General features: G+C 61.4%; 96 protein-coding genes (2 of these 96 cut by a window edge). 42 read left to right on the top strand and 54 right to left on the bottom strand.

Annotation, left to right across the window (positions count from 1 at the left end):
- Positions 1 to 712, top strand: the 3' portion of a protein-coding gene (locus VH564_RS22035; protein ID WP_423341989.1) for a hypothetical protein. The gene continues 332 nt to the left of window position 1, outside the view; only the last 712 of its 1,044 coding nucleotides appear in the window; the start codon falls outside the window, past its left edge; it ends in the stop codon at positions 710 to 712.
- 139 nt (positions 713 to 851) lie between these two features.
- Here the strand turns inward: VH564_RS22035 and VH564_RS22030 are convergent, their stop codons facing one another.
- Together VH564_RS22030 and VH564_RS22025 are read right to left on the bottom strand one after the other, a co-directional pair.
- Entirely contained in the window at positions 852 to 1,577 is a 726-nt protein-coding gene (locus tag VH564_RS22030) for a response regulator (protein ID WP_423341988.1), read from the bottom strand.
- Entirely contained in the window at positions 1,574 to 2,824 is a 1,251-nt protein-coding gene (locus VH564_RS22025) for a GAF domain-containing sensor histidine kinase (RefSeq protein WP_423341987.1), read from the bottom strand. The genes VH564_RS22030 and VH564_RS22025 overlap by 4 nt, the downstream gene beginning before the upstream one ends.
- A gap of 244 nt (positions 2,825 to 3,068) precedes the next feature.
- Here VH564_RS22025 and VH564_RS22020 point away from each other — a divergent pair, with 244 nt between their 5' ends.
- From VH564_RS22020 to VH564_RS21995, 6 genes are all read left to right on the top strand, one after another.
- Positions 3,069 to 4,085: an ABC transporter substrate-binding protein gene (locus tag VH564_RS22020; RefSeq protein WP_423341986.1), complete on the top strand. Its 1,017-nt coding sequence runs from the start codon at positions 3,069 to 3,071 to the stop codon at positions 4,083 to 4,085.
- Positions 4,086 to 4,155: 70 nt separating this feature from the next.
- Complete coding sequence (locus VH564_RS22015) at positions 4,156 to 5,622, top strand: sugar ABC transporter ATP-binding protein (RefSeq protein ID WP_423341985.1); 1,467 nt, start codon at positions 4,156 to 4,158, stop codon at positions 5,620 to 5,622.
- Positions 5,619 to 6,566, top strand: coding sequence for an ABC transporter permease (locus tag VH564_RS22010; RefSeq protein WP_423341984.1), 948 nt, complete (start codon positions 5,619 to 5,621; stop codon positions 6,564 to 6,566). Before VH564_RS22015 ends, VH564_RS22010 begins: the two co-directional genes overlap by 4 nt.
- Positions 6,563 to 7,513, top strand: a complete 951-nt coding sequence (locus VH564_RS22005) for an ABC transporter permease (RefSeq protein ID WP_423341983.1) — start codon at positions 6,563 to 6,565, stop codon at positions 7,511 to 7,513. Before VH564_RS22010 ends, VH564_RS22005 begins: the two co-directional genes overlap by 4 nt.
- A gap of 14 nt (positions 7,514 to 7,527) precedes the next feature.
- Positions 7,528 to 8,442 (top strand): SMP-30/gluconolactonase/LRE family protein, encoded by a 915-nt coding sequence (locus VH564_RS22000; RefSeq protein WP_423341982.1) that lies wholly within the window; start codon positions 7,528 to 7,530, stop codon positions 8,440 to 8,442.
- 95 nt (positions 8,443 to 8,537) lie between these two features.
- On the top strand, positions 8,538 to 10,070 hold the full coding sequence (locus VH564_RS21995; protein ID WP_423341981.1) for a UxaA family hydrolase: 1,533 nt from the start codon (positions 8,538 to 8,540) through the stop codon (positions 10,068 to 10,070).
- A gap of 121 nt (positions 10,071 to 10,191) precedes the next feature.
- On the opposite strand, the gene VH564_RS21990 is transcribed toward VH564_RS21995, so the two are convergent.
- The 3 genes from VH564_RS21990 to VH564_RS21980 form a co-directional block, all read right to left on the bottom strand.
- Positions 10,192 to 11,025: a universal stress protein gene (locus VH564_RS21990; RefSeq protein ID WP_423341980.1), complete on the bottom strand. Its 834-nt coding sequence runs from the start codon at positions 11,023 to 11,025 to the stop codon at positions 10,192 to 10,194.
- A gap of 165 nt (positions 11,026 to 11,190) precedes the next feature.
- Positions 11,191 to 11,829: a response regulator transcription factor gene (locus VH564_RS21985; protein ID WP_423341979.1), complete on the bottom strand. Its 639-nt coding sequence runs from the start codon at positions 11,827 to 11,829 to the stop codon at positions 11,191 to 11,193.
- Positions 11,826 to 12,854, bottom strand: coding sequence for a sensor histidine kinase (locus tag VH564_RS21980; RefSeq protein WP_423341978.1), 1,029 nt, complete (start codon positions 12,852 to 12,854; stop codon positions 11,826 to 11,828). Before VH564_RS21980 ends, VH564_RS21985 begins: the two co-directional genes overlap by 4 nt.
- A 437-nt stretch (positions 12,855 to 13,291) precedes the next feature.
- Between VH564_RS21980 and VH564_RS21975 the strand changes: the two genes are divergently transcribed.
- Together VH564_RS21975 and VH564_RS21970 are read left to right on the top strand one after the other, a co-directional pair.
- Positions 13,292 to 15,025 (top strand): ABC transporter permease, encoded by a 1,734-nt coding sequence (locus VH564_RS21975; RefSeq protein ID WP_423341977.1) that lies wholly within the window; start codon positions 13,292 to 13,294, stop codon positions 15,023 to 15,025.
- A 30-nt stretch (positions 15,026 to 15,055) separates the two neighbouring features.
- Positions 15,056 to 16,366 (top strand): AAA-associated domain-containing protein, encoded by a 1,311-nt coding sequence (locus tag VH564_RS21970; RefSeq protein WP_423341976.1) that lies wholly within the window; start codon positions 15,056 to 15,058, stop codon positions 16,364 to 16,366.
- A gap of 16 nt (positions 16,367 to 16,382) precedes the next feature.
- Here the strand turns inward: VH564_RS21970 and VH564_RS21965 are convergent, their stop codons facing one another.
- From VH564_RS21965 to VH564_RS21865, 21 genes are all read right to left on the bottom strand, one after another.
- On the bottom strand, positions 16,383 to 17,108 hold the full coding sequence (locus VH564_RS21965; RefSeq protein ID WP_423342004.1) for an SDR family oxidoreductase: 726 nt from the start codon (positions 17,106 to 17,108) through the stop codon (positions 16,383 to 16,385).
- A 26-nt stretch (positions 17,109 to 17,134) separates the two neighbouring features.
- Positions 17,135 to 18,757: an FGGY-family carbohydrate kinase gene (locus VH564_RS21960; protein WP_423341975.1), complete on the bottom strand. Its 1,623-nt coding sequence runs from the start codon at positions 18,755 to 18,757 to the stop codon at positions 17,135 to 17,137.
- Positions 18,758 to 18,791: 34 nt separating this feature from the next.
- Positions 18,792 to 19,523: an SDR family oxidoreductase gene (locus tag VH564_RS21955; RefSeq protein ID WP_423341974.1), complete on the bottom strand. Its 732-nt coding sequence runs from the start codon at positions 19,521 to 19,523 to the stop codon at positions 18,792 to 18,794.
- Positions 19,524 to 19,563: 40 nt separating this feature from the next.
- Positions 19,564 to 20,550 carry an ABC transporter permease gene (locus VH564_RS21950; protein ID WP_423341973.1) on the bottom strand — a complete coding sequence of 329 codons (987 nt, stop codon included), beginning with the start codon at positions 20,548 to 20,550 and terminating at the stop codon, positions 19,564 to 19,566.
- Positions 20,540 to 22,042 carry a sugar ABC transporter ATP-binding protein gene (locus tag VH564_RS21945; RefSeq protein ID WP_423341972.1) on the bottom strand — a complete coding sequence of 501 codons (1,503 nt, stop codon included), beginning with the start codon at positions 22,040 to 22,042 and terminating at the stop codon, positions 20,540 to 20,542. The genes VH564_RS21950 and VH564_RS21945 overlap by 11 nt, the downstream gene beginning before the upstream one ends.
- Positions 22,043 to 22,107: 65 nt before the next feature.
- Complete coding sequence (locus VH564_RS21940) at positions 22,108 to 23,019, bottom strand: ABC transporter substrate-binding protein (RefSeq protein WP_423341971.1); 912 nt, start codon at positions 23,017 to 23,019, stop codon at positions 22,108 to 22,110.
- A 105-nt stretch (positions 23,020 to 23,124) separates the two neighbouring features.
- Entirely contained in the window at positions 23,125 to 24,009 is an 885-nt protein-coding gene (locus tag VH564_RS21935) for an AraC family transcriptional regulator (protein ID WP_423341970.1), read from the bottom strand.
- Positions 24,010 to 24,533: 524 nt separating this feature from the next.
- Positions 24,534 to 25,226 (bottom strand): Crp/Fnr family transcriptional regulator, encoded by a 693-nt coding sequence (locus tag VH564_RS21930; protein ID WP_423341969.1) that lies wholly within the window; start codon positions 25,224 to 25,226, stop codon positions 24,534 to 24,536.
- Between the two features lie 94 nt (positions 25,227 to 25,320).
- Positions 25,321 to 25,767 carry a response regulator gene (locus VH564_RS21925; protein ID WP_423341968.1) on the bottom strand — a complete coding sequence of 149 codons (447 nt, stop codon included), beginning with the start codon at positions 25,765 to 25,767 and terminating at the stop codon, positions 25,321 to 25,323.
- A 2-nt stretch (positions 25,768 to 25,769) separates the two neighbouring features.
- Positions 25,770 to 26,915, bottom strand: a complete 1,146-nt coding sequence (locus VH564_RS21920) for a PAS domain-containing protein (RefSeq protein WP_423341967.1) — start codon at positions 26,913 to 26,915, stop codon at positions 25,770 to 25,772.
- An 811-nt stretch (positions 26,916 to 27,726) separates the two neighbouring features.
- Positions 27,727 to 29,127: an ArnT family glycosyltransferase gene (locus VH564_RS21915; protein ID WP_423341966.1), complete on the bottom strand. Its 1,401-nt coding sequence runs from the start codon at positions 29,125 to 29,127 to the stop codon at positions 27,727 to 27,729.
- 78 nt (positions 29,128 to 29,205) lie between these two features.
- A complete protein-coding gene (locus VH564_RS21910) occupies positions 29,206 to 30,039 on the bottom strand; it encodes a ChbG/HpnK family deacetylase (protein ID WP_423341965.1) in 834 nt (277 codons plus the stop codon).
- Positions 30,036 to 30,989: a glycosyltransferase family 2 protein gene (locus VH564_RS21905; protein WP_423341964.1), complete on the bottom strand. Its 954-nt coding sequence runs from the start codon at positions 30,987 to 30,989 to the stop codon at positions 30,036 to 30,038. Before VH564_RS21905 ends, VH564_RS21910 begins: the two co-directional genes overlap by 4 nt.
- A gap of 189 nt (positions 30,990 to 31,178) precedes the next feature.
- On the bottom strand, positions 31,179 to 32,906 hold the full coding sequence (locus VH564_RS21900; protein ID WP_423341963.1) for a M14 family metallopeptidase: 1,728 nt from the start codon (positions 32,904 to 32,906) through the stop codon (positions 31,179 to 31,181).
- Between the two features lie 4 nt (positions 32,907 to 32,910).
- Positions 32,911 to 33,759, bottom strand: coding sequence for an ABC transporter permease (locus VH564_RS21895; protein ID WP_423341962.1), 849 nt, complete (start codon positions 33,757 to 33,759; stop codon positions 32,911 to 32,913).
- 5 nt (positions 33,760 to 33,764) lie between these two features.
- Positions 33,765 to 34,688 (bottom strand): ABC transporter permease, encoded by a 924-nt coding sequence (locus VH564_RS21890; RefSeq protein ID WP_423341961.1) that lies wholly within the window; start codon positions 34,686 to 34,688, stop codon positions 33,765 to 33,767.
- 118 nt (positions 34,689 to 34,806) lie between these two features.
- The gene (locus VH564_RS21885) at positions 34,807 to 36,342 is read right to left on the bottom strand and encodes an ABC transporter substrate-binding protein (RefSeq protein WP_423341960.1); all 1,536 of its coding nucleotides are present in this window, start codon (positions 36,340 to 36,342) and stop codon (positions 34,807 to 34,809) included.
- A 38-nt stretch (positions 36,343 to 36,380) separates the two neighbouring features.
- Positions 36,381 to 38,201, bottom strand: a complete 1,821-nt coding sequence (locus VH564_RS21880) for an ABC transporter ATP-binding protein (RefSeq protein ID WP_423341959.1) — start codon at positions 38,199 to 38,201, stop codon at positions 36,381 to 36,383.
- Positions 38,198 to 39,976 carry an acetyl/propionyl/methylcrotonyl-CoA carboxylase subunit alpha gene (locus VH564_RS21875; protein WP_423341958.1) on the bottom strand — a complete coding sequence of 593 codons (1,779 nt, stop codon included), beginning with the start codon at positions 39,974 to 39,976 and terminating at the stop codon, positions 38,198 to 38,200. Before VH564_RS21875 ends, VH564_RS21880 begins: the two co-directional genes overlap by 4 nt.
- Positions 39,973 to 41,622: a 5-oxoprolinase subunit PxpB gene (gene pxpB, locus VH564_RS21870; protein ID WP_423341957.1), complete on the bottom strand. Its 1,650-nt coding sequence runs from the start codon at positions 41,620 to 41,622 to the stop codon at positions 39,973 to 39,975. Before pxpB ends, VH564_RS21875 begins: the two co-directional genes overlap by 4 nt.
- The gene (locus VH564_RS21865) at positions 41,619 to 42,386 is read right to left on the bottom strand and encodes a LamB/YcsF family protein (protein WP_423341956.1); all 768 of its coding nucleotides are present in this window, start codon (positions 42,384 to 42,386) and stop codon (positions 41,619 to 41,621) included. Before VH564_RS21865 ends, pxpB begins: the two co-directional genes overlap by 4 nt.
- 339 nt (positions 42,387 to 42,725) lie before the next feature.
- On the opposite strand from VH564_RS21865, the gene VH564_RS21860 reads away from it, so the two are divergent.
- Positions 42,726 to 43,388, top strand: a complete 663-nt coding sequence (locus VH564_RS21860; RefSeq protein ID WP_423342003.1) for a GntR family transcriptional regulator — start codon at positions 42,726 to 42,728, stop codon at positions 43,386 to 43,388.
- A gap of 128 nt (positions 43,389 to 43,516) precedes the next feature.
- On the opposite strand, the gene VH564_RS21855 is transcribed toward VH564_RS21860, so the two are convergent.
- From VH564_RS21855 to VH564_RS21835, 5 genes are all read right to left on the bottom strand, one after another.
- Positions 43,517 to 44,107 (bottom strand): NADPH-dependent FMN reductase, encoded by a 591-nt coding sequence (locus VH564_RS21855; RefSeq protein WP_423342002.1) that lies wholly within the window; start codon positions 44,105 to 44,107, stop codon positions 43,517 to 43,519.
- Positions 44,108 to 44,192: 85 nt separating this feature from the next.
- The gene (locus VH564_RS21850) at positions 44,193 to 45,044 is read right to left on the bottom strand and encodes a formate/nitrite transporter family protein (protein WP_423341955.1); all 852 of its coding nucleotides are present in this window, start codon (positions 45,042 to 45,044) and stop codon (positions 44,193 to 44,195) included.
- Between the two features lie 170 nt (positions 45,045 to 45,214).
- The gene (locus VH564_RS21845; RefSeq protein WP_423341954.1) at positions 45,215 to 45,856 is read right to left on the bottom strand and encodes a ThuA domain-containing protein; all 642 of its coding nucleotides are present in this window, start codon (positions 45,854 to 45,856) and stop codon (positions 45,215 to 45,217) included.
- A gap of 17 nt (positions 45,857 to 45,873) precedes the next feature.
- Positions 45,874 to 46,974 carry a Gfo/Idh/MocA family protein gene (locus VH564_RS21840; protein WP_423341953.1) on the bottom strand — a complete coding sequence of 367 codons (1,101 nt, stop codon included), beginning with the start codon at positions 46,972 to 46,974 and terminating at the stop codon, positions 45,874 to 45,876.
- A gap of 36 nt (positions 46,975 to 47,010) precedes the next feature.
- The gene (locus VH564_RS21835; RefSeq protein WP_423341952.1) at positions 47,011 to 48,216 is read right to left on the bottom strand and encodes an ROK family protein; all 1,206 of its coding nucleotides are present in this window, start codon (positions 48,214 to 48,216) and stop codon (positions 47,011 to 47,013) included.
- 250 nt (positions 48,217 to 48,466) lie between these two features.
- Between VH564_RS21835 and VH564_RS21830 the strand changes: the two genes are divergently transcribed.
- From VH564_RS21830 to VH564_RS21805, 6 genes are all read left to right on the top strand, one after another.
- Positions 48,467 to 49,729 carry an ABC transporter substrate-binding protein gene (locus tag VH564_RS21830; protein ID WP_423342001.1) on the top strand — a complete coding sequence of 421 codons (1,263 nt, stop codon included), beginning with the start codon at positions 48,467 to 48,469 and terminating at the stop codon, positions 49,727 to 49,729.
- A gap of 66 nt (positions 49,730 to 49,795) precedes the next feature.
- Positions 49,796 to 50,734, top strand: coding sequence for a carbohydrate ABC transporter permease (locus VH564_RS21825; protein ID WP_423341951.1), 939 nt, complete (start codon positions 49,796 to 49,798; stop codon positions 50,732 to 50,734).
- A complete protein-coding gene (locus tag VH564_RS21820; RefSeq protein ID WP_423341950.1) occupies positions 50,727 to 51,575 on the top strand; it encodes a carbohydrate ABC transporter permease in 849 nt (282 codons plus the stop codon). Before VH564_RS21825 ends, VH564_RS21820 begins: the two co-directional genes overlap by 8 nt.
- Before the next feature lie 24 nt (positions 51,576 to 51,599).
- Positions 51,600 to 52,670: an ABC transporter ATP-binding protein gene (locus VH564_RS21815; RefSeq protein WP_423341949.1), complete on the top strand. Its 1,071-nt coding sequence runs from the start codon at positions 51,600 to 51,602 to the stop codon at positions 52,668 to 52,670.
- Between the two features lie 294 nt (positions 52,671 to 52,964).
- Positions 52,965 to 54,143: an efflux RND transporter periplasmic adaptor subunit gene (locus tag VH564_RS21810; protein WP_423341948.1), complete on the top strand. Its 1,179-nt coding sequence runs from the start codon at positions 52,965 to 52,967 to the stop codon at positions 54,141 to 54,143.
- A complete protein-coding gene (locus VH564_RS21805; protein WP_423341947.1) occupies positions 54,140 to 57,286 on the top strand; it encodes an efflux RND transporter permease subunit in 3,147 nt (1,048 codons plus the stop codon). The genes VH564_RS21810 and VH564_RS21805 overlap by 4 nt, the downstream gene beginning before the upstream one ends.
- A 68-nt stretch (positions 57,287 to 57,354) precedes the next feature.
- On the opposite strand, the gene VH564_RS21800 is transcribed toward VH564_RS21805, so the two are convergent.
- The 7 genes from VH564_RS21800 to VH564_RS21770 form a co-directional block, all read right to left on the bottom strand.
- Positions 57,355 to 58,131: an SDR family oxidoreductase gene (locus tag VH564_RS21800; RefSeq protein ID WP_423341946.1), complete on the bottom strand. Its 777-nt coding sequence runs from the start codon at positions 58,129 to 58,131 to the stop codon at positions 57,355 to 57,357.
- A 34-nt stretch (positions 58,132 to 58,165) separates the two neighbouring features.
- On the bottom strand, positions 58,166 to 59,314 hold the full coding sequence (dgoD, locus tag VH564_RS21795; RefSeq protein ID WP_423341945.1) for a galactonate dehydratase: 1,149 nt from the start codon (positions 59,312 to 59,314) through the stop codon (positions 58,166 to 58,168).
- Between the two features lie 24 nt (positions 59,315 to 59,338).
- Positions 59,339 to 60,970, bottom strand: coding sequence for a GMC family oxidoreductase (locus VH564_RS21790; RefSeq protein WP_423341944.1), 1,632 nt, complete (start codon positions 60,968 to 60,970; stop codon positions 59,339 to 59,341).
- Between the two features lie 42 nt (positions 60,971 to 61,012).
- Positions 61,013 to 61,906 (bottom strand): aldose 1-epimerase, encoded by an 894-nt coding sequence (locus VH564_RS21785; protein ID WP_423341943.1) that lies wholly within the window; start codon positions 61,904 to 61,906, stop codon positions 61,013 to 61,015.
- A gap of 7 nt (positions 61,907 to 61,913) precedes the next feature.
- Positions 61,914 to 62,921, bottom strand: coding sequence for an ABC transporter permease (locus VH564_RS21780; RefSeq protein ID WP_423341942.1), 1,008 nt, complete (start codon positions 62,919 to 62,921; stop codon positions 61,914 to 61,916).
- Between the two features lie 11 nt (positions 62,922 to 62,932).
- Positions 62,933 to 64,462 carry a sugar ABC transporter ATP-binding protein gene (locus VH564_RS21775; RefSeq protein ID WP_423341941.1) on the bottom strand — a complete coding sequence of 510 codons (1,530 nt, stop codon included), beginning with the start codon at positions 64,460 to 64,462 and terminating at the stop codon, positions 62,933 to 62,935.
- A 95-nt stretch (positions 64,463 to 64,557) separates the two neighbouring features.
- Positions 64,558 to 65,535, bottom strand: coding sequence for a substrate-binding domain-containing protein (locus VH564_RS21770; protein WP_423341940.1), 978 nt, complete (start codon positions 65,533 to 65,535; stop codon positions 64,558 to 64,560).
- 277 nt (positions 65,536 to 65,812) lie between these two features.
- Between VH564_RS21770 and VH564_RS21765 the strand changes: the two genes are divergently transcribed.
- The 4 genes from VH564_RS21765 (at position 65,813) to araH (ending at position 70,251) form a co-directional block, all read left to right on the top strand.
- The gene (locus VH564_RS21765; RefSeq protein ID WP_423342000.1) at positions 65,813 to 66,562 is read left to right on the top strand and encodes a FadR/GntR family transcriptional regulator; all 750 of its coding nucleotides are present in this window, start codon (positions 65,813 to 65,815) and stop codon (positions 66,560 to 66,562) included.
- Between the two features lie 172 nt (positions 66,563 to 66,734).
- Positions 66,735 to 67,718 carry an arabinose ABC transporter substrate-binding protein gene (locus tag VH564_RS21760; RefSeq protein WP_423341939.1) on the top strand — a complete coding sequence of 328 codons (984 nt, stop codon included), beginning with the start codon at positions 66,735 to 66,737 and terminating at the stop codon, positions 67,716 to 67,718.
- Between the two features lie 65 nt (positions 67,719 to 67,783).
- Positions 67,784 to 69,307 (top strand): L-arabinose ABC transporter ATP-binding protein AraG, encoded by a 1,524-nt coding sequence (gene araG, locus VH564_RS21755; protein WP_423341938.1) that lies wholly within the window; start codon positions 67,784 to 67,786, stop codon positions 69,305 to 69,307.
- A complete protein-coding gene (araH, locus tag VH564_RS21750; protein WP_423341937.1) occupies positions 69,304 to 70,251 on the top strand; it encodes an L-arabinose ABC transporter permease AraH in 948 nt (315 codons plus the stop codon). Before araG ends, araH begins: the two co-directional genes overlap by 4 nt.
- A 77-nt stretch (positions 70,252 to 70,328) precedes the next feature.
- Here araH and cydC read toward each other — a convergent pair whose 3' ends face one another.
- Both cydC and cydD read right to left on the bottom strand, forming a co-directional pair.
- Positions 70,329 to 71,996, bottom strand: coding sequence for a thiol reductant ABC exporter subunit CydC (gene cydC, locus VH564_RS21745; RefSeq protein ID WP_423341936.1), 1,668 nt, complete (start codon positions 71,994 to 71,996; stop codon positions 70,329 to 70,331).
- On the bottom strand, positions 71,993 to 73,744 hold the full coding sequence (gene cydD / locus VH564_RS21740; protein WP_423341935.1) for a thiol reductant ABC exporter subunit CydD: 1,752 nt from the start codon (positions 73,742 to 73,744) through the stop codon (positions 71,993 to 71,995). Before cydD ends, cydC begins: the two co-directional genes overlap by 4 nt.
- Positions 73,745 to 73,927: 183 nt before the next feature.
- On the opposite strand from cydD, the gene VH564_RS21735 reads away from it, so the two are divergent.
- The 4 genes from VH564_RS21735 to hemN are packed head-to-tail and all read left to right on the top strand — an operon-like array spanning position 73,928 to position 78,161.
- Positions 73,928 to 75,493 (top strand): cytochrome ubiquinol oxidase subunit I, encoded by a 1,566-nt coding sequence (locus VH564_RS21735; RefSeq protein ID WP_423341999.1) that lies wholly within the window; start codon positions 73,928 to 73,930, stop codon positions 75,491 to 75,493.
- A 29-nt stretch (positions 75,494 to 75,522) separates the two neighbouring features.
- A complete protein-coding gene (gene cydB, locus VH564_RS21730; protein ID WP_423341934.1) occupies positions 75,523 to 76,668 on the top strand; it encodes a cytochrome d ubiquinol oxidase subunit II in 1,146 nt (381 codons plus the stop codon).
- Positions 76,669 to 76,680: 12 nt separating this feature from the next.
- Complete coding sequence (gene cydX, locus VH564_RS21725; protein WP_423341933.1) at positions 76,681 to 76,821, top strand: cytochrome bd-I oxidase subunit CydX; 141 nt, start codon at positions 76,681 to 76,683, stop codon at positions 76,819 to 76,821.
- On the top strand, positions 76,818 to 78,161 hold the full coding sequence (gene hemN, locus VH564_RS21720; protein ID WP_423341932.1) for an oxygen-independent coproporphyrinogen III oxidase: 1,344 nt from the start codon (positions 76,818 to 76,820) through the stop codon (positions 78,159 to 78,161). The genes cydX and hemN overlap by 4 nt, the downstream gene beginning before the upstream one ends.
- A 42-nt stretch (positions 78,162 to 78,203) precedes the next feature.
- Here the strand turns inward: hemN and VH564_RS21715 are convergent, their stop codons facing one another.
- The 3 genes from VH564_RS21715 to VH564_RS21705 all read right to left on the bottom strand — a co-directional run bounded on the left by VH564_RS21715 (position 78,204) and on the right by VH564_RS21705 (position 81,520).
- Entirely contained in the window at positions 78,204 to 78,758 is a 555-nt protein-coding gene (locus tag VH564_RS21715) for a hypothetical protein (RefSeq protein ID WP_423341931.1), read from the bottom strand.
- A gap of 88 nt (positions 78,759 to 78,846) precedes the next feature.
- On the bottom strand, positions 78,847 to 80,760 hold the full coding sequence (locus VH564_RS21710) for a PAS domain S-box protein (protein ID WP_423341930.1): 1,914 nt from the start codon (positions 80,758 to 80,760) through the stop codon (positions 78,847 to 78,849).
- A gap of 19 nt (positions 80,761 to 80,779) precedes the next feature.
- Positions 80,780 to 81,520, bottom strand: coding sequence for a helix-turn-helix domain-containing protein (locus VH564_RS21705; RefSeq protein WP_423341929.1), 741 nt, complete (start codon positions 81,518 to 81,520; stop codon positions 80,780 to 80,782).
- A gap of 135 nt (positions 81,521 to 81,655) precedes the next feature.
- On the opposite strand from VH564_RS21705, the gene VH564_RS21700 reads away from it, so the two are divergent.
- Positions 81,656 to 82,387: a response regulator gene (locus VH564_RS21700; RefSeq protein ID WP_423341928.1), complete on the top strand. Its 732-nt coding sequence runs from the start codon at positions 81,656 to 81,658 to the stop codon at positions 82,385 to 82,387.
- Between the two features lie 59 nt (positions 82,388 to 82,446).
- Here the strand turns inward: VH564_RS21700 and VH564_RS21695 are convergent, their stop codons facing one another.
- A complete protein-coding gene (locus VH564_RS21695; protein ID WP_423341927.1) occupies positions 82,447 to 84,819 on the bottom strand; it encodes a phosphoketolase family protein in 2,373 nt (790 codons plus the stop codon).
- Positions 84,820 to 84,951: 132 nt separating this feature from the next.
- The gene (locus tag VH564_RS21690) at positions 84,952 to 86,133 is read right to left on the bottom strand and encodes an acetate/propionate family kinase (RefSeq protein ID WP_423341926.1); all 1,182 of its coding nucleotides are present in this window, start codon (positions 86,131 to 86,133) and stop codon (positions 84,952 to 84,954) included.
- Positions 86,134 to 86,474: 341 nt separating this feature from the next.
- Here VH564_RS21690 and fdhA point away from each other — a divergent pair, with 341 nt between their 5' ends.
- The 4 genes from fdhA to rsgA all read left to right on the top strand — a co-directional run bounded on the left by fdhA (position 86,475) and on the right by rsgA (position 91,370).
- A complete protein-coding gene (gene fdhA, locus VH564_RS21685) occupies positions 86,475 to 87,659 on the top strand; it encodes a formaldehyde dehydrogenase, glutathione-independent (protein WP_423341925.1) in 1,185 nt (394 codons plus the stop codon).
- Between the two features lie 184 nt (positions 87,660 to 87,843).
- A complete protein-coding gene (locus VH564_RS21680) occupies positions 87,844 to 89,472 on the top strand; it encodes a Na+/H+ antiporter (protein ID WP_423341924.1) in 1,629 nt (542 codons plus the stop codon).
- A gap of 96 nt (positions 89,473 to 89,568) precedes the next feature.
- Complete coding sequence (locus VH564_RS21675) at positions 89,569 to 90,231, top strand: DUF2161 domain-containing phosphodiesterase (RefSeq protein WP_423341923.1); 663 nt, start codon at positions 89,569 to 89,571, stop codon at positions 90,229 to 90,231.
- Positions 90,232 to 90,329: 98 nt separating this feature from the next.
- The gene (rsgA, locus tag VH564_RS21670; RefSeq protein ID WP_423341998.1) at positions 90,330 to 91,370 is read left to right on the top strand and encodes a ribosome small subunit-dependent GTPase A; all 1,041 of its coding nucleotides are present in this window, start codon (positions 90,330 to 90,332) and stop codon (positions 91,368 to 91,370) included.
- A gap of 195 nt (positions 91,371 to 91,565) precedes the next feature.
- Here the strand turns inward: rsgA and VH564_RS21665 are convergent, their stop codons facing one another.
- Positions 91,566 to 92,129 (bottom strand): TetR/AcrR family transcriptional regulator, encoded by a 564-nt coding sequence (locus VH564_RS21665; protein WP_423341922.1) that lies wholly within the window; start codon positions 92,127 to 92,129, stop codon positions 91,566 to 91,568.
- A gap of 100 nt (positions 92,130 to 92,229) precedes the next feature.
- On the opposite strand from VH564_RS21665, the gene VH564_RS21660 reads away from it, so the two are divergent.
- Together VH564_RS21660 and VH564_RS21655 are read left to right on the top strand one after the other, a co-directional pair.
- Entirely contained in the window at positions 92,230 to 93,285 is a 1,056-nt protein-coding gene (locus tag VH564_RS21660) for an aldo/keto reductase (protein WP_423341921.1), read from the top strand.
- Between the two features lie 357 nt (positions 93,286 to 93,642).
- Positions 93,643 to 94,803: an MFS transporter gene (locus VH564_RS21655; RefSeq protein ID WP_423341997.1), complete on the top strand. Its 1,161-nt coding sequence runs from the start codon at positions 93,643 to 93,645 to the stop codon at positions 94,801 to 94,803.
- Here VH564_RS21655 and VH564_RS21650 read toward each other — a convergent pair.
- Complete coding sequence (locus VH564_RS21650) at positions 94,800 to 95,057, bottom strand: hypothetical protein (RefSeq protein WP_423341920.1); 258 nt, start codon at positions 95,055 to 95,057, stop codon at positions 94,800 to 94,802. The genes VH564_RS21655 and VH564_RS21650 overlap by 4 nt on opposite strands.
- Before the next feature lie 128 nt (positions 95,058 to 95,185).
- Positions 95,186 to 95,650 (bottom strand): hypothetical protein, encoded by a 465-nt coding sequence (locus tag VH564_RS21645; protein ID WP_423341919.1) that lies wholly within the window; start codon positions 95,648 to 95,650, stop codon positions 95,186 to 95,188.
- Positions 95,651 to 95,917: 267 nt separating this feature from the next.
- On the opposite strand from VH564_RS21645, the gene VH564_RS21640 reads away from it, so the two are divergent.
- The 7 genes from VH564_RS21640 (at position 95,918) to VH564_RS21610 (ending at position 103,747) form a co-directional block, all read left to right on the top strand.
- A complete protein-coding gene (locus tag VH564_RS21640) occupies positions 95,918 to 96,943 on the top strand; it encodes a LacI family DNA-binding transcriptional regulator (protein ID WP_423341918.1) in 1,026 nt (341 codons plus the stop codon).
- A 143-nt stretch (positions 96,944 to 97,086) separates the two neighbouring features.
- Positions 97,087 to 98,361, top strand: coding sequence for an ABC transporter substrate-binding protein (locus VH564_RS21635; RefSeq protein WP_423341917.1), 1,275 nt, complete (start codon positions 97,087 to 97,089; stop codon positions 98,359 to 98,361).
- A 64-nt stretch (positions 98,362 to 98,425) separates the two neighbouring features.
- Positions 98,426 to 99,319: a carbohydrate ABC transporter permease gene (locus VH564_RS21630; RefSeq protein ID WP_423341916.1), complete on the top strand. Its 894-nt coding sequence runs from the start codon at positions 98,426 to 98,428 to the stop codon at positions 99,317 to 99,319.
- Entirely contained in the window at positions 99,316 to 100,140 is an 825-nt protein-coding gene (locus VH564_RS21625) for a carbohydrate ABC transporter permease (protein WP_423341915.1), read from the top strand. The genes VH564_RS21630 and VH564_RS21625 overlap by 4 nt, the downstream gene beginning before the upstream one ends.
- An 8-nt stretch (positions 100,141 to 100,148) precedes the next feature.
- A complete protein-coding gene (locus VH564_RS21620) occupies positions 100,149 to 102,422 on the top strand; it encodes a glycoside hydrolase family 2 protein (RefSeq protein ID WP_423341914.1) in 2,274 nt (757 codons plus the stop codon).
- Entirely contained in the window at positions 102,419 to 103,501 is a 1,083-nt protein-coding gene (locus VH564_RS21615; RefSeq protein WP_423341913.1) for an ABC transporter ATP-binding protein, read from the top strand. Before VH564_RS21620 ends, VH564_RS21615 begins: the two co-directional genes overlap by 4 nt.
- A gap of 66 nt (positions 103,502 to 103,567) precedes the next feature.
- Positions 103,568 to 103,747 (top strand): hypothetical protein, encoded by a 180-nt coding sequence (locus VH564_RS21610; RefSeq protein WP_423341912.1) that lies wholly within the window; start codon positions 103,568 to 103,570, stop codon positions 103,745 to 103,747.
- Here the strand turns inward: VH564_RS21610 and VH564_RS21605 are convergent, their stop codons facing one another.
- From VH564_RS21605 to VH564_RS21595, 3 genes are all read right to left on the bottom strand, one after another.
- The gene (locus tag VH564_RS21605) at positions 103,748 to 105,370 is read right to left on the bottom strand and encodes an ABC-F family ATP-binding cassette domain-containing protein (protein WP_423341911.1); all 1,623 of its coding nucleotides are present in this window, start codon (positions 105,368 to 105,370) and stop codon (positions 103,748 to 103,750) included.
- Positions 105,371 to 105,548: 178 nt separating this feature from the next.
- Positions 105,549 to 106,271, bottom strand: coding sequence for a hypothetical protein (locus VH564_RS21600; RefSeq protein WP_423341910.1), 723 nt, complete (start codon positions 106,269 to 106,271; stop codon positions 105,549 to 105,551).
- A gap of 132 nt (positions 106,272 to 106,403) precedes the next feature.
- Entirely contained in the window at positions 106,404 to 106,868 is a 465-nt protein-coding gene (locus tag VH564_RS21595) for a MarR family winged helix-turn-helix transcriptional regulator (protein WP_423341909.1), read from the bottom strand.
- A gap of 287 nt (positions 106,869 to 107,155) precedes the next feature.
- Between VH564_RS21595 and VH564_RS21590 the strand changes: the two genes are divergently transcribed.
- Positions 107,156 to 107,989 carry an alpha/beta fold hydrolase gene (locus tag VH564_RS21590; RefSeq protein WP_423341996.1) on the top strand — a complete coding sequence of 278 codons (834 nt, stop codon included), beginning with the start codon at positions 107,156 to 107,158 and terminating at the stop codon, positions 107,987 to 107,989.
- 72 nt (positions 107,990 to 108,061) lie between these two features.
- On the opposite strand, the gene VH564_RS21585 is transcribed toward VH564_RS21590, so the two are convergent.
- Complete coding sequence (locus VH564_RS21585) at positions 108,062 to 109,747, bottom strand: phosphoethanolamine transferase (protein WP_423341908.1); 1,686 nt, start codon at positions 109,745 to 109,747, stop codon at positions 108,062 to 108,064.
- A gap of 288 nt (positions 109,748 to 110,035) precedes the next feature.
- Between VH564_RS21585 and VH564_RS21580 the strand changes: the two genes are divergently transcribed.
- The gene (locus VH564_RS21580) at positions 110,036 to 110,344 is read left to right on the top strand and encodes a hypothetical protein (RefSeq protein ID WP_423341907.1); all 309 of its coding nucleotides are present in this window, start codon (positions 110,036 to 110,038) and stop codon (positions 110,342 to 110,344) included.
- 95 nt (positions 110,345 to 110,439) lie between these two features.
- Positions 110,440 to 110,619 (top strand): hypothetical protein, encoded by a 180-nt coding sequence (locus tag VH564_RS21575; RefSeq protein WP_423341906.1) that lies wholly within the window; start codon positions 110,440 to 110,442, stop codon positions 110,617 to 110,619.
- Positions 110,620 to 110,696: 77 nt separating this feature from the next.
- On the opposite strand, the gene VH564_RS21570 is transcribed toward VH564_RS21575, so the two are convergent.
- On the bottom strand, positions 110,697 to 112,391 hold the full coding sequence (locus VH564_RS21570; RefSeq protein WP_423341905.1) for an FAD/NAD(P)-binding protein: 1,695 nt from the start codon (positions 112,389 to 112,391) through the stop codon (positions 110,697 to 110,699).
- A gap of 215 nt (positions 112,392 to 112,606) precedes the next feature.
- On the opposite strand from VH564_RS21570, the gene VH564_RS21565 reads away from it, so the two are divergent.
- On the top strand, positions 112,607 to 114,160 hold the full coding sequence (locus VH564_RS21565; RefSeq protein ID WP_423341904.1) for a DHA2 family efflux MFS transporter permease subunit: 1,554 nt from the start codon (positions 112,607 to 112,609) through the stop codon (positions 114,158 to 114,160).
- Between the two features lie 377 nt (positions 114,161 to 114,537).
- Here the strand turns inward: VH564_RS21565 and VH564_RS21560 are convergent, their stop codons facing one another.
- Positions 114,538 to 115,343: the 3' portion of a porin gene (locus VH564_RS21560; RefSeq protein ID WP_423341903.1), read on the bottom strand. 313 nt of this gene lie beyond the right edge of the window; the window shows 806 of its 1,119 coding nt (coding positions 314-1,119); the start codon falls outside the window, past its right edge; the stop codon is at positions 114,538 to 114,540.

Below are 115,343 nucleotides of genomic sequence, written 5' to 3'. Positions count from 1 at the left end.
TACACCCACGACCCCGGGGGATGTCTTCAACCTCGTATCCGACGAATTCGACAGCGCTGCCGAGGGAGTAAGGGCGGCTGTCGCGAGTGGACACAAGAAGATTGCACTTCTCGCCGAAACGAATGTCCCACAAGCCTTCATGGCGCGCCTGGGCATTGCCATCTCGACAAGCGGTGGCACCTTCATGGGGTCAGGATACTACGGCGCAACCGACACGCCAGCCGACATACAGGCTAAGAACCGGTTGCTGATACAGGCCTCGGAAGCCGTTGTCGTCCTCGGCGGCACGGCCGAGGTTGGGATGGTGGCGACAGCCGTTCGCGGCGTGGCGGTTCCCAACCAGATGTTGGTTGGCACCAACGCCTGGCCACAAAGCTCATACGCGACGCCGGCCGCAAACGGCGTCGTCATTGCCCTGATCGATCCCGAAGGCAGCGGGTTGATTGCGGAGCGCTATCAGCGTCACTACAAACATCCGCTGACGATTGCCAGCGCCTATGGCTACGATGCCATGGCAATTGCCTCGGGCCTCGTTCGCTCGCAAGGGCCACAAGCACTGACTGCAGCAAACCTGATGAGCAGTGTCGGCTTCCGCGGCACAACAGGCCTCTTCCGTTTCACCGCAACGGGAATGGTCGAGCGCAAGATGGTCGTACACACGATCGAGGGCGGCAAGCTGAAGGCCACGCTGCCGGCCTCCCGGTCTTTCTAGCCAAGCCCCCTCACCGCGGCATGGCTGGCCAGAACCCTCCACAAAGAGGCAATGCCAGAAGACATGTGACGAGGGCCCAACCTCCGATCGTTCGGGTAGCGGACCCCAAGCTGCACCTTCACCGGCGCATTGAGCCCTATCAGTTCAATGTCGCAAGCCAGTCAGCCAGCTCGGCTTCAGCGCGCTCCAACGCACTGTAGTTCAAAAGCTTTCGAAGCAGCGCCACCGTCACCGCTCTTGCCCGCAGATTGAAGCGGCCTTCCTCGTGGTCATCGTTGGGGTTTTGATAGACCTCGAGCTTTTCATAGAGTTGCTGAAGCCTGTTTTGGACGCTGCGCAGAGACAGGTTACGTCTCCGACCAATGGCGCGGTCTGTGAGACCCAAGGCAATGTCGACCAGAATTTCATATTCGCTGTCGCTGAAGCCTTTGGCTTGGCCGAGGCTCTTTTGCTGCATGCCCCGAACTTCGCGATCGATTACACACTGCGCCTCGATGAAGATGCTGCGCAAGGCTAGGCGCAGGCGTTCGTCGGATGCCGACTTCAGCACGTAGCCATAGGCCGCGCCGTCGGGCACGATGCGGGACACGCCTCGCACATAAGCCTCATCGGAATAGTTGGACCAGAAGAGAATGCGGGTATCGGGCCGCTCGTTCCAGATGGTCCGGGCCGCTTCGATACCGTTCCGGTTGTTCATCTGAAGATCCATGACGACATGGGCGGACTTGTTGTCCCGCGCGAGCTTCTCCCCTTCCTTGCCGTTATTCGCCTCCAGAATGGTTTCGCATTCCGGCAAGGACGTGCCGATCGCTTCGACAAGATAGGAACGGTGCAGCGGGTCGTCTTCGACGATCAGCACTTTCATTTTATGGCCCTCGGTTGCAGACGGGTTGTCGGCGTCTCCGTCAGCGGCAGGTGGATCGCCACCACCGTGCCTTGCGAACCTCGTCCATCCATCATGGTGAACTCCGCCGATATCAGCCGCGCTCTGGTCTTCATATTGTCGATCCCCGTCCCGTTGCGATGGTCCGCGATCCCGACACCAATGCCGTCATCACGGATCTCGATAGAAATACCGTCCGACTGGCCTGCTAGTGTTACTGAAATGTGATCGGCCTGGGCATGTCGGACAGCGTTATTGATCGCCTCCTGCGTGATCCTGAACAGCGCGATACTAACAGTCTGCTCCAGCTGGTCGATGATGCCGCCGGTCGCGTCGACGAGCGTCTGGGTGATCGACAGGCCGCTGTCGCGGATCGAACGGTCCAGTTGGTTCTCGACGGCCTGGGCGAATCCGAACAGCTGCAGCACCGAGGGCTTGGCCTCCTCTATAATCTGGCGAAGGTCCTGCATGCAGTGCTGCAGGCTGCGGGCCAGCGGCTCCAGTGCCTCGCCCGAAATCTCATGGGCGAGCGTCAGCCGCTCCAGGCGACGCGAGAGGCGTGTGAGATCGGCAAGCGTTTGGTCGTGCAGGTCCATGCCGATGCGCTGGCGCTCGGATTCCAGCGCCTCGGTCAGCTTCAGCGCACCAAGGCGTAGTCCCTCCTCGCGCGCCCTCGCCTCTGCCTCAACGATCGCCGATTGCTGGGCCTGCTCGGCCGCGCGAAGAGCAAAGAAATAGGGCGACAGCAGGTCAGCAATCGACCGCGCATTGGCGACGTCGTCGAGGCCGTAAAGCGCGGCTGCGTGGGCGGAGCAGCTGAGCGCGCCGATTACATCTCCCTCGACCTTCAGCGGCACATGCAGGCGGCTGCGCAGGGACTGGTCGATGATGGGCCGGGAAAACGCGCCTTCGAAATTGAACCGTGGATCAACAAGCGCGTCTTCGGTCAGCAGGTACGGCACCTCGCCCCAAAGCAGGCTGCGAATGGGACTGCCGGAAACCAGTGCCGGTGGATGATTGCCCCACGCCGTTTCGATCCCGGTCTCATAGGCGGTGTGGTACTTGCCGCCATGCATGATGATGCAGACGTCGAGATGGTCGTGCGGGATGATGTGGGAAATTTCCGCCGCCACCGCGCGAATGGCGGAGCGAAACTCCAGCTGCCCCGCCAACAGGCGGGAAATCCCCAAATAGTGGTCGAGAAGCGCCGATGGCGCCAACTTGAGCATGGCCTCTCCCTCCCGCCGGCCTCCCAGGCGACGGATATGCTTTGCCATTAGTAAGCGCCCGACGCTAGCCTTCCGTCTTGCAGGATCCCGCAACATTTGTGGCGATCCCCGCAAACGCGATGCCGCATTCTTACTATACAACTCTGCCAATCTATAACATCCTGCCGATGTCGAGAGGAGGAACTCGACGTCTACACATCGTATCCGCCCGGGAGGGGATTTCGGGTCAAAAGGGAGAGAGACAATGAATTTCAGAAACCTGCTTCTGACGTCGGTTACGCTTGCCTGCGTGGCGCTGCCTGTCGCTGCCATGGCCGACACGGCCGACAAGAAGATCGCGCTGTCCAACAACTATGCCGGCAACTCGTGGCGCCAGGCGATGCTGACAAGCTGGGAGAAGGTCACCGGGGAAGCCGTAAAGTCCGGCGTCGTCGCTGCCGCCGATCCTTTCACGACATCTGAAAACCAGGCGACCGAGCAAGCTGCGCAGATCCAGAACATGATCCTGCAGGGCTACAACGCCATCGTCATCGACGCGGCCTCGCCGACGGCCCTGAACGGCGCCATCAAGGAAGCCTGCGATGCCGGCATCGTCGTCGTTTCCTTCGACGGCATCGTGACCGAGCCCTGCGCTTGGCGGATCGCCGTCGACTTCAAGGGCATGGGTGAAAGCCAGGTCGAGTATCTCGCCAAGAAAATTCCGGCTGGCGGCAATCTCTTGGAAATTCGCGGTCTCGCCGGCGTGTCGGTCGACGACGAAATCTCGGCCGGCATCCATGCGGGCGTCGCCAAGTACCCGCAGTTCAAGATCGTCGGTTCTGTCCACGGCGATTGGGCCCAGGACGTCGCGCAGAAGGCCGTCGCCGGCATCCTGCCGAGCCTGCCCGAGATTGCAGCCGTTGTAACCCAGGGCGGCGATGGCTATGGCGCGGCACAGGCCTTCGAGGCGGCAAAGCGTCCGACCCCGACGATCGTCATGGGCAACCGCCAGGATGAACTCGTCTGGTGGAAGAAGCAGAAGGACGCCAGCAAGTACGAGACCATGTCCGTCTCCATCGCTCCGGGCGTTTCGACACTGGCCTTCTGGGTGGCCCAGCAGATCCTCAACGGCAAGACGGTCAAGAAGGACCTCGTCGTGCCATTCCTGAAAATCAACCAGGACAACCTCGAGGCCAATCTCGCCAACACGCCGTCCGGCGGCGTCGCCAATGTCGACTATTCGCTGGCCGATACCCAAAAAGTCATCGCCGACAGCAAGTAACAGCTCCTCCCAACGCGTTGTTCCGCCCGGCGACAGTGCCGGGCGGCTCTTATTAAAGGGAGATTCCATCATGGGCGTGGAAGCGCAAAATCCGGCGGTCGTGGAGGTCACGGACGCCAAGGTGCATTTCGGCGCCGTAAAGGCGCTAGACGGCGTGACGATCCGGATTGCCGCCGGCGAGTCTGTCGGCCTGGTCGGCCACAACGGGGCTGGCAAATCCACCATCGTCAACATCATCAACGGGGGGCTGACGCCGCATGCGGGCTCGGTCAGCTGCGGCGGTGCACGCATCGAACGCTACGGCATCGCCGCCGCGCGGGCCAATGGGGTTCGCTGCGTCTTCCAGGAGCTTTCGCTCTGCCCCAATCTGACGGTCATTGAAAATACCCGTGTCATGCATCGTGGTCTGCAGGGCTTTGGTTGGCGCAAGCGCGCCGCCGAGGTGATCAGCAGATCGCTCGACGCAATCTTCCCCGGCCACACGATCGCGCCCGACGCCACGATCGGGGATCTGTCGATCGCCGAGCGGCAGATGGTTGAGATCGCCACGGCCTTCTCCACCATCTCGACCCCGGTCAAGTTGGTGATCCTCGACGAGCCGACATCGTCCCTTGATGCGACGCTTGCCGCGCAACTGCTCGCTTATGTGCGGGTCTTCGTCGAGAACGGCGGCTCGATCATCCTGATTTCGCATATACTCGGCGAAATCCTCTCGGCAACCGACCGGATCATCGTCATGAAGGATGGCAAGGTCGTCACCGAAAAACCTTCGAGCGCCTTCGACCACCACAGCCTCGTTGCGGCTATGGGCAGCGTCGTAAAGGCGCGCGACGCCGCGCCCGCGCGGGTGAAGGTGAACGGGGGCATGCCCCTGCTGAGCGCTCCACCGCGCCGGGGCAAGGGGCTGCGGTTCAACGCCTATGCGGGCGAACTCGTCGGGTTGGCGGGGCTCGGAGGCCATGGCCAGACCGACATCCTGCTCGACCTCTATTTGTCGAAGACCGGCAACTGGCTGCGCAACGCCAATGCCGCGGTGACCTTCGTTGCCGGCGACCGTTCGCTAAATGGCGTGTTTCCGCTTTGGAGCATTCTGAAGAACCTGACCATTGCCAACCTCAGCGATCTGTCGCCCCGCGGCATGGTCAATGACGGGCGCGAAGAGGCGCTCGGCACATCCTGGAAGGAGCGCATCGAAATCCGCACCAAGGACATGGACAATCGCATCCTCTCGCTCTCGGGCGGCAACCAGCAAAAAGTGCTGTTCGCGCGGGCGTTGGCGACGAGCGCGCCCGTCGTCCTGATGGACGATCCGATGCGCGGCGTCGACATCGGCACCAAGCAGGAGGTCTACGCCATCATCCGTGCGGAAGCCGCAAAAGGGCGAACCTTTGTCTGGTATTCCACGGAAATGGAGGAGGTCAGCCTGTGCGACCGGGTGTTCGTCTTCAGCGAAGGCGTCATCGTTAAGGAACTGACCGGCGCAGATGTGACCGAGGAGAACATCCTGGCGGCGTCCTTCACGGGAGTGGCGGCATGAAGCTTCGCCTGTCCTCGGATACGATCCGTCTCATCATTCCAGCCCTGTCGCTGACCATCCTGCTCATTTCGGTTTTTTATCTCCAGCCGCGTGCCATGGGCTACCTTGGCCTGAACCTCCTGTTCAATCTTGCCGTTCCGATCGCCCTGGCGACAATCGCGCAGATGCTGATCATGACTGTCAACGACCTCGATCTGTCGATGGGATCCTTCGTCAGCTTCATCGCCTGCGTCACCGCCACCTTCCTGCAGTCCGATCCGGCGATCGGCGTCGCCATTCTGCTTCTCGCCATCGCGGTCTATGCCGGGCTGGGCGTCCTGATCCATGTTCGTGATCTTCCCTCGATCGTCGTCACGCTCGGCATGAGCTTCGTGTGGAGCGGGCTCGCCATCCTGCTGCTGCCGGCACCCGGCGGCCACGCGCCGGAATGGGCGCGGGCTGTGATGACCTCGCGGCCACCGCTGGTGCCGATGGCGATTGTCGCCAGCGTCATTATCGCGCTGTTCTCGCACTTCCTCATCATGCGCTCCTCCTTCGGTGTAATCCTGCGCGGGGTCGGCGGCAACGCCCGGTCGGTGGAGCGCGCGGGCTGGTCGATCCTTGCCGCAAGGGCGGCTACCTATGCCCTCGCAGCATTCTTCGCCATCCTTGCCGGCATCGCGCTGGTCGGGCTGACGACGTCAGCCGACGCCAATATCGCCTTGCGATACACCCTACTGTCGATCGCCGGCGTGATCCTCGGCGGCGGCGAATTCACCGGCGGACGGGTTTCGCCGATCGGCGCCGTCATCGGCGCGCTGACACTGACACTCGCAGGCTCGTTCCTGTCGTTCCTGCGGATCTCGTCGGACTGGCAGATCGGCGCGCAGGGGGCGATCCTGATCGTCGTGCTCGGTCTGCGACTGCTGCTGAACCGGATGGAAAAGAAGGAGAAGCGCGCATGACCACCCTGATGGCGCTGACGCGCAAACCATGGATCTGGTCCTTCGTCGCGGCCTTCCTCGTGTGGTTCGTGACGATCCTGTTTACTGGCGGCGCGAGCACGCTCGGCCTCAGCCAGGCGGCACTGACCTTCGCCGCCTTCTCGATCGTCGTCGGCATCGGGCAGATGTTCGTCATCACGCTTGGACCGGGCAATATCGATCTCTGCGTGCCGGCCACGATGACCCTTGCCGGCACCGTTTCGCTGAAATTCATGGATGGCCAGGACTCGATGATCGTGTTCGGCCTGCTGGTCGCGATCGCCGTCGGTGCGGCCGTCGGGATCGGGAACTACGCGCTGATCAAGCTGCTGCGGATACCGCCGATCATTGCAACCCTGTCGATGAGCTTCATCGTGCAGTCGACCGCCATCTGGACGAACCGCGGCCTGCGGATCAAGCCTCCGGAAATCCTCGCAAGCTTCACAACCGAAACCACGCTCGGAGTGCCAAATGTCGCCATTCTTGCGCTGATCCTGTCGCTGCTTGCCTATGTCCTGCTGCAGAGAACCGTCTACGGCCGTTGGGCAGCAGCGATCGGACAGAGCATCAACGCAGCGCGCATGGCCGGCATACCGGTCGATGGCGTCCGGTTTGCGACCTACGTGCTCTGCGCGGTCCTGGCAGCGATCTGCGGCTATCTGCTGGCAAGCTTCTCCGGTGGTGCTGCGCTCAACATGGGGCAGGAGTATCTGCTGATGTCGATTGCCGTCGTCGTCATCGGCGGCACGGCGGTCGCCGGAGGCGATTCCAACGTCGCTGGCATCTGGGGCGCTTCGCTGTTCATGTTCCTGGTCGTCTCGATGCTCAACACCTACGGTTTTGGTGCCGGCATCCGTCTTGTCATGACCGGACTAATCATCATCGGCGTCATTGTCGTCGCCGGTGGACGCAGCCTTAGAAACAGATGAATACGGATTGTCCGATGACTGACGCATCACCCTTTGAAGTCAAAGACCCACGCTTTACTGCCCTGTTCGTCGGCAGCGCGCGGCTGGAGGAACTCTATAGCGATTGCCGATGGGCCGAAGGACCCGTCTGGTTCGACGATGCGCAACAGCTGCTGTGGAGCGACATTCCGAACCAGCGGATGATGCGCTGGACCCCGGACGGTGGCGTGTCGGTGTTCCGCCATGCATCCAACTTCAGCAACGGCAATACGCGCGACCGCCAGGGCCGCTTGGTTTCCTGCGAGCACGGCATGCGTCGCGTCACCCGCACCGAAGCCGATGGAACCATCACCGTGCTTGCAGACAGCTTCGAGGGCAAGCGCCTGAATTCCCCCAACGACGTTGTCGTGCGCTCAGACGGCACCATCTGGTTCACCGACCCGACCTACGGCATCCTGTCGGACTACGAGGGCTACAAGGCCGATCCCGAGCAGGGTCAGCGCAATGTCTTCCGCCTTGATCCGGAAACCGGCGACCTGACCGCTGTCGTCAGCGACTTCCTGCAGCCGAACGGCCTCGCCTTCTCCCCCGACGAGACAAAGCTCTACATCGCCGACAGCGGCGCCAGCCATGATGAAAGTGCGCCGCGCCATATCCGCGTCTTCGACGTGGTCGACGGCAGGACACTGAGCAACCCGAAGGTATTTTGCCACATCGACAGCGGCATTCCCGATGGCTTCAGGTTCGATACAGCGGGCAACCTCTGGTCCAGCGCCAAGGATGGCGTCCACTGCTTTGCGCCCGATGGCACCCTGCTCGGGAAGATCAAGGTTCCGCAAACCGTTGCCAACCTGACCTTTGGCGGACCACGCCGCAACCGGCTCTTCATTACTGCCACAACATCCTTATATGCGATATACCTGACGACCAACGGCGCGCAGCGCCCGTAACAACAAGCCGATAGCGGTACGGGCGCTTGTTCCGAGCATACTCGGGGGAAGGCGCAACAAGGTCGCGTCTAAGACCATCATCCCGGGAGAACACCATGTCCATTTCAAAGGCGCCTGTCATCCTGCTCAACGCGATTGACGATGTCGCGGTGGCACGGAGCATGGTCAAGGCCGGCGAGCAGACCGGCATCGAGGGCTTGGTTGCAGCGAACCAGATCCCACGCGGCCACAAGATTGCGGTGCGTGACATCGCCGCCGGGCAGGAGGTTCTCAAGTTCGGCCAGTCCATCGGCGTTGCCACCGTGTTCATCCCGAAAGGCTCGCACGTCCACCTCCACAATCTCGCCGTCATCGCTTCTGAGCATCAGCACCAGTTCAGCATGGACATCGAGGAAAAAGGCATGGTGCCACTCGACGAGCGGCGGACGTTCATGGGCTTTGACCGCGGCGCAGGCGGTGTCGGAACCCGCAACTTCATCGGCATCATCACCACGGTGAACTGTTCCGCCACCGTCTCGAAATACATTGCCGAGCACTTCAATCGCAGCGGCGGGCTCGACGGTTTCGACAATGTCGATGGCGTCGTTGCTCTGACCCATGGCGGCGGTTGCGCCATCAACATGGAAAGCGAAGGATATCGCCTGCTGACGCGCACCCTGCAGGGTTACGCCCGCCATCCGAATTTCGGCGGCATCCTGATGATCGGGCTTGGCTGCGAGACCAACCAGATTGCGCCGATCCTCGAGCATTACAAGCTGGAGGAAGGCAAGCGCCTGCGTACCATGACGATCCAGGGTCTCGGCGGAACCCGCAAGACCATCGAGGCGGCCAGCGAGATGATCCGCGACATGCTGCCCGAGGTGAACAGCGCCCGGCGCACCCCGCAGCCCTTGTCCGGCCTCAAGGTGGCGCTCGAATGCGGTGGTTCTGACGGCTACTCCGGCTTTTCCGCCAACCCGGCGCTGGGTTACGCCTCCGATCTCATCGTGCGCAACGGCGGTACCTCGGTGCTGGCGGAGACACCGGAAATCTACGGCGCCGAGCATTTGCTGACCCGTCGCGCGGCCACGCCGGCCATTGCCGAGAAGCTGCTGTCGCGGATCGAATGGTGGCGTGACTACACCGAGCGCAACGGCGCCGAACTCAACAACAACCCCTCCTACGGCAACAAGCTCGGCGGACTGACGACGATCCTTGAAAAATCCCTCGGCGCGGTGGCGAAGGGCGGCACCATGCCACTGAAGGCGGTCTACGAATATGCCGAGATCGTCACCGAGCCCGGCTTCGTGTTCATGGACACGCCCGGCTATGACCCGGTCGCAGTGACAGGCCAGGTGGCAGGCGGCTGCAACGTCATCTGTTTTACCACCGGCCGCGGCTCTGTTTCCGGTTTCAAGCCGGCGCCCTGCATCAAGATCGCCACCAATACCGAGATGTACAAGCACATGCAGGAAGACATGGACATCAACTGCGGCGGCATCGCTACGGGTGACGACACCATCGAAGCAGCTGGAGCGCGTATCTTCGAGGACATCATCGCCGTCGCATCCGGCAAGAAGACGCTGAGTGAGGCCTACGACTACGGCGACAACGAGTTCGTGCCATGGCAGGTCGGCGCGGTGACGTGAGGCGGAGTTTCGCGATACCCTGTCAGCGGGAGACCAGGAACGGCGACCCCTTGCCTCATTCAGCGCCGGCAGCCCTCCTGTCCGTTAACAAACGTTGTTCACGAAATGCCCGATCAACCCATCAGTGCGCCAGGAAAAGCGGAAGCGTCGTGTTTTCCAGCATGAAGCGCGTGACTCCGCCGAAAAGCCGCTCTTGCAGGCGTGGGTGATTGTAAGCGCCCATGACAATCATGTCGGCGGCGATGTCGATGGCGTGTCGCTGGAGCGCTTCATCGACCCGCAGGCTCTCGCTCGAGATGCAGTCGACATCGACCTTCACACCGTGACGGGCCAGAAAGATTGCGACATCGGCACCCGGCTCTTCGCCATTGGCAGTGCTTGCGGCGATCGGATCGACCATGGTGACATGGACGGCTTCCGCAGCCTGCAGAAAGTCCATCGACTGTCGTAGGGCACGTGCCGCCTTCTCGGTCGAATCCCAGGCCACAAGTATGGTTTTCGGATGCGCTTCGATCGCCGCATTTCTTGGCAGGATCAGCATCGGCGTCGGCGTTCTGAACAGAACCCCATTGATCACCCTGCCCTGCATTTCCTTGTCGGCGGCTGCCTGCGCTCCGACGAGGACGAGGTCGGCATAAAGGGCGCGCTCGGCGATATCGACGTCTGCCCAGGCAAACTCCGTGAAGACCTGCTGCACCTCGTAGGACAAACCGCTCTGACCAAGGAGGTCCTTGATCTCGCCGGTTTTAAACTCCAGGTGATCCGTCGCGCGCTGTCTTTCCTCGATCCAGACGGAGGAAACGACCTGGTAGGAGCCGATCGGCGGTGCCGCTGCCATCGAGATCGGCATGGCGGTCAGATGGGCTTGATGGCTTTCGCAAAAGTTCACCGCGCCCCGCAAGTCCTCGTTAAAGCCATCGATACCAAGCACACTGAGAACGTTTTTGATGAACATGTCGACTCTCCCGGTTTAAGCTGGGAGCAACCTAGGCCTCCGCGGCGATTGGCGCCTTGATCCTCATCAAAGCCCGGCAAGCGCAATCGGACGCAAGACGTTCGACCATCACCCCGCCAGTCCGCCTCTTTCGCAAGAGACTTCATAAACCAGCGAGCGTATCTCTTAATCCGGCCTATTCAAACGGTCCCAGATCCTGACAAGATCGGTGAGGGACCTGGCGTTCATCTTGCGCATGACCTGGCCGCGGCGAACCTTGACTGTCACTTCGCTGACGCTCATTTCGCCGGCGATCTGCTTGTTCAACATGCCCTCTGCAACCCGCTGCATCACGGCCTGCTCGCCGCTATTCAGCGTCTGCCAACGCTTCCGCAAAAGCGCCAGATTTCCCTCGTCCTGGCGCTGCACGCGGTCCTTCTCCACGCCGAGCTGGATTGCGTCCAGCAATTCCTGGTCTCTAAATGGCTTGGCAAGAAACTCGATCGCGCCGGTCTTCATCGCCCTGACAGCCATGGCGACATCCCCGTGCCCGGTGATGAAGATGACCGGCAGGCTTATCCCCATCGCGGACATCTGCTGCTGAAACTCCAGGCCGCTTTGCCCCGGCATCCGTACATCGAGCACGAGGCATCCCGGCCTGTCGAGAACGGGAGAAGCGAGGAACTCCTTGATCGAGCCGAAGGACCGCACGACGAGGCCGACCGAGGTGAGAAGATCCTCCAGAGCGAGCCGCACGGACTGGTCGTCGTCAACTACATAGACGATCGCCTCAGCGATATCGCTGGACTTTCCGGCCAAACTCATGCCGCCTCCTGTCCTGCCGCGGGTAGGATGAACTGGACGGTGGTTCCCATGCGTGGCGCCGATGTCACAGAAATATGCCCCGCATGAGCCTCGATAATGGCGCGACTGATGGTCAAACCTATGCCCATGCCGCTCTTCTTCGTGGTCCAGAACGCATCGAAGAGACGATCGATTGTCGCCTGCTTCATCCCGCTGCCGGAATCGGTCACCGCAATGACGACCGATCCTATTTCGTCGCGCGAGGACACGACGGTCAACTCTCTTTTGAAGCTAGGGACCTCGGCCATCGCCTCGATAGCATTGAGGAGCAGGTTGCTGATGACTTGCTGGATCTGGATCCTGTCCGCCATGACAGGCGGCAAGTCCTTCGAGAGGTCGTGTTTCAGGATCACATGATTGCGCTCGATCGTCTGCTCGGCCATGCCGAGCGCATCGGCCACGGCTTCATTGACATCGACCCGCTCCAACTGCGGTTGCTCGCTCGATGCCAGCCGGCGGACGCGCGCGACCACGTCGCTTGCCCGCTTGGTGTCGTCGAAGATCCGCAGGGCTGCCTGCCGGGCTCTTTCCACGTTCGGCGGCGTGTGGTCGAGCCAGCGGCGGCAGGCATCCGCGCTGGTGGCGACGGCCGCCAACGGCTGATTGACTTCGTGGGCGATCGAGGCAGTCAGTTCACCCAGCCGCGTCACGCGCGCCATCCGTTCAAGTTGCTCCTGCACCTGGAAGGCTGCGGCCTGCGCGGCGGTGATCTTGAGCGATAGATAGGTCGTGACCGCGATGGCGCACGAACTGATACCGCAATTAAACAGGCCAGCCTCGAACGACCCGTGCCGCGTCAGAAACAGGCTCAGGACCGTGAGGCCGATACAAAACGAGGCAAGGGCCACTACGGCGCGCGTCGACAGGAAGCCCATCGCGATCAAAATCACCGCGATATAGAAGACCGCAAAGGCAATCTCGAAGTTCGTGACCGTGTCGGCGGTAAAGATGCACACGATCAGTGCCGCGATGAAGGCGCAGCGCATCTTCGGCCGTCGATGATCTTTCGGTACTCTCTGGTGTTTCACGACCTGATTGGAGCCTCTCTTTTCATAAACCTAATTGCATGTTGGTAGCCTGATCCCCATGACCAGAAGCGCGGGAGCGGTCTGCGGTGCTGCGCCCGCCCGTAATTCCTCGCTTCCAATAAACCAATTGCTCCCTTTCGGACAGCCGGAACGGGCATTCCTGGCATTCGATATACCAAGGTATAGCCTTCGTATTCCTCAGGATCCTCCGGCTTTACCTCATCATGGTGGTGGGCTGGATGCGGCTGTTCTACAACGCTTCTGCGTCTACGAGAACGCCGGAAACAAGCAACCGCGGCCGGTCCCGAGCGCCAATCATCGCAGCAGATGGCAGTATATCTGGTTCGGTCCTGCTGCTCTCTCTGAACTCCGCCCGAAACCATGCAGGCCCGCCCATGAAACAGCAGAAATTCGCCCCGCTCGCCATCCGGCGCTCAATCTTGCCGAGCCATTGGGACATCCTGGCGCTTCTGCTGGTGATCGGCGTGATCGTGCTGATCGCCTATGGCGCAAGGGTAACGACGGCGCCGCTTTCCGCCCTCGACGCTACACCGCTGTCGCTCGATCCCGTCAACCTGCCAATCTATGCCCTGCGCACGGTCCTGCGGATGCTGCTCGCCATCGTCTTCTCGCTGGCTTTCACCTTTATCTATGCCGCCGTCGCCGCGAAAAGCAGGCGGGCCGAGATGGTGCTCATTCCGATACTCGACATTCTGCAGTCCGTGCCGATCCTCGGTTTCCTGACCTTCACCGTCACCTTCTTTCTCAATCTCTTCCCCGGTAGCGTGCTCGGCGCAGAACTGGCCTCGGTCTTTGCGATCTTCACCAGCCAAGCCTGGAACATGACCTTCAGCATGTACCAGTCGATGCGAAACCAGCCGAAGGACCTGGTGGAGGCGACGCAGAGCTTCCAGCTGAGCGGATGGCAGCGTTTCTGGCGGCTCGATGTCCCCTTCGCCATGCCCGGCCTGGTGTGGAATGCCATGATGTCGATGTCAGGCGGCTGGTTCTTCGTCGTCGCATCGGAAGCGATTACCGTCGGCAACACAACGGTGACGCTGCCGGGGATCGGCTCCTATGTCGCCCTTGCCATCAAGCAGCAGGACCTCATGGCGGTGTCCTATGCCGTTGTCGCAATGCTTGGCGTCATTGTGCTCTACGACCAGCTGCTCTTTCGGCCTCTGGTTGCCTGGGCCGACAAGTTCAGGTTCGAGACGACGAGCAACAACCTTGCCCCGACCTCCTGGATTCTCGATCTTTTCCGCCACGCCCGTGTCACCCGTTTGCTGGCAACGCCGCTGCAATGGGCCGGACGACAGGTGTGGACGTTGCGCCTGCCGAAATTGCCTGGATACGGGTCGAAGGCCATGGATATGGCGGCCTCTCGCGTCGTCGACTGGGTCTGGTTCGCTGTCATTGCCGCTGCGGCTGGCTGGGCTGCTGTGATAAGCGTCGAGTATCTTCGTGCGACCATTGGCTGGTCGGAAATTCGCACCGCTGTGGTCGACGGCTGCATCACGCTCCTGCGCGTCTTGGTGCTGATGCTGATCGCCACCCTCGTATGGGTACCGATCGGCGTCTGGATCGGCTTGCGCCCGAAGCTTGCCGAGAAGGTGCAACCGCTGGCGCAGTTTCTGGCCGCATTCCCGGCAAATATCGCCTTCCCGGCCTTCGTCGTCGTGATCGTGCATTTCAGCCTCAGTGCCGATATCTGGCTGAGCCCGCTGATGATCCTGGGGACGCAGTGGTATATTCTCTTCAATGTCATTGCCGGCGCCAGCGCCTTCCCCAGCGACCTCAAGGAAGCCGCGCGCAGCTTCCACATCCGCGGCTGGCAATGGTGGCTTAAGGTCATCCTGCCAGGCATCTTTCCCTACTACATCACCGGTGCCATCACCGCTGCCGGTGGATCGTGGAATGCCAGCATCGTCGCCGAGGTGGCCAGCTGGGGCGACACGCATCTGACAACGCCGGGTCTCGGCTCCTACATTGCCAATGCCACGACCAACGGCGACTTTCCGCAAGTCGTGCTCGGCATCATCGTCATGTGCACCTTCGTCACGCTCTCCAATCGCCTGATCTGGCGGCCGCTCTACGCTTTCGGCGAAAGCCGATTGCGCCTGGGCTAATCGATGTCATCAGACCAAAGGACAAATCGTATGCTTGATCACCTTTCCAAGACACCGCTCATCGATATCAGCAAGGTCTCCCGTTCCTTTCCCAAGGCGAACGGCAGCGACGTGGTGGTGCTCGAAAATGTCGATCTGACCATCAAGGAAGGCGAGATCGTCGGCCTGCTTGGCCGTTCCGGTTCGGGTAAGTCGACGCTGCTGCGCATCATTGCGGGCCTTCTCGCGCCGTCCTCCGGCGACGCCAGGTGCCGGGGCGCCACCATCGAAGGTCCGCCGGTCGGCATCTCGATGGTGTTTCAGTCGTTCGCCCTGTTCCCATGGCTCACCGTGCTGCAAAACGTCGAGCTTGGCCTCGAGGCCAAGGGTGTTGCCCGGGTCGAGCGCAGGGCGCTGTCGTTGGCCGCCATCGATCTCATCGGTCTTGACGGATTCGAGAACGCCTATCCTAAGGAACTCTCCGGCGGCATGCGCCAGCGCGTCGGCTTTGCACGCGCTTTGGTGGTCCATCCCGACCTGCTCCTCATGGACGAGCCCTTCTCCGCTCTCGACGTGCTGACCGCCGAGACGTTGCGCACGGATATGATTGATCTCTGGATCGAGGGACGGCTGCCGATCAAGTCTGTGCTGATGGTCACCCACAATATCGAGGAGGCGGTGCTGATGTGCGATCGCATCCTGGTCTTCTCCTCCAATCCAGGCCGCGTCGCCCGGGAGTTGAAGGTGGATCTGCCGCATCCGCGCAACCGGCTGGACCCGATGTTCCGCCAGCTGGTCGATAGCATCTACGCGCTGATGACACAGCGTGCCGAGCCGCGCTCGACAGCCCTCGACGGCATTCCGGGCACAGGTATGGGCATGGTGCTGGAACCCGTGTCGACGAACATCCTGTCTGGCCTCATCGAGGCCCTGGCGGGAGCCCCCTATCACGGTCGCGCCGATCTCCCGGTTCTCGCCGGTGCTCTTCAACTCAAGGCCGATGAGCTTTTCCATCTGGGGGAAGCGCTCCAGCTACTGCGGTTTGCCCAGCTGAGCGAAGGCGACGTGATGCTGACTGACGCGGGTACACGCTTTGCTCACCTCGAAACAGATGCCCGAAAGAAGCTTTTCGCCGAGCATCTGGTCACCTACGTGCCGTTCATGGGCCTGATCCGGAGGGTCCTCGACGAGCGCCCGACCCACACAGCGCCCGCTGCGCGCTTCCGCAACGAGCTCGAAGACTACATGACGGGGTCACGTGCCTACGAAACGCTGAAGACCATTGTCTCCTGGGCCCGCTATGGCGAACTGTTCGCCTATGACGAAAGGACGGAAATGTTCAGCCTTGAAAACCCGGAATGAGTAACGTGACCGAGGGCTAAACCGCGAGAAAGCCACCGTCCACATTGAGGACGACGCCTGTGACCATTTCCGTGTCGGAGGAAAGCAAGGTGGCGATGGTGCGCGCGACGTCGTCGACTTCGGCGAAGCGGCCGATCGGGTGGCGGACCATCATCGGCGCGGATTTTTCGGGGTCGCTCCAGGCCCTGAGCGCGAGCTCCGTCAGGGTGATGGTCGGTGCCACGGCGTTGACGCGGATGCCGTGCGGGCCGAACTCCTTGGCAAGTACCCGGGTCGCACCCTCGAGCCCCGCCTTGGAGGCCGCATAGCAGAGATGCTCGGCAAAACCGCGATGTCCGGCAATCGAGGTGATGTTGACAATGGCGCCACCGCCACCGGCGGCCACGCGGGCCCGGCCGAATTCCTGGCAGGTGATCAGCGCTGCCCGCAGATTGATGCCCATGACCGCCTCATAGCCCTCTTCGGTCATGTCGAAGCTTGATTCCAGCACATTGATACCGGCGCTGTTGATCAGGAAATCGACTGTGCCCGCCTCGCGCATAGCGGCCCGCGTGGCAGCCGGATCGGCGAGATCGACGGCGATCTGGCGGCCCCCGATCTCCTGCCGCAGGCTCTCCAGATCAGCGGCGGTGCGGCTGAGCGCAATAACTTCGGCGCCCCGCGCGGCCATGATTTTCGCGCAGGCGCGGCCGATCCCTTTTCCAGCCCCGGTGATGATCACCGATTTTCCGGCAAACTGCATGTCCAATATCTCCTCCGGCATGAAACTCATTGTGAAAGCCTGTCCGCCCCAAGGCGGATGTCGCGGCTGATCGACTGCAGACTGAGGAATGCCGCGTATCGCTGATCATGTATGGCCCGGATATCGCCGGCCGAAGGCGGGCATTTGAGCGCGATCGTGGACATGGCGGGCATGGCGGAGCGCAGGTCGGGATGGACACCGGCGGCAACCGCCCCCAGCATGGCCGAGCCCAGAAGCACCGGCTCGGGGCAGGCGGTGACTTCGATCTCGACGCCCGTGGCATCAGCAAGGATCTGCCGGATGAGCGGATGTCCGCCCGCTCCGCCTGAGACAGAGATGGTGTTTACCCGGACGCCCTGCCCGGCCTGGGTATCGACGATCTGCCGCAATCCGTAGCCAAGCCCGCAGATGCCGGCGATGTAGAGGGAAACGAGGCTGTCGGCGCCCGTTTCCATGCCGAGGCCGACGATCACCGCACGGGCATGCGGATCGGCGAAGGGCGCGCGATTGCCCAGGAATTCCGGCACGACATGGAGCTGGTCGGCAAGCCTCACCGCATCAGAGGCGTCGGCCGCCAATTCAAGGGCGCGGTCCGCCAGCCATTGCGGCAGGCTCTTCCCGCCGCGCGCGGCCATGGCCGCTGTTTCGGCACTGGCCGGATGCATCTTCACGAGGTGGTCGATCGCCGCACCGGCTGCTGACTGTCCGCCCTCGTTGAGCCACATGCCAGGCACCATGGCGGCAAAGTAGGGACCCCAGACACCTGGAACGAAGGTCGGCGCTTCGGTGGTCGTCATGGTGCATGACGATGTGCCGAAGACGTAGCCGAGGCACAACGTCGCGTCCTCGGCCCCGCCGCTCGCCGCTACCGTACCGACGCCGCCGGCATGGGCATCGATCAGCCCCGCTGCGACGGCTATCCCGGGCGACAGCTTCATCCGGCCGGCCGCTTCGACCGTAAGGCCGTTTCCAAGGGGAGTGCCTGGGTGCACGACGCTTTTGCCGATACGGGAAAAACCATCGGTCGCGAGGTCGCCAAGGCCGATCTCGCGAAAATAGCTTTCATCCCAACGGTTCTCGTGGGCGAGATAGGTCCACTTGCAGGTCACGGTACAGGATGAGCGATCGAGCGCACCCGCCGCCTTCCATGTCAGGAAATCGGTCAGGTCGAAGAAATTCTCCGCACTTTCGTAGATGTCCGGCAGGTTTTCGCGCAGCCAGAGGAGTTTCGGCGTCTCCATCTCCGGCGAGATCGTGCCGCCGACATAGGAGAGCACCGCGTGGCCCATCGCGTTGATACGGCGGGCCTGGTCGAGGGCGCGATGATCCATCCAGACGATGACATCGCGTTCGGGATGGGACGGATCCCCCACCCCGGCGCTCGCCCCTTGCACGACCAGCGAGCATGTTGCGTCGAAGCCGATGCCGACGACATCGCCGGGGTCAATACCCGCGAGCGACACCGCTTCCGATACGGCTTCGCAGACGGACTGCCAGATCTGCTCGCTCGACTGCTCGACGCGCCCGCTGTCGTCACGAAAGATCACCAGATCCCGCTTGGCGTTGGCCAGCATCGATCCGGCCGGATCGAAGACGCCTGCCCGCGCTGAACCCGTGCCGACGTCGACGCCGATCATGTAGCTGGTCATATCATCCCTCCGACTCCGATAGCCCGTTCGCCCCTTATACCCGATCGAAGTTGGTCGGGAGAACGATCATGTCGCGGATCGTCACGGTGCGCTTGCGGGTCAGGATATATTCGACCGCGTCGGCCACCTCGCTCGGGTCCATCAGGCTTCCCGATTCCTTGGCCTTGCGCAGGTTTTCCTCCGGCCAATCGGCCAGCAGCGCCGAGACCACCGGCCCGGGCGAGACCTGGGCAACACGCACACCGTGCGGGATCATCTGGCGGCGCATAGTCTGGACGAAGCAGGTGATGGCCCATTTCGACGAGGCATAGACCGGCTCCCAGTAGGTCGGGTAGTGGCCGGCAATCGAGCAGGTGACGACGATATCGCCGGTGCCGCGCTCGGTCATGTGCGGGACGACGTCGTGGACGTTCTTCATGACAGCGTTGACGTTGAGATTGAGCATCTTGTCGATGGCGTCATTCGTGGTCTCGGTGAGGTCACCGCCGATATAGGTGCCGGCGTTGCAATAGAGAATGTCGATGTGATCGACCTTCTTGAGGATCTCGGGCACCATCGCGGCGCAGCTGTCGGCATCGAGAAGATTGGTAACCTGGGCGATCGCCTTGCTGCCAAGCCGCTGCGTCAGTTCTTTCAGGCTGGCCTCGTTCCAGTCCACCATGACGACGGTGGCGCCGGCGGCCAGCAGTTTTTCCGTCGTTGCCAGTCCAATGCCCGAGGCGGCACCGGTGATGACGGCGATCTTTCCTTCCAGTGACTGAGACATGGGTTCTCTCCTTTATGTCAGTAATGCATGATGATCGGGATCAACGCCACTCGCGGGCGATGTAGATGGCGAGCAGGATGATGAAACCGCGGATGATGTCCTGCAGATAGGGGTTGATGCCCATCAGGTTCAGGCCGTTGCTGAGGATGCCGAGCAGCACAGCGCCGATCAGCGTCCCGAGGATAAGCCCGCGCCCGCCGGCAATGGCGGTTCCGCCGAGCACCACCGCCGCGATGGCGTCGAGCTCGAAGCCCACGCCGGCATTCGGCTGGCCGGACATCAGTCGCCCGGTGAGAATGACCGCCGCCAGACCGGCGGTCAGGCCGGAGATGGCATAAACGGCAAGCTTGACCCTGGCGGTCTTCACGCCGGACAGTTTTGCGGCCAGTTCGTTGCCACCGATGGCGTAGACATGGCGGCCGAAGGGCGTGCGCTGCAGCAGTACCCAGGCCAGCGCATAGATGATGACCGTCAGGATGACGGGAACCGGGATGATGCCGACACGGCCGACGCCGAACCAGGAGATCCAGGATGGCACGCCTGATATCGGATAGCCGCCGGAATAGATCAGCCCGATGCCCCGAGCGATCCCCATGGTGGCAAGCGTCACGATGATGGCCGGCATCCGCCCCCAGGCAACCAGCAGGCCGTTGAAGATGCCTAGCCCGACACCCAGCACGATCCCCGCCAGCAGCCCCACCCAGCCCGGCAGGCCGAAATGGACCATCAGGCCGGCAGCCATGGTACCGGCGAGCGCCATCACGGCGCCGACCGAGAGATCGATGCCGCCCGTCAGGATGACGAACGTCATGCCAACCGCCAGGATCGCCACCACCGAGACCTGTCGCATCACGTTGAGGATATTGGAGACCGAAAAGAAAGTATCGGAGGCAAAGCTCATCAATATCGATACGACGATGAGGCCTGCCAGCGGCAATGCCAGTGGCGAGTGAATGGCCGATCTGAATGCGGAATGGGCCGCGCCCTTTGTGCTGCCATCGCCCGCGGCGATCCCGTCATGCGACATGTTTCATCCTCCCAGTGGTTGCGTGCATCATGATCTCCTCGGCATTGATGGCGGCCCCTTCGACGGTGGCGACGATGCCGCCGGACCGGAAGACGCACACCCGGTCGGACATGCCGATGACCTCAGGCAGCTCCGACGAGATCATGATGATTGAGTAGCCGCGCGCTGTGAATTCGCGCATCAGCTGGTAGATTTCCGCCTTGGCCCCGACATCGATGCCGCGCGTCGGCTCGTCGAAGATCAGCACCTTCATGTTGTGATTGAGCCAGCGGGCGATCACCACCTTCTGCTGATTGCCGCCCGACAGGGTATCGACGCGGGCCATGGGGCCCTGCGCCTTGACCTGCACCTGCGCCATCGCAGCGATTGTATCGTCGCGCTCCTTGCGGCGGTCGATGAAGAAATGGCCGAAGAGATATTTGCCATAATTGTTGAGCGACACGTTGTGGAGGATCGAGAAGCTGGTGATCAGCCCCTGCTCCTTCCGGCTCTCGGGCAAAAGCCCGACGCCGCTCGCCAGGGCCTCGGAAGGATCGGCAAAGCGTGTCTCGACGCCGTTGAGGGAAAGCTTGCATTGCGTTGCGCGATGGGCGCCGATCATGGCGAGTGCCGTTTCCGTGCGACCGGAGCCGACCAGGCCCGCAAAGCCGAGGATCTCGCCGGCGCGCAACTGGAAGCGCGACACAGGCCCTCCCCTCGTCAGCTGCACCGCCTCGACATCGAGGACAATGGCAGGATCGGCAGCCATCGCCGGCTTCGAGGGAAAGCTGTTTTCGATCCTGCGCCCGACCATCAATTCGACGAGGCGATGCTGGTCGACATCGCTGACGTCGCAGGAGGTGACGTACTCACCGTCGCGCAGCACGGTGATGCGGTCGCAGATCTGGAAGATTTCCTCCAGGTGATGGGAGATGAAAATGATGGCGACGCCCTGTTCGCGCAGGCCCCTCATGACCCGGAAGAGATGCTCGACCTCGGACGGCGTCAGCGTTGCAGTCGGCTCGTCGAGCACCAGGATGCGCGCGTTGAGCGCCAGCGCCTTGGCGATTTCGACGAACTGCTGCTCCGCCACCGACAGCATGCGAACCGGGACATTGAGCGGAACATGGATGCCGAGCTGCAACAGGATTTCGGAGGCGCGCTTGCGCATCGCACGGCGGTTCAACAGGCCGATCGCGCTGCGGATTTCGCGCGCCAGGAACATGTTGTCGACCGCGTCGAGATAGGGGATCAGCGAGAACTCCTGGAACACCACGCCGATGCCATTGTCGATTGCCTCGTTGTAGTCGGCGAAGTGATGCGGCTGGCCGTCGATCAGGATCTCGCCCCCGGTCGGCTGGAGGATGCCGCAGAGGACCTTGGTCAGCGTCGATTTGCCTGCGCCATTTTCGCCCAGCAGAGCGTGGATCTCTCCGGCGCGAACCGTCAGGTCGACCCCGTGCAGAACCGAAATCCTGCCGAAGCTTTTCTTGATGCCCTTGAGTTCCAGCATCGCTCACTCCCGCATTTGAATGGATGGGTCGCCCCCGCGATGGTGCGGGGGCGACTTCGAGACGATTACCAGCTGAAGCCGGCGGCATTTTCCTTGGTGACCGGCTTGACGTCGATCGGAACTTCCTTCGGCACCACGCGGGCGCCCCACTTCTGCGCCAGCGCCATGGCGAGACCGACGCGGACCTGGTCGCGCGGGAACTGCGCGGTCGTCTCGATGAAGGCGGTGCCATCGGCGATCGCCTTGACGGCTTCAGGCGCACCGTCGACCGAGGTGAGCTTGATGTCCTTGCCGGAGCCCTGGATCGCCGCCAGCGCGCCCATGGCTCCGCCGTCGTTGACCGAGAAGATGCCCTTCAGGTTCGGGTGGGACTGGATCATGTTCTCGACGACGCCGAGCGCGACCGAGCGATCCTGGCGGCCGTTCTGGGTATCGACAAGCTTGATGCCGCTGAACTCGGCGAGTGCCTGCTTGCAGCCCTCGACGCGCTGCAGGATCGGCACGACGGCGATGCCGTCGAGAATGGCCACTTCGCCGGACCCGTTCAGCGATTTGCCGAGATACTGGCAGGCCTGATAGCCGGCATCCTTGTTCTTGGAGCCGACGAAGGTATCGACAGGGCCGTTTGCGTTCGCATCGACGGCGACGACGATGACATGGGCGTCCTTGGCCATCTTGACGGCGGATTCGACGCCGGCGGAATCGGTCGGGTTGAGGAGCAGAATGTCGATCTTCTGCTGCAGCATGTCCTCGATATCGGAGATCTGCTTGGCAACGTCATGGTTCGCATCGGTGACGACAACCTCGGCGCCGATGCTCTTGGCGGCTTCTTTGAGCGCTTCCTGCATCGAGACGAAATAGGGATTGTTCAGTTCCTGGAACGTCATGCCGATCTTGAGCTTGGCCTCCTGCGCCATGACTGGCGCGGTGGTCAGGGCCAAAGCGGCAATCGATAATGCCAACAAAGTCTTTTTCATCTCGGTCTTCCTCCCGTTAGATGACAACAGGCAATGCCTGTCCTTTCCCGGAAGGCACCATGCCGTCCGGGCGAAAACCCCTTTGCGGGGTATGGCTTTTTCTCGTTATTCTGCGGCTTGCAGCTCACCGTTCGCGGCGAAGGTTGCGCGGAATTGAGAGGGCGGCATTCCCTTTTGCTTCAGGAAATGCCGGTTGAAGTTGGAGACGTTGGAAAATCCGATCTCGAAGCAGACTTCCGCGACCTTCACCTCCGGCTGCGTCAGCAGCATCAGGCAGGCCAGATCCACCCTCAGCTGGTTCTTGTAGCGCACCAGTGTCGTCCCGGTATGGCGCTTGAAGGCCCGCGAGAAAGAGCTTGCGCTTTGGCCTACCAGATCCGCCAACTCCCGCTCGTCGATATCGTCGGTCAGGTGCTCGCGCAGATGGGCAATAGCGCGATTAATTCCGCTTTCGTTGATGCTCGGCAGATCCAGTTCGTAACTGAGGCTCGCCAGCACCTCCGGCTCCGGGGCTCTTGCCAGAATATCGAGGATTTCCCAAAACAGCGCGAGCCGCTTCATGCCCTGCGCTTCGATCAACTGCTCCATCAGAGGCCTGATTTCGACGCCGGTCGCCTTATCGAACAGCAGGCCTCGGGCGCTGCGCTTCAAAAGCGCGCCAATGGCATCCATCTCCGGCAGGCAGGCGGTGCAGTCCTGGATGAATTTTTCGGGAAACTGGATGACGAGATTGCGGGTCGGGACGATCTCGCCGGGTTCAATTTCCGAAATCCAGTTCTGGGGAAGATTGGGGCCGGTCATGATCAGTTGGCCAGGCTCGAAGCGGCCGATGTGATCGCCGATATAGAACTGACCCGAAGTCGCGACGACAAGGTGAATCTCGTATTCGGGATGGTAGTGCCAGCGCACGGTGCGAAACGGATAGCCATGCTTCCACGCAGCAAAGGACTCACCTTTGCGGATGTGCACGAGTTCCAGATCCGGTTGCATGATCCCCTCCCAACCAACGCCTGCCAACCTGATGGCAAAATCTGCAAACCTCCAAATCTGCAGATCCAACGCTTTAAGCCACGTTATCCCTTATCTGCCGGGCCCTCTACCTCAGCCTGCGGGATTCAAAGATACTTTTTTGACGTTTGCCATGGCTAGCTTGCGCACACGGAGGCTGGTCAATGCCCGGCTCAGGCCACAAAAAAGGCAAATCCGGCAAGGATATCGGCAGCGGATCGAGCGGGGCCGGGCCATAGCCGCAAAGCCCCAAGGCCGAGTTCAGGTCCAGACAAACAGCACGCGGCGGCGGTCGTCGACAATCTCCCGGGCCTTTTCGCCTATAGTTTTTCCCGCCAATATCCGTGCGAGCAAAACTTGCCTTGCCGACGTCACGGCCTCATCCCGCCCGCAGGCGCAAAAATTCCGACTGGTCCGGATTGCTGATACGGTGGCTGCCATCGCAGATTTAAAGCCAGATCTCGTCATCCCATCATAACAACGGGCGACTTCAAATCCCGAAAGGGTTATCGCATGCTGCCGATCAGCCGTTCGAATTCGGCCTCGGGAACCCCATAGGCGTCGCCCGCGAAAGCCACCAGTCGTTCCCGGTTCCTAATCGTCACAAGTCCGCGGGTATTCGATATGAAGCTCTCGCCTTCGAGGACGTGGAGGGAATCCGTCACGCTCTGGCGCCGGACATTGAGCATGGCGGACAGAAAATCATGCGTGAGTGGAAGAGAAGCACTGTCCGATCGATCATGGACCATGAGGAGCCAGCGGGCGAGACGCTTTTCGATCGAATGCGATGCGTTTGACAAGGATGTGTAGGCCGTCTGCACAAACAGCGTTTGTGCGTATCGGCTCAAAACCCGCCTGAAGGTCCGGCTTTCTGCCAGAAGCTCGAAGAGGATTTCATTTTCTATGCTGTGTCCATGGCCCTCGACCTGAACAAAGACCTTGAAAGGCGCGCGGTCGTCCTCGAACAGGCTATTGGGTGGCGACATACCCTCCCGTCCGAAAATTGCCACTTCCGCCTCGCTGCCACCAGGCGAAACGGCCACCACCGAACCGATACCGGATTCCAGAAAATAGCTGCGGACCGCTGGCTTGTCCGGCTCCGCCATGACGAACAGACGTGGCAACGTCACGGGCTTCATGTGCGGGATCACCCGGTCACGGTCGTGTTGTTCGAGATTGCTTATGAGGCGATTGAGCATATGTTCGACTTCATCCAGTAGTGTTCGAAACTGTCAAGCGCAGCTGGTCACAACGACAAGAAAGCGTATCGACTGCGGCTGCAACCTCAATCAACTACCAGGTCGCGGCCAGGTGGGGAGACGCAAAAAAGCTGCCTGGAAGCGCGGAATTGGGCGGCGGCCGACACACGCTCTCTTGAAGATAGAAAAGCGCATTCATAAATCCATGCCTGGAAAAAGGTTTCGGGATCACGCCGTGGGCGCCGGCGAAATCATCCGGTATTTTTTTGGGATTGGCAGTGACGAATATGATGATCGTCTTCGTCCAGCGCTTCTGGATATAGGCACACACCTCCAGGCCCGTCGATTTATCCGCAAGCTGCATATCGACAAAGGCAATGTCCGGGGCGCGGACGGGGTCTAACCCCTCGACTTCAGACATGCAGGTCGCCTCGCCGATAACGGTATGGCCGGCATCCTCCACCATCATTTCAACGTCCATCGCAAGCAGGGCCTCGTCCTCGACGATCAACACAGCCAGTGGCGCCTTTGGACGGTCCATACTCAATTCCAATTCTGCAGGGACAATGTTACCCGCGTTCCCGCAGGCAGCGGCGACCAGACCACGACAGCTTCGGTCTGCTTGGCAAGCCGGTTGATCAGCGTACGACCGAGCCCGGTGGGCGGCGCGCTCGGCATTCCAACGCCATTGTCCTCGACGGAAATGGTTGCCGTATCCCCGTCGCAGCCACCCTTGATGGAGATCGTCCCGGCGCGGCCATCGCCAAGGCCGTGCTTGATGGCATTGGTAAGGATTTCGTTCAGCACCAGACCAAGCGATGACGCCTTGCCAGCTGAAACGAGAATGGGCTCAACATCGCAATAGAGTGAGATGTCTGCCCGGCCGCTTGAACCGAGCACGTCCTCGGCCAGCCTTGTGGCAAATTCGCCGATATCGAACTTGGTGACGTCACCCGACTGGTAAAGAGTCCGATGAACCGTTGCCAGTGCGTCGATCCGCTCCATCATAGCTTCGAGCTTGGAGGAAATGATCGGGTCCCCGATCGTGCGCGCCTGGAGACGCAGGAGCGAGCCGATCATTGTCAGGTTGTTTTTGACCCGGTGGTCGACCTCGTGCAGGAGAAGTGTCTTTGCTTCGAGTGCCGCCTCCAGTTCGGCCGTGCGTCGCTCTACTTCCTTCTCGACCGCGAGGCGTTGTTCCTCGACTTCCCGGTTGGCGGCTACGTGCTTGGTCACGTCCAGCTGCGACGCGAAGAAGAACTGGATTTCGCCCGAGTCGTTCCGAACTGGACTGAGATACAGAGCGTTCCAGAAGACCGAGCCATCTTTACGGTAGTTCAGGAGTTCGACAGAAACACTCTGGCCGCTACGCACCGCTTCGCGGATCTGGTCCACTGCGGACGGCTCTGTATCCGGTCCTTGCAGGAAGCGACAATTGCGGCCCAAGATCTCGTTTTTCGCATAGCCCGTGAGTGCCTGGAAGGCCTCATTGCAGAATACGATCGGGTTGTCCGGCTGTGACGGATCGGTGATAACCATAGGCATTCGCGTCGCGCGAACGGCCGCAGCAAAGGGGTCGCCCCTGCCGTGGTCATAGTGAAGCCTATCTGTCAGATGCCAGTCGTCGCGCTGCTCCACAATCACTCCAAACAAATCCAAGTTTCGATACGACGCCTTAAACGCGGCCATCTCCGTCTTGGTTCCTGGGAAAACTCCGTCAGCAGCAAGAGGGCCTCGAGAGACAAGGGATCCGGGGTAAGGCCCACACCACAGGCGGGAACCCGACCTGGCTTCCAAAGCGCGTCGTCGGTGTTTACGCTCATATCCGCATTTGGATTGCACATGGCCAGACGCAAAGGCACTTACGACAACTCTCTCTTTCCGTTGTCGCGGTCTGCGGACGCAGGTCTGGCAAGCTGGGAAGTGTCAGGGTGTGCTGTGTCTAGCTCGCCATGAATATGGACCTAAAGGCAGAGACATTGGAGTGCCGCCATGGCTGCTGGTCGAAATCGGTGCCGCCAAAGCAGCCGCTGGGCTTCGCAACCCTTAGAGAGACCTGTCGCCTCAGAAAGCTTGTGGTTCAAACACTGCGCTATCCAACGCTCTTCATAGTGTCAGCGTCCGTCTCCCGCGCTGCTGCTGATGTGCCAGGATCGCATCGGCAGCGCAATATCGCTCACTCATCACGACATAGCCTTGATGCTGGACGTCACACGTTCAGGTGCAACCGATGGACTACACATCCTGGAGGGGAAATGATTTATTAGTGCGAAGCGTGGAGTGATCACGATAAGACAGAACGGCCTTGGTGGAATTTGCCTATGACGCCTATGGCAAACCTGGAGAAGAGTATAAACTTTTGTTCGAAATAGACTTTCCGACAATGCCGGATCAAGGTGCGGGCGGCGGGTAGCCCCCGCGACCTTTCGTCAGCGTCGCGATTTTGCCGCAGCCGCCAAGCGATTTAAATCGCGGAAAGCTGCTGCACAGGGCATGGATATTACGTCCCCACGCCTGACCTGCAGACAAACAACATGTAATCCTTGTCTGCAGCAACAGGTTCGAGCGTCGCGCCGAGGCGCGCCTCAACCATGCCTTGCTCGTCTCTATGCACCAAGACCTCATCCCCAGGTGCGAGCCATGCGGCCAGTTCGTCGACGGTTTTCAGTTTGACGATTTTGCCTCTTGTATAGAACTCAGCCGAGAAGCTGCGCGGGTAGAGCATGGCGATGCGGTGGGAGGCGGAATAGTTGTCGAGCAGGCGCTCCTCGCTGGGCAGGAGCGAGGTGTTGAGAGCCGGAAGAGAAATGGCAATCAGACCGACGGCGATAATGACAATCTCCCCTACGCCAAAAACCAGCCAGTTGGCGCCTTTGCCGCCTGCCTGCCTCCAGCGGATGGCGGCCAGCAGCGCTGCCGCCGGCACGCCCGGGAGAACGTAGGCAATCAGGATGTTTGCGGCTGCCGTGAAGAATATCAGCGGGGTGAGCGCAAACAGCAACAGGTACAGGCCAAGCCCATCGTCTTTGGCCAGCGACGCCTTTCGTTGACGCCAGATCAGGAGCGGCAGAAGTGGGCTCCATGGCAACGTCGCGACGATCCAGAACAGCCAGATCGTCCCCTTGGGATGTTCGCGACCTGAGCCATAGAGATCTCCAGTCCAGCCGGGCTGCAGGAAACGCTCGATGTGCTCGCCGATCAGGAAGTAGCGAAGAAAGCCCGGCGTGGCGGCTTCCGCCAGGACATACCAAGGGACAACGAGCACCGTGCACAATGCGATCCCACCGACCCAAGGCAATCGACGAAGGTCCCTCCAGCCGCCGCGCCACGCCATCCAGACTAGAATGGGAAAGGACGAGAGGACGACGGCAACAGGCCCCTTGCCCAGAAGCCCGATTGCGATCCCCAGGAAAAACAGCCAGCCCCAGCGGCGCTCGCCCTTCAGTCCGCCGTAGAAGCCGGCCATGCTGGCAACCACGCCCAGCGTCAGAACCATGTCGGTCTGAACAAAGGCCGCAGAGACAAAAAACAGGCCGGAGCTCGCCGTCATCAGCACGGCGACGGAGGCAGTTCTCCGGGTGGAGACCGCACAGCCCCATCGCCAGAGAATGGCTAGCGTGGCGATGGTCGCCAGCAAAATGCCGAGCCGGGCCGCAAATGCCGTCGGGCCAAAGGCCGCGATCCCCAGGGCAGATAGCCAGGTGTGAAGGGGCGGCTTGGCCCAGAACGGAATGCCGTAGTCAAACTGCGGCGTGATCCAATTACCGGTCTCGACCATCTTGCGGGCGATTTCGGCATAGCGCGCTTCTGTCGGATCCGTCAGCGGCACCCAGACCATGGCAAGCAGTCGCACAATCAGCAAGAGGATCAGCCCATAGGCGATCATGCGGTCTTTGTTCATGGTACGGTTCTTTCGAGCGATCTTATTTTTTGGACGCCATTCGAGGCCATCAGGCTCCGGCGACACGCAGCAAGTCTGCTAGGGTTCAAAGCGGCTTCCGCTTGCGCGGCAGAGGTCGAGCTCTCTGAAACCGGAGGTTCTAGCCAGTGCCTGGAATTCCACTGGCCTTGCCTCGATCATCCTGTCCCGGTTTACGAGGACAGGGTCCACCAGGCCGGGATGACACATGACGACGGAACCGTCGGCTAGACCTTCCTCCAACTGGCCCATGACACTGCGAAACCCGCTTGGCCGCTTCCAGTCATAGAATCCGACCAAAGGCCCGCGAATCGAAAACCCGGCAGCCGCCATGCGTCGATCGAAGCCGGCGGCAATGAGGCTCACCAGCGCAATCTTCGCCCTGATGGCGCGACTGTTTCCAGCCCGGAAGTTTGGTGCGCCTCGCAGCCAGGGTAGCCTGTCGGCAAGCCTCAGGCGTTCCCGCCGCGTCTCCAGCCATGAGCGGACGGTCGGCAGAAAGTGGATATGCTGGTGGCCGTCAATGAAATCGGGAAGCCTTCCCATTTCCTCGACGAACCGCTGCAGTTGGGCGTCGAGTTCTGCATCGATCGTCGCCTGATCGAGCCGACCGAGATAGCTTCTGGCGATCAGCCCGCCGAGCGGAGGCATGGTCCAGGCCTCGGTCGGACGTGAAATTGCCGCGAAATCCGTCAGCGTCAGATGAAGGCCTATATCGGCACGGGATGACGTTGGCATTTTCCTGAGGAGCGACGCTTGCTCGTTCCATTCGGGGAAAATGGTCATGCAACTCGTGCCGGTGATCTTGCCGTTCTCGATGAGGTCCCGAACGGCACTGCCTATTCCGTCGGACAACCCATAATCGTCGGCGATCACATTGATGCGACCGTTCATTGCGGTTTCCCACCTGAACGATGGATCCGTCGCACGATGTACAGCGGACGATCCTTTACCTCGCCGATGGTGACCCAGATATACTCTCCCAGCAGCCCGAGGAGGGCCAGATTGAAGCCGCCCAGCACCGAGATGGAAGCCATCAGGCTCGGATAGCCGGGAACATCCGTGTCGAATATCAGGCCTTTCACCACAATCTCGGCGCCGTACATGACACCGAGAAGCCCGATGATTACGCCGATCACCGACATGATGCGAAGGGGCACGGCCGAGAAGGAAGTGATGCCCTCAAGCGAAAGCGCTGCCAGACCCATCTTGGACCATTTGGTGCTGCCGGATGTCCGTGGAGATGGCGTGTAGAGGATCCCCTTTTGCCGGAACCCCATCCAGGCATAGAGCCCCTTGTTGAACCGGCGCTTGTCGCGGATGGTGCGGAGCGCCTCGGCCGCTTCACGGCGCATGATGCGGAAGTCACCTGCGTTTTCCGGAATGGTGAAGCGTTGGCCCGCATTTATCAGGCGGTAGAAGAGCTTGCTGAACACAGCCTTCGACCGGGACTCTTCCAGCCTGTCCGCCCGAACCGAGTAGACGACATCCAGCTCATCATCGGCCAGGAGTTCATTGATCAACTCCATGCATACTGAAAAAGTATGCTGAAGATCGGCATCCACCATCAGGACGAAATCGCCCTTGCTTTCCTCGATGCCCGAGAACAGCGCGATTTCCTTGCCGAAATTGCGGCTGAGTTCGACGATCCGCCAATTTCCCTCCAGCGCATTCCGATAGCGCACGACACTGTCGTCGGTGCTGCCATCATCGACCAGCACCACCTCGAGATCGAGATTGAAACGCTTCTTGATGTCGCAGCCCAATCTTTTGGTAAATCGTGCAAAATCCGTCACGGATTCTTGCTCATTAAGAAAAGGCGCGACGAGAGAAAGGGTCGGCATTGGAGTTCCGTCATAGGGCCGTGCAAGAGCGCAGGCAGCAAAGATGCAGCGCTTGCTAGGCCGGGTAGATGAAACGGAACTGAATTACGGCCCGAAACGCCAGCTATATTGGCCGACGTTACCGGCGATCAGCCCGAGGCAGCGCATTCCGTCATCGGGACTTACATCGCGTTGGGAAGCTATGGGCGATCAGGCGGTCTCGGCCGCCGCGATCTCCTGCCAGGCATCGTAGGCGGAGAGCACGGTTTCCATCTGCGCCGTGTGGCCGGCGATGAAATCGTCGCCATAGATGGTTTCGTCGGGATATTCGGTGATCAGCGTCATCGGCACGGTGTGGCGGTCGTCCACCGAGCACAGGCAGGGAAAGCCGTTGATGATCCGAAAGCCCGTTTCGCCGGCATGAATCTCGTAGAGGGCGATCTGCCGGTCGTTGTAGGCCAGCAGGCCGGGGATCTGTCCGAGATGGCGCGTGACGCGGTCCAGCAGCATTTCGGAACGCTCTTCCCACTCGGGATGATGGCGCATGATGAGGAAGAAACCCTTCGGCAGTGTCCACATACCGAAGCCGCGCGGCACGTAGCCGGAGAGCGGCCGTGTCCATTCGTGGCTTGGATAGCCGTGCAGGTTGACATGCAGTTGAGCGCCGCTCAGCGCTTGCGCTTCGAGCCTGATCTGCTTCTCGTTCAGATGGGGGCCGGCATTTTCCACCGTGCGGTATTCCAGATCGTCGCCGAGCGCGGTGTAGCGGGCAGCGTGGTGCATGTGGAAGGGATTGTCGCGCCGCAGGCGCTGATGCACCGCGTAGCCATCGGGGTTTTCCAAGGGGGAAAGGGTGAAGTGGGCGCCCGGACGGGCCTTTAATTGCGCGGCTGCGCGCAGAGCGCCGACGATGCCGGATGTCTCGTTCGGATGCTGGCCGGCGCTGATCATGACAGGCAAATCGCGACCGCGGATGTATCGCGCCGACACCGTGCGGCCGGAGCGGGCGCGTGCCGCAAACGCATGCCCGCCAATCGCCTCCAGTTTGTCGGCGATCTGGCGTGCGACAAGCGGCTCCTTGGCGGTATCGATCGGCTGGTCGGCTCCGTCCTGAAAATCCGTCGAGAAGCTACGCGTCGAGATCGTCACGGAGATAGGTCCCTTGCTTTTGACGATTTCAGGGACGATCTGGCCGGGCTTCAGGCCGCGGTCGCCGAGCGGACGGCCGGATTTGTGCTGGAAGAATTCCAGCAGGGAAAAATAGAGATCCTCGTGCAGCGCTTCGCGAAGGCTGAGCACCTCGTGGCCGATGTGGAGCGGCTCGTCCTCGGCCGGATGGTCGACGCGGATATTGAGCTCCTCGAAATAGGGCTCCTCCGAGCCCCAAGCATGACCGGCGACGGCGCCGACAGCCGCTTCGAACAGCGCCTCGTAGTCCGTCTCCAGCCGCTCTCCCTCGTCCGTGCCGGCGTGACGCAGCCAGCCGGTGGGCGACAGGTTGGTTTCTCCCACGATGTCGCGGTGCAGGCGGTTTGGGGCGAGGACGCGGTGGGTTTCCGTCTTGCCGGCGCGCAGCAGCGTGACATCGTAGGCAAGGGTGTCGTCGGCGCGGGGAATGAAGTCAATCCTGGCATCCCCGACCAGCGCCGCAAGCGGATAGGCCTCCAGCCGGAAACGGTTTTCCGGCGCTGCGGGATGCACGGGATAGCGGATCTCTATGCTCTCGACGCCGGAAATATCGACGTCCTCGAGGAAGAAGGTGAGCAGGGGCTTGTTGGCGCTCCGGATGCGCGCGGTGACGCCCAGTGCTTCGAGCCTGATTTCGTGCGCTCTGCGGCTTTTGGCATCGTCGAAGGTCCAGGCCTCGTAGCGTGCGCCGGGGGTTGTGGGAAGCTGGTCCAGCGTGCGCATGACGCTGTGCTGAAAGATCTCGATCATGGTGCTACCTCGAGGTTCTGCCGGTCGGATCGAGGCTGTCGCGCAGCCAGTCGCCGAGAAGATTGAGGCCAAGCACCGTCAAGAGGATAGCAAGGCCCGGAAAGACGCTGACCCACCAGGCGGTCTGGAGGTAGGTGCGCCCGTCGGCCAACATGCCGCCCCAGCTCGGAATGGTGGGGTCGACGCCGAGGCCGAGGAAGGTTAGGCTGCTTTCGAGAAGAATGTTGTTGGCGACATTGAGGGTGGTGAGCACGATGACCGGGCCGATCAGGTTCGGCAACAGGTGCTGGAAGATGATGCGCCAGTCGGCGACCCCGATGGCGCGGGCCGACAGGATGAATTCCCGTTCGCGCAATGTCAGCACGGAGCCGCGCACCAGGCGCGCATACTGGACCCATTGCGAGACGATCAGCAGAACGATGGTGTTGGTCAGGCTGCCGCCGACGATGGCGATGAAGGTGATGGCGAGCAGGATGAACGGCAAGGCCAGCTGGATATCGGCAAAGCGCATGACGAGCATGTCCCAGAAGCCGCGATAATAGCCGGCCACCAGCCCCATCACGACGCCGAAGACGACGGCGCCGGCAACCGAAGTAAAGCCGACCAGCAGCGAGATCTTGCCGCCGGCGACCACCCGGGCGAGGACATCGCGCCCCAGCGGATCGGTGCCGAAAGGGTGAGCAAGGCTGACAAAGGGCCTCATCAGGCGCGCCATCAGGTCGAGGCGGTCGGCACCGCCGGGAAAGAGCACGTCGGACAACAGCACGGAGACGCAGATGACCAGTGTCAGCGCGGCGCCGAGAATGAATTCGAGGCTGGCATAACGCGAGCGGCGAGATGTGGCGGTGGCCATCTGATTTACTCCGTACGGATGCGCGGATCGACAAGCCCATAGGCGATATCGACCAGGAGATTGATGCCGACGATCAGCAGCGACAGAACGGTGATGACGGCCTGCAGGACAGGGTAGTCACGGGCCGATACCGCATCGAAGGCGAGCGTGCCCAGGCCCGGCCAGTTGAAGACCCGCTCGATCACGACGATGCCGCCGAGAAGCCCGCCAAACTGCAGGCCGAAATAGGTGATGAGCGGGATGGCGCAGTTGCGCAGCGCGTGCTTGTAGAGCACCTTGGTTTCGCTGAGGCCCTTGGCCCGCGCCACCATCACATATTGCGACTGCAGCGTCTCCAGCATCGAGGTGCGCACGAGGCGCACATTGGTGGCGGTGAGGATGATGCCCATGGTAAGCGCCGGCATCACATAGCTTTCAGCCCCCGACATGCCGCTCGGCGGCAGCCAGCCCAGCGCGATGGAAAACAGCAAGACCATCATGGTCGCTAGCCAGAAGTTCGGAAACGACAAGCCGATCAGCGACAGAATGCGGATGGCCTGGTCGGCGCCCTTGCCTTTGGCAGTGGCGGCCTTGATACCCAGCGGAATGGACAGGACGATAGACACCGCCATGGTGATGAAGGCAAGCAGCAGCGTTGCCGGCAGGGCGTTGCCGATCAGCAGCGAGACCGGCGTGCCGCCGGTGAAGCTGCGACCGAAATCGAGCGTCACCAGGCCCTTGAGGAAGTTCAGATACTGGACGATGAACGGCTGATCGGTGCCGAGTGCTGCCCTTATGCGGGCCAGATCCTCCTCGGTCATGCTGCCGCTGCCCTGGAACATCATCGTCGCCGGATCGCCCGAGAGGCGAATGGCGAAAGAGACGATGAGCGTGATGGCAATCACCACGAAGATCGCCTGCAGCACACGCTTGATAAGGAAACCGACCACGTTCTTCGTCCTTCGCGCTCAAACATCTCGACGTCTTACGGAGACACAGAGACGCTCAATCCATTTTGTCCGGGCACAGCGCCGCCAGATCCGGCGGCGCTGTTGTTGTCGGAGCGTCCTACTCGACGGTGACGTCGGTCAGCTTCAAGCGGTTGTCCGGCGGTGCAATGAAACCCTTCACGCGCTTGGAAATGCCGTAGATCGACTTGCTGTTGTAGAGCGGCAGTTCGAGCGCCCGGTCGGCTGCGTAGCTTGCGACTTCCTTCAGGATCTTTTCGCGTGCGGCCTTGTCTGTCAGCGGGCGCTGCGATTCCAGCAGCTTGTCGAGGGTTGCATCCTTGTCATAGGGGTTCCACTTTTCGCCCGAGTGGTACATCGCATAGGCGGTGTTGTCGAAATCGAAGGTCCAGCCGCCCCACTTCTGCTGGAACATGCCGCCGGTCTTGCCCTGCGGGATGATGTCGTTCAGCAGCACGTTGGTCTCGTAAGGCTTGATGGTGGCGGTGATGCCGACCATCTGCAGGTAGCTGGCGACGACCTGCGCCACTTCGTTCATGGTCGTGTCATTGCCGCGGATATCGATCTGCAGCGTCGCACCCGGCTTCACGCCAGCCTCTGCAAGAAGCTTCTTGGCGGCGGCCGGATCGTAGGGCAGACCCTTGAGGTCCTTGTCGTAGCCGAAGGATAGCGAGCTCTGGAAGCTGACGATCTCCGAGGCCTGGCCGGCCAGGATGGAGTTCACGATCGTGGAGCGGTCGACGGCCATGATGATGGCCTTGCGCACCTTCGGATCGGCGGTGATGCCGTCACGGGTGTTGAAGCGGAGCGCATCGACGGTCGGGCCGGGAACGCTGACGACTTCCAGCTTCGGATCACCTGCAATCACCGGGATCATGCCGATTGGAATGGTCGGCGGAATGACGAGATCGACGCGGCCGGCCTGCAGTTCGGCGACGGCGGTCGCCGGCTCCGAGATGAAGCGGAACTCGAGCTGCGACAGCTTTGGCGCACCGCCCCAGTAGTCCGGGTTGGCTTCGAGTACGATGTTGACCTTAGGCTGGTAGGAGACGAACTTGAACGGGCCGGTGCCGACCGGATGGGTGTTGAAGTTGTCCTCGCCTTTTTCCTGGATGTATTTCGGCGGAACGATCATCGCGCCGTAGCCGGCAAGCTTGGTCAACAGCACCGGATCGGGAGCCTTCAGCTTCATGTCCACCGTGTAGTCGTCAACGACCGCAACGCTTTCGATAGAGGTGTAGTTGGAGCGCTGCGGGCCCTTGGCACCCTGCTCGCCCAGCAGGCGCTCGAAGGTGAATTTTACTGCTTCCGCATTAAAATCTTCGCCATCGTGGAATTTCACGTTGTGGCGCAGCTTGAAACGAATGCGCTTGCCCTCGTCCAGCTCTTCCCAGGATTCGGCAAGGCCGGGCACGACCTTGAGATCGGGGCCGCGATAGGTCAGTCCGTCGAAGATGTTGGTGGCGACCGAGGCCCACTGCACCAGAAACGTATCGATCGGGTCCCAGCTGCCCGGATCCTGCGGCGACGAGATCGTCATCTTGCCGGCAGCCGCCGCCGGCGCGGCGTAGAAGGCCGTGCCGGAAAGGGCAAGGGCCATGAAGGTGGCGGTCAGGCCGCGCTTGAGACTGTGCATGTGCTGTTCCTCTTGATGCTTGCGATTGTTCGCAGGTTTCAGGCTCGTCTCGCGATGAAATGGCCTGGGTTTATTTCCTCGTGGTGGAAGATATCGGGTTCCTCGCCGACCTTATGGACGGGATTTGGGATCTCGCCCTCGATCAGTGTCGTGCTGCGGCCGCGTCCGGGATCGGCGACGGGCACGGCGGACAGCAGGCGGCGGGTGTAGTCGTGCTGGGGCGTTTCGAACACCTGGCGGCGGCTGCCCATTTCCATGATTTGGCCGAGATAGAGCACGGCGACCCGGTGGCTGATCTCCTCCACCACGGCCATATCGTGACTGATGAACAGGTAGGCGAGGCCCCGCTCGGCCTGCAGGTCCATGAACAGCGCGATGATCTGTGCCTGGATCGACACATCGAGCGCCGACAGGGCTTCATCGGCGATGATCAGCTTGGGGTCGGAGGCGAGCGCACGGGCAATGCAGACACGCTGGCGCTGGCCTCCGGAGAACTCGTGCGGATAGCGGTCCGCTTGGGCCGATGTCAGGCCGACGCGCTCCAGCAGTTCGTCGACCCGTTGGCGCACAGCCTTGCCGGACAGCAGCCCATGGGTGTTGATCGGCTCGGCAATCGAGAAGCCGACGGTCTTGCGCGGATCGAGCGAGGCGAACGGGTCCTGGAAGATATACTGCACATCCTTGCGCAGGCGAAAGCGTTCCGCCGCCGACATGCTCGCGAACGGCTTGCCATTGAAGGCGATATCGCCGGAGCGGCTTTTCTGCAGCTGCTGGATGGTGCGCCCGATGGTGGATTTGCCGGAGCCGGATTCGCCGACCAGTGCCAGCGTCTCGCCGGGATAGATATCGAAGCTGACCCTCGACACCGCGTTCAGCCGATGCGTCACCCTGCCGAGCATGGTTTTGCGGATATCGAAGGTGACGGAGAGATCCTTGACCGACAGGAGCGGCGGGCCGTCGTAGCGGGCCGTGTCCTGCACGCGCTCGTTTCCGACGAGAACGGGCTTGCCGTCTTCAAGCACGGTAAACGGCATGCGCTTGGGAAAGTCCTGGCCTTCCATGCTGCCCAGACGCGGCACGGCGGCGAGAAGCGCGCGGGTATAGGGATGCTTCGGATTGGCGAAGATCTCGGCCACCGGGCCTTCCTCGACCTTTTTTCCCTTCCACATGACCACGACGTCGTCGGCCATCTCGGCCACCACGCCCATGTCGTGGGTGATGAAGATCATGCCCATGCCGAGCTCCGACTGGAGATCACGCAGGATGGTGAGGATCTGCGCCTGGATGGTGACATCGAGCGCCGTGGTCGGTTCGTCGGCGATCAGCAGCTTCGGCCGGCAGGCGAGCGCCATCGCAATCATCACCCGCTGGCGCATGCCGCCGGAAAGCTGGTGCGGATAGCGCTTCAGCAGCTGTTCCGAATCGGGCAGCCGGACCATGTCGAGCAGGCGGCGCGCCTCTGCTGTGGCTGCCGACTTGCTTATGTCTTCATGCAGCAGCAGTACTTCGCAGATCTGGTCGCCGATGGTGAAAACCGGGTTCAGCGAGGTCATCGGCTCCTGGAAGATCATGGCGATCTCCTTGCCGCGAATGCGCCGCATGTCCTTGTCTGAGGTCTTCAAGAGGTCGCGCCCGCCAAACAGGATGCGACCTTCGGCAAACGTCGCGCCCATGATGTCAGCAAGCCGCATGATCGAGAGAGAGGTGACGGATTTGCCGGAGCCGGATTCGCCAACCACGGCCACGGTGCGCCCGGGCGAAACGGCGAAAGACACGCCGTCCACGACGCGGTTGCCGCCGAACTCGACGCTCAGACCTTCGATCGAAAGCAGGGGCATGCGATCTACGGTCGCGGTCATGACAGCGCCTCCGGCCGGGAGCCGGCATTGGGGGTGGAAGGCTCGGCCGGGGCCGGCGCGATATGGGCGAGAATGGCACCGGCGGGCTGGAAGGTGCCGGCTTGCGCGGCAATGGCGAGAATGCCCGACCGGGGCGCAGTGACGGCCGTCTCCATCTTCATCGCGTCCATCATGGCAACCACGCTTCCCTGGTCCACATGGTCGCCGTTCGACACGATCCAATGGGCGAGGTTTCCGGGGAGCGGAGCGCGCAGTGCCGTGTCGTCCACAGGCTCCGGGGCGGCCCGTTCGCCGTTGTTTGCCGGTGCGCGTCCAAGCAGGCTGAGGAAGGAGGCTGGCAGGCGCAGCTCGACGCGCTTGCCGTCGATCTCGACATGACCGCACAACGTCTCTTCTGCGGCCACAGGCTCCGGACGGTGCTGCCTTTCCAGCTCGTCCGCGAAATCGGTTTCGATCCAGCGCGTATGAACCCTGAAATCAGGGCCGGCGAAATCCGGATGGGCAAGCACGGCACGGTGGAAAGGCAGCACCGACGGCACACCGTCTATTTCGAACTCGGCCAGGGCGCGGCGGGCACGGGCAATCGCTTGGGCGCGATCAGGCCCCCAGACGATCAGCTTGGCGACAAGCGAATCGAACATCGGCGCCACGTCTGCGCCGCTCACAACACCGGTGTCGAGCCGGACGCCCGGACCGGACGGCGGTGCGAACCGCGCAATCCGGCCGGCAAACGGCAGGAAGCCACGCGCCGGGTCCTCGATGTTGATGCGGAATTCGATGGCATGGCCGCGCGGCGCCGGCGTCTCGGTGAGGCCGAGCGGCTTTCCCTCGGCAATGCGAAACTGCTCCAGCACGAGATCGAGGCCTGTGGTCTCCTCCGTCACCGGATGCTCCACCTGCAGGCGCGTGTTGACCTCGAGGAAAGAAATGACGCCATCGGCGCTCAACAGGAACTCCACCGTGCCGGCCCCGACATAACCTGCCGCCTGGCAGATATCCCGGGCAGCCTTGTGAATGACGTCGCGCGCAGCGTCGGACAGGAAGGGCGCCGGTGCTTCCTCGACCAGTTTCTGGTTGCGGCGCTGCAGCGAGCAGTCACGCGTGCCGACCACGAGCACGGTGCCGTGGCGGTCGGCAAGAACCTGCGCCTCGATATGGCGCGGACGCTCAAGAAACTGCTCGACATAGCATTCGCCGCGCCCGAAGGCGGCGACAGCCTCGCGCGTTGCCGAATTGAACAGGTCTTCGACCTCGTCCAGATGCCGCGCGATCTTGATGCCGCGTCCGCCGCCGCCGTGGGATGCCTTGATCGCAATCGGCAGGCCGAACCGGCGGGCAAAAGCCAGTGCCTCAGTGGAGCTGGAAATCGCGCCATCGCTGCCGGCCACCAGCGGAGCCCCGACGGAGCGGGCGATGTCGCGCGCCCGCAGCTTGTCGCCAAGCGCCTCGATGACTTCAGGGTCCGGGCCGATCCAGGTGAGCCCGGCGGCCATGACGGCAGCGGCAAAGCGCGCGTTTTCCGACAGGAAGCCGTAACCCGGATGCACCGCATCCGCTCCGGCGCGGTGGGCTGCGGCGACCAGCTTGTCGATGTCGAGATAGGTCTCCTTCGGGCTCGACCCCTGAAGCGCATAGGCCTCGTCGGCAAGGCGAACGAACAGCGCGTCGACATCCGCGTCCGCATAGACGGCGACCGAGGCAAGGCCGTAGTCGCGGCAGGCCCGGATGATGCGAACGGCGATTTCGCCGCGGTTGGCTATCAGCACCTTTTTCATCGCTGTCTTCCTGCTATCAGCTGCGGGGCAAAGGGAGCGGTCGCGACAAAGCGGATGCGCGTACCGACTGGGATCTGCCCCGCAAGGTCGAGATGATGGGCGGCGACATTGGCAATCACCGGATATCCTCCGGTCAGCGGATGATCGACCAGGAACAGGACCGGCTGGCCGCTCGCCGGCACCTGGATAGCGCCGCGGATTGTGGCTTCGCTCGGCAGTTCCGAAACGATGCTCCGCTCAAGTGGCTCGCCCTCGAGGCGCATGCCGACGCGGCTCGTTTGGGGCGAAACCGTCCAATCCTGTGCGAGAAATCGCGCGACGGCGTCCGGTGTGAACCAGTCCGTCCGTGGACCGAGCACGACGTCGAGACAGACGGTTTCATCCGCCTTCGGCATTTCAAATGCCAGTCCGTCTGAAAGCGCAACCGAGGCGCCGACGGCCACATCGCAGATCTGGATGACCTCGCCGACCTTCAACGGTTCCGGGCCAATCTGCGCCAGCATGTCTGTCGCGCGGCTGTCCAGGACCGCTGCGATATCGAAGCCGCCGCGCACGGACAGGTAGCTGCGCATACCCGACATCACGGTGCCGACCGTCACCACGTCGCCATCCTCCACCGCAAAGGCGCGGTGATGCGCGACCTCGATGGCATCACCCTTGCCGGTCGCCACGGAAATCTTCGCCTCTGCGCCCGTCATTGCCATGACCCCCTGCCCGCGCAGACGGAAGGAGAGACCCCCCAGCGTCATTTCCAGCACGACAGTATTATCCGGGTTGCCGACAAGCCGATTGGCGGCCGCAAAACTCGCACGATCGGCCGCGCCGGAGCGACCGATGCCCTGGGATACCAGGCCGGGACGCCCGCAATCCTGGAAGAGAACGGGAAGTCCGATGGCGACGATCTCGATGGCGCTGCCGGCGCTGCCTGCGGCGGCGGCCGTTCGGGTGGGAAACGAGCTGCCGGAAGACTTGGTCTCGACCGTGCATGCTCGATCGGTTGCCATATCGCGGAAGCGTACGCGCTGGCCCGGCTGCAGCAGCGAAGTCGGCTCGCGCCCGAGGTCGAACATATCGAGCGGCGTTCTGCCGATGAGCTGCCAGCCGCCGGGACTTGCCTTCGGGTAGATGCCGCTAAAGGCACCGGCAAGCCCGACCGAACCAGCAGGGACCATCGTGCGCGGCGATTGCCGGCGCGGCACGTTCAGGCGCGGGTCGCCCTTCGCAAGATAGGCAAATCCCGGAGCGAAGCCTGTAAAGGCGACGAGGTAGTCATGTCCGGTGTGCAACCGGACGACTTCCTCTCGCGAGATCGAAAGCAGAGCGGCGACCTCTGATAGATCCTCGCCGTCATAAAGCACAGGAATCTCCACCAGCGGGCCTTCGGCTGCCTTGGCGACCGATCCGCTGAGGTCGAGGATGACGGCTTGCAACATCGCCGTGGTGACGACTGAAGGATCGAACTCGATCATCAGGGTGCGGGCGGCCGGAATGAGCTGGCGGACGCCGGAAATGGCTTGATGCCTGAGGGCGTCATAGAGCGCTAGCGTCTCCTCAAGATCGGCGAGTTCGACAAGCACGCAATCGTCCCGCATGGGCAGAATGCGATTGCCATCGGCCACCCGATGATCCGGAGCTGCCTCACTCATGCGTTGTCCACAAAGGCACGCAACACGAGCCCGGCCTCCTGCAGCCGCAGCCGCAGGCATCGTGCCATCTCGACCGCGCCGGGGCTGTCGCCATGCACGCAGATGCTCTGGGCTTTGATCCGCGTCGGCTTGCCGTCGATGGAATCGATGACCCCTTCGCGCACGAGCCTTACCATGCGGCGAGCCACCTCTTCGGCATCATGAAGCACTGCGCCTTCTTGGCGGCGCGACACGAGATGGCCATCGGAGGTGTAGGCGCGGTCGGCGAAGGCTTCCTCGATTACCCGAAGGCCTGCGCCTTTCGCCTGTGCCACCAGAGGTGAACCGGCCAATGCCATCAGCACCAGTTCCGGATCCACCGCCTGAATAGCGGCAATCACGTCGTCGGCCTGGCGCGCGTCGGTGGCAATCGTATTGTAGAGCGCACCGTGGGGCTTAACGTAGGTGACGCGCGTTCCGGCAGCTTGGGCAAGCCCCTTCAGCGCACCGATCTGATAGATGACATCGCCGATGAGCTCGTCGCTCGTCGGGTCCATGTTTCGCCGGCCGAAGCCTGCCAGGTCTCGGTAGCCGACATGGGCGCCGACGGCAACGCCCCGCGCGGCGGCCGCCCGCAACGTCCTTAAAATGCCAGCGGGATCGCCTGCGTGAAAACCACAAGCGACATTGGCGCTGGTGACGACGTCAATCACAGCCTCATCGTCCCCCATTTTCCAAGGGCCGAAGCTTTCGCCGAGATCACTGTTGAGGTCGATTGTCCGCATGCGCGAAAACATCCCCGCCATAATTAAGCCCCGATGCTAGCAAGGGAGAACAATCCTGTCCAGAGTGTTGAACAATATTTGCACATTGCCCTACAAGTGAGCGAATGCCATCTTGTTGTGCAGCCATCTCTAGGCCTTCGCCATTGATGTTGCAGCGCCAATGCGCCTAAGGCAGTGTGGATGAACGACGAATGAGAAATCGGCTGGGAATGGAAACAAGTCCGGCAGAATGTGCGCGCCTAAGACAGGTGTCCAGACAAACGAGATGAGATGACCAGTTCCACCGAAGCAGCAGAGACGGTTTTCGCCCCCGGGGCCGAGAGGCAGGGGGTTGCGTTGGTGTCGAGCCAGGCGTCGGGTCAGACCTTGGCCGAAACAATCGCGGCCCGAATTCGCGATCAGGTCGTCTCCGGGCGCCTCACACCCGGCAGTCACCTTTCGGAAATTGCGCTGAGCGAGGAGATGCAGGTCTCGCGCAACACGTTGCGCGAGGTGTTCCGCATGCTCACCAAGGAAGGCCTGCTGCGCCACGAGGCCAACCGCGGCGTCTTTGTCACCACGCCCAGCATGTCGACGATCATGGACATCTACCGCATACGCCGCATGGTCGAGTGTCCGGCTCTGGCGCAGGCGCATCCAAGCCATCCCAGCGCCAGGAAGATGCGTGCCGCAGTCGAGGCCGCCCGTCATTGCAGGATCGAGGCCGACTGGTTGGGCGTCGGTAGCGCCGATATCGCGTTTCACGCGGCCATCGTCGACCTCGCCGATAGCCCTCGCCTTTCGGCATTCTTCTTCGAGGTCTCTCTGGAACTACGCCTGGTGTTCGGGCTATTGCGGGACCCTGAGTTCCTGCATGCTCCCTTTATCGACCAGAACCTGAAGATCCTGACCGAGTTCGAGGAGGGAAAGCCTGCAGAGGCTGCCGCAACCATGGAGGCATACCTCAATCAGGCCGAACGCTTCATCATGAGCGCCTACGGCCGGCTGCCGACCAAAGGCTGAGGAAGAAAGGGATCGGGCGGGTCACGCCTCGCCTCTAAGCCGCGGGTCACCAATGATGGCATGTTCGTCAAGATTAGCCGGTTCTGGTCGGCTTCCTCAAGGGCCCTCGCTGCGTCGCTAAAGTTAGTTCAGTAGGGCGTTTTCACAGACGCTCTTTGCGCCGTCGCGGCGTCGGTCCACCAGATTAGATCGCCAATCATCTGGTTCGTCGAACGTCCGATGCTGCCGCCGGGATCTGCAACAAGTTCCGCAGCGTCATCGAAAGCAGTTGAGATTTGCGGCACGGCCAATGAGCTGGAAACCACGACCATTCCCATTTCAGACAGAGTATTCCGCCAAGCCATCGCAGCCCTTACGCCGGCAAGCCGACCGGCGGAGTAGCTTGCTATCGCAGCCGGTCGCCAGAACCATTCCTCCAGGAAATGGTCAGTGAGGTTTTTCAAACCAGGTTGAACGCCCCAATTATACTCACCCACAACGAACATAAAGGCATCCGCAGCCTTGATTTTGTCGGCCAGGACCTCGAGGTTGGCCGGAGCCTCGCCTTTGGGATATTCCTTGTACATTCGGTCGAGGATCGGCAATCCGACTGCCTTGGCATCGATCAATTCTGCGTCGTTTCCTGCCTTGCGCAGTTCTTCGACAAGGAAGTTCGCCAAGCGAATTCCTTTGCGGTCGGAGCGGTAAGAGCCGTATAATACCAGAATTTTCCGCATGATAACCTCGTCCAATTGCGACTTTCTTTTCCCGACCTAGAGAGCGCAGCCTAGCACACCCGACAGGGATTGCTGGCGTCCAGTCCGGCTACGTTGTCTTGATTTCGTCACGAACCTGGCCATGGGCAACCACTGCGAAAAGGCCGGTGCCGCCGATGATGTTGCCGATCAAGGCCGGCAGTAGGAAACCGCCGACGGCGGTCAAGAAGCTGGTTTGTCCCGACAACACAAGTATCCAGGCTTCAGTCGAACCCGCCACGACATGGCTGAAGCCACCGATGGCGATGATGTAGGTGACGAAAAAGATGATCCAGAACTCACCGCCGCGCGCGTTCGGCATCATCCAGGCAACGGAGGCCACCAGAAATCCGGCAGGCGTTGCCAACAACAGCGTCGTCAGGAAGTCGTGTTGAAGGACCGCCTTCGATAATTCGACAGCGCTGTTCAGATTATCAGGTTCGACGATGATGCCATAGGCGATCAGTGCCGCCACGAAGAACGTGCCTGCCATGTTTGCCAGGAAGACCGCCATCCACAGCCGCATCAATCGTCCGAAATTACGCAGGGTGAAATTCGTCGCCAACGGTAGGACCGCCGTCACCGTGGTTTCGGTGAAAAGCTGCAGCTTGCCGAGAATGACGATGACGAAGCCGACGGGGTATCCGAGGGCGACGATCAGTTCGCGCCAGGCGGTATCGGGCAGACGCGCCTGAAGAAAAGCTTCGGCAAGGACCGACGTGCTGATCGCAACGCCAGCAGCAAAGCCGGAAAAAAGCAGCGAGCGGATCGGTCGAGCGAGCTCCTCGTCACCTTGCAGACGAACCACCTCATGGACCACCTTCGCAGACGCGGAATTAAGCGCGTCGACCGAGCGCTTGTCCTCCTCCGACATCTTGTTGGACGGCAAAGCCTCTTCGGCACTTTTCCTGTCGTCGGCCAAACACGTCCCCTTGCCTTGCCGGACGTTGCCGCCGGACCAATTGATAGGGGCAGGAGATGGCGGAGAATGCCATTTCGTCAAGGCGCCAGAGAAGCTTCAGCCACCGGGGATAGCACCGGCGGCTGAAGGTTTTCCCGATCCTCACCTCGAGGCTTTGCCGCCCAGCAGGATCAGCGGGCAGCCCAATTCATTCCTCGACGGAAGATCGTGTTCATCTGTGGCACTGAAAACTCTTTGGCCTGGTGGCCGAGCGCGGAATAGAACACTCGACCCTTGCCATAATGCCGCTTCCAGGCCACCGGCATGACGACCCCGTCGATCCAGTAGGCATGCTCACCTGTGAAGGTCGTGGTCGCAAGCACTTCATTCGACGGGTCGACGTGCATGTAATATTGCTCGGATGTGTAAGGAAAGTCTTCGATGCCCGCCATGATCGGATCATCGCCCCGGGTGATATTCACCGTATAGTCGATGATATTTCCGGGATGTGCCACCCACTGTCCACCGATGATGAACTGGTATTCGACACTGTCGCGGAAGCTGTCGCCAGCCCCGCCGTGATAGCCGGCTATGCCGACACCGCCTTCGATGGCGCTGGCCAGGTTCTTGACCTCCTCCTTCTCGATCTTCGACATCGTCACGATCGGCACGATGAGACTGAGATCGTGTATGGACGGATCGGCAAAGGCCTCCGTGGAGTTTTCCAGATAGACCTTGAAGCCGTCCTCCTCCAGCATGTCGCGCACGACGAGGGCGCATTCCTGGGGTTCGTGGCCGCTCCAGCCGCCCCAGACGATAAGTGCTTCGCGCATGTGATCTTCTCCCTTGATTATCGACCGATCAGCCCGTCCACGAGAGACGTGGACAACGCATCGGGACGTTCCGTTTTTGTGGTGATAGCAACCGTTTGGCCGGTATCTGAGGCTGTCTGGAAGGCTTCCATGACTTCAAGCACATGAAGTGCGAGGCTGCCGTTCGCCCTGTGCGGCCGGTTGGAGCGGATGGCATGGGCCATGTCGGCAACGCCGAGAGAGCGGAAGTTGCCGTCGGCATAAGGCGCGGTGACGCTATGGGTCTCGAAGGTGCCGCCCTTCTTCAGATATTCTACCGGCCCTTCGAAACGGTTGGGATCAGGCACGATCAGCGTGCCTTCCGTGCCATAGACTTCGATCGGCACGTGCTTATGGCCAGCGACATCGAAGCTCATGCCGATCTGGACGACGGCACCATTGGCAAAGGCCATCACGCCCGCCACATGCGTTGCCACCTCGACCGGGATGCGCTCGCCGTTGCGCGGCTCGCTGGTGATGATGCGCTCCTTGCGCGGCGAAACGGCAAAGCCGGCGACCTGCGATACCGGCCCGAGCAGATTGACGAGATCGGTGATGTAATAGGGGCCCATGTCGAGCATCGGGCCACCGCCGACTTCGTAGTAGAAGGCTGGGTTCGGGTGCCAGCGCTCGTGGCCCGGGCACATGAAGGTGGCCGTGCCGCCGACCGGCTGTCCGATCAGTCCCTCGTCGATCATCGCCCGCGCCGTCTGATGGCCGCCGCCGAGAAAGGTATCGGGCGCAGCCCCGATCCTCAGGCCCTTGGCCGCTGCCGCCTCCGCAAGCCTGTTGCCCTCGGAGAAATTGATGCCAAGCGGCTTTTCCGAATAGGTATGCTTGCCGGCATCGAGCGCCTGGAGGCCGACGGCAACGTGCGCCTTGGGGATCGTCAGGTTGACAATGATCTCGACTGTCGGATCGGCAAACAGCGCCGCCCCGTCGACGGCCTTGACCCCGAACTCCGCAGCCTTTGCCGCAGCCAGCTCGGGGTTAAGGTCCGCAATACCCCTGATGTTGAGGATGGGGAACGATTTCATCGCCGTCAGATAGGCGCTCGAAATATTGCCGCAGCCGATGATGCCGATGCCGACCTTTTCCATGGATGTCTCCTCCCAGATATTTCCTGTTGCTGCTGATCAGAGCGCCGGCGCAGGGCCGGTGGTGCTCCAAGGGGATTCGTAGAGTTCGCGAAGGGCAACGACGGCGGCACCCTGAGCCCAGGTCTCGTCCGTTGACTGATCGACAACCAGTTCCGCGACACCCTGAATGGACGGCGGGATCGCAGCCGCGTAGGCCTGTCTGAGGCTATCGAGGAACGGCGCCCCCAAAGCCAGGGTGGAGCCGACCAGTATGACGCGCGGCGGCGCAAACATCGTGACGATGTTGGCCAGCGCCATGCCGCAGGCCGCCCCGGCACGCGTGGCAGCGACGATCAGGTCGTTGTCTTCCCCGGCGATCAGCGTCTGGGCATGGGCCATGCCACGACCCAGCCGAACCGCCTCGGCGAAGCGTCCGCTGCCCGCATGCGCTCCAAAAATTGCGCTTTCGCCCGCCTGACTGGCGAGCCGGATTGCGCCTTCCGGCCCCATGCCGACGACGAGATCACCAAGGTTGTGGCTGAGCCCGCCCGCGCCCCGGAACAACTGGCCTCCGTGCAAGACGCCCAGTCCCAAGGTCTTTTCGAGCGAAACGACGATCACGTCATCGAGATCACGCGCCTGGCCGAACCAGTGATGGGCAAGCGTGATCGCATGGGCGTCGCTCTCGACGATCGTGGTGATACCCAGCCGCTGCGACATTTCCTTGGCGAAATCGACCCCGGTCTCGCGGAAGATCGGGCTGGTGCGGACATGGCCAGTGCGATGCTCGATGACGCCAGGCAACCCGAGACAGACGAGATCGATTTCGGTCAGGGACAGGTCGGCATCGACCACGCAGCGACGGACCCCGTCTTCGATCAGATCGGCGATCACGCTGATGGGTTGGCGGTCGACGCGCAGCGCCAGGGTCTGCCGTGACAGCACCATGCCGCAAAAATTGGTCACGACGAAGACCATCCGATCCGCTGCGATCTTCGCGCCGACGACCCGCGCGGCAGCCGGGTTAAGCTCCAGGGCAACGCGCGGGCGACCCCGCGCCGCAGCATTGCGGAGGTCGCCCTCGTGTCGGGCGAGGATCAACCCGTCATCGAGGAGGGCGGCCGTGATGGCAGAGACAGTCGTCGTCGACAGCTGGGTCCTTTCGCTGATCTCGACCCGGGCAAGCGGACCTGCCCTGCGGATCGTGTCGAGAATGCTAAAGCGATTGATCGCCCGCATCAGTTCTGGGTCGGCGGTTTTCATGGGGACGAGCAGCCTGTGGGACACGCGCCGGCGACACATTTTTGCCGGATCATGAATTAAATAAGCCCGCTTGCTTGATCAGTGTCAAGCGCATCTGCCTAAAAATTGCGTTTGTCGATTGACAACCGAGCAAAACTGCGTTGATTTAATCCGCATAAGGGAAAAATGGTGAGGACTTGTCATTCCCTTGGGAGGAGAATCCATGCTTCAGATCGTTGGGGTGAGAGCCCTTCGCGGTAAACGCACCGCTATGCTTACTGTTTCCACCGGACTTGCCATTCTGCTGGGTGCTGCCAGCGCCATGGCAGACACCACCGTCAAATGGCTGCATCTTGAGCTCGACCCCGGCTATGTCGCGATCTGGCGCAAGATCGCCGACACCTACGAGGCCAAGCATCCGGGCGTGAAGATCCAGATGCAGTTCCTGGAAAACGAAGCTTTCAAGGCAAAGCTGCCGACCTTGCTGCAATCCAGCGACGCGCCCGATTTCTTCTACAGCTGGGGCGGTGGCGTGCTGAAACAGCAGATGGCGACAGGCGCCCTGCTCGACCTGACAACGGCCATGAAAGCCAATGACGGCGCTTGGCAGAAGAGTTTCAATCCTGCCGCCATCGAAGGCCTGACCTTCGACGGGAAAATCAGCGCCGTACCCTTCAAGCTTGGAACGGTGTCGTTCTTCTACAACAAGGCGTTGTTTGCCAAGGCGGGCGTCGATGCGGCCGCGATCAAGACCTGGGATGACTATCTGGCTGCGGTCAAGAAGATCAAGGATGCTGGGATTGTGCCGATTGCCGGCGCCGGCGGTGAGAAATGGCCCATTCACTTCTACTGGAGTTACCTTGTCATGCGCGACGGCGGCCAGAAGGTCTTCGACGCCGCCAAGAATGGCAAGGGTAATGGCTTCAACGATCCGGCAGTCGTAAAGGCCGGCGAACAGCTGGCCGAGCTCGGCAAGCTCCAACCGTTCCAGCCGGGCTATCTCGGCGCCACCTGGCCGCAGACGCTGGGCGTGTTTGCAGACGGCAAGGCCGCCATGATCCTTGGCTTTGAAAATACCGAGGGCAACCAGAAGACAAATGCCGGCGACGGCAAGGGTCTTGCGAGCGACAATATCGGCCGTTTCGCATTTCCCGCCGTGACAGGTGGCGCAGGGGCGGTCACCGATACCCTCGGCGGCCTAAACGCCTGGGCCGTCTCGAAGAAGGCGCCGCCGGAAGCGCTCGATTTTCTCGCCTACCTCAACAACGCCGATAACCAGCGGCTGATGGCAAAGGCGGGCATGATCATACCGGCTGCCGTCGGCGCCAAGGATGGCATCACCAACCCGCTGCTGAAGCAGGCGGCCGAGCAGCTCGCCCAAACGACCTGGCACCAGAACTTCTTCGACCAGGATCTCGGACCTTCCGTCGGCCGTGTGGTCAACGACGTGTCCGTCGGCATCGTCTCCGGTCAGATCGCGCCGAAGGACGGTGCGGCACAGATCCAGGACGCTTTCGAGCAGGACCAGCTCTGACGCCGAACCGGCGGTCTTGTCTTAAGGCCGCCGGTTTCATCCTGATACTAAAAACGCGGGATCTTCATGACCGATATCAGCGCGACATCGACCATCCGGTCAACAGCGCCATCGAAGGCCGCCATCAGGCGGAAGGGGTCTGCCGGCCGTGGCCAGTTGCCGGTGCTGCTCCTCTTCCTGCCTCCGGCCCTGCTGCTTTTCACCCTCTTCGTCATTCTGCCGATGGGGGAAGCCGCCTGGTACAGCCTCTATAAATGGAGTGGTTACGGCGCGCCCACCGATTTCGTCGGGCTGCGAAATTTCCAGGTCCTGTTCAACAACACTGCCTTCCTGACCTCGCTCAAGAACAACGCGCTGATTGTCGTGGTCTCGATCATCGTGCAGATTCCGCTGGCCATCTGGCTGTCGACCATGCTCGCCAACAAGATCGCCGGCGTCGTTCTCTTCCGGCTGATCTTCTTTCTGCCCTATGTGCTGGCCGAAGTGGCGGCCGGCCTCATCTGGCGTTTCGTCTACGACGGCGACTACGGCCTGTTTGCTTCGCTGGCTCATCTTTTCGGCGTGGAGACACCCTATGTCCTTGCCGACAAGGATCTGGCGATCTACGCGGTGCTCGCCGTCATCGTCTGGAAGTATTTCGGCTTCCACATGATGTTGTTCATTGCCGGCCTGCAGTCTCTCGACAAGAGCGTGCTGGAAGCAGCCGAAATCGATGGCGCGACCGGCTGGCAGAAATTCCGATATGTCACCCTGCCCCTGCTCGCCTCGACGCTGCGTCTCTCGGTCTTCTTTGCGATCGTCGGCTCGCTGCAGCTTTTCGATCTCATCATGCCGCTGACCGGCGGCGGGCCTTTCAACTCGACCCAGACGATGGTGACCTTCCTCTTTAACTTCGGCGTCACGCGCATGCAGGTGGGTCTCGGCAGCGCCGTCGGTGTGGTGCTGTTCGTCATCTGTGTCACGCTTGCCTTCGGCTATAAACGGATATTCATGCGCAATGACTAACATGAGCACAGGCGTGCGCGTCAGCGCTGGCACAAAGGCCTATCTCTATCTGTCGCTGACCCTCATTGCGGCCATTGTCCTCGTTCCCTTGCTGACGACGGCGATCGGTGGCTTCAAGAGCCTCGGCGATCTCCGGGTCAATCCCTTCGGCCTCCCCGCTGAATGGCACCCCGAGAACTACACCGACATCCTGTTCGGCGATCGCTACTGGCGACAGATGATGAATTCGCTGGTCATCGCGGTCCTCACGGTCTTCCTGACCGTGACCGTGTCTGCGATGGCGGCCTTCACCTTTGCCCATGTCCGCTTCTTCGGCTCGAACTTCCTGCTCAACTACTTCCTGATCGGCCTGATGTTTCCAGCCGCCACGGCCATCCTGCCGCTGTTCATCCGCATCCGCGATCTCGGACTGCTCAACACCTACTGGGGCGTCGTCCTGCCGCAGGTGGCCTTCGGGCTTGGCATGAGCATCCTGCTGTTGCGCAATTATTTCAAGAATTTGCCCGAAGAACTTTTCCAGGCGGCACTGGTCGATGGCTGCGGCTACATCCGCTTTTTCTGGTACATCACCCTTCCGCTGTCGCGCCCGATTATCGCCACCGTCAGCATCATTTCCTTCGTCGGCAGCTGGAACAGCTACATCCTGCCGCTGATCATGCTGAACTCGGAATCGATCTATCCCTGGCCGCTCGGCATCATGGTGTATCGCGGCGAATTCGGCACGCAGTGGCAGCTGGTGCTTGCCTTCATCACCCTCACCATCCTGCCCACCATCATCGTCTTTTTCCTCGCGCAGAAGCATATCATCGCCGGCCTCACTGCCGGTGCCGTGAAGTCCTGAGAAGCGCAATCGGAGCATACCCCCATGGCATCCGTCGAACTGCAGAACATCCGCAAGACATACGGCGCATTGGACGTCATCCATGACATATCGCTCTCCGTCAGCGACGGCGAATTCATCGCTCTTGTCGGCCCTTCCGGCTGCGGCAAGTCGACATTGCTGCGGATGATCGCCGGCCTCGAGGAGATCACCGGCGGCGATGTGTTCATCGGCGGCGACATCGTCAACGCGCTGACGCCGCGCGAGCGCAACATCGCCATGGTGTTCCAGTCCTACGCGCTCTATCCGCACATGACCGTCGCCCAGAACATGGGGTTCAACCTGAAGCTATCGGGCGAGCCCAAACCTGTGATCGAGCAGCGGGTGGCCGAGGCGGCGCGGATGCTGGATCTGACGGCACTGCTGGAGCGGAAACCGGCCCAGCTCTCCGGCGGTCAGCGCCAGCGCGTCGCCATGGGCCGCGCCGTCGTTCGCAACCCGTCGGTCTTCCTGTTCGACGAACCCTTGTCCAATCTCGATGCCAAGCTTCGCGTGCAGATGCGCGCCGAGATCAAGACGCTTCACAACAAGGTGCAGACGACGTCGATCTACGTGACCCACGATCAGATCGAAGCCATGACGCTTGCCGACCGGATCGTCGTCCTCAACCAGGGCAGGATCGAGCAGCACGGAACGCCGCTGGAGCTCTATCGCTCGCCCGCCAACCTGTTCGTTGCCGGCTTCATCGGATCGCCTGCCATGAACGTTCTGGAGGGCGTCGTCGAGGCCGATGGTGGCGGCCCATCGGTAAGGTTGAAAGACGGCACGCTGCTGCGGATCATGCCCGAACGTCGCGTAAGCCCGGGCCAATCGGTGACCATCGGCCTGCGCCCGGAAAATCTCACGCCATCCGAGGGCGGCTCCCCGATATCCGGCACGATCTTGCTGGTCGAACCGACAGGTGCCCAGACCCATGTCCTTCTGGATGTGGCCGGCCAGCAGGTGACCGCGGTTGTCGATGGCGATCTGCCCGTCAGGCAAGGGGCCTTACTTACGGTCGGCGTGAACCCGGACCAGGTCTATGTCTTCGATCGCCAAAGCGGCATCGCGCTCTGACGCTGTTCCAACCGGAGAGGGACAACGAGTAGGCGCAAACCGCCCCTCACAACGCCGGAGGGGATTGGCGGCCTTGAACCCTTGGGTTGTACAATCAACCGGCCCTTTCCGACCATAGGCGTATCCGCCGCGCAGGTCAGCCTGCAAGCAGGGCTGGCAAGCATCGGAAATTACACGCAACCTATTGTTATTTCAGTCAAATCGACATAATTTAAGCGATGTCTTGCGGAACAAAGACGGGCGCGCCGCATTCCTGTGCCGCAATATGATCGTCCAACTTCATGGCGGGTAAACATGGCGACTGCTCCGACATTTTCCAAGTGGGGTGCTGTCGCGCTCTTGGCCGCTTTCGTCGCTGCCGGCGGTTACGGGTTCTGGACACAGTCCTCAGACCACGGAAAGACGGCCGCATCTGCCGAGGTTTCCCAAGCGGTTCCTGTCACAGCTATCAGAGCCGGTACGGAGGATATTCATAAGGTCATCAATGGGATCGGCACGGTGGCTCCCCTGCAGTCGGTCGTGGTCAGGCCGCGCATGGACGGACAGGCGGTGGAAATTCCCTTTGCCGAGGGGGAAGTCGTCCAGAAAGGTGCGGTCCTCCTGAAGCTGGACGATCGGCAGCTTCTGTCGGATCTGGCTTCCGCCCAGGCCAAACGCGCACAGGACGACGCCCAGCTCAAGAGCGCCAAGGCGGACGCCGAGCGCTATGCGTCGCTGGCGGAAAAAGGCATTGCCTCGACGGCGCTCGTCGAGCAGAAGAATTCCCTCAGCCAGCAATATACCGCAGCCGTCCAGTCGGACGATGCGATGATCATGAATGCGCAGACCCAGCTGGGTTTTGCCACCGTGGTTGCCCCCTTCACCGGCCGGGTCGGCTTCCGGCAGGTCGACGTCGGCAGCGTGGTCAGCGCCAGCTCGACCAACGGCATCGTGACGATCACCCAGATGGACCCGATCGCCGTGTCTTTCGTCGCACCCGGCGATCGGTTCGGCGAGATCAGGGAGGCATTGAAGAACGGCATTGCCACAGTCGAGGCGTTCTCCACCGATGGACTTCAGTCCCTCGGCGTCGGCAAGCTGACGGTCATCGACAATGCCGTCGATGCGTCGAACGGGTCGGTCCACCTGCGCGCCACCTTTGCCAATGGAGACGGCAAGCTCTGGCCCGGGTTGCCGGTGGCGACACGGTTGACGGTTGCCGTCCGCAAAGGCGTCGTCGTTCCCGACAAGGCGCTGGCCCGGGGCCAATCCGGCCTCTACGCCTATGTGGTGGGAAGCGACAACAAGGTGCAGATGCGCGAGGTAACCTCCCCCTTCGTCACGCAGGCGCGAGCGCTTGTCACGAAGGGCATCGCGGACGGCGATAATGTCGTGATGGACGGTCAATCCAGGATCGGTGCGGGTTCGCTCGTCAAGGTGGCGCCCTGGACCGGTTCGCCGACGGGTGAACTCGCCGCCGGAGCCTCCAAGTGAGGGGCGCTCAGGGCACGGCCTCTTCATCCGGGGCCTCGCAAGAAGACGGCTTCTTCGCCTTCTTCATCCGCCACCCCGTCGCAACCAGCCTCATCATGGTCGGCATCCTCCTGCTCGGCATGATCTGCTATCCCTTCATGCCTGTGGCAGCCCTGCCGGAGATCGACTTTCCGACGATCCAGGTATCGGCGAGCCTTCCCGGCGCTTCGCCGGAAACGATGGCGGCAACGGTCGCCCAGCCGATCGAGGAGGCGTTGTCGCGTGTCAGCGGCATCACCGAGATGACCTCGTCGAGTTCTCTCGGCACGTCGTCGATCACCATCCAGTTCGCCCTCGACCAGAACATCCAGACAGCCGCCAGCGACGTGCAGACGGCGATCAACGATGCCTCGGCCACGCTTCCGAAGGACATGCCGTCGCTGCCGACGGTGCACAAGGTCAACCCGGCAGACGCGCCTGTCATGCAATTGTCCGCCACCTCGGACACGCTGCCATTGCCTGAGCTCGACGAATATATCGAGCGCAACGTCGCCACCAAGATCGGCCAGGTGTCCGGCGTCGCCTATGTCAACATTGGCGGGCAACAGAAACCGGCAATCCGCATCGCGGTCGATCCTGGTAGACTGGCGGAAGCCGGCGTGACGCTCGAGGATGTCCGCAGCGCCATCGGCAATCTCAGCCTCAGCGCCCCCAAGGGCAATATCGACGACCCGACCCGAACCTTTCCGATCTACACCAACGACCAGATCACCAGCGCTGCCGAGTGGAACGATACCGTCATTGCCTACCGCAACGGCGGCCCTGTCCGCATCCGCGATATCGGCAGCGCGGTGGACGGTGCCGAAGATGCCAAGATGGCCCATTGGACCAACGGCGTGCGCGGTATCGCCCTCGACGTCTTCCGGCAACCGGGCGCCAATGTTATTTCCGTCGTCGACGCCATCAAGACGCAGTTGCCGGCGCTGCAAGCCTCGTTGCCGAAATCGATCAAGCTCGAATTGGTAACCGACCGGACCTCGACGATCCGGGCCTCCGTGACCGATGTCCAATGGACCCTGCTGCTCACCGTTGGATTGGTGGTTTTGGTCATCTTCGTGTTCCTGCGCAATTTCCGCGCGACGCTCATCCCTACCCTGACCTTGCCGATTGCGCTTGTGGGCGCTCTTGCCCCGATGTGGGTCTTGGGCTTCAGTCTCGATAACTTGTCGCTGATGGCCTTGGTCGTCGCCGTCGGCTTCGTTGTCGACGACGCCATCGTCATGCTCGAAAACATCACCCGCCTTATCGAGGACGGCATCGCACCGACGGCGGCGGCGCTGAAAGGCGCGCGCGAAATCGGCTTCACGATCCTGTCGATCAGTCTGTCCCTGATCGCCGTGCTCATCCCGCTTCTCTTGATGGGCGGCATCGTCGGCCGCCTCTTCCGAGAATTTGCGGTGACGTTGACGATCACCATCGCCATCTCGGCCTTTGTCTCGCTGACAATGACCCCGATGCTGGCCGCCCGCTTCATCAGGCCGCTCGCAAAGGAACGCCACGGCAGGCTCTATCAGATCGGCGAAGCTGTCTTCGATTGGCTTTTGGGCCTCTATAGCCGTAGCCTGATACCCGTTCTGCGGCACAGCTACCTCACGCTTGCAGTCTTTATCGGCACCGTTGCGCTGACCGCCTATCTCTTCGTGATCATTCCGAAAGGCTTCTTCCCGGAACAGGATACCGGGTTCATCGCCGGGCAGTCGCAAGCGTCGCCGGATATCTCCTACAGCGAGATGTCGAAGCTTCAGGAGAAGGTGAGCGCCATCATCCTCAAGGATCCTGCGGTCTACAGCGTGTTCATGGACATCGGCGGCGGCAATGGCGGCAATGCCATGAACCAGGGCCACGTCAACATCACGCTGAAGTCACGGGAGGAGCGGGACGCAAGCGCCAAGCAGGTGATCGCCCGACTTGGTGAGGCGCTGGGGCAGCAACAGGGCATCAAGCTCTTCATGCAGGCCGCCCAGGACATCAACATCGGTGCCCGTCCGGCTCGCACGCAATATCAATACACGCTGCAGGACTCGAACATCTCCGAGCTCTCCGAATGGTCCGGCAAGGTGGTCACGGCCTTGCAGGCCCTCCCGCAACTGACGGACGTCGGCAGCGATCAGCAGGCCGAGGCGCCCAACCTGTCGATCAAGATCGACCGGGCCGCAGCCACGCTCTACGGCGTCATGCCGGCGACGATCGATGACACGCTCTACGATGCGTTCGGTCAGAGGCAGGTGGCGTCCTACTCGACCCAGACGGATACGTTCCACGTGATCCTCGAGGTGCTGCCCAATCTGCAGCGTGACATCAGCACGTTGGACCGCCTGTCGGTTAAAGCCAATGACGGCACCCTCGTGCCATTGTCGAATGTTGCGAAATGGTCGACCAACGGCATTTCGCCGGTCTCGATCACGCATCAGGGCCAGTCGCCGGCCGTCACGGTCTCGTTCAACCTCGCACCCTCGGTGGCGCTCGGCGATGCCACCAATGCCATCGAGGCCGCAGTCTCCAACCTCCACCCCCCTGCCTCACTACAGGGCAGCTTCTCAGGCAGCGCCAAGGCGTTCCAGGAATCGCTGTCGACGGTGCCGCTGTTGATCCTCGCCTCGCTCATCGTCGTCTACATCATCCTCGGCGTTCTCTATGAGAGCCTGATCCATCCGCTGACCATTCTTTCAACCCTGCCATCGGCCGCCCTCGGCGCCCTCCTGGCACTGATGGCGGCTGGCATCGACTTTGGCCTGGTCGCGATGATCGGCGTCATTCTGCTAATCGGCATCGTCAAGAAGAACGGCATTATGCTGGTGGATTTCGCGATCCAGGCGGAAAAGACGGAGGGGCTGTCGAGCGAGGAGGCGATCACCAAGGCGGCGAAGCTTCGCTTCCGTCCCATCCTGATGACGACAATGGCCGCTTTGCTTGGCGGCATTCCCTTGGCCATCGGTCACGGCAGCGGTGCGGAAATCCGCCAGCCGCTCGGCTATGCCATCGTCGGCGGCCTGCTCGTCAGCCAGATTCTGACGCTCTATACGACGCCGGTGATCTATCTGCTGCTGGACCGGCTACAGCGCAGGAAAGGCCGAGGCGAGACGGCCGTGACGAGCAGGCTTTAGGTTTCGCGCGGCCAGCAAAGGGCCGCCCGAGCGGGATGTTCAGGAATATCGCTTGCGCCTGATTGCGGCTACGGATGCTGTTGAACGCTCAGCCCACCGTCTATCGTCAGGCAGGTGGCGTTCATGAAAGGGCATTCGTCTGATATCATGAAGACGGCTGCCAGGGCGATCTCCTCAGGCGTGGCAATCCGGCCGCCCGGATGCAGCCGCATCGTCTCCGCCTTGGCCGCGATCGGATCGGCAAAGCTGTTCCAGTAGTCGATGACCTTCTGGGTGGAGACATAGCCCGGCGCGAGCGCGTTGACGCGAATGTTCCTGGCTGCATATTCGAGCCCAAGCGACTTGGTCATTCCGAGCAGCGCATGCTTGGCGAGCGGATAGGGGAATGTGTGAGGAATGATCGTAAAGGCGTGAGTGGAGGCGATATTGAGGATCGCCCCGCCGCCCTGTTCGATCAGGCCAGGCAGGACGGCTTTGCAGCAGTTCCAGGCACCCTTGAGATTGACATCGAAGCAACGATCCCATTCGGCATCTGTCGTCTCCAGGGGCTCAGAGAAGACATTGATCCCGGCATTGTTGATGAGCGCGTTGATTGGGCCAATCTCGCGTCCAGCCTGGGCAACGATGGTATGGATAGCGGCGGCATCGGTAATATCGGCCCGGGCATAGCCGAGCCTTGCCCCGGATGACAGCAATGTCTGCGCCTCATCCGCCAGCAGCGCGCCATCCATGTCGATCAGGAAGAGGGCTGCGTCCTCTGCGATACAGGCTTTGGCAATCGCAAGGCCTATCCCCTGCGCGGCGCCGGTGACGAGGATGTGTTTTCCAGACAGACGGCGGCTCATAGGCAGATCTCGCTTCTTAGCTTTCTCGGCATCTCTACCACTCGGCAACACTGCCGTCCTCATGCCGCCACACCGGATTTCGCCAGCGGTGGCCCTGCTTGGCGCGTTCGATCACGTAGGCCTCGTCGACCTCGATGCCAAGACCGGGGCCTTGCGGGATGGAGACGAAGCCGTTTTCGTAATGGAAGACATCCTTGTTGGAGATGTAGTCGAGGACGTCATTGCCTTCGTTGTAATGGATCCCCAGGCTCTGCTCCTGGATGAAGGCATTGTAGCTGACCGCATCAAGCTGCAGGCAGGCGGCGAGCGCGATCGGTCCGAGCGGACAATGGGGCGCCAGGGCGACGTCGTAGGCTTCTGCCATCGAGGCGATCTTGCGGCATTCGGTGATGCCGCCAGCATGGGAGAGATCGGGCTGCAGGATGTCGACATAGCCATCCGCGAGCACGCCCTTGAAGTCCCAGCGGGAGTAAAGCCGCTCGCCCAGCGCGATCGGTGTGGAGCAATGATTGGCAATTTCCTTGAGAGCCTCGCGATTCTCCGAGAGAACCGGCTCCTCGATGAACATCAGCTTGAACTGGTCGAGCTCCTTGGCAAGCACCTTTGCCATGGGGCGGTGGACACGCCCGTGGAAATCGGCGCCGATGCCGATATAGGGGCCGATCGCATCGCGCACTGTGCCGATGGTCGTCACGATCGCGTCGATCTTCTCGTGGCTGTCGACGATCTGCATCTCTTCCGCGCCGTTCATCTTGATCGCCTGGAAGCCGGCAGCCACCACCTCCCTGGCATTCTGGGCGACATCTGCGGGACGGTCGCCGCCGATCCAGGAATAGACCTTGATCTTGTCGCGCACCTGGCCGCCAAGCAGTGAGTGGATCGGCTGACCCAGCGCCTTGCCCTTGATGTCCCAAAGCGCCTGATCGATACCGGCGATGGCGCTCATATGGATGGCGCCGCCGCGGTAGAAGCCTGCGCGATACATGACGTTCCAATGATCCTCGATCAGGAAAGGATCCTTGCCGATCAGGTAATCTTCCAGTTCGTGGACGGCCGCCTGGACGGTCAGTGCCCGACCTTCGACGACGGGCTCTCCCCAGCCGACGATGCCCTCGTCTGTCTCGATCTTCAGGAACATCCAGCGTGGCGGAACAATATAGGTGGTGAACTTGGTGATTTTCATCGGCGTGATCCTTGGCGTTGTGCCTCAGGCAAGTATGAGATCGGCAGCTTTGTCGGCCGCTGCCAAAACGGCGGCATTGGTGTTGCCGCTGACGATCGTCGCCATGATCGATGCGTCGATGACCCGAAGGCCCGTTGCACCGCGCACACGAAGGTCCGCCGTCAGCACGGCCTCACTGTCCTGGTCGTGTCCCATCTTGCAAGTGCCGACGGGATGATAGCCGGTCTTGACCGTCCGTTTGCAATGAGCAGCAATCGCCTCATCGCTGACGACATCGGCGCCGGGAAAGATCTCCCTGTCGATGAGGTCGCGCATCGGCGAGGCCGCCAGTACGCTCCGGGCAAAACGAAAGCCCGCCATGGTGGTCTTCAGGTCGTCCGGGTGCCCGAAAATCTGGGTGTCGACGATCGGATCGGCAAAGGGATCGGATGAAGAGAGCGTGACGCTGCCGCGCGCCTTGGGGCGCAGGAGCAGCGAGTTTATGGTGACCCCATCGCCTGGTTCGGTGCCCATGACGTCACGGTCGAGGTAGACGGTCGGGACGCAGAACATCTGGATGGTCGGCTCGGCATTGTCACCGTTTTCAGGGTCGAAGAAGGCGCAGGTTTCGACACCGGTGGTCGACACCGGGCCTGAACCGAACAGCAGATACTGCAGACCGGCCTTGATCATCGGCCAACCCCTATCCTGCCCATAATAGCCGAACGACCCCTTGGTGGTCGCAACCACCGGACATTCGTAATGATCCTGCAGGTTCTTCCCAACGCCGCCAAGCGCAACAACCGTCTTGATGCCATGGCGGGACAGTTCGTCCTCCGGCCCAATGCCGGATAGCATCAGCAATTTCGGCGTCTGGTAGGCGCCGGCGGCCAGGATGACTTCAGCGCCCGCCAGGGCCGTCTTGTGACTGCCGTTCTGGATATAGTCGACGCCGGTTGCCCGGCCCGCGTCCATCCGGATGCGCGTAACGGTCGCCCCGGTCTCGATCGTCAGCAGAGGATTGTCAATGACGGGTTGGAGAAAAGCATCGACGGCGCTGCAGCGGCGATGCGTCCGCCAATCGATGGTATGTTGCATGAAACCGACACCGAACTGCTCGGCGCCATTGAAGTCGGGATTATAGGGGATGCCCATGGCCTGCAGGGTTTTGACATAGGTTCGGGTCATCGGACTGGTGTGGCCGAGATCAGAGATCTTCAGCGGCCCGCCGACGCCGTGAAATTCTCCCCCGAGATGGTCATTGTCTTCCTGGCGTTTGAAATGCGGCAGCATGTCCTGGTAAGACCATGCACCGTCGCTGTTGCTGCCTGGCGCCGTCACCGCGGCGTTCCAGCGATCGTAATCCGCGGCCTGGCCCCGCATATAGACCATGGCATTGACCGTGCTGCCGCCGCCCAGAACCTTGCCTTGGGGGACGGTCGGCGCACGACCGTCCAGCTGTGGCTGGGGCTTGGTCTTGTGCAGTTGCAGATAGGTGTCCTTGGCCAGGAACTTCATATAACCGGCCGGATAATGCATGATCGGATTGGCCTTGCGTGGACCACGTTCAAGCAGAAGCACACGCGCCTTGCCGTCGCTCACCAGCCGCGCCGCGACCACACAGGCGGCACTACCGCCGCCGACAACAACGTAATCGAACTGTCCTTGATCAGACATCACAGTCTCCGGAGCCTGTGGCTCTTGATGGTTTGCTTCGCATCATACCAGCGCCTCCGGTCGAAGCGTGATGCTGCCGGAAAGCGTCTCGTCCCTGTTCAGGATTTTGAGATCGCCGAGATCAGGCAGATTGTGGCCGTTCGCCAGGTGCGACATGGGCTCGAAACAGAAATAGTCGCGCTTGAAGGTGGGATCGAAAAGGCTGTCCGAGACGAAGACGAAGGCATGCCGGAACAGCGGATCGGCCGTCAGCCGAAGCTTTGCACGACGCTCCGGCCAGGTGATCTCTGCGGTTCCGTCCCAGTTTTCAAAGCCGTTATTCACCCAGCGGTGTGGCAGGGGGCGCGGCAAGGAGAAATCGAGGTCCGGTGGGAAAGCCGATGCCTCGCCCGGCATCCAGCCTTCGATCTCCGTCCAGAACCGCTCTGCCTTTGCCTGCAGGGTCGTTTCGGGCGTCATCGGAAAATAAGGGTGCCAGCCAAGGCCGAAAGGCAAAGGGTCTGGGCCCCGATTGCTGACAGAAAGCGTGAAGGTCATGGCACCCTCAGCAATGGCAAACCGCTGCCGGGCCTCATAGGCATAGGGCGTCCCTTCTCCAGAAAAGGACATTCCGAGCAACACGTTCGTGTCGCTGTGTGACAGGACCGTCCATTCCGACTGCCAGCCTTCGCCGTGAAGATAATGGGGATCCCAGGTCGTGTTCGGCGAAAAGGCGTAATCGCGCCCCCCGAATGAGAAACGATTGCCCGCCACCCTATTGGCAAACGGCACCAGCGGATAGCATCCCGCCTGAAGCGCGTCGACATCATCGTTTGGTGCAGGCCTCAGGAGGGGGATGCGCTCGCTGCCCCTCTCCCACCAGAGGCGGAAGACAATTCCGCCCCTTGTGCCGACACGGGCGTTCAAGCCATTTAAGCCGATCTCAACGACAGCCATGAGCTCGTCAACCCTTGTTGCGCGACATGCTGCGCTTGATCGCCTGGATGTTGGCGAGAACCGCAACCACGATGATCAGGCCCCGGACGACCTGCTGGAAGAAGGGATTGATCCCCAGCAGCACCAGGCCATTGCCGATCAGGGTGATGACCAAGACGCCGAGCAATGTGCCCAGCATGGATCCCCGCCCTCCCGATAGCGAAGTGCCGCCGACGACGACGGCGGCGATGACGTCGAACTCCAGCCCGGTCGCCGCCGTCGCATTGCCGGAGCCCAGGCGCGAGACCAACAGGATACCGGAGATAGCGGCCATCGCGCCGGCAATGGCAAACAGCGCGACGCGAATGCGCGAAACGCTGATGCCGCTCAGGAACGACGCATGGGCGTTGCCGCCGATGGCAAAGACGGAGCGGCCGAAGGCCGTCTTGCGGCTGATGAACGCAAAGGCCGCAAACAGCACCAACATGATGATGGCAGCCGGCGGAATGCCGAGAACCGGCTGATCGAGGGCGTCGACAATGTCGTTGCGCCCGATCGAGACCGGCAGCGCGTCGGTGATGAACAGCGCCGTGCCGCGCAGCGCGCTCCAAAGGCCGAGCGTGGCGACGAAGGACGGGACGTCGAAATAGGCCCGCAGGATGCCGGCAATCGAGCCGAGGACGGCGCCGAAGGCGATGGCCATCACGAAGGCCAGCGGTGTTGGCACGCCCCATTGCAGGAAATAGGCAAGCATCACCGAAATGAATGCCACCATCGGACCGACGCTGACGTCGATTTCGCCGGCGATGATGATCAGCGTCGCAGCCCAGGCCGCGATGCCGATGGTGGCCGCATCACGCAGGATGTTGATCTGATTGTTAAACGACAGAAAACCGACGGCTGTCGACGTGAAGACCACGTAGAGAATGATGATCGCCACGAACAGGCTGACCTCGTTCATGTGCCGGGAGAAGCTGAAGCTGCCTTTGCGAGCGCGGGCGGGCGGGGTGGCAGTTGCTGCCTTGTCTGTTGACATGAAGGCCTCCGTCAGTGGTCGTTGATACAGGCGGCCATGACGGCGTCCTGATCGATGTTCGGGGATGTGAATTCTTCCTGCAACCTGCCGTCCCGCAGGACGACGACGCGGTCGCAAACCAGAGGAAGCTCCTCGATCTCGCTGGAGACGAAGATGATGCTCCGTCCTTCCGCTGCCAATTGGCGGATGATGGCATAGATCTGGGCCTTGGCTTCGACGTCGACGCCGCGCGTCGGCTCGTCGAGAAGCAGGACGCGGCTATCGGCATGCACCCAGCGACCTATGACCACCTTCTGCTGGTTGCCACCTGAAAGTGTTCCGATCGGCGTATCCGTTTCGGCCGTCTTGACGTGCAGCCGATCGACGATGCGCCTGGTGGCAGCCGACATCCGGCTCTTGGAAAGAACCCCTAGGCTGCTGACGGCCGAAAAGTCGGTGAGCAGCGTATTCTCGTCGACGCCGAGCAGAGGGACGATCCCCTCCTCCTTGCGGCTCTCCGGCGTGTACCCGAAGCCGCGCGAAACCATCTGCTTGTAGTTGGGGGCACCGATGGGATTGGCGTCCACGGAAATCGTGCCGCTGTCGAAGGCCCGGACACCCATGATCGATTGCAGCAATTCGGTGCGCCCGGAGCCGAGCAATCCGGCGATCCCGAGGACCTCGCCCTCGCGAAGCCTGAAGGATATCGACGCCAGCTTCGGTGCCAGGGCCAGTTCCCTGACCTCAAGCACCGTCTTTGTCCGGGCAGCGGTCTGCAATGGGGCGACCTGTTCGGACTCCGAACCGAGCATCAGCCGCACGATCTCCCTTGTGTCGGCGCCCTTCACATCGACCGTGTCTATGATCCGTCCGTCCCGCATGATGGTGGCGTAATGGGATATACGCCGGATTTCGTTCATCCGGTGGCTGACATAGATCACGGCTATGCCTTCCGACGCGATGCGCGTGACGGCCGTCATGACTTTTTCGGCTTCGGCCGCTGCAAGCGAGCTTGTCGGTTCATCGAGGATGACCAGCCTGGGTTTGCCGACGAGCACGCGGGCGATCTCCAGCAATTGTCGCTCTGCCGGGCTTAACCCAACCACCAGGCGGTCCGGCGGCAGGTCAAGTCCGAGGCGGCCCATGGCCTCGGCAGCTTCTGCCTCCATGGCCTCATACTGGATGACGCCACCTTTGCGCGGCCAACGACCAAGGAAGAGATTTTCGGCGAGCGACATGCCCGGCACGAGGCTCAGTTCCTGATAGACGACGCGAACGCCCTTTGCGAAGGCCTCCGCGGCGCGCGAGGAGCCAGTCTGCGCCAGGGCTTCACCGCCAATCGTCACCGTGCCGCTGTCCGGCATCTCGGCTCCGGTAAGCATGCGGATCAAGGTCGATTTGCCTGCGCCATTCTTGCCGAGCAGCGCGCGGACTTCGCCGGCGGCCACCTCGAAATCAGCGTTCTCGAGAGCAAGCACGCCGGGGTAGCGTTTGGTGCATCCCCGGATCGAGGCAACGATCGGCTGCGAGCTGTCATTTACGAGTTTGGTTGCAAGGGTCATCTATCTATCCAGTGATTGGCTGCGCGGCAGTACACCACGACGTTGCCGCCGGGATGCACGCCGCCAGCCTGGCATCGGGCATGATCGAGCGCGGATCAGGGAACCCCGTCGGCATGGGCCTTGAGCCAGGCCTTGCCGTCATCAGCCGATTTATAGAGGTCGATGTTGTAGGGGACTTTTATCTCCGATGGTGCCTGACCGTCGACGGCCTTGATGGCCTGGGCGAGAGCAAGCTTTCCAAGACCCTGGCCGGAGATGTCGACAACGGCCTTGATGACCGTGAAATCGGAGAGTTCCTGGGCGATTTCGGTCGTCATGTCACCGCCGAAAACCACCGTCTTGCCAGTCCGGCCCTGGCTCTTGACTGCGCGGGCAGCGCCAAGCGTCGCTCCGCCGGCCTCGCCAAAGAATGCGTCGATATCCGGATGGGCCGAAAGCATGGTGCTGGCGACGGAGACCGCTTTGTCAAGGACCGCGCCTTCCTGGTTGGCGACGATCTGCATGCCCGGCACCTTCGCCTTCAACGCATCCTCGAAACCCTTGCGGCGGGTGACGCAGACTTCGACAAACTCGCAATTGAGGACAGCGATCTTCGGCTTGTCGATCTTTGCGGCGAGGAAGTAGTCGCCCGCCGCATCGCCGAGCTTGTGGCCAAATTCATAGGGATCGCCGATGGCATAGGCGGTAACGTAGGACTTCATGTCGGCGTCGTTGAGGCAGGTATTGTAGCAGACGACCGGGATGCCGGCGTCATGGGCGCGGCGGATGGCGCGATAGGAACCGTCGGCCGAAACGGGCGAGACGATAATCGCTTGAACGCCCGCCGAAATCAGCGAATCGATGAAGGACGATTCCTTGCTGACATCGCCCTGAGCATTGGTCTCGATCACCTTGAGATTGCGATCCGCCTCCTTGGCGCCGCTGTCGATGCCCTTGCGGACGCCGGCATAGAAACCTTGAGCATCCATATAGATCGCACCGACCTTGAGATCTTTCGTCTCTGCGCCTGCCTGGTTGGCGGCGACGGAAAATAGCGCGAGTGCCGCCATGGCGGCTTTCGTTACAAGCTTCATTGGCTTTCTCCTCCCCTTGAGCGTTGCAAGCGATGATGCCGGCAAACCGCACCATCAGCTCGACCATAAGCTAACTTTCATCGGACAAATGTCAACTTAAATACTATTTATTTTCCGATGGCTGGATCGACTGAGGCGGGATGTGCTATGCGTCTTTCATAGGCTAGGGTGGGCTTGGCGCAGGCTTGGGAACTGCCAGAAGCCGCGTGTCGAGCCGAGATAGCAAAGAAGAGGGAGCCAGAAAGTGACGGGCAGAGCGACGAGCACGAGGCAGGTTCTGACCGCCGATGGCGACCCCATCGTGTCTGGCGGAAAGCGCGGGGTCCGCGAAGCGCTGCTGCAAGTGCTGATCGAAAAGATCGTGTCCGGAGGGCTGGCAGAGGGCTCGACGCTGCCCAATGAGGCCGAATTGACCGAGCAGTTCGGCGTCAGCCGCACCAGCCTTCGCGAGACCATGCAATATCTGACGGCGCTCGGCATGGTCCGTTCGAGGACACGGGCCGGTACGATCGTGTTGCCAAAGGAAAACTGGAACTACCTCGATCCGCTGGTGCTGGATGTCATGCTGGCCATCGGCACGGATGAGAGCTTTTATGCATCGCTGATTGACGCTAGGCAACTTCTTGAGCCGGCGGCGGCGGCCCAAGCGGCTGCCAACGCAACGGCGCGGCAGCTTTACCAGATCTCCAAGGCGTTCGAAGACATGGTGGACGCCAATGCCCGTGATACGGAGGCATGGAGCAAGGCCGACCTGGAATTCCATACGGCCATCATCAATGCTAGCGGCAACTGGGTCTATCGGCAGTTTGCAAGCGCAATCCGGGCGGCTCTGCTTGCCAGTTTCCGCCTCACGAACCGGGCGAGCCAGTCCCATGAGCATGCGATTGCCAAGCATCAGGATGTGCTCGAAGCGATCCGCATGCGGCGCCCGGATGCAGCGCGATATGCCATGGAACAGCTGATCGGCATTGCACGGTCCGAGATCATGGAAGCCTTGCGCAAGTCGCGGGGTGCCGCACCGCTATAATTGCGAAATGGGATCTCGCCCCTCTGCCGTCATCGACGCATCTCTTCTAAAATAAAGCATATTTATTTTTTAAACGATACTACATATAAATTGACCAACAATCCTGATTGCCTTAAGTCGATAATCCTCGCCTGGGAGGCAGGTTGGGCATCGTAAGAAGTGGGAGAGAGACATGCGCTTGTTGAAGGCCGCCATGCTGGCTGGCACCGTCGCGATTATGTTTGCAGGGTCCGCGCTCGCCGCAGACGTCAAGATCGGATTTATCGTCAAGCAACCAGAAGAGCCCTGGTTTCAGGACGAGTGGAAATTTGCCGACATCGCCGCCAAGGAAAAGGGCTTCACCGTCGTCAAGATCGGCGCCGAGGACGGCGAGAAGGTCCAATCGGCGATCGACAATCTCGGCGCACAGGGCGTCCAGGGCTTCATCATCTGCACACCGGACGTGAAGCTCGGGCCCGGTATCGTCGCCAAGGCGGACGCCAACCAGCTGAAGGTGATGACGGTCGACGACCGCCTGGTGGGCGCGGACGGGTCACCGCTGGCCGACGTCCCGCACATGGGGATTTCCGCCACCAAGATCGGTGAGGATGTCGGCAAGGCGCTGGCCGCAGAAATCAAGAAGCGCGGCTGGGATATGAAGTCTGTCGGCGCTATTCGCGTCTCCTATGACCAGCTTCCGACCGCCGTCGACCGGGTCGAAGGCGCCATCGCCATGCTGAAGGAAGCCGGTTTTCCGGCAGCCAATATCTTTGACGCACCGCAGGCCAAAACGGACACAGAGGCTGCTCTGAACGCTTCGACGACTGTCCTCAACAAGCATTCCGACATCAAGCATTGGGTGGCATTCGGACTGAATGACGAAGCCGTGCTCGGCGCTATCCGGGCCTCCGAATCCGTCGGCATCAGCAGCGACAATATCGTCGGCATCGGCATCGGTGGTGCTGATTCCGCCATCAACGAGTTCAAGAAGCCGTCTGCGACGGGCTTTTTCGGCACAGTCATCATCTCGCCCAAGCGTCACGGCTACGAGACGGCGATGAACATGTACGACTGGGTTGCCAACAACAAGGAACCGCCGAAGCTGACCCTCACCTCGGGATCCCTGGCGCTGCGCGGCGACTATGAGAAAGTCCGCAAGGACCTCGGCATCGAATAGCGCAGGACGGAACTATGCGATCTCGCGGCGGCTGACAGGCCGCCGCCATTTTCCTGCGGGGCAATATGGCATATCTCGACTTCAAGGGCATTTCCAAGGCCTATCCCGGGGTGCAGGCGCTTTCCGACGTCACCTTCTCGGTCGACAAGGGTGCTGTCCATGGCCTGATGGGTGAAAATGGCGCCGGCAAGTCGACGCTCATCCGCATTCTCTCAGGCGACCAGGCTGCCGATAGCGGGACAATTGCCATCGACGGTCACCCCCAGAGCTTCACATCGGTCAGTGATGCCTTTAAAGCCGGCGTCGTGGTGATCCATCAGGAGCTCCAACTCGTCCCCGAACTGACGGTGGCGGAAAACCTCTGGCTTGGCCGCTTTCCGTCGAGAGCCGGGATCATCGATCGCAAGACGCTGATCGGGACCGTTGGTGCCAAGCTGCGCGAAATCGGCATCGACGTGGATCCGGCAGTCAAGGTCGCCTCTCTATCGCTCGGCGCGCGGCAGATGGTCGAGATCGCCAAGGCGGTCATGCTGGAGGCCAGGGTGATTGCGCTCGACGAGCCGACCTCTTCCCTATCCTCGCGTGAAAGCGAAATCCTCTTTGCCCTGATCGACAGGCTGAAGGCCAAGGGGACGGTCATCCTCTATGTTTCCCACCGGCTCGACGAGATTTTCCGCATCTGCGACAGCCTTACGGTGCTGCGCGACGGCAAGGTTGCCGCCCATCATGCAGATATCGCATTGACGGAAAGGGCCGAGGTCATCTCCGAGATGGTCGGTCGCGAGATTAGCAACATCTGGGGCTGGAGGCAGCGGCCGATCGGCGACACCAGATTGAACGTCGAGGGACTTTGCGGCGCCCACCTGCCCAATCCGATCGAATTCTCGGTGAGCCAGGGCGAAATCGTCGGCTTCTTCGGCCTTATCGGCGCTGGCAGAAGCGAGATGGCGCGCCTGCTCTACGGCGCCGACCAGAGGCGACAGGGGAGCGTCACGATAGACGGGGCAGCCGTCAAGGCGGACAATCCCAAGGCTTCGATCGAGGCCGGTATGGTGCTCTGCCCCGAGGACAGGAAGTTCGAGGGCATCATTCAGGGACGCTCGATCCGGGAAAACATCACCGTTTCGACGCGGCGCCATTTTTCCCCCTTCGGGCTGATCCGCCCGAAGAAAGAAACCTCGGTCGCGGAACACTACATTGCCAAGCTGAAGGTCCGCACGCCGTCGGCCAATCAGGATATCGTCAACCTCTCCGGCGGCAACCAGCAAAAGGTCATCCTCGGACGCTGGCTTTCGGAGGAAGGCGTCAAGGTTCTGGTGATCGACGAACCGACGCGCGGCATCGATGTCGGCGCCAAATCGGAAATTTACGAGATCCTCTACGGTCTTGCCGCCGAAGGCATGGCAATCGTCGTGATCTCGAGCGAACTGCCTGAGGTGATGGGCATTTCCGACCGCATCCTGGTCATGTGCGGCGGCAGGATCGTCACCGAAGTTGGCAGGCCCGATTTCGACGAGCGTGCGATTCTGGCGGCGGCTCTTCCCGACCATGTCTCTGCGGCCTCTCATTCATCAGGAACGATAAGATGAACTCCTTGAAGAAAATCCTCCTCGGCGAGCAGGGTCTTGTCGTGATCTTCGTCGTCGCTTTCGCCGTCGTTGCGCTTGCCGTTCCCAACTTTCTGACCGAGCGCAATATGCTGGGTCTGCTGCAATCGGTGGTCACCATCGGGATTGTCGCCTGCACCATGATGTTCTGCCTGGCGTCTCGCGACTTCGACCTGTCGGTTGGATCGACCGTCGCCTTCTCCGGAATGGTTGCCGTGATGGCGTCGAACATGACAGGCTCGATCGTCACAGGCCTGCTCGCAGCCCTTGCCTGCGGCGCCTTCGTCGGCTTTGTCAACGGCATCGTCATCGCGAAGTTCCGCATCAACGCGCTCATCACCACCTTGGCGACGATGCAGATCGTCAGAGGACTGGCCTTGATCGCATCGGACGGACGGGCCGTCGGCATCAACGATCCGTCCTTCTACCAGATTGCGCTTTCCCGCCTGCTCGGCGTCCCGACGCCGATCTGGATCATGGCACTGCTCTTCGTCATCTTCGGCTTCGTGTTGAACCGCACCGTGTTCGGAAAGAATACCCTGGCGATCGGCGGCAATCCGGAAGCCTCGCGCCTTGCCGGCGTCAATGTCGTCCGGATGCGCATCTGGATCTTTGCGCTGCAGGGTCTTGTCTGCGCGGTGGCCGGTATTCTGCTCGCCTCGCGCATCACCTCGGGCCAGCCCAATGCGGCCACGGGGCTCGAGCTCTCCGTCATTTCGGCCTGTGTCCTTGGCGGCGTCTCGCTGGCTGGCGGTCGGGCTGCCATGTCCGGCGTGATCGTCGGGGTGCTGATCATGGGCATCGCCGAGAATGTCATGAACCTGCTCAACATCCAGGCCTTCTACCAGTACGTCGTGCGCGGGTTGATCCTGCTGATTGCCGTGCTGCTCGACAACCTTCGCTCCTCAAGCGCCAACCGGAAATGACCGGCGGGCACAAGCTCGGAAAGATCAGGGCTTGAGACAGCAAGGTCCAAAGCCCTGGATCATCCTGCAAACTGCGGCTATGCGCATTTTTCTTTCGTGAGCCGACCGTCAGCCAGCCGGTAGCACTGATCGAAGATGCCGGCGGGCAAGCTGGCATGGGTGGCGAGGATGACGGTCTTGCCGGCTGTGAGCCGGGCGAGATCTTCGAAGAAGGCCCGCTCCGCCTCGGGGTCGAGGTTTGAGGTGGGCTCGTCGAGCGCCAGGATGTCGGCATCCGAAAGGAGTGTGCGGGCGAGGCTGAGGCGGCGCGCCTGGCCGGCCGATAGGGTCCATCCTTTTTCCCCGACATAGGCATCCAGTTGACCAGGGAGATCCCTGACGACGTCACCGAGCCGAACCGCATCGAGCATCGCCCAGAGACGGTCGTCCTTTGCCTCGGGATTGCCGATCAGCAGATTGTCTCGCAGGCTTCCCATGAACAGATGGGTCTCCTGCGGCAGAAGCGCGATCCGCCGATGAAGCGCTTCCTGCTTCACGGTCCGCAGATCGACAGCCCCGAGCGTAACCCTGCCGGCCTGAGGATCGCGAAGACGCAGCAGCAGCGCCAGCAGCGTCGACTTGCCCGAGCCGCTGGTGCCAAGAATGGCGATCCGCGATCCAGCCGCGACGCGGAAATCCAGATCTTGGAAGACAGGACGGCCATCTTCGTGGGCGAAGGTCACGCCGTCGAACGCGACGTCGTTGGCGGCAGGCATCGTCAACGTCTGCTCCGCATCGACAACGGCCGGCGGGCTGTCTGCAACCGAGCGGATCTGCTCGGCGGCGGCAATCGCGGCGCTAAGGCGCGAGACGCTGCGGACGATCGTGCCCGTCGCCTCGAAACTGGCCAGCGTTGCCAGAAGCAGTCCGACCAGCAGCGGACCGCCGATTTCACCGTGCTGGAAGCTCTGTATGCCGAACCACAGCACGCCCATGAGGGCCACCCCAGCGAGAAGCTGGACCACCGCGCTGGCGATGCTGCCGCTGAGCGCCAGCCGCCGGCGGGCGGCTCCCATGGCGCGGGCCGCATTTTCAAACTGCCGCTGCGCCATCTGCCTCTCGTCGAAGACGATGAAATCGGCCAATCCATCCATGGTTTGCAGCGCGGCATTGCGGGCGGCGGCAGACGCCCGGACCAGGCGCTTGCCCTGATCGCGCGTCGCAGCGATCAAAGCCGCCGGAACGGCAACCGTCGCCGTCGCCAATGCTGAAGCATAGATAAGGGCACCTTCCGGCACGTACCAACCAAGGATGGCAGTCATCACGGCGCCGAAGACCAACCCCGTCAGCACCGGACCAATGGCGACCAGGAAGGCTGTATCGAGCGTATCGATGTCGGCCGTTAGCCGGCTGACAAGTTCGCCGTGGCTGACGCCGTTGTCCTTGAGCGGCATGCGTGGAAATAGCTGCGCGAAGAGCCAGCCCCTGAGGTCGGCCAGAAGCCAGAGCGTGGCATCATGACCGACCAGCTTTTCGCCGTAGCGAGCGCCTATGCGGATCAGGGAAAAACCCCGGATCAGCGAGGAGGGGCCGAACAGGTTGAAACTGGCCGCAGCGGTGGTGAGGGCTGCCGCTGTCAGGAACCAACCGGACACCCCGAGAAGCGCGATGCCGGCCGCAAGCGTTACCGCGCCCAACAGGAAGGCAAGGCCGAACCGCGATGTCTGACGTCGGAACAAAGGCAGGAAGGACAGAAGCGCGCTCATGCGGCGGTCTCCTTGAGCAGCAGTCTGGATTTGGGCCTTGGGCTCACCACGGGCAGGATATCGCGGCCGGCAATGCGCAAGACCTGGGCAAAGCGCGCGGCCACCGCCGCCGAATGGGTGGCCACCAGCAAGGTTCGTCCGGCGGCAAAGGTCTGCAACGCGTCGAGTACGCGGCTTTCCGTTTCTCCGTCGAGATGAGCGGTGGGTTCGTCGAGCACGATCAGTCCCGGATCGCGCAGGAAAATGCGCGCAAGCGCGATCCGCTGCGCTTCGCCGCCCGAGACCCCTCGCCCGTCCATGCCGATGATGGTCTCAATCCCAGCGGGCAGGTCGGCTGCGAAGTCGAGCACGCCTGCGAGCCTTGCCGCATGGATGAGGTCAGCTTCGCTGGCCAGGCGCCCACCGAGGCGAATGTTTTCAGCGATCGTGCCGGGAAACAGCAGCGGTCGCTGCCCGAGGAAGGCGACCTCGCGGCGCAGTTGGTGGTCATCGATCGCCTGGAGATCCCGTCCGTCCAGACGGATTCGCCCTTCGAATGTCCGCAACCCGACGATTGCCTCGAGCAAGGTGGACTTTCCGATGCCGCTGTCGCCCAAGACTGCCGCATGGGAGCCGGGGACAAGCGATAGGCTCACGTCCTCTAGTAGGCGTCGCCCGCCATCCGGCGTCGCCAGGTGCAAATGCGAGATGCGAAGGCCAAGGGGCACCTTCTGGCGGGTGGCGGGAACCGCCTCGGGGGCTACCTGCTGGCCTTCGGGCAGCGCGCCAAACAGCGCTGCGATCTCCTGGACGGCCGCCTTGGCCGATTGCCGATCGTGATAATGGGCGGCGAGCAGCCGCAGCGGCTGATAGACCTCAGGCGCCATAAGCAGGCAGAACAGCCCAGCCTGGAGCGTGAACGGCGTGGTGCGCAGATGGACGAAACCAAGATAACTCAGCCCGACATACAGGGCGACGCCGGCGACACCGAGCGCTGCGAAGAATTCCAGAACGGCCGAGGACAGGAAGGCTATTCGCAGTACGCGCATTGTACGAAAGCGAAGATCATGGCTGGCGTCGAGCACCCTCGCCGTCTCGCGCTCGGCCTGGCCGAATAGCTTCAGCGTCAGGATGCCGCGCAGGCGGTCGGCGAAGAATCCAGAGAGGCGCGACAGGGCCTGCGCCTGCGCATCCGTTGCCGCCTGCGCGCCCCAGCCGACCAGGGCCATGAAGATCGGAATCAGCGGCGCCGTCAGAAGAAACAACAGCGCCACGAACCAGTCGACGGGGACGAGGGCCACGGCAAAGACCAGGGGGAGCACGGTGGCCTGGATCATTGCCGGCAGAAAGCGGGCGAAATAGCCGTCCAGCGCGTCGGTCTGGTCGATGACGGCGGAGCTTAGCGCCCCGGTGGAGCGCCGCGCCATCCAATCGGGCCGCTGGTCGAGAATATGCCGGTTGAGGAGCGTGCGCAGATGCAGCTTGATGCGCTCTGCGGCCTTGATGCCGGCACACTCCGAGACAAGCCCCAGCAACGTTCGAAGGACGAAGATGCCGGCGAACAATCCGATCAACGACAGCTCTCCGATGGCGGACCGGCCGCCGACGATGATCCGGTCGAGGATAAGGGACAGCAGCAACGCCTGGCCGACCAAGAGCAAGCCCGACAGCATTGGCAGGGCGCAGGCGACAGCCATCGCAGGACCACCGTGACGCTGCAGGCGGCTCATCCAGCGGCGTTGCCCCGGCTTGTCTTCGTCAATCGTCATACCAGCCCCGACCCTGCTCGCGGCAAACCGTCTCGCGACCGGCGCACGCAATTTTCGTTGCAATGTCAGTGCCTGAGCACGCGCACTGGAGCATTGACCTGGATCAATGCAACCCTTGCCAGCAGCGCGTAGCAAACGGCAAGCCCGGCATCCGGCCGGCATACCGATAGGAACGCGCGCATGATCGATTTCACCGTCGTGGATCTGGCACGCCTGCAATTTGCGGCGACCGCACTCTACCATTTTCTCTTTGTCCCCCTGACCCTCGGACTATCGTTCCTCATGGCCATCATGGAGAGCGTCTATGTCATGACCGGGCGCGAAGTCTGGCGGCGCATGACGCTGTTCTGGGGCACGCTGTTCGGCATCAACTTCGCCATGGGCGTCGCCACCGGCATCGTCATGGAATTCCAGTTCGGCATGAACTGGAGCTACTACAGCCACTATGTCGGCGACGTCTTCGGCGCACCGCTGGCAATCGAGGGGCTGATGGCCTTCTTCCTGGAGGCGACCTTCATCGGTCTGTTCTTCTTCGGCTGGGACCGACTGCCAAAGGCAGGACATCTCGTCGTGACCTGGCTGGTCGCACTCGGCGCCAATTTCTCGGCCCTTTGGATCCTGATCGCCAACGGCTGGATGCAAAATCCGGTCGGCTCGACCTTCAATCCCGACACCATGCGCATGGAAGTGTCCGACTTCGCAGCCGTGCTGTTCAATCCCGTGGCCCAGGCCAAGTTTGTCCATACGGTCAGCGCCGGCTACACCACGGGCGCCATGTTCGTCATGGCCATCAGCGCCTGGTTCATATTGCGTGGACGCCATCTCGATCTCGCAAAGCGGTCAATGGCGGTCGCTGCCAGCTTCGGCATCGCCTCGGCACTCTCGGTTGTCGTGCTCGGCGATGAGAGCGGCTATGTCGCCACCGAACACCAGAAGATGAAGATCGCTGCCATCGAAGCCATGTGGCACACCGAACCGGCGCCGGCTGGTCTCACCATCTTCGCGCTGCCTGGCAAGGACGGCAACCGCTTCGAGGTCAAGATCCCGTGGATCCTCGGCCTGATGACGACGCGCAGCCTCGACAAGGAAGTCCCGGGCATCCTGCCGCTGGTCGAGCATGCCAAGGAGCGTATCCGCAACGGCATGGTGGCTTCCACCGATCTCGACGCCATCCGCAAGGATCCCAAGGACCAGGCCGCACGGGCAGCCTTTGCAAAGAACTGGCCGGATCTCGGCTATGCGCTGCTGCTGAAGCGCTACCGGGAAGACATCCAGAACGCCACGCCCGAGCAGATCGATCAGGCGGCGCGCGATACCATCCCCGATGTCGGCACGCTCTTCTGGTCGTTCCGTATCATGGTGGCCCTCGGCCTCTACATGATCGCCTTCTTCGCGACGGCCTTCGTGCTCAGCAGCCTGCATAAGCTCGGCAACAACCGCACGCTTCTCAAGATTGCCGTCTGGAGCCTGCCGGTTCCTTGGCTGGCGATCGAATCGGGATGGCTCGTGGCCGAATATGGCCGTCAGCCCTGGGCGATCGAGGGCGTGTTGCCGACTTTCTACGCCGCCTCGGGCCTCAGCGTGATGGACATGCTGATCAGCCTCAGCTTCTTCCTGATCCTCTACACCGCGCTTCTGGTCGTCATGGTCATATTGATGGTGAAGACCATCAAGGCAGGCCCCGGAGACTATTCCATGCTCGAAGGCGCCGCCGACACGGACCGGCTGCCGCAAAGCGCCGCTGCCTAACCTCACCGCCAAGCGTAGAAAGAACGAAGATGAACACTATTCCCCTCGACTACGAAATATTGCGGCTGATCTGGTGGGCGCTGCTCGGCATCCTGCTGATGGGATTTGCCGTGATGGGCGGCAACGACCTCGGTGTCGGCGCCTTGCTCCCCTTCGTCGCTCGCAACGATGAAGAGCGGCGCGTCGTCATAAACATTGTCGGCCCGACCTGGGAAGGCAACCAGGTCTGGCTGGTGCTCGGCGGCGGCGCCATCTTTGCCGCCTGGCCGGCCCTCTACGCCGTCTCCTTCTCCGGCTTCTACCTCGCCATGATCACTATTCTCTTGGCCTTGATCCTGCGCCCGGTGGCCTTCAAGTTCCGTGGCAAGATGAAGGACCCGACGTGGCGCTCGACCTGGGACTGGGCGCTGTTCATCGGCGGCTTCGTGCCGGCGCTGATCTTCGGGGTGGCCGTCGGCAATGTGCTGCTGGGCGTGCCCTTTGATCTGGATGCCACCCTGCGTGCCAGCTATACCGGCAACTTCTTCGGCCTGCTGCGTCCCTTCGCGCTCCTTTCGGGCCTGCTCAGCGTGTCGATGCTGGTCGCCCATGGGGCCGCGGTCATTGCCCTCAGGACGGATGGCAAAGTTGCCGACCGGGCTCGCCTCTATGGCCGGGCAGCCGCTTTGGCAAGCATCCTGCTGTTTGCCGTGGGTGGTCTTTGGGTCAGCATGATGAACGGCTATGCCGTTACCAGCGTCCAGGACGCACTCGGCCCCTCCAACCCGCTTTATAAGACCGTAAGCCTGGTCTCCGGCGGCTGGCTCAGCAATTATGCTAACCATCCGTGGATGATCGCCGCCCCCGTTCTCGGCTTTGTCGGCTCCTTGCTCGCCTTTGTCGGCCTCTCCGGCCGGGCGTCAAAAACCGCCCTGCTCGGCACCACGATCGCTATCGTCGGCATCATCGCAACGGCCGGGCTCTCGCTCTTCCCGTTCCTGCTGCCAAGCTCGATCGATCCGGCGGCAAGCCTGACGGTCTGGGATGCCTCATCGAGCCATCTGACGCTGTTCATCATGCTGATCGCGACAATCGTCTTCCTGCCGATCGTGCTCCTCTACACCGGCTTCGTCTTCCGCGTCATGCGCGGCACGGTGACACCGACCTCGCTCGGTCGCAATCCCAACGCTTATTAAGGATAGAAGAACATGTGGTATTTTGCCTGGATACTCGGCGTGGGCCTCGCCTGCTCGTTTGCGATCCTCAATGCGATGTGGTTCGAGATGCGCGAAGACCGCCAACTGGCGCTCGTGCCGCAAAAGCCCGCCCGGGACCGCGACGCCAAATGAAGAACGATGACGCCGTCGTGCAACGCTATGCTCGCCTTGCTGTGCCGCGTTACACATCCTACCCCACAGCCGCGGAGTTTTCCGCGGCTGTGACAGCCGAAGATCATGCGCGCTGGCTTGCCCGCATCACGCCCGGCCAGCGGGTTTCTGTTTATCTGCACGTCCCCTATTGCCGCAACCTCTGCTTCTACTGCGGCTGCCACACCAAGATTGCCCGCCGTGACGATGTCATTGATGCATATAGGCAAGCGCTGGAAACCGAGATCGAGACGGTTTCCCGGCACGTCGGCGGTCGCCCGACGATGGCCCGCCTGCATTGGGGTGGCGGAACGCCGAGCATTCTCGGTGCTGCCGGCATGAAATCGGTGCTGGATGTACTCCATAGTCACTTCGATATCGACCAGAACGTCGAGCACGCCGTCGAACTCGACCCGCGCTCGGTCACCCCGGACTTGGCTGAAGCCTTGGGCGCCATGGGCGTCAACCGCGCGAGCCTCGGGGTTCAGGATACCGACCCGCAGGTCCAGATCGCAATAGGCCGCGTCCAGCCGATTGAAATGGTGCGGGCAGCGGTAAGCCATCTCCGCGCGGCGGGCATCGAGCGTTTGAATTTCGACCTGATCTACGGCCTGCCGCTTCAGACGGTATCTTCGCTCCGCCAGACCTGCGCTGAGGTCGCGAAACTCGCCCCGGATCGCATCGCCTGCTATGGATACGCACACATGCCCGACCGTCGCGCCAACCAGCGGCTGATCGACAGCGCCACGCTGCCGAATTCTGCGGAGCGCATCGAACAGGCGGCTTTGGTAACCTCGGAACTCACCGGATCAGGCTATGAGCCGATCGGGCTCGACCATTTCGCGCGCGCCGACGACAAGCTCGCGCATGCTTCAAGGGCAGGACGGCTGCACCGCAATTTCCAGGGCTACACTGACGACGACTGTCCGATGCTGATCGGCTTCGGCGCATCGGCGATCTCGCGGCTCGACGAGGGCTACATCCAGAACCTGGCGGACAATCCGGGATATTGCCGGACCGTTGGCGAGGGCCGGCTGGCCAGCGTGAGAGGCTGCCGAATGGACGATGACGATCAGCGCCGCGCTGACATCATCGAGACGTTGATGTGCAACTTCATGGTCGATCTTGCCATGGTTGCCGCAGATCAGGATTTCACGGATGAACTGGCTTCTTTGCAGCCGATGATCGTCGACGGGCTCGTGCACGTCCAAGGTCCGCTTGTCGAGATGACCGAGCGGGGACGTTCTGTCGTTCGCGTGGTGGCCGCAATCTTCGACCGCTACCGCTGGGACACAGCCAGCCGCTTCAGTCTGGCGGTGTGAGCCTGCCCTATCCACGCCTCGAAGCGGGACAAGCCGGACCCGTCAGAATGGCTGGGCAGAGCCCGCTTCGGCGGTCTGCAGGCTCTTGCCGTTCAGACGCTGCATGCATTGCAGAAATTCCGGATAAAGCGTTTGCACACGCGACATCGGGACGGTCCAGCCCGGCTCGTTTCCGGAAAAGGTCAATTGCACATCGGGTCGCCCCGCAAAAGCCTCGGTGATCAATCGCTTGGTTGGGCCATCGCTGGTATGACCCTGCTTGCTCCACAGCTGCAGGGTCTTTGGGTCGGCATATATCGCCGGCGCGGCAATGTTGCGCTGGCCGTCGACTATGGTGACAGTCGTCACCGTCCCCGGTGGGATGGCCCAGCCATCCCTAGCGACAAGCCAGCGCGTCCCGTCGCGCCGCGCCTGGAATTCTACGGTCCTTCCCAACAGGCTGTCCCAGACAAGCCGACAATAGGGTTCTCCCGATCCGCTTTCGAAGCCGACAGCCCATTGGTTGATCTGCCCCATCCATTGCGTTTCGGCAAAGGCGAGGCGCGGAAAGACGAGGCAGCCTATCAGGATGACCGAACGGAATTGGCGCAGCGTCATATCGACCTCCAGCTTAGACGCTGTCCAAGCTAGCGCAAATGGGTCAACGTTCCGTCAATTCGGAGCGTGCAGGCGGCATCCATTCCTATCAGTCCAGAAGCTCGCGCAGCCTAACGGCCAGCTCCCGCGCCGTATAGGGCTTTTTGAGCCAGCTCGCGTCGTTAGCGACTTCGCCCTCCGCAATCTCCGGCGAGGCATAGCCCGATGTGAACAGGATCTTGGCGTCCGGCCGGAGCAGCCGGATCTTCTCGGCAAGCTTGTCGCCGGTCAGCCCACCCGGCATCGCAATATCGGTAAAAACCAGAGCGATATCGGGGGTTTGCTCGAACATCGCCAGCGCGTCGGGTCCGTTTGTGGCCTCAAGGACGCGGTAGCCGGCATCCTCCAGCCTGGCGACCACGATGCGCCGTACGCGCGGATCGTCCTCCGCCACGAGGATCAACTCGCTGCCGCGCGGAATCTCCTCGCGGACTGTCTCAACCTGGATGGCGGGAGGCTCCGCTTCGCGAAGCAAGGGCAGGAAGATGCGCACGATCGTGCCGACCCCCGTCGTGCTTTCGAGCTCCACATGTCCGCCCGACTGCTTGGCGAAGCCATAGACCATGCTGAGGCCAAGCCCGGTGCCGGCACCAAGGCTCTTGGTCGTGAAAAACGGCTCGAAAGCATGCTGGCGCACATCCTCGGTCATGCCTTGGCCGTTGTCCTCGACTGAAATAAGCACATAATCGCCGGTGCGAACGTGCGGATAGCGCGTTGCATAATCGACGTCGAGCCTGATGCGGCTCATCGAGATCGTCAGGCGACCGCCACCCGTCATCGCATCCCGCGCATTGAGGGCCAGATTGAGCAGCGCGTTCTGCAACTGCGAGGTGTCGACCATCGCCAGATTGGAAGAGCCGGAGACAATGGTCCGCAGCTCGATCGTCTCGCCGATGGTTCGCCGCAGAAGGTCGGAAAAACTGTTGACCAGCTGCCCGACATCGGCAGCCTTCGGATGAAGCGGCTGCCGTCTCCCGAAGGCGAGCAACTGCGCCGTGAGCTTGGCGCCATCCTCGGCGGCAAGCTGCGCCTCGCGCAGCAGCGAGAGCTGCCTTTCGTCCCGCAGCTTGTTTTCGAGCATCTCGAGATTGCCGCTGACGACGGTCAGGAGATTGTTGAAATCGTGCGCGAGGCCACCGGTCAATTGACCGACCGCCTCCATCTTCTGCGCCTGGCGGAGCTCTTCCTCGATGCGATGCCGACTGGTCAGGTCGCGAATGAAGCCGGTGAAAATCCGCTCGCCATTGGAGATGGCTTCGCCAACGGAGAGCTCCATGGGGAATGTGGATTTGTCACGGCGCTGGCCGGTGACGACACGGCCGTAGCCGATGATGCGCCGCTCCCCGGTCGTGAGGTAATGGGACAAATAGCTGTCATGGGCGTCGCGGTCGGGCTGCGGCATCAGCTCACGCACGTTTCGCCCGCAGATTTCGGCGGCACTATAGCCGAAGAGGCGTTCGGCGGCCGCGCTGAAGGAGGTGATCCGGCCCTCGTCGTTGATGACGATCATGGCCTCCGGCACCGTTTCGAGAATGGACCTGAGGTGAACCTCTCGCCTCACCAACTCGGCCTGCGCCCGGCGCAATGCCGTGACGTCGTTGTTGGTCTGGAAGACAACTGCCGTCCCATTGTCTGCTCGCGCTACTGTGACGCAGCGGCTGGCGATATATAGAAGCCGCCCGTCCCTGTGCCGGTGACGGACCTCGCCGGTCCATACCCCCTTTTCCAGGAGATCCTTGCGCAGCGTCTCCAACGGCTCAGCGAACTCCGTCGCCAAGAGCTCATGCACGATCCGACCGACCGCTTCTTCGCGCGTCCAGCCGTATAGCGCCTCGCAGCCGCTGGTCCAAAGGATGATGACGCCATCAAGTCGGTGGACGATGATGCTTGCGCCGTCGAGAACCCGCGCGAGCTCGTCAAGGCCGAAGTCGCTCTCATTCTGGAGCGCCTTGAAGGTGTCCATAGTCTCTCTGTTCCACCAATCAGCAGCGGGCCAACCGACGTCCGCCGTTTTCTGTGCTGTCATTATTGTCTGCATCGCAATCTCCCGCAAGCAACGCAAGCTTGTTCACTCTCAATTCGATGCTGTGCCTCCCGACCGGGCTGATGACCCCCATGCTGGTCAGCCTTGTGATGTTGCGCGAGACAGTCTCGATCGTCAGTCCCAGAAAGTCGGCGATGTCCTGACGGCTCATCGGCAGATCGAGGATGACGCGCGGGGCAGCGGCCTTCGCCTGCCTGCGGGCCAGCATCAGAAAGAAGCTGCAAAGCCGTTCCTCCGCGGACTTCCGCCCAAGCAGAACCATATGATCCTGGGCCGCCGCCATTTCCTCGCAGAGCTTGGCGAAAAGCTTTGGCTGGAGAGCGGGGTCGGTATTCAGCTTCTGCTGGAAGCTGGTGCGCGAACAGCGGCGGACCTTTGCCGTGGTGACGGCTTCTACCGTGTAGAGGTAATGGTGACGGAACGAGATGCCGATAATGTCGCCGGCGAAGAGAAAGCCCATGATAATGCGCCGACCGTCGGCAATGATCCGGAACACCCGCAGCACGCCCTCGGTGACCTCGAAGATATGGGTCGCCGTCTCGCCCTCCCAGAAAAGCGAATCGCCGGATTCGAGCGTTTCCTGCGGGCGCCACTGAATGCCCGAATCGAAGGTGGAGAGGCCTGCCGGTTTCATGCAGACTACGTTGGTCGATTGCTGTGTCGCACTGGTCGAAAACATCTGTCAAACCTCTCTTATTTCGTGAGAGCAATTGACCCGCTTCGCGTTACGTAGGAACGATGCGGCTGTGCTAAACGGTGCGAAATTGTAACAGACTGTAACAGCGCCCTTTTCAGGTTCACGATCGGCAGCGCCATGAATGACGGCTTAACGACCAAATCCAACATTCTCGTCGTCGATGACGACCCGCGAATCTGCCAGATGCTGCAGCGCTATTTCGAGGAAGAGGGTTATATTGTCACCCTCGCCAACGACGGACCCTCGATGAGGCGGGCGATGGCCGCCGCCGGCTTCGACGCGATCCTGCTCGACCTCGTCCTGCCCGGCGACGACGGACTGACGCTGGCACGGGAGATCCGTGCGACGTCGGACGTTCCCATCATCATGCTGACGGGCCGCGACGACGTCATTGATCGGATTGTCGGGCTGGAAATCGGTGCCGATGATTACATCGCCAAGCCGTTTCACCTGCGCGAAGTGCTGGCCCGCGTCCGCACGATCCTCAGGCGCAGGCGCCCCGCCCCCTTACCCGCGGACGACCAAAGCGAAATGATCCGCTTCGACGGATTCACCTTGGACATCGGTCGGCGGCAGCTGTCGTCGGGCGATTGTCCGAACATCGAATTGACAACCGGCGAGTTCGACATGTTGGCAGCGCTCGCCCGCAATCCACGCCGGGTGCTGGCGCGTGAAACGCTGATGGACATGACGCGCGGCCGCAGCCTGGAGGCTTTCGACCGTACGATCGACGCCCAGATCGCCCGCCTGCGGAAGAAGATCGAGCGCGATCCGAAGAACCCCGAAATCATCAAGTCGGTACGCGGGATTGGTTATGTCTTCGCCGGGCGGGAGAACGGCAGCGAGTAAGGCCGCTTCAAGGCCTTCTCGCTCTCGTCCACTCTGCAGGCCGCCCCCCCAGCCGCTCTTCAGTCCGACCAGACCCAGTTCTTGATCTCGGGCAGATCGTCGAACGTTTCGCGGATGTAGCGGTGGTGCTCCGCCAGCATCTCGGTGCAATGGGCGGCCATATCGCTGTGGGTAGCGCCGCTGGCCGGCAGATAGCGCAACACGTCCAGGCAAAGATGAAGTCGGCTTATCTTGTTCTGCACCACCATGTCGAACGGCGTCGTCGTTGTGCCTTCTTCCAGGTATCCGCGGACATGGAAGCGGTCATGGGCCGCCCGCCCGTGCAGGAGATCGTGGATGACGCCGGGATAGCCGTGGAAGCTGAAGATGACCTGTGCGCTTTCGGTGAAGATGTCGATGAAGTCGGCATCGGTCATGCCATGCGGATGACGATCGGAAGGGCAGATGCGCATCAGGTCGACGACATTGACGACGCGCACCTTGATATCGGGCGCGTGACGACGAAGCATCCAGGCGGCGGCGATCGTCTCTTGCGTCGGTATATCGCCGGCGCAGGCAAGCACGATATCCGGCTCGCCGGGCTGATTGCTGTACATGTCCCAGATGCCGGCGCCCTTTGTGCAATGAACCTTGGCCTCCTCCATCGTCAGCCATTGCAATTGCGGCTGCTTGTCGATGACGATCAGGTTCAGGTAATTGACGCTGCGCAGGCAATGGTCGGCGATCGACAGCAGGCAATTGGCATCGGCCGGCAGATAGACGCGCGCGACGGTCGGCTTGCGGTGGATGACGGTGTCGATGAAACCCGGTCCCTGGTGGCTGAAGCCATTGTGGTCGTTGCGCCAGCAGGTGGAGGTCAGCAGATAGTTGAGCGAAGGCACATCGGCGCGCCAGGGTACCTGCTTTGCATGCTCCAGCCACTTGCCATGCTGCATCGACATGGAATCGACGATCATGGCAAAGGCCTCGTAGGTCGCAAACAGACCATGTCGGCCTGTGAGCGTATAGCCCTCTAGCCAGCCGTGGCAGCAATGTTCGCTGAGCACCTCCATGACCCGCCCATTATGCGACACGTGGTCGTCATTGGGCAGGATCTCGCTCACCAGGCAGCGGTCGGAGACATCGAGGATGGCGCCGAGCCTGTTCGAATTTGTCTCATCCGGGCAGAACAGCCGGAAATTGTCTGGATTGTCGCGGTAGATTTCGCGCAGGTAGTTGCCGAGAATGCTGGTGGAGCCAATGCGGTCGCGCGCCCGGGCCTCGAATTTGACCTCGTAGTCGTTGAAGTCCGGCAACTTCAACGGAACCGTCAAGACGCCACCATTGGCGTGAGGGTTGGCCCCCATTCGCCGTTCGCCGGCCGGAGCGAGATCGGCGAATTCCTCGCGAAACCGGCCACCCTCATCGAACAGTTCTTCCGGCCTGTAGCTGCGAAGCCAATCTTCGAGGATCTGCAGGTGCTCCGGCTTGGTAAGGACCTCGGAAACGGGAACCTGATGGGCGCGAAACGTGCCTTCGATCTGCAATCCATCGACAACCTTCGGCCCCGTCCAGCCTTTCGGCGTACGCAGGACAATCATCGGCCAGCGGGGGCGCTCGGAGAGGCCGCTCGTGCGCGCTTTCGCCTGGATATCGCGAATGGCAAGGACGGCCTTTTCCAAAGTTGCGGAAAAGGCCTGATGAACGTCATCGGGCACATCACCCTCAACGAAATAGGGCGTGTAACCCTGGCCCTCGAAGAATTTCGTCAGGTCCTCGTCGCTATGCCGGGCAAGGACAGTCGGGCCGGAAATCTTGTAGCCGTTAAGATGCAAGATCGGCAGGACGGCGCCGTCTCGTGTCGGGTTGATGAAGTCGATGCTCTTCCAGCTGCCGGCAAGCGGCCCCGTCTCGGCTTCACCGTCGCCGACAACGGCGGCAACCAGCAAATCAGGATTGTCCATCACCGCCCCGAAGGCATGCACCAGCACATAGCCGAGCTCGCCGCCCTCATGGATGGAGCCGGGTGTCGGCACGCTGACGTGGCTCGGCACGCCGCCGGGGGTGGAAAACTGCCGGAACAGCCGCAGCATGCCGGCCTCGTCACGGGTAATCTCCGGATAGAACTCCGTGTAGCTGCCTTCCAGCCAGACATTGGCAAGCAGCGCCGGGCCGCCGTGGCCCGGGCCGGCCATGTAGACTGTATTGAGGTCGTATTTCTTGATCAGGCGATTGAGGTGGACATAAATCAAATTGAGGCCTGGAGAGGTTCCCCAATGACCAAGCAGGCGCGGCTTGACGTGATCGACCGTCAACTTTTCGCGCATCAGTGGATTGGCGGAAAGATAGATCTGCCCGATATTGAGATAATTCGCAGCGCGCCACCAGGCATTGATACGACGGAGTTCGTCAGCACTGAGTGGCTTGGCGGTCGAATTTGCGTTTCCGTTCATTCTGGTCCCTCGTCGATGAAGTGTGGGCGCAGCGCAGCCAGCGGAACAGCGCTCTCGCGCGCGTCCCGACCGGTCAAGGCCGGCATCGTGGAGGGACACTACCTTCTATACGCGGCAGCCGTGTGACTTAAATCAAGAACGACCGAGAATTGCCAAAACCTCGTCCGCGATCACCTGTTCCTCGTTGGTGGCGATGACATAGGCGGAGACACGACTCTCGCCGGTACTGATCCGAAAAGCATTGTCGGCGTTGGCATCGGGGTCGATATCGACACCAAGCCAGGCGAGTCGTTCGAGCACTTTCTCACGGATTTCCGGCTGATGTTCGCCGATCCCGGCCGTGAACACCAAAGTGTCGATGCCCCCAAGCGTCGATGCCATGCGGCCGATCTCGCCGGCTATGCGGAGGACGAAGAGATCGATGGCCTCGCCCGCTTCCGGGCTGTCGTCTTTCAGAAGCGCGCGCGTATCTGCGCTCTTTCCAGACACCCCGAGAAGGCCTGATTTGTGGTAAAGCATGTCCTCGAGCTCGGCATAGGACATTTTTTTCTGGTCGAGCAGGTGCAGTACGACACCGACATCCAGCCAGCCCGGCCGCGTTGCCATCGGAATGCCGTCGAGCGTCGAAAACCCCATACTGCAATCGCGACTGACGCCGTCTTCGAGCGCGCACAGGCTGGCACCGCTGCCGAGATGGGCGATCACGGTCTTGCCGACCGGCTTCATCGCGCGCCTTGAAAGCTCTGACGACACGAACTGATAGGAAAGCCCATGGAAGCCGTAGCGCTTGATGCCCTGATCATGCAGCGCGCGCGGAATGGCGAAGCGACGCACGAGGTCGTGTTGGGTTGCATGGAAGGCCGTATCGAAGGAGGCCGCCTGCGTAAGTGCGGGCTTCAGATGCGCGACGGCGCGGATGAAGCGCAGCGCCTCCGGCTGATGCAGCGGCGCCAGCGGCGTCAGCGCATCGATCGCCTCTATCGTTGCCTCGTCAAGCGCCACCACGTTCAGGAACCGATCGCCGCCATGGACGACGCGATGGCCGACGGCAGCAACTGCGTTCATGTCGAAATGGTCGGAAAGGATGGCAAAGGCCTCGTCGATGACATCGTGCATATCGGCCGTGACGCTGCTTTTCATCCCGACCTGGAACGGCTTGGGGCCTTGGTCGACCGTGAAGACCAGCGGCTTGGCCCGGAGGTCGATGACGGCCTTGCCGGTCATTCGCGCGGCTCGGGCTTCGACCTCGAAAATGCCGATCTTGACGGATGACGAACCGGCGTTGAAGGTCAGAAGGAGGCTGGGTGAGGTCATGTCGACATGCTCTCGATGCTGTTCGGGCCCAGGTAGGGCGGATGCCAACACATGGGTGTCTTCGCTATCCACCGTCAAGGGCGATGTGAAGCAAGAGCACTTGCTTCGGCTTATCGACGTCGCTCCCTCAGCGCCGCGGGGTCGCTGCACGGTCAGCCGCGAAATTGCCGGATCTGCGCCTTGCGAAGACAGCTTACGTCGCATGACGATCACTGCCAGCGCCGGGCATCTGAGATAATCGCACGGCGAGCGCGACATTGGTCACCCAACGGGCGTAAATCGCGGTACGATAATGGCCTGCATCGAGAGGAGTCGATCAGGCAACAACGGAGGAGATCATCATGAGCAAGAACAGAGGTGTCGTCTATCTCAAACCCGGCTCGGTCGAGGTGCGCGATATCGACGATCCGAAACTCGAGGCGCCAGACGGCCGGCGGATCGAGCACGGCGTCATCCTGAAGGTTGTTTCGACCAATATCTGCGGCTCCGACCAGCACATGGTGCGCGGTCGCACCACCGCACTGCCGGGCCTCGTGCTCGGTCATGAAATCACCGGCGAGGTCATCGAGAAGGGTCTCGATGTCGAAATGCTGGAAATCGGCGATATCGTCTCGGTGCCCTTCAACGTCGCCTGCGGTCGTTGCCGCTGCTGCAAGGCGCAGGACACCGGCGTCTGCCTCACTGTCAACCCGGCTCGCGCCGGTGGCGCCTATGGATATGTCGACATGGGCGGCTGGATCGGCGGCCAGGCGAAATATGTCACGGTGCCCTACGCCGACTTCAACCTTCTGAAATTCCCGGACCGTGACAAGGCCATGGCCAAGATTCGCGATCTGACCATGCTGTCCGACATCCTGCCGACCGGATTTCACGGTGCGGTAAGAGCCGGCGTCGGGGTGGGATCGACCGTCTACGTCGCGGGCGCCGGCCCGGTCGGCCTTGCGGCAGCTGCCTCCGCCCGCATCCTCGGCGCCGCTGTCGTGATGATCGGCGACTTCAACAAGGATCGTCTGGCGCACGCCGCCAAGGTCGGCTTCGAGCCGATCGACCTGTCCGCCAGCGACCGGCTCGGCGACATGATCGCGGAGGTGACCGGCAGCAACGAGGTCGACAGTGCGATTGATGCCGTCGGTTTCGAGGCGCGTGGCCATGCCGGTGGCGAACAGCCGGCCATCGTTCTCAACCAGATGATGGAGATCACCCGCGCGGCCGGCTCGATCGGCATTCCGGGGCTCTACGTGACGGAAGACCCGGGTGCCGTCGACAGCGCGGCGAAGCTCGGCAATCTGTCGATGCGCTTCGGGCTTGGTTGGGCGAAGGCGCAATCCTTCCACACCGGCCAGACACCTGTCATCAAGTATAACAGGCAGCTGATGCAGGCGATCCTGCACGACCGCCTGCCGATCGCCGACATCGTCAACGCAAAGATCATCTCGCTCGAGGAAGCGGCGCAGGGCTACGAGAGCTTCGACCAGGGTGCTGCCCAGAAGTTCGTGCTCGATCCGCACGGCATGCTCGCCGCATAATCGGCTGATATGACATGCGCGGCGGAAAGGCCGCGCATGTCACGTCTCAAATGGTCGAGGACGGTGGACGGCGTACGGCCCGGGCGAATTTAAATTTCAGCGGTAGTGAATTGCAAATTGCGAACAATCGTTGTCTTTGGTCGCAAAATAAGACCACTTACGCCGAACCTAAGGACCGCTCCTCTTGGACATCATCACCACAGCCCTCGTGCTGCTGCTGGCCATCGTCGTCAGCGGCGCCATTTCCCGGGTTCTGCCGATATCGCTGCCGTTGCCGTTGATCCAGATCGTCCTTGGCGGGGCGATCGGCCTGTCCGCTGATCTCAGCGTCACGCTTGAGCCGGATATCTTCTTCCTGCTGTTCCTGCCGCCACTGTTGTTTCTCGACGGCTGGCGAATCCCGCGCGAGGAACTGATGCGGGACCGCAACATCGTCATCGAACTGGCACTGGGGCTGGTGATCTTCACGGTCCTAGGGGTTGGGCTCTTCGTCCATTGGCTGATCCCAGCCATGCCGCTCGCCGTTGCCTTTGCGCTGGCTGCGGTGGTCTCACCGACCGATCCGATCGCCGTCTCCGCCATTGCCCAGAGGGTAAAGATACCGCCGCGGATGATGCATATTCTCGAAGGCGAATCGCTGCTGAACGACGCATCGGGTCTGGTTTGCTTGCGCTTTGCCATTGCCGCCGCCCTGACAGGCACATTTTCGCTATACCAGGCAACGTTGGACTTCCTGTGGGTCGCCATCGGCGGCTTGCTCATCGGCATTGCCGTGACGTGGTCGATCACCTGGATCACCGGCCGGATGTCGCAGCGCTTCGGCGAGGAAAGCGGCTCGCAGATTCTCGTGAGCCTCCTCATTCCCTTTGCTTCCTACTTGTTGGCCGAGCGCCTGCACTGCTCCGGTATCCTTGCCGCCGTTTCGGCTGGTGTGACGATGAGCGTCGCGGAAAGCTCCGGCCAGGCGCTAGCGGTCACCCGCATGCGCCGCAGCACCGTCTGGGACATGATTGCCTTTGCTGCGAACGGCACGATCTTCGTGCTGCTCGGCGAGCAGCTACCGGCGATCCTGTCGCGCGCCGATGAGACGGTGAAGCTGACGGGGCACGAAAATCCCTGGTGGCTGCTGGCCTATGTGCTGGCGCTGCATCTGGGGCTTGCATGCCTGCGATTCGTCTGGGTCTGGGTATCGTTGCAACTGACGCTGTTGCGTCAAAAGCGCCGGCATGACTCGCCCAGCTGGCGCATCGTCGCCGCCTTCTCGGTAGCCGGGGTGCGGGGCGCGCTGACGCTTGCCGGTGTGTTGACGCTGCCCTTCGCCTTGAACGACGGTACCCCCTTTCCCGCCCGCGACCTGGCAATCTTTCTCGCCATGGGCGTTATCGTCGTTTCGCTGATCGCGGCAACCGTCTTCCTGCCGCCACTGCTGCATGGCCTGGCGCTGCCCAGGGAGACGAAGCAGGAGGAGGACGAGACCGCTGCCCGGATTGCGGCGGCCCACAAGGCCATCGGCGCGGTCGAGGCCCTTCACCACCATATGGCCGCAGGCCGGGAGGACGCAGACCTCTATCTCGAAGCGGCCGCGAGGGTGACCGAATTCTACCGTCGGCGCCTGGAAACATTTACAGGCACGGAGGAGACGAATTCGACGTCGCGGGACATTGCCGACATAGAGATGAAGCTGCGGCTGGCAGCCGTCAGGGCCGAGCGGGACGAGATATTTCGCAAGGTCCGCGCCCGTCAGCTGGGCAGCGGTACCGCAAGAAAGATCGTTCTCGAGCTCGATCTGCTGGAAGCCCGATTCTTGAGTTAACGCCGGCCTGCATCCCCGTTTGTGGTCTTGCGCGTTGCAGAGCCGATGATGTCGATGCACAAGAGCCCATGACGAATCATCACGATTGAGCACAGCTTGGAAAAAACCCTATACCTGCCGGTAAAGGCCTTTCTGGAAAACGCCGGTTACGCGGTGAAGGGCGAAATCGGCGGCTGCGATCTCGTCGGGATCAGCGACGGCGAGCCGAGCGTCGTCGTCATCTGCGAGCTGAAGCTAACTTTCAACCTCGAACTGATCCTGCAAGCCGTCGATCGGGCGGCCTTGTGCGACGAGGTGTGGATCGCTGCCCGGATCTCTGCCAGGGGCAAGGGCCGCGAATCCGACAAGCGCTTTCGCGATCTTTGCCGCAGGCTCGGTTTCGGCATGCTCGGCATCTCGGATAGCGGCGCTGTCAGCGTTATCGTCGCCTCCGTCACGCCGATGCCGCGCACGAACCCGAAACGACGATCGCGGCTGATCAAGGAGCATCAGCGCCGGCGCGGCGACCCGATGCTAGGCGGCTCGACCAAGATCCCTGTCATGACCGCCTATCGCCAGCAGGCGCTGACCATCGCCGCCGCCTTGGAGGCCGGGCCGTTGAGGCCGAAGGACATGAAACTGATGGCGCCGGAGGCCGGCAACATTCTTCGCGGCAATGTCTACGGCTGGTTCGAGCGGGTCGAAAGGGGTGTTTATGCCCTGACCGACGCTGGTCGCCAGGCCCTTCTCCGCTGGCCGCAGACCACGGTGGTCGAGTGACGAAGAGGCCGCGTTCCGGCAAATTGATTGCCCTTTTGTTGACAGGTCTGCTATCAGCAGGAATGCCCGTGTCGCCAAGGAGCTGGCCGATGACTGCAATGCCGAGCCCTTGGGGGCAGCCTGTGACGGAACCAGCATCGCTTGCCGCGCTCGGATGGTCGGAATTCTTCCAGTCGCAGCTCGGGCCTGAGGATGAAGGGCTCGAACCGCGACGCATTTCCAGCGTCCACCGCACAAGACTAGCCGCCATTTCGGAACATGGAACGGAACAGCTGACCCTCCAGCCGCACGCCAATACCGGCGAATTTGCAGTTGGCGACTGGGTGCTGGCCGAACCCGACACCGACCTGCTCATCCGGCGCCTCGACCGCAAGGCGCTGCTGCAGCGGCGCACCGAAGGCAAGGACAACCAGCTGGCCGCAGCCAATGTCGACACGCTGTTCATCGTCACCTCCTGCAACGCCGACTTCAATCCCTCGCGGCTGGAACGCTATCTGGCGCTTGCCAATCAGGCGGGCACCGAGCCGGTGATCGTACTGACCAAGGCAGACACGGTCGACGACGCAAAAACCTACGAGCAACAGGCGATGGCGTTGCAGCGCGATCTGGCTGTCGTGGTCCTGAACGGCCGTTCCCCCGATGCCGTCGGCGCCCTTGCACCCTGGTGCGGCGCCGGTCGCACGGTTGCGCTCGTCGGATCGTCAGGCGTCGGCAAGTCTACCCTTGTCAACACGCTGGCTGGACCGGACCGCGAAAATGTCCAGGAAACCGGCGGCATACGCGAGCATGACTCCAAGGGGCGCCACACAACCACGGCCCGCTCCCTGCATGCGATTGCCGGCGGCGGCTGGGTAATCGACACCCCGGGCATGCGCACCCTCTATGTCAGCGACGCCTCCTTCGGCATCGAGACATTGTTTGCCGAGATCACCGATCTTGCACCCTTCTGCCGCTTCCGCGACTGCACCCATGCCCATGAGCCGGGCTGCGCAGTCCAGAAGGCCGTCAAGGACGGCACCCTGTCGGCCGACCGTCTCGACCGCTGGCGCAAGCTGTCCGAGGAGAACGTCCAGAACACGCCCGTCCAGACCGGACCGCGCGGCAACAAGCAGCCGGCCGGGCGCAAGAAGAAGTACTAGGTTCGCGCCGCGCGGTTGTTTCATCGACATCGACGACATCATGCTCGCTCGGAAGCCATAGCCGGCACTCATCTTGCTGCCAATCTTGCAAAAGTCGGAGCAGGATGCCCTCTAGCGGCGCTCTACGTGATCTATACCAACATCCGCACCGACCTGAAACTCCCCAGGGAGTCGATCGACCACAAGACGGAAGGATTAACGAAACTCTCCAGAGCGCCCAACCAGGATTGCACTCGCAATGACATCAAAAAGATATTCGGCTCGCGGCTTGAACGACTGTTGGTCGCCAATCCAGCCAAGTGCACCAATAAGAGCGAACAAGTCGCTTCCCTCCATATCGCTGCGTGCAGTCCCTTCCTCTTGAGCGAGTTTAAGAAGCCGCTCCCCTGCATTGCGTAAATTGTTGCAGGAGGCATGAAGTGCGGAGTCAGGGTCGGCCAGCGCTGTCGCCATCATCGTCACCACGCCGCTGTAAACCTGCACGAAGCCGACAGCGTGACTGAGCCAGCCCAACAGGGCCTCCCCTGGCGAACTCGAAGGTTCCGTTTCGCCCGCCTTTGCCGTCAGCTCTTCGAGACTCTTTCGAAGCAGGGCATCGAGCAACGCCTCACGTGTCGGAAAGTGGCGCAACAGCGTTACGTGGCTCACTTCGGCCCTACGCGCGATGTCGCGTAGGGATGCATTAGCCCCTTGCTCCGTGATGACGTCCCGAGCCACGACCAGCAGGTGAATGTAATTTTCTTTTGCGTCGGCACGCATTGCTAATCCTTGACAAATGTAACACTGGTACATTTATATGTACCAGTGGTCCGATAGATATAGCGTGATCACGGTAGAAGGCACAAGAAGGAATGATCATTTGCGCTACAAACTATTTGGCAAGCATACGGGTCTGCGGGTCTCCGAACTTGTTCTCGGAACCGCGAATTTTGGTACGGCATGGGGCGGACACGGTGCCGAACCGGAAGAGGCTCGTCGAATTTTCGATAGCTATGCCGAAGCGGGCGGCAATTTCCTCGACTCGGCGAATGGTTATCAGGAGGGCCAATCGGAGGTGGTTCTTGGTGACTTGCTCGAAGGGCGACGCGACGAATTTGTCCTGTCGACAAAGTTCGCAGTCAAGACGACTGCCGACTCCGGTCTGCTAGTCACCGGAAACAGTCGACAGGCAATGGTTCTCTCGGTCGAAGCGAGCCTGAAACGGCTCAAAACTGATCGCATCGACCTGTATTGGGCACATGTTTCCGATGGCGTGACGCCACTGGAGGAAATAGTCCGAGGCTTTGACGATCTCGTAAGGGCGGGCAAGATACTCTACGCGGGCCTTTCGAATTTCCCGGCTTGGCGGGTCTCGCGTGCGGCGACAATTGCCGAAATCAGGGGAACGGTCCCGATCGCGGGGATCCAAGTAGAGCACAGCCTCGTCCAGAGGGCGACCGAGCAGGAACTCATTCCGGCCAGCCAGGCGCTGGGCCTCGGGGTCGTGGCTTATTCACCGCTCGGTGGTGGAGTACTAACGGGCAAATACCGTTCGGGGAAATCCGAAAACAGACGAGACGAAGCTTGGGCCGGCGCGGGTTTCCAGCCTGAAAATTCACAGCAGCGGACGGCGATCATCGACGCCTTGATTGCTGTTGCCGACGAGGCTGACGTAACACCCGGCGAGATAGCCATCGCTTGGGTGGCCGCCAAGGGCTCCCTACCTATTATCGGGCCACGCACACTTTCCCAACTTCAAACCAACTTGGCAGCGGCCCAGGTCGCGTTGTCGCCGGAGCAGGTATCGCGTCTTGACGGCGTCAGCGAGATACCTCGGGGATATCCGTATACTGTACTCGATGACCCGCGAATCCAAGACCTCATAACAGGTGGGAGGTTCGACCAAATAGATTTTCCAGGGGAACCTGCCGCATGACCTGAAGGCTAACCTGCGGCGATGGCGGCGGGTTCGTGTTCAAACATCTGCTCAAAAATTCAAATCCCAAGTCCAACCATGCGTGTCTCGTTGTTTTGGATGTTTTGCACTTGGGGTTTGATCAAATCATTCAGTCACTTAAACCTAATTCGGGGAAGGATTTCTACCTAATGCCGCAAATAACTTGCGCGCAGTTTGCATGAAAAATGCAGGACAGGACGGTTAGGCTGCTAACTAGCCTTGAGGAGTGTTGCAACCGGCGTTATGCCATCGACCGCAAGCGGGAGGCGGGACGTGGCAAACAGCACAGCAGACGGATTAGCACCATCGGCGGAAGAAACTGTATTCGGCATCATCATGGCCGTCAGCTTCTGCCACATGCTCAACGACACGATGCAATCACTGATCCCGGCGCTCTATCCGATGATCAAGGATAGCTATGGCCTCGACTTTACCCAGATCGGCCTCCTTGGCCTGGTCTTCCAGGTTACCGCCTCGCTGCTGCAACCCCTCATAGGCATCTATACCGACAAACGGCCGCTGCCCTATTCGCTGACGGTCGGCATGGGCTTCACGCTGGTCGGCCTGCTGCTGCTGGCCTTTGCCCATGCCTACTGGGTGCTGCTCGTCGGCGCCGGTGTCGTCGGATTGGGCTCGGCCGTCTTTCATCCGGAATCATCCCGCGTCGCGCGGCTTGCCTCGGGTGGGCGGCACGGGCTGGCACAGTCGCTGTTCCAGGTCGGCGGCAATTTCGGCTCGGCCATGGGGCCGCTGCTCGCGGCCTTCATTGTCCTGCCGCGCGGACAGCTCAGCGTCGCTTGGTTCTCGCTGGTGGCGCTGCTCGGCATGGTGGTCCTGTGGCGCGTCGGCGTCTGGTATTCCCGCCACCGCATTGCCAACGCCAAACGCAAGCCGGCCGCTCCCACTGTCGCGCTGCCGCGCGCGACGATCGTCCGGTCGATGATCGTCCTGGTTTTCCTGGTCTTTTCGAAGTTCATCTACATGAGCAGCCTGTCGAGCTACTATACGTTCTACATGATCGACCGGTTCGGGGTCTCCGTCCAGCACGCGCAGATCCTGCTGTTCGTCTTCCTCGGCGCGGTTGCGGTCGGCACGGTTGCCGGCGGCCCGGCGGTCGACTGGTTCGGCACCAAGTTTGTGATCTGGTTCTCGATCCTCGGTACATTGCCGTTCACGCTGGCGCTGCCCTATGCCAACTATGAATTTACAGTGGTGCTGACTTTCATCATCGGCGTCATCCTCGCCTCGGCGTTCTCGGCGATCATCGTCTTTGCCCAGGAACTGGTGCCTGGAAGGGTCGGCATGATCGCCGGATTGTTCTTCGGCTTTGCCTTCGGCATCGGTGGCATCGGGGCTGCCGGGCTCGGCATCGTCGCAGATCACATGGGCATCGCCTTCGTCTACAAGATCTGCTCGCACCTGCCGCTGCTCGGACTGCTCACCGTCTTCCTGCCCGATATCGGCAAGGGACGCCGCCATCGGCAGAGGCTGGCCTAGTCTTTCTTGGGACGACGCGGCGGGCGCAGGGCATCGATCAGCCGGTGCACCTTGTCCGTCGCGTAGACGATGTCTTCCTGCGGCAGATGGACGGTAATCTCGACTTCGTTCCAGCGGCCGCCATTGTCCTTGGCATATTTGACGGCGGCCTTAAGCCCACGGAACTGCACAGGCGCAGCACCGGGAACCCAGAACTGCACCGAGCAATCGGCCATCGCGTAGTCGTTCAGAACTTTGATCGGGTCCAGAGCCATCGCGGCCTCCTTGATTTGGCGCCATGATATCACCCGGCTGACGGCCTGGCATCCTGCGTGGCAGACGACATGACCGATCGGCGGCTGGACTTCAAGCGGCGATGCGTCCCGGCGCTTCGGATCGGGCGCTATTTCGCATCGGTGAAGATGGCGCTGACCTTCCAGGGAAACTGGGCGCCTTTGTCCTCGATGTCGTCGACCTTCCAGCCGTCGGGCTGGCGAACGAGACTGTAGTACAGCGTCACGGGCACACCGTTGGTGAATTTGACCACGACCTTCGCCTTGTCGCCCTTGATATCCGGCTTGCCGATCTTCAGATGCTCGGCTTCCCCATCCTGGCCGGCGATGACGGGATCGAAGTCGAGGGACAGCGAATCGCCCGGCTCTGTCTTCGCCGCATCGGCCTTGAAGAGGCCGTTCAGGTGATCGGAGAAGTAATCCTGGTACCGCGTCAAGGAGTTAGGATCGGCCGAGCCGACCTTGTCGTCGTACATGGCTTCCAAGAGCGCCTGCGGCGTTTGAAAACTCGCCGCCAGCAGGGGACCGGCGAAGACGGCGATTGAAAGGGCGGAAACGATGGCTAGCAGGCGCATGAAGCACTCCTCTCGAGACAGACCGCAGGCTAGCGGAAGAAAAATCCGATATCCAGGGATCATTCCTGGTCTATCGGCCAACAGGCGGTTTTATATCGGCAAGAAGCAGGGCAGAGCAATTCGAGCATTGCTGCATTGCGGAAGCCCGCGAAGTAAAAATTTACTGATGGATGAGGCTTCCCATTACCACCTTGGAAGAGCAAATATGAATTCACTCTCAGAGAAGAATCGGCACTGCAGCAGCTGCGGTGATAGGCAATCATTAGAATGGTGACGATCAAGGAAATAGCGAATGCGGTCGGCGTGTCCTCGGCCACGGTCTCCCGCGTGTTGAACTACGATGCCACGCTGTCGATTTCCGCATCCAAGCGCCAGGCGGTCATCGAGACCGCCGAAGCCCTGAACTATGCCACGCCGCGCAGCCGCAACCGGGCAAACGGCCTCAACGGCGCACAGGCCCTCGTCCCCGGTGCCGGACGGATTGCCCTGGTGCACTTCCTGCGTCCGCCGCAGGAACTGACGGATCCCTATTATATCGGCGTCCGCCTCGGCATCGAGAACCGCTGCCGTGCCCTGCAGATCGACGTGGTCAAGGTCTACCACGCCGACAGCCTGCCGGATGCAACCCTCCTGCGCGAAGCCTCCGGCGTCATCGCCATCGGACGCCATACCGACGAAGAGGTCGAATGGCTGCGCGAACATAGCAGAACCGTCGTGTTTGCAGACTTTTCGCCGCAGCTGGATCTGGAAGACAGCGTCGAAAGCAATATCCAGCTCGCCATCCGCAAGCTGCTGACGGCCTTGCACGAGCGCGGCTATCGGCGCATCGGCTTTGTCGGATGGCTGGAGCATATCAATCAGGTCCCCCATCTCTTTACCGAGCGGCGCTGCAGGGCCTATATCGAATGGATGACCCAGGCCGGCCTCTTCGACCCCGATCTCTGCGTCACCGAGCACCTGACGCCAGACAGCGGCTACACCCTTTCGAAAGCCCTGATGCAGTTGGCCCGCCCTCCGGAGATCATCGTCGCCTGCAACGACAACATGGCGATCGGCGCCTATCGTGCCATGCTCGAGCTCGGCCTCAAGATCCCCGACGACGTGGCCATTGCCAGTTTCAACGACATTCCGGTGGCGCAGTTGCTCAATCCGCCGCTATCGACCGTGCGCATTCCGGCCGAACTCATCGGCGAGACCGCTGTCGATCTGCTGCTCGAGCGTTTCGCCGGCCGCGATATCGTCAAGACGGTGATCTTATCCACAGACATCGTCTGGCGGGAAAGCACGCGTTAGCAGGCCAAACAGAGCCTGATCCGGCCTCGTTTGTGCAGCGCAGTAAAAATTTACTGAAAATATTGCATCTTTCCTTTTTATGAGGAATACTGCCTTCGGAGACAGGAGGCTTGTCTCGTCAACGTGACTTCTGGGAGGAAGCAATGGATAATTTTCTGCGCGACCGCGCGCCGCGCATCATCGCCCTGGCTCTGGCAGGGGTCAGCCTTTTGGCCGTCGCCACGGCACAGGCTAAAGAGATCACAGTCTGGTGCTGGGATCCGAACTTCAACGTCGCCATCATGAAGGAAGCCGGGGACCGCTACACCAAGGCGCATCCGGACACGACGATCAAGGTGGTCGATTTCGCCAAGGCCGACGTCGAGCAGAAATTGCAGACGGGCCTGTCCTCCGGTGGCGCCGGCGGCCTGCCTGATATCGTCCTCATCGAAGATTACGGCGCGCAGAAATACCTGCAGTCCTTCCCAGGCGCCTTCGCGCCCATGTCCGACAAGGTCGACTACAAGGGCTTCGCACCCTACAAGGTCAACCTGATGACCCTCAACGGCAAGGTTTACGGTATGCCGTTCGATTCCGGCGTCACAGGCCTGTTCTACCGCAAGGACTATCTGGAAGCCGCTGGCTTCAAGGGTGAGGACCTCAACAACATCACCTGGGACCGCTTCATCGAGATCGGCAAGCAGGTTGAGGCGAAGACCGGCAAGAAGATGATCGGCACCGACCCGAACGACGCCGGCCTCGTACGCATCCTGATGCAGTCGGCTGGCGGCTGGTACTTCGACAAGGACGGCAACCCCAGCATTCTCGACAACGCCGCACTCAAGGCATCGCTCGAGACCTTCGGCAAGATCATGGCCGCTGGCATTGCCAAGCAGGCGGTCGGCTGGCCGAACTACGTCAACACCTTCACATCGGGCGATGTCGCCTCGACCGTGACCGGCGTGTGGATCACCGGTACCATCAAGGCCCAGAAGGACCAGTCCGGCAAATGGGGTGTAGCCCCGATCCCGGCCATGAACGTCGCCGGCGCGACCCACGCCTCCAACCTCGGCGGCTCCAGCTGGTACGTGCTCGCCGGATCCAAGCAGAAGGATGAGGCAATCGACTTCCTCAATGCAGAATATGCGAAGGACGTCGATTTCTATCAGAAGATTCTCACCGATCGCGGCGCCGTCGGCTCCCTGACAGCAGCCCGCACCGGCGCCGCCTACGAACAGGCGGACGCCTTCTTCGGCGGCCAGAAGGTCTGGCAGAGCTTTGCCGACTGGCTGGCCAAGGTTCCGTCGGTGAACTATGGCGTCTACACGAACGAAGTCGATTCCGCCGTGACCGCCCAGATCCCGGCAATTGCCAAGGGCGGCTCGGTCGATGACGCGCTGAAGGCTATCGATGCCCAGGTGAAGACCCAGATCCAGTAAACCTCCCCGAAGGGGCGGCTTTCGGGCCGCCCCAGGGTTTACCCTGCAGCTTCGAGGATGATCGATGGCTTCTGCACGTGCCGGCGGCGTTCGCCGCTTCTATGATATCAATGGATGGTTTTTCGTCGGCCCTGCTTTGGTGCTGATCGGGCTTTTCATGGTCTATCCGATCCTCTGGTCGCTGTTCATGTCGTCCCAGTCGGGGCGCGGGACGATGATCAAGTTCGTCGGCTTCGGCAATATCGTCCGGCTGGCCAACGACCCGGTGTTCCTGCGTGCGCTCACCAACACGGTGACTTTCTTCATCATCCAGGTGCCGATCATGATCGTGCTGGCGCTGGCGCTGGCATCGGTGCTCAATATGCCGAAGCTGGTCGGCCGCGGGCTGTTCCGCACCGCCATCTTCCTGCCCTGCGTCACCTCGCTGGTTGCCTATTCCGCCTTGTTCAAAGGCATGTTCGCCGATGAGGGCGTCGTCAACAGCACGCTTGAGGCGATCGGCATCATTGCCACGCCGATCCCGTGGCTGACCGACGGCTTCTGGGCGAAGGTGCTGATCATTCTCGCCATCACCTGGCGGTGGACCGGCTACAACATGATCTTCTACCTCTCCGCCATGCAGAACATCGATAAGTCGATCTATGAGGCGGCGCGCATCGACGGCATCAATGCCTGGGGCCGTTTCGTCTACATCACCATTCCGCTGCTGAAGCCGGTCATCCTGTTCACCTCCGTGATCTCGACCATCGGCACTCTGCAGCTGTTCGACGAGGTGATGAACATCACCCAGGGCGGACCTTCGGATTCGACGCTGACGCTGTCGCTCTACATCTACAACCTGACCTTCAAGTTCATCCCCAATCTCGGCTATGCGGCGACGGTTTCCTACGTCATCGTCGTGCTGGTGGCGATGCTGGCCTTCGTGCAGTTCTATGCGGCGCGGGAGAAGGACCAATGAGCGGCGACCGTATCAAGAGCTTCGCCAGCCAGGTAATCACCTATGGCTTCGTCGGCATCATGGCGTTCATCTCGGTCTTTCCGTTTCTTTGGATGATCATCGGCACCAGCAATTCGTCGATCGACATCATCAACGGACGCCTGAGCCTCGGTTCCGCCTTCTGGACCAACGTGCATGGCTTTTTCACGCAGGTCGACGCGCCCCTGATCTTCTGGAATTCGGCCAAGATCGCCATTCTCAGCACGGTGCTGACGCTCGCCGTCTCGTCTTTCGCCGGCTACGGCTTCGAGATGTTCAAGTCCCGGGCGCGTGAACGGGTCTACAGCGCCATCCTTTTGACGCTGATGATCCCGTTTGCGGCGCTGATGATCCCGCTATTCGTGCTGATGGGCCGCGCCGGGCTGATCAACACCCATCTCGCCGTGCTGTTGCCGACGATCGGCTCCGCCTTCATCATCTTCTACTTCCGCCAGAGCACGAAGGCCTTCCCCTCCGAGCTGCGCGACGCCGCCAAGGTCGACGGCCTGAAGGAGTGGCAGATCTTCCTGTTCATCTACGTGCCGGTCATGCGCTCGACCTATGCCGCCGCCTTCATCATCGTCTTCATGACGGCGTGGAACAACTATCTCTGGCCGCTCATCGTGCTGCAGTCGAACGAGACCAAGACCATCACGCTGGTCGTCTCGTCGCTGGCCTCGGCCTACTACCCGGATTACGGCGTCGTCATGGTCGGCACCGTGCTTGCGACGCTGCCAACCCTCGTCGTCTTCTTTCTCATGCAACGTCAATTCGTCCAGGGCATGCTGGGCTCCGTCAAATAGGAATGAAAATGCGTTCTGTTGTTTCCTTCAACGACTCCTGGACCTTTCACGAAGGTTTTGCGCCAGATCTGACCGCGGCGCTGGCCGAGGGACACGCCGTCACCCTGCCGCACAATGCCGTCGATCTGCCGTTCAACTATTTCGACGAAAAATCCTATCAGCGGGCCTTCACCTATCAGGCCGTCCTGAAGTGGCAGCCTGATTTTGCCGGGCGCGAAGTGTCGCTGGTCTTCGACGGTGCGATGGCCGATTCCGTGGTTTACCTGAACGGCCAGGAAGTCGTCGCCCACAAGGACGGCTATACGCCCTTCGAGGCACGCCTGACCGACGGTCTGCGCCAAGGCGACAACCTTATCACGGTAAAGATCGACGGCAGCGAGAACCCCGAAATCCCGCCCTTCGGCGGCCGCATCGATTATCTCACCTATGCCGGCATCTATCGCGATGTCTGGTTGAAGGTCACCGACACGGTGTCGATCGCCAACATCAAGATCGAGACCGGCCATGTGCTCAGCGAAGCGAAATCGGCAACCGTCCGCTGCGACTTCGCTAATCCGCAGGAAGTTTCGTTCAGCGGCGCGGTGACGGCGGTCATCAGCGACGCGGCCGGCAACGAAATCGCCACGGCATCCTCAGAGACGACGGGCGAGAGCGTCACGCTTTCCTTTGCCAACCTGACCGGCCTGTCGCTCTGGGACATCGACGATCCGATCCTCTACCACGTCACCTTATCGTTCGAGGGCAACAAGGGCTCCGATCGCCTCGCCTCGCATTTCGGCTTCCGCACCGCCGAGTTCACCGCAGAAGGCTTCAAGCTCAACGGCCGCAAGCTGAAGATCCGCGGTCTCAACCGGCACCAGTCCTACCCCTATGTCGGCTACGCCGCCGGGCAGTCCGCCCAGGAGCGGGATGCCGAGATCATGAAGAACACGCTGAAGTGCAACCTCGTGCGCACCTCGCACTATCCGCAGTCGCCATGGTTCCTCGACCATTGCGACCGCATCGGCCTCTTGGTGTTCGAGGAGATCCCCGGCTGGCAGCATATCGGCGGCGAGGAATGGAAGCAGGAGTCGATCCGCAACGTGCGGCGCATGGTCGAGCGCGACTGGAACCACCCGTCGATCATCATCTGGGGCGTGCGCATCAACGAATCCAAGGATAGCCACGACTTCTACCTCGAGACCAACCGGCTGGCCCATGAGCTCGACAGCACCCGCCAGACCGGCGGTGTGCGCTTCATCCTCGACAGCGAGTTCCTCGAAGACGTCTTCACGATGAACGATTTCATCCTTGGCAACGAGGAATTGCCGGGCAGCAACCGCCCGCGCACGGCGCTGCGCAGCCAGCAGGAATGCACCGGCCTGCCGAAGGTCGTGCCCTACCTCATCACGGAATTTGGCGGCCACATGTATCCGACCAAGATCTACGATCAGGAGCAGCGGCAGGCCGAGCATGTCCGCCGACACCTCGAAGTGCTGAACGCGGCCTATGGCGATCCGAACATCTCGGGCGCGATCGGCTGGTGCATGTTCGACTACAACACCCACAAGGATTTCGGCTCCGGCGACCGTATCTGCTACCACGGCGTGATGGACATGTTCCGCGAGCCTAAATTCGCGGCCTACGTCTATTCCAGCCAGTGCGAACCCTCCGAAGATGTCGTGATGAAGCCCGTGACCTTCTGGGCCCGTGGCGAGCGCAACATCGGCGGTGTCCTGCCCCTGATCATCCTCACCAACTGCGACGAGATCGAACTGCGCTACGGCTCGCTGGTCAAACGCGTCGGCCCTGACCGCGAGACCTTCCCGCATCTGCCGCATCCGCCTGTGGTCGTCGATCACCGGCACTTCACCAAGGACGAACTCGGCGTCTGGGGCATGCAGTGGGAAGACGCCCATTTCACTGGCTTCATCGACGGAGAAGCGGTTGCCAAGCTGCACATGGTCGCCGATCCGTTGCCGACGACGTTGCAGGTCGAGGCAGACAGCCAGACGCTGCGCGCCAAGGGCCGCGACAGTACCCGCGTGATCGTCCGCGCGCTGGATCAGGTCGGTTCGCGCATTCCTTTCATCAACGACGTCGTCACCCTGACAGTCTCCGGTCCCGCCAGGATCATCGGACCCCAAGTTATTCCCTTCCAGGGCGGCACGACGGGCTTCTGGCTGGAATCGACCGGCGAGACCGGTCCGATCTCCATCAAGGTGACGTCACCGCGCTTTGCCGACGTCACCCTGGCGCTCTCGGCCGTTGATGCCAATCAAAACGAAGCGGGCACACCATGAGCGAAGTCACCCTCCGCAATATCCGCAAATCCTTCGGCAGCCTCGACGTCATCAAGGGCGTCGACCTGGACGTCCAGTCCGGTGAGTTCGTCGTCTTCGTCGGGCCGTCCGGATGCGGCAAGTCCACCCTGCTCAGGATGATCGCCGGCCTCGAGGATATCACCTCGGGGACGCTCTCCATCGCCGGCAAGGAGGTCAACGACGTCGACCCGTCCAAGCGCGGCATCGCTATGGTCTTCCAGTCCTATGCGCTCTATCCGCATATGACGGTGCGGGAGAACATGGGCTTTGCGCTGCGCTTTGCCGGCGTTGCCAAGGCCGAGGTCGCTCGCCAGGTTGAGGAGGCCGCGCGCATTCTCGAGCTGGAGCCGCTGCTCGACCGCAAGCCGAAACAGCTGTCGGGCGGCCAGCGCCAGCGCGTCGCCATCGGCCGCGCCATCGTGCGCCATCCCAAGGTCTTCCTATTCGACGAACCGCTGTCGAACCTCGACGCCGAACTGCGCGTCCATATGCGCATCGAGATCGCCCGGCTGCACAAGAAGCTGGCAACAACCATCATCTACGTGACCCACGACCAGGTCGAGGCGATGACGCTGGCCGACAAGATCGTGGTGCTGCGCAGCGGCGCCGTCGAACAGGTCGGCGCGCCGCTCGATCTCTACGACGACCCCGCAAACCTGTTCGTCGCAGGCTTCATCGGCTCGCCGAAGATGAACTTCTTCAAGGGTGTTCTTGCCCGCAACGGTGACGGCAGCTGGTCGGCACGGCTGCCCGAGCTTGGCGACGCCGTCATTCCGCTTGTCATAGAAGCCAAGGGCCAGGCCGAGGGCACGGCTGTGACCATCGGCGTCCGCCCGGAGCACTTCGACGACACCGGCGCGGCCTCGCTCGACATGGTTGTCGACATGCTAGAGCATCTCGGCGGAGAGACCTTCGCCTTCGCCCGCTATGGCGCAGGCGAGCTCGTCACGGTCCAGACCCGGAACGGTCGTGGACTGAAGGCCGGCCAGACCATCACCGCGCGCTTCGATCCGGCCAAGGCCCTGGTGTTCGACGAGAAGGGCCAGCGCCTGCGCTAGACCGCCTACGGCTACGAGAAGCCTGAGCTCTGCGCGGCACTTCGGGCGTTTTCCGGCCTCCGCACTGTGACGCTCGAACAGCCAAACCTGGTGGCACGCGCGCTTGATCGCGCTGAGCAAGGCATGGATTTCGCCGATGCCCTCCATCTCGGGAGCATCGGCAACTGCGAGGCGATGATGACCTTCGACCGCAGGTTCATCAAGGCGGCGCGAGCGGGCGGCGCGGACGAGGTCCGCGAGCCCTGATCAGCCGTGCAGGCCCGGCGCCTCGTGGCCGGTGCGCGCCACATATTCCGTGTAGCCGCCGCCATATTGCTGCACGCCATCCGGCGTCACTTCCAGCACGCGGTTGGACAATGCGCCGAGGAAATGCCGGTCATGCGAGACGAACAGCATCGTGCCCTCATATTCGGACAGGGCCTTGATCAGCATTTCCTTGGTGTCGAGATCCAAGTGGTTGGTCGGTTCGTCGAGAACGAGCAGATTGGGCGGGTCGAACAGCATGGCCGCCATGACCAGACGCGCCTTCTCGCCGCCTGACAGAACACGGCACTTCTTTTCGACATCGTCGCCGGAAAAGCCGAAGCAGCCGGCCAGCGCCCTGAGCGGCCCCTGGCCTGCCTGCGGGAAGGAATCCTCGAGCCACTGGAAGACGGTGCGCTCACCATCGAGCAGGTCCATGGCGTGCTGGGCGAAATAGCCCATCTTGACGCTGGCGCCGAGCGCGACAGCCCCCTCGTCCGGGTCGGTCGAGCCGGTAACAAGCTTCAGCAGCGTCGACTTGCCGGCGCCGTTGATGCCCATGACGCACCAGCGCTCGCGCCGGCGGACCATGAAATCGAGGCCGGCATAAATGCTGCGGCTGCCATAGCTCTTGTAGACGTTCTTGAGACTGACGACATCCTCGCCCGAGCGCGGCGCCGGCGCGAAATCGAAAGACACGACTTGACGCCGCTTTGGAGGCTCGACGCGGTCGATCTTCTCCAGCTTCTTGACGCGGCTCTGGACCTGTGAGGCATGCGAGGCGCGCGCCTTGAAGCGCTCAATGAACTTGATTTCCTTGGCAAGCATCGCCTGCTGGCGCTCGAACTGCGCCATCTGGTGCTTTTCGTTCAGCGCCCGCTGCTGCTCGTAGAAGGCATAGTCGCCGGAAAAGGTCGTCAGCGTGCCGCCGTCGATCTCGATCAGCTTGGTGACGATACGGTTCATGAACTCGCGGTCATGCGAGGTCATCAGCAGGGCGCCCTCGTAGTTCTTGAGGAATTCCTCGAGCCAGATCAGGCTTTCGAGATCCAGATGGTTGCTCGGTTCGTCGAGCAGCATCACGTCGGGACGCATCAGGAGAATGCGGCCAAGCGCCACGCGCATCTTCCAGCCGCCCGACAGGCCGCCGACATCGCCGTCCATCATTTCCTGGCTGAAGCTTAGCCCCGCCAGCACCTCTCGGGCGCGGCCCTCGAGCGCGTAGCCGTCCAGCTCCTCGTAGCGCGCCTGCACCTCGCCATAGCGCTCGATGATCGCGTCCATTTCGTCGAGACGGTCCGGATCGACCATGGCAGCCTCGAGCTCGCGCAATTCCCCGGCGACGATGCTGACGGGACCGGCCCCTTCCATGACCTCGGCAACGGCGCTGCGGCCGTGCATCTCGCCGACATCCTGGTTGAAATAGCCGATCGTCACGCCCTTATCGACGGCGACCTGGCCTTCGTCGGGATGCTCCTCGCCTGTGATCATCCGGAACACGGTCGTCTTGCCGGCCCCGTTCGGTCCGACCAGCCCGACCTTCTCGCCCTTGTTGAGGGCGGCGGAGGCTTCGATGAACAGGATGCGGTGGCTGAGCTGTTTGCTGATATTTTCGATGCGTATCATCTGAGGGCGAAGTCCAAGCTGTTGCGGCGCCCGGATGGGACGGGTCCAGAGGCTGTTGCAGGTTTTCAGTTTCCGCGTCAACCGCGAAGGTGGCAGGCCACCCTCCTTAAAACGCAAAGGCCACCGCCGCTGCATCGATATGCAGTGGCGATGGCCTCGCTGATCTCATCATGACTGATTAGGCGATCGGATCCTTGTCCGATGGCTTCACCGTCTTTGGCTCGACGCCGCCATTGCCGAACAGCGGCGTGACGTTGGACCGGCCGGGCGTCGTTGCATTCTTCTGCGACTTGCGACGGCGGTCGGTGAAGTCGACGGCGAGCGCCACGCCTTCCTCGAACGTTGCACGCGGGTCGTAATAGAGCGGCCGCTCGGGCACCTCGATGCCGTATTCGGTGCACAGCCGGTCGATGATATCCATCGCGCGCAGGCCAAGCTTCGACAGATCCGCCTGGCGATGCAGGAAGAAGTCGTCGAATTCGGGGGCGCTGACGTCAAGCGATTCCAGGCCGTCGAGGATATTGCGGAGGCGGTTCGGCATCCACAGAATGTCTTCCGCCAGATCCGGCGGCAGCAGGCTCCAATCGACGTCCTTCGGCAGCACCAGACGCGGATCATCGGTGTGCAGGACGAAATCGCCCGAATCCGAAGGGTTGAACTCCGGCGCATCGATCGCTGCGCTATGGCAACCGCCGACCAGATCATCCATCGCCAGAACGACCCGCATTGCCAGCATTCGCGTCTCCCGGGAACGATTAGCGCGATGCGTGCGCCGAAGACCCGCCAGAAGAAGAGACCGCGACAGCATGACGCCGATTGCTATGCTAGCGGCGCCGATCAGCACACCGAGGATGATGCTGCCCTGCGTAGTCTGAAAGAACTGCCACAAATCAAACCTCATTCATTTCTGCCACCATATTACAACGAAGAACGACTGTTGGGTGACAAATTTTGTTTCAAAGCCGCCCTCAACAGAAATATCCTGAAATCGTCCTTAAGAGCTTTGATCTCTATATAGTGCGATCTCCCTCCGTCACAACGTGCGCTCGTCGCCACGATCCGCCTCCCCGGAAAGCGCCTGGCGTAGGGCAAGCACCTGCTCGTTCAACGTTTTGAACTGCTCAAGCGACATTCCCGCCTTTCGGACCAGCTCCTCACCGAGACAACTGCTCCTTTGAAGGAGTGCACGGCCATCTTCGGTCAGCCAGACGTGCACCTGGCGCTCGTCAATCTTGCTGCGCCGGCGCTCGACCAGACCGGCGGCCTCCATGCGTTTGACCGGCGGCGTCACGGTGCTCGAATCCAGCGCCAGCCGGTCGGCGATGGCGCCGACGGTCATGCCATCCTCCTCGCCCAAAACGTTCAGCACCAGATACTGCGGATAGGTGATCTGCATGGAATCCAGAAGCGGCTTGTAGGTTCTGTTGACGGCGATATTTGCCGCATAGAGGGAGAAGCAAAGCTGCTCATCAAGGGGTAGGAGCGCCGCGCGCGACATTCTCTCAGTCTCCATTTCACACTTTCAAGATATACATATCAGGAAATAATATGTCGCGATATCGATTTTCAGTGGACACAGCCAAAATCTTCGTCTAGCTTTTCCATATCGCGATATTGTTTATCGCGTCACATTAGGAGAGCGAGATGAACGAGACTGTAAATCAGGCGACACGGCGCGGCGTGATGACAGCGGGCCTGGGCCTTGCCGCCGCTGCGGCTGCCATGCCATTTGTTCAGACTGCCGATGCCGCGACAGCGAAGACTTCAAGCAAGAAGGAGACGACCATGAGCAGCAGCACCCTCACCCTGAAAGACGGGACGCAGATCTACTACAAGGACTGGGGCACCGGCCAGCCGATCGTTTTTCACCACGGCTGGCCGTTGAGTTCAGACGACTGGGATGCCCAGATGCTGTATTTCCTCGGCCAGGGCTACCGCGTCATCGCCCACGACCGGCGCGGCCATGGTCGCTCCAGCCAGACCGCGACCGGCAATGAAATGGACACCTATGCTGCTGACGTAGCCGAGCTTGTCGCCCATCTCGACCTTAAGAATGCCATTCATATCGGACATTCCACGGGCGGCGGCGAAGTTGCCCGCTATGTCGCAAAGCATGGCGGAAACGGCCGGGTCGCCAAGGCAGTGCTGGTCGGCGCCGTCCCGCCCATCATGGTCAAGTCGGACAAGAACCCGGGCGGACTGCCGTTGGAGGTGTTCGACGGCTTCCGGACGGCAATGGCTGCAAACCGCGCACAATTCTACCGCGACATCCCAACCGGCCCCTTCTACGGCTTCAACCGCGATGGCGCCAAGACCTATCCCGGCGTGATCGACAATTGGTGGCGCCAGGGTATGATGGGGGGTGCCAAGGCCCATTACGACTGCATCAAGGCCTTCTCGGAAACCGACTTCACCGACGATCTGAAGGCGATCGACGTGCCGGTTCTGGTGATGCACGGCGATGACGACCAGATCGTGCCGATCGCCGATTCGGCCGAACTGTCGATCAAGCTTCTCAAGAAGGGAACGCTGAAGGTCTACAAGGGCTTCCCGCACGGCATGCTGACAACCCATGCCGATGTCCTGAACCCCGACCTGCTGGCCTTCTTCAAGAGCTAAGCGGCCCTGGAATCCGAACGCCCACCTCCCGGTGGGCGTTTTCGCATGACCGGGCTCGGTAGGGCCGAAACACTACCCGGCACTTGCGACAGCAGCAGCCGGCCGACGGCATTCGGAAAAAATATCGCGCTTCGGGTCATAAACCTTGGTCGACACGTCCATCAAACCGAGGATGGAATGGAAGAAGTTGTCGTGCGAATAGGCTGCTGACGCCCGTTCGCCAAGGCATTTCCTGTCGAAACCGGCCGATGTCGAGAGATCGTCCGAAAGCCAAGCGAGAAACGGCACATGCGTCTGCTGTGCCGGCGCGATGAAATAGGGCGTGCCGTGCAGGTAGATGCCGTTTTCGCCGAGCGATTCCCCATGGTCCGACACGTAGACGACGGCGCCGTTCAATTTCTCCGCGCGCTGCTTGATCTTGTCGATCACGACAGACACGACATGATCCGTGTAGAGGATCGTGTTGTCATAGGCATTGGTGATTTCCTCGGGCGTGCAGGTGCCGAAATCATTGGCGCGGCAATCCGGGGTGAACCGCCTGAACTCATCGGGGTAGCGCTGGAAATAGGCTGGCCCATGGCTGCCAAGCTGATGCAGCACCAGGACGCTGTCGCCCTTGACGCTGTCGAGCCAGCCATCGACCTTGTCCAGCAGGATCGCGTCGAGGCATTCGCCATCCTTGCAGAAGCGCGGATCCTTGCTGTTGGGGAGAAACTCGTAGGCAACGCGGTCGGTCACATTGTAGCTTCCGGTGTCGTTGTCGAGCCAGGTGACACCGACCTTGGCGTGGCTGAGGACGTCAAGCAGGTTCTGCGTCTGCAGGCCCTTGCGATGGGTGTAGTCGACGCGGGGATAGACGGAATACATGCAGGGAATCGATGTCGCCGTCGCGGTTCCGCAGCTCGTCGTATTGGGGAAGTAGACGACGCTCTGCTTTCTCATCTCCGGATTGGTGTCCCGGCTGTAGCCGCCAAGCGAGAAATTAGAGGCGCGCGCTGTCTCGCCGGCAACAATGATGGTCACGCGCGGCTTTCCCTTCGCGTCGATGTTCACGCGATGGGCATCGGTGCCCAACGGTTCGGCAACGATGTTGGAATCCTTGCGCGTCGACACCTCGTAGCTGATCGCGTTGTTGATCGGCATGAACGGATTGAGCGTGGCGAGGATATCGCGATGGGCGCGACCAACCCCGGCAAAGGTCTTGTAATAGCTGATGCCGGCGCCGGCAAAGATCGCCACGCAGCCGAGGATGATGGCGGTGTTCTGGGCCAGTTTTGGCAAGATTTTACGGTGACGGATGCGCACCCAGACGATCAGCAAAGACGGGAGAATGGCCGTCAGCAGCAGATGGATCGCAAAGCGGGCCGTCAAGAGGTGGCCGGCCTCGGCACCGGTGGATACCGCCGCGTTGCGGATCATTTCCTTGTCGATGACAACACCGAACTGGTCGTTGAACCAGGAAGCGGCCGACGCAACGACAATGAAGAAGATCAGGACCGGCTTGGTAATGTATTTCGCCGAAAACAGCGTGACGACAGCCATGAACAGCGCCGATATGCCAATGACGAAGGCGCTGAAGGGGGCCCCGCCGGACAAGTAGCCATGCGCCTTCCCCCAGAAGGTCCAGTTGGTGACCAGCAGCAGATAAAGCGTCGTCAGGAAACAGAGTGTGACGCTTCCCAGCTCGGGGCGGCCAAACCGCCGAGCCTGATCATTAGAGCGATCGTTCAAAAAAGGTCTCCCCAAATGGCGCGCCATCGCAAGGCACCACCAGCGCCGGTGGGCCCGGACAATGCGTCTGGCGACCCTGCGCGCCTTTCCTGACGCGAACCTGAATATGGGGCTGACAACGTCGTCTGAAATGGAAATAAAGAAAGCCGCCTAAAGAATCCAGAGCTTCTGCCACCGGAATATTCACGCGTTGCGACATTGCGAAAGCCTCCGGCGTGCCTACATAAGCGACACCTGATCCGGGCCCCTCTGGTGCGAGCTTTGGCTGCTTGTGCGATGTCGGATTGCATCACTTAGCCAGTCGGAGAGCCTGACATGCTTAGCGCCATCGTTTTCTATTTCGTGCAACTGCTGATCCTCGACCCCTTTCAAACCGAGATCACGAGCCGCCTTTCCAAGGCCAACGTGCCATATGAGGTTACAGCCGATGTCAGGACTTGTGCCGCGACCGCCGGCCAGGTCATCACCGATCACGCCACCAACAATCCATTGCAGCTTGCATCCATGGCTTTCGACATCTGGGTCCGCGGCACGGCTCCTGACCGCGTGCTGATATCGGCTGTGCCGAGCTGCGGTCCTGCAATCGAGACGGCCAAGTCGTTTCTCGTGCGCCAATCCGCCTGAGGCAGACCGTTCCAACACAAGACGGCTGTCCGCGCAGCCTCTTGACATCTTCGATGTAAAATGAGAACATAACGTGAACAATCGGAGACGTGCAGATGGACAATGCGAGCCTCGTCATTCAGAAGACCTTCGAAATTGTCGCTAAATCGCGGGCAGCCCGCGAGCACGCCGAACGGCAGCGCAAGGAAACCTACTCCCGGCTGCAGTTCGGTCGATCACTGGAACATTATCTTGAAAAGCCCGGTCAGCAGCTGAAGCTCAAGCTGGATTCCTAGGCGGGGCGAGTGTCGGGAAAGCCGAGCTTCCCTGGCGACCTCAGCAACAGCATGCTTTGCCTGTTACCCATGACGGCTCAGGCTGCGATGATGTCCTGATGGCCGATGATCTCGTCACGCACCTCCCCATCGCTGAGGATGGCAGCTGAAACGAGGGCGCCGATTTCATGGGCGCTGGTGATACCCTGGACGAAGGGGAGTTTGTGCAGCAGAAACGAGATCGCCGCGCAATAGAGCTTGTTGGTTACCGGCATCTCGAAACGCGGACGGAACGCGTCGTCGAGATCGATGCCGCCGGTTCGCACAACGGTGTGGTTTTCGCCCGAGTCGATGATCGCCAATGTTTCATTCGTTGCCGCCTTGCGCAGAACGCCCTGCTTCAGCAGGCTCGGAAAGGGTATGTCCCGCACCGATAGCGGATGCTGACCCGTGGCATCGATGAAAGCGGGATAGGCGTGCGTCTCGCCATCGTGCAGGACCAGCGCGCCGCTTTCGGGGGTGTCGTTGTCGATCGAATAATCGTCGCCAAGCGCGATGATCTCCAGCTTCTCCGCACGGCGCAGCGCCAGGATCCTCTTGATCGATTCATGCGGAACGGTAGCGTAGTCGTCGATGAAGATGCTCTTGAAGTGCTTATGAAAGCGCTCGAGGTCGTGGCTGTCGAGCTGAGGAACGGCGCGGGCGATGACCTCATGCATACGCAAAATCGCATAGCGCCATGGGACGGTGTGACGCTGCTCCTTGTTCCGGCCCGCTTCGGCTAGGTTGAGTGCGGCCCAGGCGAACGGATCGCGGGATTCGCGCTCAGCGAAATAGGCGGGAGCAATCGTCTCGACGGTGCGCAAGGCTAGGCCGATCTTAGCCGCATAGTCCGGATCGCTCGCCAGCAGTTCCGCCTTGAACAGATCGAAGATCTCATCGAGGATGTTGCCGCGGCCTGTCGCCATCAATGCTTCAATGGCGTCTTCCGTGCAGATCTGCAGAGGCAGATAGGGAATGGGATGATAGAAGTCGGCTTCCGGCAACAGTCCCTTTCGCGACATCATGGTGATGCTGAAATCGTCTGTCCCAGGGGCCGGCTGGTATTCGAGCACGCCCGCAGCATCGACGTAGAAAGCGCCGTGGGCGGTGGCGACGGTGACCATCGCATCGATAGCGCTCAGCGACGTGCCGAGGATACCGACTGGGCAATTGCCGATCGACTTGAGGTTGGCCGCCGGCCAGGGCGACATGAAATAGCCGGGCTTGATCTCGATATTGTCCGGCCAGTCATGCCCGGTCGCCATGACCACATGATTGAAGACGTAGTCCAGTTGGGTATCGCCCAGGCGCTCGGCGCTGAGGCTGATGTCGTCCTCGCGCAACACGATATCCGTCACGCGATGGCGCGCCTTCACGTCGATCGTGTGGCCATTCGCCGTACCCTTGCGAACAAGCTGCCAGAACTGATCCTGCAGAAACTCGCCCAGCACGACCCGTGGATAGAATTCCCGGTCGTCAAGCGCTTCGCGCGCGACGTTGAGACGCTGCAGTTCGGCATCGCTCTGGCGACCGAGCCAAGCGGTCAGCGTCTCGCAGATCGGCGGCAGCTCGATGCTGGCGATGTTCGACAGCATGGCCTGGTCGTTCAATGCGGGATGGTAGGGTGTTCCCTTGCCCGGATCGGACTCGATCTCGAAGATCGTGATCGACAATGGTGCGGACGAGGCGAGCAGTCCCTTCAGCGTGTAGATGCCGGTCGGTCCTGAGCCGATAATCGCGATGCGGGTCATGGCAGCCTTCAAGAACGAACGACGCAATGACGTTCGAGATAGAAGCGATATGGGCGGAGATCCGACGATAGCAAGGTTGCCGGCGGTTCAGTCCGCCAGCGGACCCGCAGATAGCGTCGGGGCATGGCGGGTAGCAGTTTACAGAGGACATTCTCCATTGCTTCTCCTCTCGATCTGTCCATATCTATCGCGCAACCCGCTGCTCGGAGTCCGCAATGGTCCAGTCAGACATCAGGAACATGGGCGCCGCCATCTGGCTGGGCTTCATCGTCATGTGCGTCGGCATGTTCATGGCGATCCTCGATGTGCAGGTCGTTGCAACCTCGCTGCCGACCATCCAGAGCGCGCTCGACATTCCCCAGGAACAGATGAGCTGGGTGCAGACCGCCTACCTCATTGCCGAAGTGATCGCCATTCCGCTGACCGGCTTCCTGACGCGCGTCCTGACGATGCGCTGGCTTTTCGTAAGCGCCGTGACGGTCTTCACCCTCTCATCGGCTGGCTGTGCCGCAAGTTCGAGCTTTGCGGAGCTGATCGCCTGGCGCGTCGTTCAGGGCTTTTCCGGCGGGACATTGATCCCGGCCGTATTCTCCGCAGTCTTCATCCTGTTTCCGGTTGCGCGGCAGGGCGTGGCCACCACCATTGCCGGTGTGCTTGCCGTTCTTGCACCCACTGTCGGCCCGGTCGTCGGCGGCTGGATAACGCAGACCTACTCCTGGCACTGGCTTTTCCTGATCAATATCCTGCCCGGCATTCTTTCGGCAAGCATTGCCAGCTTCCTGTTGCCGCGCCAGCGCCCGCATCCCCAGTCGCTGAAGACGCTCGACCTGACCTCCCTTGCGGCCATGGCCATCGCGCTTGCGGCGCTGGAAATTGCTCTGAAGGAGGCGCCGCAGCGCGGATGGCTGTCCGGGCTGGTGCTCGGCCTGCTGTTCCTCAGCCTTGCAAGTCTCGCCACGTTCGTGCGCCGTACACTCGCCGCCCGCACCCCGGTCGTTGACATCAGGAACTTTCGCGACCGATCCTTCCTGGTCGGCTGCATTTTGAGCTTCGTGCTCGGCATCGGCCTGTTTGGCTCGGTCTATCTGATGCCGGTATTCCTGGCCTTCGTGCGCGGCCACAATGCGCTGGAGATCGGCACTATCATGCTGGTGACGGGCGTAGCCCAACTGTTGACGGCGCCCGTTGCCGTATTCCTCGAGCAGCGGCTGGGCGCACGCCTGCTATCAGCGGCGGGTTTCGCCTTGTTTGCCGCTGGCCTCGGCATGAGCGCGCTCCAGACGCCGGAGAGCGACTATGGGCAAATGTTCTGGCCACAGGTGATCCGCGGCGTCGCCATCATGTTCTGTCTTTTGCCGCCGACGCGGCTGGCCCTTGGCAATCTGCCGGAAAGCCGCGTTCCCGACGCCAGCGGCCTGTTCAATCTGATGCGCAACCTCGGCGGCGCCATCGGCCTCGCTTTGATAGACACGGTCATTTATGGCCGAGCGCCGGGGCATGGGACGGCACTGATGCAGAAGCTCGAAGCGGGAGACATCGCCACCGCCACCTATATCGGCATCCCGCTCGACATGTTCACGGCGCGCCCGGCCGGCCCGCTGGACGACACGACCCGGTCGATGCTGCAGCCGCTGATCGAAAAGGCGGCGCTGACGCAGTCGATCAACGAAGCCTGGGCCATGGTCGCCATCCTGACCGTCGCAGCGCTCGCCTGCATTCCCTTCGCGATCAAAGCCGGAGCTGGAAACCTGCCCGCTGACCGGACATAGGGGTCGCGGCCGCGCTTACTTCATGATGTTCCGATGGGGGAGAGGGAGGCCTGGCCAGGGAGACCAGGCCTCCGCCAATGGAGGTCAATCCAATTGGTGTGCCACGGGGAGCGGCAGGGAATGTCGCGCGTAGCACCATACTGATAGCCACGCTAAAAATTCCAGACAACAAATTCCAGCGCCTCGATAGGCAAAGTGACCATATCTGCACGGGGCCGTGGCTGGTTGCGCACATTAACGAAACGGCTCGTATCCAGGCGTTCAGCAAAGACCAACTGGGATCGCCCACGACACAGCAGAGAGAACCGCATCAACCACAAAAAAACATGGCCCGGCGGGTGCCGGGCCATGCTTCAGCCTATGCAGTCAAGCGGGTATCAGAACGTACGCTGGAAGCGCAGGATGCCGGCCCAAGCGTGGTTGTTGGTCGAGTCCCAGTTGGTGTATTCGACTTCTGGCTCGATCAGGAAGTTCTTGACCGGAAAGTACTTGAGGTTGGCTGCGGCTGCGAAGATCTTCGAGTCCGTGTAGGCAACCTGGACGTTGGCCTTCAGCTTGTCGTTGATGTTGGCAGCGCCGCCGCCCCAAACGGCCCAGTCGCCCCAGCCGCAAAGCTCTTCCTTGTTGACCGGGCAAGCGCCATCGGTGACGTAGCCGGAAGCGTACTTGTTGAGCTTGTCGCCATCGGTGTTCCAACCGCCCATCAGGAAGGCAGAGAAGGTGCCGAAATCGGCATCGACGCGTGCCTTGATAGCGCCTTCTTCGACGATCGAGTCATAACCGCCGACGACCTTGATGCCCCACATGCCGGCCTTGTAGCCGAAGCCTGCAACTGCATCAGGAGCATACTGATCGTTCTTGGAGACCTGCCAGCTGCGGCCGTTGCTCTGCGTGAAGCCGGAGTCGTAGTAGGTATCGCCGTTGGAGCCGCTGTCTTCGATCGAGGCAACAGCGGTAAAGCCGTTTCCAGCGTCGTAGGTGTAGGTCAGCTGGTTGAGTTCGGTGTTCGTCGGTCCAGGGCCGTAGGAGATCACGTCGTCCTGGATGATGTCGCCAGCATAGCCCGGATAGGACGAGAACTGCGAGTCGGCCTTGCCGACCAGGAAGCCGCCGAGGGTGATGTTTGCAAACAGCACCTTGGTGGAGTTGGTGCCTTCCTGCGAATCCCAACGGAAGACCATGT

The sequence above is a fragment of the Rhizobium sp. HT1-10 genome (assembly GCF_049472505.1).
GTDB lineage: Bacteria > Pseudomonadota > Alphaproteobacteria > Rhizobiales > Rhizobiaceae > Rhizobium.
Note: the sequence above shows the minus strand (reverse complement) of the source record. Positions and strands in the feature narration are given on the sequence as shown.

What these genes read in the sequence shown, in the direction of transcription:
- VH564_RS22030 (WP_423341988.1), bottom strand. Translation starts at nt 1,577, where the DNA reads ATGAAAGTGCTGATCGTCGAAGACGACCCGCTGCACCGTTCCTATCTT.
- VH564_RS22025 (WP_423341987.1), bottom strand. Translation starts at nt 2,824, where the DNA reads ATGCTCAAGTTGGCGCCATCGGCGCTTCTCGACCACTATTTGGGGATT.
- VH564_RS22020 (WP_423341986.1), top strand. Translation starts at nt 3,069, where the DNA reads ATGAATTTCAGAAACCTGCTTCTGACGTCGGTTACGCTTGCCTGCGTG.
- VH564_RS22015 (WP_423341985.1), top strand. Translation starts at nt 4,156, where the DNA reads ATGGGCGTGGAAGCGCAAAATCCGGCGGTCGTGGAGGTCACGGACGCC.
- VH564_RS22010 (WP_423341984.1), top strand. Translation starts at nt 5,619, where the DNA reads ATGAAGCTTCGCCTGTCCTCGGATACGATCCGTCTCATCATTCCAGCC.
- VH564_RS22005 (WP_423341983.1), top strand. Translation starts at nt 6,563, where the DNA reads ATGACCACCCTGATGGCGCTGACGCGCAAACCATGGATCTGGTCCTTC.
- VH564_RS22000 (WP_423341982.1), top strand. Translation starts at nt 7,528, where the DNA reads ATGACTGACGCATCACCCTTTGAAGTCAAAGACCCACGCTTTACTGCC.
- VH564_RS21995 (WP_423341981.1), top strand. Translation starts at nt 8,538, where the DNA reads ATGTCCATTTCAAAGGCGCCTGTCATCCTGCTCAACGCGATTGACGAT.
- VH564_RS21990 (WP_423341980.1), bottom strand. Translation starts at nt 11,025, where the DNA reads ATGTTCATCAAAAACGTTCTCAGTGTGCTTGGTATCGATGGCTTTAAC.
- VH564_RS21985 (WP_423341979.1), bottom strand. Translation starts at nt 11,829, where the DNA reads ATGAGTTTGGCCGGAAAGTCCAGCGATATCGCTGAGGCGATCGTCTAT.
- VH564_RS21980 (WP_423341978.1), bottom strand. Translation starts at nt 12,854, where the DNA reads ATGCGCTGCGCCTTCATCGCGGCACTGATCGTGTGCATCTTTACCGCC.
- VH564_RS21975 (WP_423341977.1), top strand. Translation starts at nt 13,292, where the DNA reads ATGAAACAGCAGAAATTCGCCCCGCTCGCCATCCGGCGCTCAATCTTG.
- VH564_RS21970 (WP_423341976.1), top strand. Translation starts at nt 15,056, where the DNA reads ATGCTTGATCACCTTTCCAAGACACCGCTCATCGATATCAGCAAGGTC.
- VH564_RS21965 (WP_423342004.1), bottom strand. Translation starts at nt 17,108, where the DNA reads ATGCAGTTTGCCGGAAAATCGGTGATCATCACCGGGGCTGGAAAAGGG.
- VH564_RS21960 (WP_423341975.1), bottom strand. Translation starts at nt 18,757, where the DNA reads ATGACCAGCTACATGATCGGCGTCGACGTCGGCACGGGTTCAGCGCGG.
- VH564_RS21955 (WP_423341974.1), bottom strand. Translation starts at nt 19,523, where the DNA reads ATGTCTCAGTCACTGGAAGGAAAGATCGCCGTCATCACCGGTGCCGCC.
- VH564_RS21950 (WP_423341973.1), bottom strand. Translation starts at nt 20,550, where the DNA reads ATGTCGCATGACGGGATCGCCGCGGGCGATGGCAGCACAAAGGGCGCG.
- VH564_RS21945 (WP_423341972.1), bottom strand. Translation starts at nt 22,042, where the DNA reads ATGCTGGAACTCAAGGGCATCAAGAAAAGCTTCGGCAGGATTTCGGTT.
- VH564_RS21940 (WP_423341971.1), bottom strand. Translation starts at nt 23,019, where the DNA reads ATGAAAAAGACTTTGTTGGCATTATCGATTGCCGCTTTGGCCCTGACC.
- VH564_RS21935 (WP_423341970.1), bottom strand. Translation starts at nt 24,009, where the DNA reads ATGCAACCGGATCTGGAACTCGTGCACATCCGCAAAGGTGAGTCCTTT.
- VH564_RS21930 (WP_423341969.1), bottom strand. Translation starts at nt 25,226, where the DNA reads ATGCTCAATCGCCTCATAAGCAATCTCGAACAACACGACCGTGACCGG.
- VH564_RS21925 (WP_423341968.1), bottom strand. Translation starts at nt 25,767, where the DNA reads ATGGACCGTCCAAAGGCGCCACTGGCTGTGTTGATCGTCGAGGACGAG.
- VH564_RS21920 (WP_423341967.1), bottom strand. Translation starts at nt 26,915, where the DNA reads ATGGCCGCGTTTAAGGCGTCGTATCGAAACTTGGATTTGTTTGGAGTG.
- VH564_RS21915 (WP_423341966.1), bottom strand. Translation starts at nt 29,127, where the DNA reads ATGAACAAAGACCGCATGATCGCCTATGGGCTGATCCTCTTGCTGATT.
- VH564_RS21910 (WP_423341965.1), bottom strand. Translation starts at nt 30,039, where the DNA reads ATGAACGGTCGCATCAATGTGATCGCCGACGATTATGGGTTGTCCGAC.
- VH564_RS21905 (WP_423341964.1), bottom strand. Translation starts at nt 30,989, where the DNA reads ATGCCGACCCTTTCTCTCGTCGCGCCTTTTCTTAATGAGCAAGAATCC.
- VH564_RS21900 (WP_423341963.1), bottom strand. Translation starts at nt 32,906, where the DNA reads ATGATCGAGATCTTTCAGCACAGCGTCATGCGCACGCTGGACCAGCTT.
- VH564_RS21895 (WP_423341962.1), bottom strand. Translation starts at nt 33,759, where the DNA reads ATGGCCACCGCCACATCTCGCCGCTCGCGTTATGCCAGCCTCGAATTC.
- VH564_RS21885 (WP_423341960.1), bottom strand. Translation starts at nt 36,342, where the DNA reads ATGCACAGTCTCAAGCGCGGCCTGACCGCCACCTTCATGGCCCTTGCC.
- VH564_RS21880 (WP_423341959.1), bottom strand. Translation starts at nt 38,201, where the DNA reads ATGACCGCGACCGTAGATCGCATGCCCCTGCTTTCGATCGAAGGTCTG.
- VH564_RS21875 (WP_423341958.1), bottom strand. Translation starts at nt 39,976, where the DNA reads ATGAAAAAGGTGCTGATAGCCAACCGCGGCGAAATCGCCGTTCGCATC.
- pxpB (WP_423341957.1), bottom strand. Translation starts at nt 41,622, where the DNA reads ATGAGTGAGGCAGCTCCGGATCATCGGGTGGCCGATGGCAATCGCATT.
- VH564_RS21865 (WP_423341956.1), bottom strand. Translation starts at nt 42,386, where the DNA reads ATGCGGACAATCGACCTCAACAGTGATCTCGGCGAAAGCTTCGGCCCT.
- VH564_RS21845 (WP_423341954.1), bottom strand. Translation starts at nt 45,856, where the DNA reads ATGCGCGAAGCACTTATCGTCTGGGGCGGCTGGAGCGGCCACGAACCC.
- VH564_RS21840 (WP_423341953.1), bottom strand. Translation starts at nt 46,974, where the DNA reads ATGGAAAAGGTCGGCATCGGCATCATCGGCTGCGGCAATATTTCGAGC.
- VH564_RS21835 (WP_423341952.1), bottom strand. Translation starts at nt 48,216, where the DNA reads ATGAAAACCGCCGACCCAGAACTGATGCGGGCGATCAATCGCTTTAGC.
- VH564_RS21830 (WP_423342001.1), top strand. Translation starts at nt 48,467, where the DNA reads ATGCTTACTGTTTCCACCGGACTTGCCATTCTGCTGGGTGCTGCCAGC.
- VH564_RS21825 (WP_423341951.1), top strand. Translation starts at nt 49,796, where the DNA reads ATGACCGATATCAGCGCGACATCGACCATCCGGTCAACAGCGCCATCG.
- VH564_RS21820 (WP_423341950.1), top strand. Translation starts at nt 50,727, where the DNA reads ATGACTAACATGAGCACAGGCGTGCGCGTCAGCGCTGGCACAAAGGCC.
- VH564_RS21815 (WP_423341949.1), top strand. Translation starts at nt 51,600, where the DNA reads ATGGCATCCGTCGAACTGCAGAACATCCGCAAGACATACGGCGCATTG.
- VH564_RS21810 (WP_423341948.1), top strand. Translation starts at nt 52,965, where the DNA reads ATGGCGACTGCTCCGACATTTTCCAAGTGGGGTGCTGTCGCGCTCTTG.
- VH564_RS21800 (WP_423341946.1), bottom strand. Translation starts at nt 58,131, where the DNA reads ATGAGCCGCCGTCTGTCTGGAAAACACATCCTCGTCACCGGCGCCGCG.
- dgoD (WP_423341945.1), bottom strand. Translation starts at nt 59,314, where the DNA reads ATGAAAATCACCAAGTTCACCACCTATATTGTTCCGCCACGCTGGATG.
- VH564_RS21790 (WP_423341944.1), bottom strand. Translation starts at nt 60,970, where the DNA reads ATGTCTGATCAAGGACAGTTCGATTACGTTGTTGTCGGCGGCGGTAGT.
- VH564_RS21785 (WP_423341943.1), bottom strand. Translation starts at nt 61,906, where the DNA reads ATGGCTGTCGTTGAGATCGGCTTAAATGGCTTGAACGCCCGTGTCGGC.
- VH564_RS21780 (WP_423341942.1), bottom strand. Translation starts at nt 62,921, where the DNA reads ATGTCAACAGACAAGGCAGCAACTGCCACCCCGCCCGCCCGCGCTCGC.
- VH564_RS21775 (WP_423341941.1), bottom strand. Translation starts at nt 64,462, where the DNA reads ATGACCCTTGCAACCAAACTCGTAAATGACAGCTCGCAGCCGATCGTT.
- VH564_RS21770 (WP_423341940.1), bottom strand. Translation starts at nt 65,535, where the DNA reads ATGAAGCTTGTAACGAAAGCCGCCATGGCGGCACTCGCGCTATTTTCC.
- VH564_RS21760 (WP_423341939.1), top strand. Translation starts at nt 66,735, where the DNA reads ATGCGCTTGTTGAAGGCCGCCATGCTGGCTGGCACCGTCGCGATTATG.
- araG (WP_423341938.1), top strand. Translation starts at nt 67,784, where the DNA reads ATGGCATATCTCGACTTCAAGGGCATTTCCAAGGCCTATCCCGGGGTG.
- araH (WP_423341937.1), top strand. Translation starts at nt 69,304, where the DNA reads ATGAACTCCTTGAAGAAAATCCTCCTCGGCGAGCAGGGTCTTGTCGTG.
- cydC (WP_423341936.1), bottom strand. Translation starts at nt 71,996, where the DNA reads ATGAGCGCGCTTCTGTCCTTCCTGCCTTTGTTCCGACGTCAGACATCG.
- cydD (WP_423341935.1), bottom strand. Translation starts at nt 73,744, where the DNA reads ATGACGATTGACGAAGACAAGCCGGGGCAACGCCGCTGGATGAGCCGC.
- cydB (WP_423341934.1), top strand. Translation starts at nt 75,523, where the DNA reads ATGAACACTATTCCCCTCGACTACGAAATATTGCGGCTGATCTGGTGG.
- cydX (WP_423341933.1), top strand. Translation starts at nt 76,681, where the DNA reads ATGTGGTATTTTGCCTGGATACTCGGCGTGGGCCTCGCCTGCTCGTTT.
- hemN (WP_423341932.1), top strand. Translation starts at nt 76,818, where the DNA reads ATGAAGAACGATGACGCCGTCGTGCAACGCTATGCTCGCCTTGCTGTG.
- VH564_RS21715 (WP_423341931.1), bottom strand. Translation starts at nt 78,758, where the DNA reads ATGACGCTGCGCCAATTCCGTTCGGTCATCCTGATAGGCTGCCTCGTC.
- VH564_RS21710 (WP_423341930.1), bottom strand. Translation starts at nt 80,760, where the DNA reads ATGGACACCTTCAAGGCGCTCCAGAATGAGAGCGACTTCGGCCTTGAC.
- VH564_RS21705 (WP_423341929.1), bottom strand. Translation starts at nt 81,520, where the DNA reads ATGTTTTCGACCAGTGCGACACAGCAATCGACCAACGTAGTCTGCATG.
- VH564_RS21700 (WP_423341928.1), top strand. Translation starts at nt 81,656, where the DNA reads ATGAATGACGGCTTAACGACCAAATCCAACATTCTCGTCGTCGATGAC.
- VH564_RS21695 (WP_423341927.1), bottom strand. Translation starts at nt 84,819, where the DNA reads ATGAACGGAAACGCAAATTCGACCGCCAAGCCACTCAGTGCTGACGAA.
- VH564_RS21690 (WP_423341926.1), bottom strand. Translation starts at nt 86,133, where the DNA reads ATGACCTCACCCAGCCTCCTTCTGACCTTCAACGCCGGTTCGTCATCC.
- fdhA (WP_423341925.1), top strand. Translation starts at nt 86,475, where the DNA reads ATGAGCAAGAACAGAGGTGTCGTCTATCTCAAACCCGGCTCGGTCGAG.
- rsgA (WP_423341998.1), top strand. Translation starts at nt 90,330, where the DNA reads ATGCCGAGCCCTTGGGGGCAGCCTGTGACGGAACCAGCATCGCTTGCC.
- VH564_RS21665 (WP_423341922.1), bottom strand. Translation starts at nt 92,129, where the DNA reads ATGCGTGCCGACGCAAAAGAAAATTACATTCACCTGCTGGTCGTGGCT.
- VH564_RS21655 (WP_423341997.1), top strand. Translation starts at nt 93,643, where the DNA reads ATGGCCGTCAGCTTCTGCCACATGCTCAACGACACGATGCAATCACTG.
- VH564_RS21650 (WP_423341920.1), bottom strand. Translation starts at nt 95,057, where the DNA reads ATGGCTCTGGACCCGATCAAAGTTCTGAACGACTACGCGATGGCCGAT.
- VH564_RS21645 (WP_423341919.1), bottom strand. Translation starts at nt 95,650, where the DNA reads ATGCGCCTGCTAGCCATCGTTTCCGCCCTTTCAATCGCCGTCTTCGCC.
- VH564_RS21640 (WP_423341918.1), top strand. Translation starts at nt 95,918, where the DNA reads ATGGTGACGATCAAGGAAATAGCGAATGCGGTCGGCGTGTCCTCGGCC.
- VH564_RS21635 (WP_423341917.1), top strand. Translation starts at nt 97,087, where the DNA reads ATGGATAATTTTCTGCGCGACCGCGCGCCGCGCATCATCGCCCTGGCT.
- VH564_RS21630 (WP_423341916.1), top strand. Translation starts at nt 98,426, where the DNA reads ATGGCTTCTGCACGTGCCGGCGGCGTTCGCCGCTTCTATGATATCAAT.
- VH564_RS21625 (WP_423341915.1), top strand. Translation starts at nt 99,316, where the DNA reads ATGAGCGGCGACCGTATCAAGAGCTTCGCCAGCCAGGTAATCACCTAT.
- VH564_RS21620 (WP_423341914.1), top strand. Translation starts at nt 100,149, where the DNA reads ATGCGTTCTGTTGTTTCCTTCAACGACTCCTGGACCTTTCACGAAGGT.
- VH564_RS21615 (WP_423341913.1), top strand. Translation starts at nt 102,419, where the DNA reads ATGAGCGAAGTCACCCTCCGCAATATCCGCAAATCCTTCGGCAGCCTC.
- VH564_RS21605 (WP_423341911.1), bottom strand. Translation starts at nt 105,370, where the DNA reads ATGATACGCATCGAAAATATCAGCAAACAGCTCAGCCACCGCATCCTG.
- VH564_RS21600 (WP_423341910.1), bottom strand. Translation starts at nt 106,271, where the DNA reads ATGAGGTTTGATTTGTGGCAGTTCTTTCAGACTACGCAGGGCAGCATC.
- VH564_RS21595 (WP_423341909.1), bottom strand. Translation starts at nt 106,868, where the DNA reads ATGTCGCGCGCGGCGCTCCTACCCCTTGATGAGCAGCTTTGCTTCTCC.
- VH564_RS21590 (WP_423341996.1), top strand. Translation starts at nt 107,156, where the DNA reads ATGAGCAGCAGCACCCTCACCCTGAAAGACGGGACGCAGATCTACTAC.
- VH564_RS21585 (WP_423341908.1), bottom strand. Translation starts at nt 109,747, where the DNA reads ATGGCGCGCCATTTGGGGAGACCTTTTTTGAACGATCGCTCTAATGAT.
- VH564_RS21580 (WP_423341907.1), top strand. Translation starts at nt 110,036, where the DNA reads ATGCTTAGCGCCATCGTTTTCTATTTCGTGCAACTGCTGATCCTCGAC.
- VH564_RS21575 (WP_423341906.1), top strand. Translation starts at nt 110,440, where the DNA reads ATGGACAATGCGAGCCTCGTCATTCAGAAGACCTTCGAAATTGTCGCT.
- VH564_RS21570 (WP_423341905.1), bottom strand. Translation starts at nt 112,391, where the DNA reads ATGACCCGCATCGCGATTATCGGCTCAGGACCGACCGGCATCTACACG.
- VH564_RS21565 (WP_423341904.1), top strand. Translation starts at nt 112,607, where the DNA reads ATGGTCCAGTCAGACATCAGGAACATGGGCGCCGCCATCTGGCTGGGC.